This is a genomic window from Pseudomonas sp. MONT-RG-20F-20-E-7-02 (assembly GCF_022662395.1).
Taxonomy (GTDB): Bacteria; Pseudomonadota; Gammaproteobacteria; order Pseudomonadales; family Pseudomonadaceae; genus Aquipseudomonas.
Genome location: NZ_JAKNQN010000009.1, coordinates 56,443 through 171,785, shown reverse-complemented (window position 1 = coordinate 171,785; position 115,343 = coordinate 56,443). Strand labels below are relative to the sequence as shown.

Sequence of the window (115,343 nt, the reverse complement as noted above, 5' to 3'; positions counted from 1 at the left end):
GCCTTTTACAGAGGGTGAAAGCGTTGGCCCGTGAGCCTCACAGGTTCTTTATAGGCGGTGATCGTCGGGTTGTTAAACAATTGCTGGCGATTTATTGGCGCCAGAGGAATGCCAAAAAGCCATGTTTCCCATGGACCGTGGGTTGTAGGGCTTGACCGTTAGTCGGCTTCCTGGGCTTTGGCGCAATGATGGCACCCACGTCACTTCTGCTTTTTTAGAACCGGGGCTAGAGTGAGGCCTCAGTGTTTGTCCGGTTTTTTTATCAGAAGTGACCGGTACAGCCCCTCAAGGAAGAGACGTAGCATGGATTGCGCTCCACACCACGGCGATGGCAGTTCGGTTCTTCTGGTGGTCGACGACTACCCGGAAAACCTCATCAGCATGCGCGCGCTTTTGCAGCGCGAAGACTGGCATGTGATGACCGCAGCGTCCGGGCTGGAGGCCTTGGAATTGCTGTTGGCGCACGACGTCGACCTGGTCTTGCTGGATGTGCGCATGCCCGGCATGGATGGCTTTGAGGTCGCGCGCCTGATGCGTGGCAGCCAACGCACGCGCATGACGCCGATTATTTTCCTGAGTGCCCACGCCCAATCGGCCGCCTCTGTGATGGAAGGCTACGCCAGCGGCGCTATCGATTACCTGTTCAAACCCTTTGACCCGCACATTCTCAAGCCCAAGGTGCAGGCGCTGCTGGAGCACCAGCGCAATCGCCGGGCCTTGCAGCGCCTGAGCCATGACCTGGAGTCCGCCCGCGCCTTTAACGCCTCAATACTCGACAACGCCGCCGAGGGCATCCTGGTGGTGGGCGAGGGCAGTGTGATCCAGTACGCCAACCCGGCCATTTCGCGGTTGCTGAATGCGACGATGGCCGAGTTGCAGGGCGAGAGTTTCCTGAGTTTCCTGCAAAAGCCCCATGTGCCCACCTGGTTGGGCTTCCCCATGTACGAGGCGTATCGCAAGGGCGAGACGTGGCGCCAGCACGATGCGATTTTGCGCACCAGTCGCGGCCAGCAGGTGCCGGTGGCCTTGTCCTGCGCGCCGTTGCCCGCCGAGCAGAAGGCCATGGTGGTGACCGTGCTGGACATGTCCGAGGTGCGCCACCTGCATCAGCAACTCGAGTTCCAGGCGGTGACCGACCCGCTGACCGGGTTGTTGAACCGGCGTGGCTTCCACCAGGCGGTGGAGAGCACTTTATTGCGCAGCGAACGTAACGAGCTGTCGCTGGTGCTGCTGTACCTGGACCTCGACGGCTTCAAGCGTGTCAACGACTCGTTGGGCCACGACGCCGGGGACCGCGTGTTGCGCTGGGTCTCGGAGCAAATGCAGGCGTGTTTGCGCTCCTACGACATTCTTGGGCGCATGGGCGGTGACGAATTCACCGCCTTACTGGAGCTGGAATTCCCGGAACAGGCGGCCAAGATTTCGGAAAAACTGATCGAGCGCGTGTCCGTGTGCCAGCAGGTCGACGGTTTGGATGTGATGCTCGGCGTCAGCATTGGCATTGCGACCTTCCCTGACTGCGGCTCGGACCTGAACGGCCTGCTGCGCGCAGCCGACATCGCCATGTACGAAGCCAAGCGCGCCGGGCGTCAGCAATATCGCTATTACGACCAGGAAATGAACGGCCGCGCCCGCTCGCGGCTGATGCTCGAAGACAGCGTGCGCACCGCGATTCAAAACAAGGATTTCACCCTGGTGTACCAGCCCCAGGTGTCGCTGGAGGACGGGCGGTTACGCGGCGTCGAAGCATTGCTGCGCTGGCAGCACCCGAGTGTCGGCGATGTGCCGCCGGGCTTGTTTTTACCGTTGCTGGAAGAGGCGCGGCTGATCAGCCAGTTGAGTGCCTGGATCTACCAGCAGGTCGCCGCCCAACGCCAGGCCTGGCAAACCACCTTCGATGACGCGCTGGTGTTGAGCGTGAGCTTGAGCAGCAGCCAGTTCAATATGCCCAACCTGGCCGGCCAACTGCAGCAGGTACTTGAGCGACATGGGTTGCAGGGGCGGCAGTTGGAGGTGGAAATCAGCGAAGACAGCCTGATGAGTAACCTTGAGGAAACCAACAAGCAGCTCAAATTGTTGCGTCAGCTTGGGGTGCGTATTGCTTTGGATGACTTCGGTCTCGGCCAGTGTTCCCTGGCCCACTTGCGTGACCTGGAGTTCGACACGCTCAAGCTCGACCCGCAATTGGTGGCGCGCCTGCCGGGTTCGGTGCGGGACGCTGCGATGGCGTGCAGCATCATCCAGCTGTGCGGGCATTTTGATGTGCTGGTGATCGCCGAGGGCGTGGAAACCCTCGAGCAGGCCCAGTGGCTCAAGGCCAATGGGTGCTCGTTTGTCCAGGGCGCATGGGCGGCGCAGCCCTTGGTGGCCGAGGAAGTGGCCGACTGGTCCCACCCGCGGTTGCTTTGAATTCGCTACACTGGCGCCCATTCGAACCCTGTTGCTGAACTCATGACCGCGCTGAAATACCTCCAGGCTTACCCCGCAGCGCTCCAGGAGCAAGTGCGCCAACTGATCGCCAAGGACCAGTTGGGTGCCTACCTGGAGCAGCGTTACCCCGAGCGCCATGCGGTGCAGAGTGACAAGGCGCTGTACAGCTACGCCCTGGCCTTGAAACAGGAACACCTGCGCAACGCGCCGGCCATCGACAAGGTGCTGTTCGACAACCGCCTCGACCTGACCCATCGCGCCTTGGGCCTGCACACCACGATTTCACGGGTGCAGGGCGGTAATCTCAAATCCAAGAAAGAGATTCGCATTGCCGCGCTGTTCAAAGAGGCGGCGCCGGAATTTCTGCGCATGATCGTGGTGCACGAGCTGGCGCACTTCAAGGAATCGGACCACAACAAGGCGTTCTACAAACTCTGCGAATACATGATGCCGGGCTACCATCAGGTGGAATTCGACCTGCGGGTGTACCTCACGTATCGCGATTTGCAGGGCAAGCCCTAACCTCACCAGGCGACTGAGCATGGACGTGAGCAAGACCAAAAGCAGTTTCTACCGCCGCCTGTACGTGGCGTATTTGATCGACAGCGGGCATGCCAGCAGCGTCCCGGCGCTGACCGACGCCACCGGCATGCCCCGGCGCACGGCGCAGGACACGATTGCGGCGCTGGCCGACTTGGATATCGTGTGCGAGTTCGAGCAGGAAGATGGCGCGCGCAACCATGCGGGGCACTATCGGATTCGGAGTTGGGGGGCGATTGATCGCGGGTGGATCGAGGCTAATCTGGCGGGGATCAAGCAGGTGTTGGGTTATCCCTGAAGGTGGCGGTGATTGGTCTGGCCTCATCGCAGGCAAGCCAGCTCCCACATCTATGTGGGAGCTGGCTTGCCTGCGATGGCGGCCTCACTGACGCCGCATACCAATATGCGGAATATCATCCTCCAGGTATTCCTCACCCTCCACCACAAACCCATACCGCCCGTAATAGCCCTGCAAATGCGCCTGGGCTGACAGAAAAATCGGCGTTTCAGGCCAGATATCTTCAATGCGCTTGAGGGCTTCTTCCATCATCAGATGGCCAAGCCCGGTGCCGCGTGCCACGGGCGCGACAATCACGCGGCCGATCACCACATCACCGCCCTGGGACTCGGGGTCCAGCAGGCGCAGGTAAGCCACCAACGCGTCATCGTTCCAGGCCATCAGGTGGTGGGTATCACCCGACAGGTCCTGCCCGTCGAGGTCCGGATAAATGCACTGCTGTTCAACGACAAAGACCTCGCTGCGCAGGCGCAAAATGGCGTACAGCTGCTCCTTGCCCAAGTCATCGTGGTGTTTGCAGACCCAATCAACCGTCATGGTGTGTTCCCTTATTAATGACCGTTGCCGATAGTAAGCGCGACGGACTGCCCTGTCTAAATTGAGCATTTTTGTGAATGGCGTCAATTTGCCATCATTCAGTGCAATCGCCGCCGGGTTCTTTGTGTAATCTGCAATGCAGGCTCATTGATGAGCTACTGTTATCAGGCCACTGCCTGCCCGCCAAGGACTTTAAGCATGCCGCGATTTTCTCGTGCCGTTGCTTTGATAGGAGTGTTGTTGCTGGCCCAGCCTGCGGTCGCACAACGTCTGCGCCTGGTCGCGGATGCCTGGCCACCGTTTACCGATTCCACCTTGATCAACGGCGGGTTGGCGACTGATATTGTCAGCACGGCCTTGGCCCGCGCCGGCTACGCCAGTGATTTCGAACAGGTGCCTTGGGCGCGGGCGTTGATGGGCGTGGGCGATGGCCGGTATGACGTGCTGGTCAATGCCTGGTACGACGATGCGCGCACGCAACTGGGGCAGTTTTCCGCTGAGTACCTGCTGAACCGCGTGCGCTTTATCAAGCGCCGCGACGACCCCATCGATTATCAAAGCCTCGAACAACTGCATGATCAGTCCATCGCTGTGGTGCGCGGCTATGCCTATTCGGCGGCCTTCGACCAGGATGCGCAGTTGCAGAAAGTGCCTGTGCATAACTTCGCCATGGCCGTGCGCATGCTCGCGGCCCAGCGGGTGAGGCTGACATTGGAAGATGAATATGTCGCCCGCTATTACCTGGCGCGTGAGTCGCCGCGGGTGCGCAATGCGGTGGAGTTTTTACCCAAGCCGTTGAGTGAAAACAGCCTGCATATTCTGGTCAGCCTGAAGAACCCTGAGCATGAGCAGATCGTCGCCAGTTTTGATCGGGAGATTGCCAAGATGAAGGTCGATGGCAGTTATGCGCGGTTGATGAAGGCGCATGGGATGTGATCGGGATGAGCGCTTTGCTTGTCGTGGCGAGCGGGCTTGCCCCGCGTTGGGCTGCGCAGCAGCCCCACACCTGAGACCTTAATTTACCTGATACACCGCAGCGGTTTTATCTGGGGCCGCTGCGCGCCCCAACGCGGGACAAGCCCGCTCGCCACAACACAGATTAAGCCGCGCGGGTATCTTTGATCAGATGCGCCGCCAACGTGCGCAACGGCCCCAACTGCCGACAAATCAACGCCAGCTGCGTCTGCACCAGCCGCTGCCCCTCATCGATCTCATCCGGCATTTGCTCCAGGTCCGCGGCCAACGCTTCTTCGGCATCGCTTTGAATCGCGATCGGCTCCTTGTTGGCCAACCCTGTAGCAATTTCGTCGATGCTCGCCGCCAGGCTGTTACCGGCGCCGTCGATCAAGTGCTCACGCACTTCGGCCGGTAACTGGGTTTCCCGGTGCGCGCCCAGCCCTGACAGGTAGCTGAGCAAGGTGTGCGACAGCACCAAAAAGCGGAAGCCCACGTCGGCTTCTTTGCGAAAGTGCCCAGGCTCCATCAGCATGTTCGCCAGCGTGGTGGACAGCGCCGCATCGGCGTTGTGCGCATTGCGCCGGGCCAGGCGGTAAGCCAGGTCGTCGCTCTTGCCCGCAGCGTATTGCTGCATGATCTGGCGCAGGTAGATGCTGTTGCAGGTCAGGGTGTTGGCCAGCACTTTGTTCAAGCGACGGCCTTGCCAGTCCGGCAGGAACAGGAACACCGCCAGGCCCGCGATCAGGCTGCCAATGAGCGTATCGAACAGCCGTGGCAGGAACAGCCCGTAGCCATCGCCCACTTGGTTGAAGCAGAACAGCACCATCAAGGTGATCGCCGCCGTGGCCAGGGTGTAGCGCGTGGTACGGTTGATAAAGAACACCAGGCCGGCGGCGATGGCGAACAGCGATTGCACCAGCGGGCTGGGGAACAGGTCGAACAGCGCCCAGGCCACGGTCAGCCCGATGGCAGTGCCGATAATCCGCTGGCCGAGCTTGCGTCGGGTGGCGCCGTAGTTGGGCTGGCAGACGAACAGCGTGGTGAGGATGATCCAGTAGCCCTGGGAGGCGTGAATCGCATGCAGGGTGCCGTAGCCGATGGTCAGCGCCAGGGCCAGGCGCAAGGCGTGGCGAAACAGCAGCGACGTCGGCGTCAGCTGCGTGCGCAGGCGCGTCCACATTTCCTTGAGGTTGCGCGGGGCGCGGTCGAGCAGGTTGCTGTCGGTGGCATCCGCGAGCGAGTCAGGGTTGCTGGCATCGCCCAGCAGGCGGTCGAGCGTGGACAGGTTGGCTGCCAGGGCGCGCAACGAGCGCAACAGGCCACGCCACGCGGGGTTGCTCTGGATGCGCAGGTGTTCCAGCGAGGCATTCAGGTCGCCGAGGGCTTCGGCGAAGCTGTCGTCATAAATGAACGGCTGGCGCAGTTGGATCGATTCGCCCAGTGCCTGGCAGGCTTTGCCTTGCTGGCGCAGCAGGCGTTGGCAGCGGAACAGCACGTCGCTGTGGAAGAAGGCTTCGGCCAGCGCGTTATACGGGTAGTGCGACGAGCTGGCGCGCTCGTGGATGTCCTGGGCCAGGAAGTACAGCTTCAGGTAGCGGCTGACTTTCGAGCCCGGCCGACCGTTGCCCACGCGGTGCAGGATGATTTCCTTCGCCGCATTCAGCGCCGCCACGACCCGGCCGTTTTGCTGGGCCAATTCCAGGCGGCGCGCTTCTACATCCAGCTGGCGGATCGGTTCGAACAAGGATGATTTAAGCTTGAGGTAGCGCCCCAATTCGCGAAACAACCGCGCCAGGCTCTGCTGCACCGGCTGGTTGGAAAACAGCGCCTGCCACAGCACCGAAAGCACGCCATACCAGGCGGCACCGGCCACCAGCAGCAGCGGTTCGTGCCAGAAGTCAGAGACGGCGCCACCGCGCTGGTCCACGCCGATCATGGTGTAGACCGACAGAATCAGCGTCGCCGAAGCAATCGCGCCATAACGTTCGCCCAAGGCGCCGAGCATGGTCAGGCAGAAACTGGCCAGGGCCAGCGCAATCGCGAAAATCCACGGGTAGGGAAACAGCAACTCCACCGACAGCGCGGCGACGCTGAAACACACCAGCGTCACCGCCAGGGCGTTGAGGCGGCCTTGCCAACTGTCGTCGGTCTCGGCCAGGGCGCTGGCGATAATCCCCAGGAACAGCGGGATCAGCAGCGTCATTTCATCCTGATACCAGCACAACGCCATGCTGCCGGTGAGGGCGATGAATACCCGTACGCTGTAACTGAATTTATCCAGCGCCCACAGGCGCCGCATGGACTGCTTGAACGAGGTCGATGACATGAAGTCTGGAGTCTTCCGGGACGATGCCGCTAAATTGAGCTATCAAGGACGCCACGGCAAGCGTGGCGATCACATCAATTGCGCAAAATGTTCAGGATCACTACAAAACTAATGTGGGAGCTGGCTTGCCTGCGATGACGGCGGTGAATCCACCCTCGCTATCGCAGGCAAGCCAGCTCCCACAGGGGATTGCATTTCAAGGTTTGATCGGTGTCAGGCGTATTGCGCTGCCGCGTAGCCCGAGGCCCAGGCCCACTGGAAGTTGAAACCGCCCAAGTGACCGGTCACATCCAGCACTTCACCGATGAAGTACAAGCCTGGGCTTTTCAGCGACTCCATGGTCTTGGACGACACTTCGCGCGTATCCACCCCCCCCAACGTCACCTCAGCCGTGCGATAGCCTTCAGTGCCTGCGGGCACCAGTTGCCAGCTGCCCAGTTTCTGCGCGATGTCGGCGATTTCAGCGTGGGTGTACTGCTTCATCGGCTTGGACACAAACCAGGTTTCCGCCAGCAGGTTGGCCATCTTCTTGGTGAAGATCTCACCCAGCAGGGTTTTCAGCTCGCTGTTGGGGCGCTCGACCTGTTGCTGTTGCAGCCAGGTGTGGGCGTCGTGGTCGGGCAGCAGGTTGATTTCCACGGTGTCGCCGGTTTCCCAGTACGAGGAAATCTGCAAGATCGCCGGCCCACTGAGGCCACGGTGGGTAAACAGGATGTTCTCGCGAAAGCTCTGGCCGTTGCAGCTGACCAGACAGTCCACGGAGGTGCCCGACAACTCGCCGCACAAGTCCTTGAGCTGGTCGGTGATGGTGAACGGCACCAGCCCCGCGCGGGTCGGCAGCAGTTCATGGCCGAACTGCTTGGCCACTTGGTAACCAAAACCCGTAGCGCCCAGGGTCGGGATCGACAGGCCGCCGGTGGCGATCACCAGGGATTCGCAGCGCAGCTCACCCAAGGTGGTTTGCAGCTGATAACCGGCGTCCAGCTTGGCAATCTCCTGGACGGACGTGTCCAGGTGCATGCTTACGCCGACCTGAATGCACTCATCGAGCAGCATGCCGAGGATGTCGCTGGACTTGTTATCGCAGAACAACTGGCCGAGTTTCTTCTCGTGGTACGGCACGCCGTGCTTGGCCACCAGTCCGATGAAATCCCACTGGGTGTAGCGGGCCAGGGCGGACTTGCAGAAGTGCGCGTTGTGCGAGAGGAAGTTGGCCGGCTCGGTGTACATATTGGTGAAATTGCAGCGGCCACCACCGGACATCAGGATCTTCTTGCCGGCCTTGTTCGCATGGTCGATCAACATCACCTCGCGCCCACGCCCGGCGGCGGTCAGCGCGCACATCAAGCCTGCGGCGCCGGCGCCAATGATCACAACTTCGGTCGAGCGCACAGCAATGTCCTCACAAAAATATTGATCTGAAATGCAATCAAATGTGGGAGCTGGCTTGCCTGCGATGGCTGTAGTGAATTCACCACCGCTATCGCAGGCAAGCCAGCTCCCACATTGATTCGGTTCCCACAGCAAATATACGTGTTGTTACAGGATCCGCACGCGCAACGAACGGCCTTTGATCTTGCCGTCATTCAAGCGCTGCAATGCCTGCTTGGCGATGCCACGTTCCACGGCCACAAATGCCTGGAAATCAAAGATCGCGATCTTGCCAACTTGGGCACCCGGAATGCCGGCTTCACCGGTCAGTGCGCCAAGGATGTCGCCCGGGCGAACCTTGTCTTTACGGCCGGCCGCGATGCACAGCGTGCTCATCTGCGGCAACAGCGGGCCACCGCTTTGCGGCTTGAGGTTGTCCAGTTGGTCCCAGTTCAACGGCGACTTCTGCAGTTGCTCGATGGCCTGGGCGCGGTGCGCTTCGGACGGCGCCACCAGGCTGATCGCGATACCGGTCTCACCGGCGCGGCCGGTACGGCCTACGCGGTGGATGTGGATTTCCGAGTCGCGGGCCAGTTCGACGTTGATCACCATATCCAGCGAGTCAATGTCCAGGCCACGGGCGGCCACGTCGGTGGCAACGAGAACCGAAGTGCTGCGGTTGGCGAACATCGCCAGCACCTGGTCGCGGTCGCGCTGTTCCAGGTCGCCATGCAGGCCAACGGCGGAAATGCCTTTGGAGGTCAGGTGATCCACGGTTTCCTGCACTTGCTGCTTGGTAAAGCAGAACGCCACGCAGGACGCTGGGCGGAAGTGCGCCAGCACCTTGGTCACGGCGTCCATGCGCTCTTCCGGCGAGATCTCGTAGAAGCGCTGCTCGATCTGGTCGTCAGAGTGGAAGGCTTCGGCCTTCACTTGCTGCGGCGCGCGCATGAACTTGGAGGCCAACTGCTTGATGCTCACCGGGTAGGTGGCCGAGAACAGCAGGGTCTGGCGGCGCGGCGGGGTCTTGCTGATGATGTCTTCGATGGCGTCGTAGAAGCCCATGTCGAGCATGCGGTCAGCTTCGTCGAGGATCAGTGTGTTCAAACCGTCCAGCACCAGCGAACCTTTGCGCAGGTGCTGCTGGATGCGGCCCGGCGTGCCGACGATGACGTGGGCGCCGTGTTCCAGCGAGGCGATCTGCGGGCCGAGGGACACGCCGCCACACAGGGTCAGCACCTTGATGTTGTCTTCGGCGCGCGCCAGACGACGGATTTCCTTGGCGACCTGGTCGGCCAGCTCACGAGTCGGGCACATGACCAAAGCCTGGCAGCCGAAGTAACGCGGGTTGATCGGGTTCAACAGGCCGATGCCGAAGGCGGCGGTCTTGCCGCTGCCGGTCTTGGCCTGGGCAATCAGGTCCAGCCCTTTGAGGATCACCGGCAAGCTTTGCGCCTGGATCTGCGTCATCTCGACATAACCCAGCGAGTCGAGGTTAGCCAGCATGGCGGCGGACAGGGGCAAAGTATTAAAAGCGGTGGCGATGGTAGTCACGGGACTGGCTCTGCAAAACAAAATGTTGCGCAGTGTACCAGTCCCGCAGGATTTTCCCTGCAAGTTCTAGACGGGAAGCCTGTTAATGCTCGATGTCATGCTCGCGGCTGACCACGCGTTTGCCGTCGGTGGGCGACAATTGCAGGAAGATCGCCGCCGCCAGCATGGCCATGATGCCCACGGTGAGGAAGGTCAGTTGGAACGCGCCGAGGACGCTCTCCACACCGTCATTGCCGGTTTCAGCGGTAAAGCCGCCGAGCAGCGCACCGGCACAGGCCACGCCCAGGCTCAGGGACAATTGCGCCACCACCGAGAGCAAACTGTTGCCGCTGCTGGCCTGGGCGTCGTCGAGGTCGATCAGGGTGACGGTGTTCATCGCGGTGAACTGCAGGGAGTTGATCGCCCCCAGAATCGCCAGCATGCACAGCAGCAGCGGGTAAGGCGTGTGCTCGCTGACCAGGCCCATGCTGGCCAGCATGATGCCGAGGAACAAGGTATTGCCGGTCAGCACCACGCGGTAGCCGAGGCGTTCGATCAAGGTGCGGGCGATGGACTTGGCAAACATCGCCGCTGCCGCCAGCGGCAACATGCTCATGCCGGCTTCCGAGGGCGAGTAGCCCAGCGCCACCTGCAACAGCAACGGCACGAGGAACGGCAGGGCGCCGCTGCCCAGGCGCGCAAACAGGTTGCCGAGAATGCCCACGGCAAACGTGCGGGTCTTGAACAGCACCGGCGAGAACAACGGGTTATCGATGTGTCCAGCGCGCAGCCAGTATGCCGCCAGGCACGCCAGCCCGCCGAACAGCAGCAACATCACCCGCAGGTGCGGCAGGTGCAGTTCGCCCAGGCCTTCCATGGCGATGGTGATCAGCACCATCGCCGCGCCAAACAGTACAAAGCCCATGCTGTCGAACCGTGTGCGCTCGCTGCCGCGCAGGTCGGGGATGAGTTTCCACACGGCCCAGCAACCGATCATGCCCACCGGCAGGTTGATCAGGAAGATCCAGTGCCAGGTCAGGTATTGCACCATCCAGCCGCCCATGGTCGGGCCGAGCAACGGGCCGAGCAGGCCGGGGATGGTAATGAAGCCCATGATCCGCACCAGCTCGGAGCGCGGGTAAGCGCGCAGCACGACGAGTCGCCCGACCGGCAGCATCAACGCGCCGCCCAAGCCCTGGATCACCCGTGCGCCCACCAGCATGGTCAAGCTGCTCGACAGCGCGCACAACAGTGAGCCAATGCTGAACAGCATGATCGCGCCAAAGAAGATTTTCTTGGTGCCGAAGCGGTCGGCCACCCAGCCCGAGGCCGGGATCAGCAAGGCGACGGTGAGCATGTAGGCGATCACCACCCCTTGCATGCGCAGCGGGTTTTCCGCGAGGTCCCGGGCCATGGCCGGCAGTGCCGTGTTGAGAATCGTCCCATCCAGCGACTGCATGAAGAAGGCAATCGCCACCACCCAGGGGAGCCAGCGGGCGGTCTTGGCATCGAGTGGGGCGCGATTGGGCATGAGCTACCTTTTTGTTAGCAGGCTATGTGTCGCGATTATGCGCCATCCATCGCTCCTTTTCCCACTGGCGGTTCGTCTAAATCTGACAATGTCGCGTGCTCGCCGACGAGGAAATCCAACAGCACACGGTGCACCGCCAACGCGGCCTCGCGGGACTCCAAGTCGAGCAAGTGGCCGGTGTGTTCGGCGACGGCGAAGGTGCTGCGGCCCACGTATTTTTTGAACAGTTGGGCCTCTGCTGCCGGGGTGTACTCGTCCAGCGCGCCGTTGATGAAATGCACCGGGGTTTCGATCTGGGTGAGCGCCGGCAGGTAGTTGCCATCGCCCAGGCCCAGCACTTGGTGGATATGAAAGCGCGCCTGGCGGTACTCGGTGGTGGCCATGCTCGACAAGTGCCGATGGTTATTGCGCTTGAGCCTGGGCGAGAGGTATTTGCCGACCGTCTCGTTGAGCAAGTGGCCGACCGCCGACTTGTCATCGGCCTCGATCAGCACACGCACGCGCTCCACATAATCGAGCATGGCCTGGTTGAGATTGGGCGCCAGGGCCATTACCACCGAGCTTTCGATGGAAGGCGGGTTGTGCGCCAGGGTCAGCAGCGTGGAGATGCCGCCCCAGGAGGCCGAGACCAGATGGTTGACCTGGAAGCGCTCCACCAGCGCCCGCAGGATTTGCACTTCGTCGTCCTTGGTCACCAGGTCCAGGTCGGTGTTGTGCTCGCGCGAATAGCCGGAGAACGGCAGGTCGAACAGCAGCACATTGAAGTGTTCCGCCAGGCATTTGCTGGTGCGGGCAAATGAGCGGGTGGTGGACAGCGCTCCGTTGACCATCAGTACTGTTTTCTTTTCCGAATCGTTACCGAGCTGCTCAACGTGAACGTTGTAGTGTTTGAACAGCCCTTCTATGACAAAACTTCCATGGTCCATGTCAACGCTCCAGCTTGCCCAATCCAGGCAAGGTCATGCATCACGTGCAGGCACGTGGGGTTGGTGGCGGGGTGCCACTAACCGTTATAACGAGGTTTTTTGTGGGCGACAACCGGCCGCACGGGCAGAAGTGTGAGATGGGATTTTTCGGTAGGAAGAAGCTAAAAGAGGGTGTAAGGAACGAGCACAGAACAGTGTGGGAGCTGGCTTGCCTGCGATGCAGACACCTCGGTGTATCAGTGACACCGCAGTGATGCTATCGCAGGCAAGCCAGCTCCCACAGGGGAGTCGCAGTGCTTATAAGGTGAGGGTCAGGCGTTTGACCAAGGCGCCTGGCAACAAGTTGGAGGCGGTATTGCGCTGGCTATACGTACTTGCCGACAACAACAGCTCCCGCTCAGCAGTCAGCGCTTCCAGTTGCGAACCGAGCAAGTTGTAGACGCTGTCATCAAAACGCATGGTGCTGACCGGCGCCTTGATCTCGCCGTCTTCCACCCAGAACGTGGCGAAGCGCGTCATGCCGGTCAGGCGTGCAGCGGGCAAGTCCGAGTAGTTCAAATACCACAAGTTGCTGATGTACAGCCCGGTGCCCAATTGCTTGAGGATATCGGCCTGGGCCAGGCTGCCCGCCGCCATCTGCAAGGCGCTGGGCGACTCATCGCTGCTGGCGCCGTTGGTGCTCAAGCCGTATTCGGCAGCACTGCGCGAGTTGATCAACTGGCCCTCGGCTTTGCCGGCATTGACCAGCGTGACATCCCCGCGCGGGTAGCCTTCGGTGGAAAACGCCTGGCTCAGCGAGCCGCTGATCTGCTCATCGACCTTCACCAGCGGGCTTAGCGACTGTTCACCGGCATACAGCTTCTGCAACGAGCTGCTTTTGCTGGCGATGGCCTGCGCCGAAAACCCGCCCCAGGTGATGATGCTGATGATCTCTTCCAGCGCGGCTGGCGCAAGGTAGGCGCGGTATTGGCCGGGCGCCAGCTTGTGCAGCGGGCGCCCGAGGAATTCCAGCTGCTCGCGGGCCTGCTGGAAGCGCGCGGCGAACTCGGCGCTGTCCCAGGTGTGCCCGGCGTAGCTGGCTTTGACCGCTTCGCCGTTGGCGTGGAACAGGCTGAAATCGAAGTTGAAGCTGTTGGCCTGGTGCCAGCCGAATGCGCCATCCGAACTGGCGAAACCACGGCTGATCGGGCCTGCAGCGTAGAAGCCAACCAAGTCCACGCCTTGCGCTGCCTGGCTGATAGCTTCCAGCACCTGGGCCAGTTCCGGCAGCGGCCGCAGCTGTTCGTTATGGCTTTGCCAGGCGGTGTGATTGAGCAGCAGGTACGGGTCCTGCGGCAGCAGTGGCAAGGTTTCGCGCAACTGCTGCAGGCCATCGGCGAGGCGTTGGCGATCCAGCTCGGGCGAGCCTGCCAGGGTGATGCCAAGGTCGGCATGACGCCCGTCGTTGATCAGCTTGAGGTTCAGGCTGGCCTGTTGCACTTGCCCGGCCTGGCGCACTTGCGCGTGGTTGAAGCGCACGAACTCGGACGATTCGTCCGCATAACCCAGGTGAAACTGTTCCTTGTCGGTGATGGCCTGCTTGAGCCATTCCACCAGTGCCTTGAAGTTGTTCATCAGGCATCTCCCCCAAATACGTCGACATCACTGAACACACACGCAGGCGACGCGTGGCCCACGCGGATCACCTGGTTGGGTTCGCCTTTGCCGCAGTTCGGCGTGCCCAATACCTTGAAGGTGCTGGCGTCGCCGACGGCACTGAGCTTGCGCCAGAACTGCGCGGAAATCGCACGGTAGTTGGGGTTTTTCACCACGCCCTTGAGCTCGCCGTTTTCGATCAGTTGGCCCCACTCGCAGCCGAATTGGAACTTGTTGCGCGCATCGTCGATGGACCAGGAACGGTTGGTGCTCATCAAAATGCCGTGCTCGATGCCGCTGATCAGTTCGGCCTGGGTTTTGTCGCCAGCCTCGATGTTCAGGTTGGCCATGCGGTCGATTGGCGCGCGGTTCCAGCTGCAGGCGCGGCTGTTGGCGACGCCTTGCATGCCGGCGCGAAATTGCGACAGCGCGCCGCCCAGTGGCTTGAGCAGCAGGCCGTCGCGAATCAGGAACTGCTTGGTGGCGCGGGTGCCGTCGTCGTCATGGCTGTAGCTGGCGAGCTGCTCGGGGATGTCCGGGTCGAAGGTCACGTTGAGCAAGGGCGAGCCGTATTGCAGGTGGCCGAAGTCGCTGACCTTCACAAAACTGGTGCCGGCGTAGTTGCGCTCATCGCCGAGGATGCGGTCCAGCTCCAGCGGGTGGCCGATGGATTCGTGGATCTGCAGGATCATCTGGTCGGGCATCAGCAGCAAGTCGCGCGGGCCGTGGGGCGTGTTTGGCGCGAGCAGCAATTGCAGCGCTTGGTCGGCGACGGTGCGGGCGGCGCCTGCCAGGCCGAAGCGGCGAATCACGTTGGCACTGCCTTGCTGGCCGAAGTTGGTGCCGCCCAGGGTGCGGGTCTGGCTGTCGTTGCCGTCGAAGGCGGTGACGCTCAGGCCCGGATAGACAAAGCGCTGGGCCTGGCGCAGTTCGGCGCCGGCACTGTTGAGGTAAATCTGTTCAACCCGAGTGGTGCCCAGGCTGACTTCCCAACTGACCAGGCGCTCGTCCTTGGGCACGCTGGCCGATTCGTCACCGAGCAGTTGGTAGCAGTCGCTCAGGGACGGAAAGGGCTGGTCGAGGTCAGGCGACAGGTAGTCGGCGACATCGCTGGCCACCGGCTGCGTGTGCAAGTCGAGCAGGGCGTGGGGCAAGATGCGCCGGGCTTGCTGTTCAGCACGCTCAAGGGCGGCTTGCAGGCCGGCAAGGGAGATGTCGTTGGTGGCGGCGTAGGCTTCCACGCCCTTGAGACGCACGGTGAGCATGGCGCCCTCGTCGTGGTTCAAGTGCGGCGGCTCGGCGACGTTCTTGCGGACCGACAGGTATTGGCCGGATTCGCGCACGTAACGCAGCGAGAAAAATTCGGCAGTGGTGCGCAGGGCACTGAAATGCTTTTTGAGTGTGGCGTGGTGGTCGAACATGGGGCCTCCTGAGGGCAACGCAGCCTCTGAGGCTAGCACTTCTCAGGTGATCGTTCCCACGCTCTGCGTGGGAATGCCGCCCTGGACGCTTTGCGTCCGCTTTTGAGGTGGTGACGCGGAGCGTCACAGGATGCATTCCCACGCTGAGCGTGGGAACGATCAGTTACGGTTTACTGCGCAGTAGGGCCGACTTCACGCATCGGCTTGCCACGCACCGGCGCATCGCCGGCGACGTAGTAGTCGGCGGTGCTGCGCGGCAGCGGCTGGCGGCCACGGATCTTGTCGGCGATTTTCTCGGCGATCATGATCGTCGGCGCGTTCAGGTTGCCGGTGGTGATGATCGGCATGATCGACGCATCCACAACGCGCAGGCCTTGCATGCCATGCACACGGCCTTCGCCATCCACTACAGCCATCTCGTCGGTACCCATCTTGCACGAGCAGGACGGGTGGAACGCGGTCTCGGCGTGCTCACGGATGAACTTGTCGAGCTGTTCATCGGTTTGCACTTCAATACCCGGGCTGATTTCGCGGCCACGGTATTGATCCAGCGCCGGCTGCTGCATGATTTCACGGGTCAGGCGGATGCCGTCGCGGAACTCCTGCCAGTCCTGCTCGGTGGACATGTAGTTGAAGAGGATGCTCGGGTAGTCCCGTGGGTTCTTCGACTTCAATTGCACGCGGCCACGGCTTGGCGAACGCATGGAACCCATGTGCGCCTGGAAACCGTGCTCTTTCACACCGTTGCTGCCGTTGTAGTTAATCGCGACCGGCAGGAAGTGGTACTGGATGTTCGGCCAATCGAATTCTTCACGGGTACGGATAAAACCGCCCGCTTCGAACTGGTTGCTGGCGCCGATGCCGGTGCCGTTGAACAGCCATTCGGCACCGATGGCCGGCTGGTTGTACCAGAGCAGCGACGGGTACAGCGAGACTGGCTGGGTGCAAGCGTATTGCAGGTACAGCTCAAGGTGGTCCTGCAGGTTTTCGCCGACGCCTGGCAGGTCGTGGACCACCGGGATGTCGAGGCTTTCCAGCAGTTTGGCCGGGCCAACACCGGAGCGTTGCAGCAGTTGCGGCGAAGCGATTGCGCCGCTGCACACCAATACTTCTTTGCGCGCGCGGGCTTCAACGCGCTCTTCGGCGGCGCCGATCAGGTAACGCACGCCAACGGCACGCTTGCCTTCAAACAACACTTTGTCGGTGAGGGCGTGGGTGACGATGGTCAGGGTCGAACGCTTTTTAGCCGTGTCCAGGTAACCGCGAGCGGTACTGGCGCGACGGCCGTTAGGCGTGACGGTACGGTCCATCGGGCCGAAGCCTTCTTGCTGGTAGCCGTTCAAGTCGTCGGTGCGCGGGTAACCGGCCTGTACGCCAGCTTCAACCATGGCGTGGAACAGCGGGTTGTTGCCGGCTTTAGGCGTGGTCACGCTGACCGGGCCGTCGCCACCGTGGTAGTCGTTCGGGCCGATGTCGCGGGTTTCGGCTTTGCGGAAATACGGCAGGCAGTCGAGGTAAGTCCAGTCTTCCAGACCTGGCAGTTTCGACCAGTTGTCATAGTCCATGGCGTTGCCACGGATGTAGCACATGCCGTTGATCAGCGAGGAACCGCCGAGGCCCTTGCCGCGACCGCATTCCATCCGGCGGCCGTCCATGTGTGGCTCCGGGTCGGTCTCGTAGGCCCAGTTGTAGCGGCGGCCTTGCAGCGGGAATGCCAGCGCGGCCGGCATCTGGGTACGGAAATCCAGACGGTAGTCCGGGCCGCCAGCTTCCAGCAGCAGGACGGTGACGCCTTCGTCTTCGGTCAGACGGGTCGCCAGGGTGTTACCGGCGGAGCCGGCACCCACAATGATGTAATCGTATTCTTGGGACATTGGATGCACCCTCTTTTGAGATGGTCAGGTCGGGCCTCATCGCGGGCAAGCCCGGCTCCCACAGGGAAATGCATTCCATATGTGGGAGCTGGCTTGCCTGCGATAGCGGCCTCGCAGGCAACACAACACTCAGGTGTTAGAACACCGAGGCGTAATCGCCCAGCTCTACCTGTACCGATTTGATGCGGGTGAAGTTGTTCAGCGAGCTGATGCCGTTCTCACGGCCAACGCCCGACTGCTTGTAGCCACCCACCGGCATCTTCGCGTCGGACTCGCCCCACGCGTTGATCCAGCAGATACCCGCTTCCAGCTGATGAATCACGCGGTGGGCGCGGTTCAGGTCTTTGGTTACCAAGCCGGCAGCCAGGCCGAAGTCGGTGTCGTTGGCGCGGCGGATCACTTCTTCTTCGGTCTCGTAAGTGAGGATGCTCATCACTGGGCCGAAGATTTCTTCACGGACGATGGTCATTTCGTCGGTGCAGTCGGTGAACACGGTTGGGGCAACAAAGGCGCCTTTGGCGAAGTCGCCGTCGGTCAGACGGTCGCCGCCGCACAGTACGCGGGCGCCTTCTTCTTTACCTTTGGCGATGTAACCCAGCACGCTTTCCATGTGGGCGAAGCTGACCAGCGGGCCGAAGTTGGTGTTTTCGTCCTGTGGGTTGCCGACGCGAATGCGCGCAACACGCTCAACGATCTTGGCTTCGAAGGCAGCCTGCAGGTGCTTGGGCACGAACACGCGAGTGCCGTTGGTGCAGACCTGGCCGGAGCTGTAGAAGTTGGCCATCATCGCGATGTCGGCCGCGCGATCCAGGTCGGCGTCTTCGAACACGATCAGCGGCGACTTGCCGCCCAGTTCCATGGTCACTTCTTTGAGCGAAGAGCTGGAAGCGCTGGCCATTACCTTCTTGCCGGTGTCGGTGCCGCCGGTGAACGAGACTTTCTCGATGCGCGGGTGCTCGGTCAGCCAGGTGCCGACTTCACGGCCGCTGCCAGTCAATACGTTGAACACGCCCGCCGGCACGCCGGCTTCGGTGTAGATCTCGGCCAGTTTCAGGGTGGTCAGCGAGGTGACTTCGCTTGGTTTGAAGATCATCGCGTTACCGGCAGCCAGGGCCGGTGCGGATTTCCACAGGGCGATCTGGATCGGGTAGTTCCACGCGCCGATACCGGCCACCACGCCCAGCGGCTCGCGGCGGGTGTAGACGAACGAGGTGTCGCGCAGTGGGATCTGCTCGCCTTCGATGGCTGGCACCAGGCCTGCGTAGTATTCCAGCACGTCTGCACCGGTGACGATGTCGACGTATTGGGTTTCGGAGAAGGCTTTACCGGTGTCCAGGGTTTCCAGCGCGGCCAGCTCATCGTTGCGCTCACGCAGGATGTCGACGGCACGACGCAGGATGCGCGAACGCTCCATGGCGGTCATGGCGGCCCAGATTTTCTGGCCCTTTTCAGCGCTGACCACGGCACGTTCAACGTCATCTTTGGTAGCACGTTGCACTTGGGCGAGAACTTCACCGTTAGCCGGGTTGATGGCTTCGAAGGTGGCATCGCTGCCAGCGTCGCTGTAGCCGCCGTCAATGTAGAGTTTTTGCAGTTCGAAACGGGCCATAAAGTCCTCGCAAGTGCATAAGTGGTTGGCGTTACCCGCCGAAAGTGGGCCATGGGGTTTCTGGCAACACTGAGCGGCAGACGTTCAGGGGTTGAGCGTTTATGTGTGCTCTAACTCACCTGCTTGGCCAATTGGAAATCCATGTATTCGTAAGCGATCCGTTGCGCCTGCTCCGTGTCGAAAGCGTCTCCCGACAGGGCGCCGCGCAACCACAAACCGTCGATCAGGGCCGCCAGGCCTCTGGCTGCTTTGCGTGCGTGCGGCAGCGGTAGCACTCGGCGGAACTGGCAGCACAGGTTGGAATACAGACGTTGATCGTTGATCCGCTGCAACCTGTGCAATGACGGGTGATGCATGCTGGTGGCCCAGAAGGCCAGCCAGGTTTTCATTGCCGGTCCGTTGACCTGGCTTGCGTCGAAGTTGCCCTCGATGATCACCCGAAGGTGCGCCCGTGGGCTGTCGTCCTTCAGCGCAAGCCTGCGTTCGTGGACGTTCTCGATCAGCACATTCATCAAGTACCGCATCGTTGCGGCGATCAGGCCGTTCTTGTCCTGAAAGTAGTGACTGATGATGCCGTTCGAGACGCCGGCCAAACGGGCGATCAGCGCAATGCTGGCATCTCCCATTCCGACCTGATCGATGGCCGTCAAGGTGGCTTCGATCAACTGCTGGCGGCGTATGGGTTGCATACCGACCTTGGGCATGTAGCACCTCTCCTTAGGCCTGCCGATGGTCGATAAACGTCCGTCGGCTTGATGGCCAGTCTATTTTGTTTTGATTGAACGTTCAATCAACAAAGAATAAGATCTGCGACAAATGGTCGCTACCTACAGATATTTCCTACCTGTGAGCCGCAACCACTGACACCTGCAAAAACCCTTGAAACAGGCCGTATCAGGGCCTGGCCACTGCTTCGGCGCGGCTCAAGAATTTTCGGGGTGTCTTTATAACACCCGTCCGTCGACTGCCGAAAAATCGATGTCCCGGGATAACCGTTGCCTTGTGTTTCTCTCTCGCACTGCCCGGAGCATCTGCGCCATGAGTTCTGCCTCTCTTATAAAGACCCCGCCGGAAAAGGTTCGGGTCAACGGTTGGGTGTTCTACACCTCCACCGCGCTCATTCTGTTGTTGACCGCCATTCTGATCATCGCCCCGCAGGAGGCCGGGCGCATGCTTGGCGTAGCACAAGCCTGGCTGTCGAAAAGCTTCGGCTGGTACTACATGGTGGTCATCGCCGCTTACCTGGTGTTTGTGGTCGGCCTGGCGTTTTCGTCCTACGGTAAATTGAAACTGGGCAGCAAGGACGACACCCCGGACTTCAGCTACGGCGCCTGGGCCGGCATGCTGTTCTCGTCGGGCATCGGCATCTCGCTGCTGTACTTCGGCGCGTCGGAGCCTTTGGACCACTACTTCAACCCGCCCGAAGGCGCGGCCGCCAGCAACATGGCTGCACGCCAGGCGCTGCAACTGACCTTCCTGCACTGGGGCCTGCACGGCTGGGCGATCTACGCCCTGGTCGGCCTGGCCGTGGCGTACTTCGCCTACCGCCATAACCAGCCGCTGGCCTTGCGTTCGGCGCTGTACCCATTGGTGGGTGAGCGTTGGGTCAAAGGTGCGGCCGGCCACGCGGTGGACGGTTTCGGCATGTTCGTGACCTTGCTCGGCCTGGTGACGAACCTGGGGATTGGCGCGATGCAAGTGTCGTCGGGGCTTGAAAACCTGTTCGGCATGCAGCACAGCAACACCAACCTGCTGATCGTGATCATCGTGATGAGCACCGTGGCGACCATCGCCGCCGTGTCGGGTGTGGAAAACGGCATTCGCCGCCTGTCCAACCTCAACATCGTGCTGTTCAGCGGCTTGCTGATTTTCGTGCTGTTGTTCGGCCCGACTCTGCACTTGCTCAACGGCTTCGTGCAGAACATCGGCGACTACATGAATGGCCTGGTGCTGAAAACCTTCGACCTCTATGTGTACGAAGGCGACGCCGACAAGACCGAGCGCTGGATGGGCCTGTGGACCCTGTTCTACTGGGCCTGGTGGATTTCCTGGGCGCCATTCGTGGGCATGTTCATCGCGCGTATTTCCCGTGGTCGCACCGTGCGTGAGCTGGTGGCCGGCGTGCTGCTGATCCCGCTGGGCTTCACCTTGGCGTGGTTGTCGATCTTCGGTAACTCGGCCCTGGACCTGGTGCTGAACCACGGTGCGGTGGAGCTGGGCAAGACGGCGCTGGAACAACCGTCGATGGCCATCTACCAACTGCTGGAGCATTACCCGGCGTCGAAAATCGTGATCGGCGTGTCGATCTTCGTGGGCTTTGTGCTGTTCCTGACCCCGGCGGATTCCGGCGCGGTGATGATGGCCAACCTTTCCTGCAAAGGCGGCAACGTCGATGAAGATGCGCCGCACTGGTTGCGAATCTTCTGGTCGGCGGTGATCACCCTGGTGACCATCGGCCTGCTGTTCGCCGGTAACTTCGAAGCCATGCAAACCATGGTGGTGCTGGCGGGGCTGCCGTTCTCGGTGGTGCTGATCTTCTTCATGTTCGGTTTGCACAAGGCCATGCGCCAGGACGTCGCCATCGAACAGGAGCAGGCGCAATTGGCCGAGCGTGGCCGTCGTGGTTTCAGCGAGCGTCTGACCGCGCTGGACCTGCAACCGAGCCAGGGCACCGTGCAACGCTTTATGGACAAGCACGTCACGCCTGCGCTGGAAGAAGCGGCGACGGCGCTGCGTGACCAGGGGCTGGAGGTGCAGACCCTGCTGGGCAAATCCAAGCGCTGCATCGGCGTGCGTATCGAGATGGAAGAGGGCAACCCGTTTGTCTATGAAGTGAGCCTGGATGCTTACTCGTCGGCACCGAGCGACTTGCCCGAGGAAGAGCGCACCCGTTACTACCGGGCCGAGGTCTACCTTCACAACGGGCCTCAGGAATACGACCTGATGGGCTTTGCCCAGGAACAGATCACCCGGGACGTGCTCGATCAGTTTGAAAGCCATCGGCAGCTCCTTGGCCGTGTCTATAGCTGATAGTCGGGCTTAAATGATCATTCCCACGCTTCGGCGTGGGAATGCATCCTGTGACGCTCCGCGTCACGACTCAAGAGCGGACGCAGAGCGTCCAGTGCGGCATTCCCACGCAGAGCGTGGGAACGATCAATGTGGGAGCAGGCAAGCCAGCTCCCACATTGACCCAGTTTCTTCAGTTGATTTTGCAGTGTCTGTCAGCCCAGGTTCTTGCCCAGCAGCGCGTGGTAAAGCTCACTGTCGCCCAAGATCCCCACCACCTTATGGTTGCTGTCATGCAGCACCAACTTGTTCCCGGTGTGATAACGAATCTGCAATGCATCGCGCATGCCGATATTCGAATCCACCAGCGTCGGCACCCGGCCCAGGCCTTCCACCGCTTGCCCTGGCGCCCAGTTTTGCAGGTTCAGCACCGCGCCATTCTGGCGGGCACCCTGGATGGTGTTGCCTTCGGCCAAGTCCAGCCACGAATCGCCGCCTGGGTCCAGGCACACTGAACCGTTGATGCGTTTGCAGTTGTCCAGGGTACGCATCAGGCTGCGACCGCACAGTACATTCAGCGGGTTGGTGTGGGCGACGAAGGTGCGCACATAGTCGTCCGCCGGGTTCAGCACGATCTCTTCCGGCACGCTGTACTGGATGATCTTGCCGTCTTTCATGATCGCAATGCGGCTACCCAATTTGAGCGCCTCATCCAGGTCGTGGCTCACGAACACAATGGTCTTGCTCAGCTTGCGTTGCAGCTCCAGCAATTCATCTTGCAGACCTTGGCGGATCAGCGGGTCGAGGGCGGAGAAAGGTTCGTCCATCAGCAGGATATCGGCGTCCATCGCCAACGCGCGGGCCAGGCCGACGCGCTGCTGCATGCCACCGGACAACTCGTCCGGCTTCTTGTTACGCCATTGGGCCAGGCCCACCAGTTCAAGTTTCTCGTCCACCAGCTTGCGCCGTTCTTTCTCCGGACGGCCCTGCATTTCCAGGCCGAAGCTGATGTTCTCGCGCACCGTCAGCCAAGGCATCAGGGCGAACTTCTGGAACACCATGGCGATACGCTTGGTGCGCATCATCTTCAGCTCGGCAGGCGTGCACGATGCGATGTCGATCTGGCGCCCTTCGTGTTCCACAAACAGCTGGCCACGGCTGACGGTGTTGAGGCCGTTGATGCAGCGCAGCAAGCTCGACTTGCCCGAGCCCGACAGGCCCATGAGCACGCAGATCTCGCCTTTTTCGATGTCCAGGCTGGCTTTTTCAACGCCGACAATCTGCCCGGTCTTTTTCAGGATCTCGTTGCGGTGCATGCCCTGGTCGAGCAGCTTGAGTGCCTCGCGCGGGTCTTTGGAGAAGATCACATCGACATTGTCGAATCGGATAATGCTCATGCATCACCCCCTACTTTGGCGTCGGGTTGTTTGCAGATGCGGTCGAGCATGATGGCCAGCAACACGATTGCCAGGCCGGCTTCAAAGCCCAAGGCGATGTCAGCCGTGTTCAGCGCGTTGACCACCGGCTTGCCGAGGCCGTCGGCGCCCACCAGGGCCGCGATCACCACCATCGACAACGACAGCATGATGCATTGGGTAATGCCGGCGGCAATGCTCGGCATGGCGTGGGGCAGTTCAATCCGCGAGAGCAACTGACGGCGCGAGCAGCCAAAGGCCTTGCCGGCGTCCATCAACTCTTGCGGCACATCACGGATACCCAGGTAAGTCAGGCGGATGGGCGCGGCAATCGCGAACACCACCGTGGAGATCAGCCCAGGCACCACACCCAGCCCGAAGAGGGTCAGGGTAGGGATGAGGTAGACGAAGGTCGGCACGGTCTGCATCAGATCGAGCACCGGCCGCATCAGGGTGTAGAACATCGGTTTGTGCGCGGCAACAATGCCCAGCGGCACGCCGATGACCACGCAGACCAGAGTGGCGAACAACACCTGCGCGAGGGTTTCCATGGTTTCCTGCCAGTACCCCAGGTTGAGGATCAGCAGGAAGGAGGCGATAACAAAAACAGTCAGGCCCCATTTGCGTTGAATAAAGTGAGCGAGTAGCGCAATCAGACCGATCAATGCCAGCGGATTGAACCAGGTCAGCGCAAACGTCACGCCGTGGATCATCGTTTCCAGGGTCGATGCGATTGCGTCGAAATAGTTGGCACCGTGTTTGGTCAACCATTCGACGAAGGCAGCGATGTACTGGCCTAGTGGGATTTTCTGTTCAGTCAGCATGGTAGTGAATGTCCACATGCGAAGGGGAAAACATCCCAGGCCAGCGCACCGGCCTGGGGTCAGCACTTACTTAGCGAGGTATTCCTTGACGGCCTCCAACCCTGGTTTGCCATCGACGGTGGTCACACCGGCCAGCCAGGTGTCGAGTACTTGCGGGTTCTTCTTCAGCCAGGCTTTCGCCGCGGCGTCGGGCTTCATCTTGTCGTCCAGGACGTTACCCATCAGGGTGCTTTCCATGTTCAAGGTGAACGACAGGTTTTTCAGCAACTGGCCCACGTTGCTGCATTCCTGGGTGTAGCCCTTGCGAACGTTGGTGTAGATGGTGGCCTGGCCGTAGTTGGGGCCGAACGAGTCGTCACCACCGGTCAGGTACTTCATCTTGAAGCGAGTGTTCATCGGGTGCGGTTCCCAGCCGAGGAACACGATGGCCTGGTCGCGTTTGGTGGCGCGTTCCACCTGCGAGAGCATCCCGGCTTCGCTGGACTCGACCACTTTGAAACCTGCGGTTTTCAGGCCGAAGGCGTCTTTGTCGATGAGGGTCTGGATGGTGCGGTTGCCGTCGTTGCCCGGCTCGATGCCGTAGATCTTGCCGCCCAGTTCATCCTTGAATTTGACGATGTCGGCAAAGTCTTTCAGGCCCTTGTTGTACAGCGCTTCCGGGACGGCCAGGGTGTACTTGGCGTTTTCCAGGTTGGCGCGCACGGTTTCCACGGTGCCGGCATCACGGTACTGCTTGATGTCGTTTTCCATGGTCGGCATCCAGTTGCCGAGGAAGATGTCCATGTTCTTGCCGTCGGCCAGCGACTTGTACGTCACCGGCACCGAAATCATCGTGGTGCGTGGCTTGTAGCCGAGGCCTTTGAGAACTTCGCTGGTGGTTGCGGTAGTGACGGTGATGTCGGTCCAGCCGACATCGGAGAAGTTAACGGTCTTGCACTGTTCCGGTTCTGCAGCGTGTGCCAGGGCTGGCAGACTCAGCATGGCGGCCAACAACAACGAGGGTGAACCTTTCATCGGGGTAGACTCCTGTGTCTTTTTTCTGGCGGCATTCGCCGCGCTTTATAAGTGTTGCGGTTGGGGCGTGCGACAAAGCGGCGGCGCGGTGCCTTGCAAACGAGTCGAGACTGATCATGTACCAGTGAAAATCTGACGCCTACAGGGGGCGTCGTATCCAGTACAGGGATGGTCGTATCCAGTGTCGGTGACGTCGCTTACAGATTTTTCCAAAGGCAAAACTGCTGTTTTTATCGATCTGCACCGCTAAAAACGGCCAAAACGCCTGATCGCACGGGAGCGACGCTGGTGAGCATGGATGCGTCGGTGTGAGACGCCGTGAGGGCGGATAAAAGCTTGATGATGCCGCCATCTGGGCGATCTGAGCGTAGCACCTCGTTCAAGCCTGGCCGTGCTTATCGAGGAGTTCTACCGCAATGGCTATCAGCGTTTTCGACCTGTTCAAGATCGGCATCGGGCCTTCTAGTTCTCACACCGTCGGCCCCATGCGCGCCGCGGCGTTGTTCGTCCAGGCATTACGTGAACGTGAACTGTTGGAACAAGTCAGGCGCGTCGAAGTTCAGCTGTACGGCTCTTTGTCGGCCACCGGCATCGGCCACGGCAGCGACACCGCCACCATCATGGGCCTGATGGGCGAGTGGCCCGACGCAATCGACCCTTCGCAAATCGGCCTGCGTATTCACACCCTGCGCGAGACCGACACCCTGCTGCTTGACGGCCGTTTGCCGGTGCCGTTTATCTGGGCGCGCGACATGCGCCTGCTCGACGAAAACCTGCCGTTTCACCCCAACGCCATGACCCTTGTCGTGTTCGGCGATAACGGGGAGCTGCACCGCGACACTTACTATTCGGTGGGTGGCGGTTTTGTGGTGGATCAAGCCCAGGCGCAAAGCGGCGTGGCCGATATGGACCGCACCGAACTGCCGTATGATTTTTCCAGCGCGGTAGAGCTGTTGCAGCTGTGCAAGACCCACAACCTGCGCGTCGCCGAGTTGATGCTGGCGAATGAAAAGACCTGGCGCAGCGAAGAAGAAATCCGCAGCGGCCTGATGAAGCTGTGGCGCGCCATGCAGGATTGCGTGGAGCAGGGCCTCAAGCACGAAGGCATCCTGCCGGGCGGGCTCAATGTGCGTCGCCGCGCCGCCAAGTTGCATCGCAGCTTGCAGGAGTTGGGCAAGCCGAATGTGATCGGTTCGACCTTGAGCGCGATGGAATGGGTCAACCTGTTCGCCCTGGCGGTGAACGAAGAAAACGCCGCCGGCGGGCGCATGGTCACCGCGCCCACCAATGGCGCGGCGGGCATCATCCCGGCGGTGCTGCACTACTTTATGAAGTTCAGCGAAGAGGTCACTGAAGCCAACGTCGTCGACTACCTGCTCGGCGCGGCGGCGGTGGGCATTCTGTGTAAAAAGAACGCCTCGATCTCCGGCGCCGAAGTTGGCTGCCAGGGTGAGGTGGGTTCGGCCTGCGCCATGGCCGCCGCCGGGTTGGCGGAGATTCTCGGCGCCACGCCGGAGCAGGTGTGCAACGCCGCCGAAATCGGCCTGGAACATAACCTCGGCCTGACCTGCGACCCGGTGGGCGGGCTGGTGCAAGTGCCGTGCATCGAGCGCAACGCGATTGCGGCAGTGAAAGCGATCAACGCGGCGCAAATGGCGCTGCGTGGCGACGGTCAGCACTTTATCTCCCTGGACCGCGTGATCCGCACCATGCGCGATACCGGCGCGGACATGCATGACAAGTACAAGGAAACCTCGCGGGGCGGGTTGGCGGTGAGTGCGGTTGAGTGCTGAGACCGAGTCGCCTGCATCGCAGGCAGGCCAGCTCCCACCTTTGAATGTATTCACAGGTCAAAATGTGGGAGCGGGCTTGCCCGCGATAGCGGTAGACCTGGCACCACTGCTCATAAAGTGAACACCCGGATCCAAAAGCGCCACCTTTTAGCGCGTCGCAAACAGACAAGTAGCCCTCAGACGATTCCTTGCCCGACCACCCGTCACCTGTGCGTGCGGTGACAGACTTTCCCCACCCGCTCAAAGCGCCTTCCCACAAGTGCTACCGATCTGCTCACACCCCGTGAGCAGGCTCGCTCCAACGGCCTTTTCGGGGCATATCCCGCACTCGTTGCGCGGGCTTATATAGACGCGTCATCAGGTCGTTTTCAGGAGTTATTGAATGGCCATTCAATTTTAGGCATGGCATTTGCTCTATCAATTCAAAGCCTCTCCTTTCCAGGGCGAGCGCAATAACAAGAGCCTCGCCTGAGGCCATCACCCGCTTTGTGTGAGGAGATACTGCGATGACGTCGTTCAACTCCGGGGCTCAACCCCAGAACCGTGCGCCTCAATCCATCGGCTTTTTGCTGCTGGACAATTTCACGCTGATTTCCCTGGCGTCCGCAGTGGAACCCCTGCGCATGGCCAACCAGCTGTCCGGCCGCGAGCTGTATCGCTGGACAACCCTGAGTGTCGACGGAAACCAGGTGTGGGCCAGCGACGGTCTGCAAATCACCCCCGATGCCTCCATGCACAAAGCCCCGGCCCTGGACACTGTAATTGTGTGCGGCGGCGTGGGTATCCAGCGCACCGTCACCCGTGAGCACGTGTCGTGGCTGCAAAGCCAGGCGCGCCAGTCACGTCGCCTTGGCGCCGTGTGCACCGGCAGTTGGGCCTTGGCCTGCGCCGGCTTGCTCGACGGTTTTGATTGCAGCGTGCACTGGGAATGCCTGGCGTCGATGCAGGAAGCCTTCCCGCGTGTGGCCATGAGCACACGCCTGTTCACCCTCGACCGTAACCGCTTCACCAGCTCGGGCGGCACCGCGCCGCTGGACATGATGCTGCACCTGATCAGCCGCGACCACGGCCGTGAATTGTCCGCCGCGATTTCCGAAATGTTTGTGTACGAACGCATCCGCAACGAACAGGATCACCAGCGCGTGCCGCTCAAGCACATGCTCGGCACCAACCAGCCGAAGCTGCAGGAAATCGTTGCGTTGATGGAAGCCAACCTCGAAGAGCCGATCGACCTGGACGAGCTGGCGGTGTACGTCGCCGTGTCGCGTCGCCAGCTGGAGCGGCTGTTCCAGAAATACCTGCACTGCTCGCCGTCGCGCTACTACCTCAAGCTGCGCCTGATCCGTGCACGGCAGTTGCTCAAGCAAACGCCGATGTCGATCATCGAAGTGGCCTCGGTGTGCGGGTTTGTGTCCACGCCACACTTCTCCAAGTGCTACCGCGAATACTTCGGCATTCCACCACGGGATGAGCGCGTAGGGTCCAATACCACCCAGCAAGTGGCGATGATGCCGATTCCGCAGGCGCTGGTGTTGTCACCGTTGTCGGGGCCGATGTCGGCATTGAGCCAGGCTCGGAACGAGTCGACGTTCGCGAGTGTAAGGCTCTAGACCGAGTTGCCTGCATCGCAGGCAAGCCCGCTCCCACCTTTGACCGAGTTGTTGCTTAAAGCACCGATCAATGTGGGAGCCGGGCTTGCCCGCGATAGCGATATGTCAGGCGCCAGAGTTCTGCCGAAACTGCACCAAAGCCGGCAACAACTGCTTGTCGATCGCCTGCCGTACTGCCGGCAGGATCGTCGCGCTGCCGGTGTACATCTGTTCCACCATGCCCTTGAGCGCCTTGGCCCGGGCCGCGCTCAAGCCGCGCACTGCGCACTCGCAGGCCTGCTCGGCGGTAGCACCGCTGGACACTTCAAAACCCAGCGAGCGCAGTTGGCCCAGCAGGTCATCCTGGTCAATCAAATCCGCGTGCATCATGACGTTCATCCTGGTGTAGGGAGCGGGGATTGACTTGGATTCTGGTAGGCCCTCGACCGGTCGGCAAGGGCAGATTCAACGAATGGCTCATATGGCTATGAGCAGGTCGTTTTCGGGTCATTTACCGACAGAAGTAATAGGCACACTGAATGCCAGGCACGCACCTTGAAGGTTTGGTCACCCTCGGGATGTCACGCTCACACCAAGCGCTCTGCCCCGATCCAGTCACGGCTGGATCGGGGCTTTTTTGTCTGGGATTTGTGGTGGCTGTGCTGGCCTCTTCGCGAGCAAGCCCGCTCCCACTTTTGACTGCATTCCAACTTTGGAACTCGGTCTGAGTCACGCAAGGCCAGCAACCATTGCAGCAGGCTTTTCGGGTCTTCCATCACGGCCGCATAGTCGAATATGGGCAGTGCAAGTACGAAAATCGGCAACAGCGGCGGCGGTTTGCATGGCGATTCCTTAGTGTTTTTTGGGCGGCAATCCAATCACACGACCGAGCAGGGCAGGCCGGGGCAGGTCGGCCTGATCAGCGCTGATGGCGATGAGTTTTTCCAGGGTCGCTTCGGTAAACGGCGCTGAGTGCGGGCCGGCGAGGTCGACGTGCAGCAGCATCTGCTCGTTGCCCGCCAGTTCCTTCGCGTCGCCCACCCGATGCAGGCTGTGATAGAGGTGCAGGCGCTTGGCATCGTGGGCGATCAATTGGGTGTGCACTTCTACCTCGGCACCCAGTTTTACCTCGTGCAGGTAGTTCAGGTGCAGTTCCAAAGTGAACAGTGAATGGCCGCTGGCCTCGCGGTTTTCACTGTCCAAACCCAGAGTGTCCATCAGCGCGTCGGTGGCGTAGCTGAAGATCAGCAGGTAGAACGCATCGCGCAGGTGGCCGTTGTAATCCACCCAGTCGGGCTGGATGTTGGTGGTGTAAGTCGTCAGTGCAGGCATGGCGTGGATTCCGAACAATGTACTCGGTCAAAATGTGGGAGCTGGCTTGCCTGCGATGGCGGCGGTGAGTCGTACACCGCTATCGCAGGCAAGCCAGCTCCCACAGGAAATCAACAGCGGTTATTCAGCGAAGCTCATGCCGTGTTTGGCTTTGGTGGTTTTTACCGCTTCCAGCACCGCCAACAGGCAATCATCACGATAGCGCTCCAGCGCCGAAATGCTGTGTGTGCCTAACTGATCACTGGTGCCTTCGACTACGTCGTCGATCAGTTTGTCGGTCAACTCCGGCGCCGGCAGGTAGGTCCACGGCAACTGCAATGCCGGGCCGAACTGCGCCATGAAATGCCGCATGCCGGCATCGCCTCCGGCCAGGGTGTACGTGAGGAAGGTGCCCATGAACGACCAGCGCAGCCCGGCGCCAAATCGAATTGCATCGTCGATTTCGCCGGTGGTCGCCACACCGTCGTTGACCAGGTGCAGCGCCTCACGCCACAGCGCTTCGAGCAAGCGGTCGGCGATAAACCCTGGCACTTCCTTGCGCACATGCAGTGGGCGCATGCCGAGGGATTCATACACCTTGATCGCCGCCTGAATCGCTTCGGGTGCGGTGTTCTTGCCGCCCACCACTTCCACCAGCGGCAGCAGGTAAACCGGGTTGAACGGGTGGCCGACTACGCAACGTTCCGGGTGAGTGGAACCCTCGTAGAACTCACTCGGCAACAGGCCTGAAGTGCTCGAACCAATCAACGCCGTCGGCTTGGCCGCCGCGCTGATTTTGCTGTGCAATTCCAGTTTCAGCTCCAAGCGTTCCGGGGCGCTTTCCTGGATGAAATCGGCGTCTTTCACGCACTCTTCGATAGTGGCGACAAAGCGCAGGCGGTCTTGGGACGCACCTGGCGCCAGGCCTTGTTTTTCCAAGGCGCCCCAGGCGTTGGCGACGCGTTTGCGCAGGGCTGCTTCGGCGCCGGGCGCCGGGTCCCAGGCGATTACATCCAGGCCGTGGGCGAGGGCGCGGGACACCCAGCCGCTGCCGATAACGCCACTGCCGAGGGCGGCGAAGGTTTTGATTTCGGTGATAAAGCGCATGTCGACGTTCCCTGAATAATTCGGTGATCAATGTGGGAGCTGGCTTGCCTGCGATTGCGGTGTGTCAGTTGGAGTATTCGGTGCTGGTGTACCGCTATCGCGGGCAAGCCCGACTCCCACAGGGTGCAGTAGTGTTTGGAAAAATTAGCCGCGCTTGGTCAGGCCCATCTTGATTCGGCCTTCCGCCGGGGTCATGACCCGCGCGCCCAGGCGGCTGAGGATTTCACTCGCGCGCTCCACCAGCTGGCCGTTGGTGGCCAGCACGCCTTTGTCCAGCCACAGGTTGTCTTCCAGGCCGACCCGCACGTTGCCGCCCAGCAGCACCGCTTGCGCGGCCATCGGCATTTGCATGCGGCCGATGCCGAAACCGGCCCACACCGCGTCGGCGGGCAGGTTGTCGACCATGGCTTTCATGGTGGTGGTGTCGGCCGGTGCGCCCCATGGGATGCCCAGGCACAGTTGGAACAGCGGGTTGTCGAGCAGACCTTCCTTGATCATCTGCTTGGCGAACCACAGGTGGCCGGTGTCGAAAATTTCCAGCTCAGCTTTTACGCCCAGCTCTTGAATACGTTTGGCGCCAGCGCGCAATTGCGCCGGGGTGGACACGTAAATGGTGTCGCCATCGCCGAAGTTCAGCGTGCCGCAATCGAGGGTGCAGATTTCCGGCAGCAGCTCTTCCACGTGGGCCAGGCGGGTCAGCGGGCCGACCAGGTCGGTGTTGGGGCCGAACTCCATGGGGCGCTCGCCGCCACCGATCTCCAGGTCGCCGCCCATACCGGCGGTGAGGTTGACGATGATGTCGATGTCGGCCTCGCGGATGCGCTCCATCACTTCGCGGTACAGCGCGACGTCGCGGCTGAACTTGCCGGTTTCGGGGTCACGCACGTGGCAGTGCACCACGGTCGCGCCAGCCTTGGCGGCTTCTACGGCAGCGGCGGCGATTTGTTTGGGCGTGACGGGCACGTGTGGGCTTCTGCCGGTCGTGTCGCCAGCACCGGTGAGTGCGCAGGTGATGATGACGTCGTGGTTCATGAGGCGGTTCCTTACAGGCGGGCGTAGTGATGCCGTTCGCAGCCAACGGCGGCTGCGACACGGTGATTCGAATCAGGTTATTGGCTGGTCAGTTGCAGGTTGGCCGCGGCGGGCTTGCCGTCGAAGGTGGTCACGCCTTCGAGCCAGCGCTGCTGGTCTTGCGGGTGGTCCTTGAGCCACTGCTTGGCGGACTCGATGGCGTCCTTGTGATCCAGCAATGGCTGCATCATCCGGCTCTCGTCGGCGGCGGTGAAGGTCAGGTTGGTCAGCAACTTGTGCACGTTGGGGCACTGTTCGGCGTAGGTCGGCGAGGTGACGCTCCACACCGTGGCCATGCCTTCGTTCGGGCCCAGGGCGTCGTCACTGCCGGTGAGGTAAGTCATGGCGACGTTGACGTTCATCGGGTGCGGCGCCCAGCCGAAGAACACCACGGCTTCCTTGCGGCGTACCGCGCGGTCGACGGCGGCGAGCATGCCGGCCTCGCTGGACTCCACCAACTGGAATTTGCCCAGGCCGAACTGGTTCTTGGCGATCATCGCCTTGATCTGGGTGTTGGCGCCCGAGCCTGGCTCGATGCCGTAGATCTTGCCGCCCAGTTCTTTTTCGAACCTGGCGATGTCGGCGAAGGTTTTCAGGCCCTTGTCCGCCAGGTACGTCGGCACGGCGAGGGTGGCGCGGGCGTCTTCCAGGCTGGGTTTCTCGAGGACTTTGACTTGCTTGGCATCGACGAACGGCGTGATGGTCTGGGTCATCAGCGGGTTCCAGTAGCCCAGGAACATATCCAGGCGTTGGTCACGGATGCCGGCGAAGATGATTTGCTGGGAGGCGCTGGTCTGTTTGGTCTTGTAGCCGAGGCCGTCGAGCAACACTTGGGTCATGGCGCTGGTGGCGATTACGTCGGTCCAGTTAACCACGCCCATGCGCACGTTCCGGCAAGATTCTGCGTCGGCCGCGAATACGCTGGTGCTCAAAATGGCGCTGGCGCTGAGTGCAAGCACGCAGCGGCTGATCAGTCGGTTCATGGTGGATCCCTCGGCAGGTCGTTATTGTGGGGGCCGGCGTCTTTGTGCGCCGTGGGATCAAGTTACGTACCTTCGGGCCCGACAAAACGCACGACGGCGACCCGCTCTTGCACTGCAGCGACCTGTGCTCTTGAATGGCCCGTTGAACTGGCGTATCACAGTGACCACGCTGCCCGTCCTACGAGAGCGCCACCATGTCCCAGGATTTCTACTTTCTGCTGATGCCGGGTTTCTCGGCCATCGGCTTTATCTCCGCGCTGGAACCGCTGCGGGTGGCCAACCGCTTTCGTGGCGAGCTGTACCGCTGGCATGTGTTGAGCGCCGACGGCGGCGCGGTGCTGGCGAGCAATGGCATGTCGGTCAACGCCGACGCGGCGCTGGAACCGCTGAAAAAAGGCGCGACGCTGATGGTGGTTGCCGGCTTCGAACCCTTGAAGTTCACCACACCCGCGCTGGAACACTGGCTGCGCCGCCTCGACCACGACGGCGTGACCCTCGGCGCCATCGACACCGGCGCCTGTGTGCTCGCTGAAGCCGGTTTGCTCGATGGCCACCGCCTCACCCTGCACTGGGAAGCCATCGACGCCTTCAAGGAGTCTTATCCACAGCTCACGGTGACCCAGGAACTGTTCGAGATCGACCGCCGCCGCATCACCTGCGCCGGCGGCACTGCGTCCATCGACCTGATGCTCGACCTGATCGCCCAGGCCCACGGCCCGGAGCTGGCGATCCAGGTTTCCGAACAATTCGTACTCAGCCGCATCCGCCCACGCAAAGACCACCAGCGCATGCAGATCGCCACGCGCTATGGCATCAACAACAAGAAGTTGGTGCAGGTGATTGGCGAGATGGAACAACACACCGAACCGCCGCTGAGCACCCTGGCATTGGCCGACGCGATCAATGTCACGCGGCGCCAGTTGGAGCGGTTGTTTCGTTTGCATTTGAACGATACGCCGAGCAACTTCTACCTCGGCCTGCGCCTGGAAAAAGCCCGGCAGTTATTGCGTCAGAGCGACCTGAGTGTGCTGGAGGTGAGTATTGCGTGCGGGTTTGAGTCGCCTTCTTACTTCACGCGAAGCTATCGGGCGCGGTTTGCGAAGTGCCCGAGAGAGGATCGGCGACGGGAGGTGGTTTGATCGTTTTTTAGCCAATTATAGTGATGACTATAATTTATAGTCGTTTCCATAATTGAGTATAAATCTCAGTTTCCACGGCTTGGGAATTCATCGCCACCGCGCAAATTACTGAGTGTATACGCATCAAATGTGGGAGCTGGCTTGCCTGCGATAGCGGTGTAGCCGATGGCATTTGTGGTGCTGACCCGCCGCCATCGCAGGCAAGCCAGCTCCCACATTGATCTTTGCTGTGGCTTATTTCTTCAGCAGTGCCGAGCACGCCGCCTTGTAGGCCTCATGCTGATATTTGTTCAGCGAGGCCGGCAGGTCAAAGCCGTGCTTTTTGTTCTGCGCATTGATGGTCTGCGGCGACAACAGCATCACCTCAACGCCGTCCAGCAACTGAAACACACCTTCAATCTTGAACGTGGTCGGGCCACCGGCGAACTCGCCTTTTTTGCTGCGCTTCTTGATCGCAATGCGGGTGATCGCGTTTGACTGTACGAAAGCCTTCACCTGGGCGGCGAAGGCTTTGACGTTGGCCGCTTCATCGTCATCTTCGAGGGCGATTTTCTTGGTGGCCAGGGCGACGTGTGTCAGCGCCTGGCTGTCCAGTGAGGCGACAGCGATGATGGCTTCGCTGCCTTTGATTTCGATGCCGCAGATAGTCATGAATGGCCTTGATTCAGAGAAAAGTGGCAGGGATTGTCGCTTATTCCTGCCCAATCGACTCCAAAAACTCCGACCGCTCATCACTCATCCGCGCCAGGCAGTCATTCTGCTGGATCGCGTAGTCCTTGCTGCCATTCACCGCCGGGAAGGTGTCCACGGCGCAATCGGCGTCACGCAGTTTTTCCCATTTTTGCTGGGCATCCTTCAGACGAGCGGTAATGTCGGCCAGTTGCGACTTGTTGCTGCCATAGGTCGAACCCATGCGTTCCAGCAAGCCTTGATAGTTATCCTTGAGCAATTGCTCGGCGGTGGTCTTGTTGTACGTGGCGCATTCCAGGGTTTGCTTGTCGTTCTCGATGCCATCGCACGGCGTGTTGTCCGTGTCTTCGGCCGCGTGGACGCCGGTTGCGATGAGTGCCAAAGCCAGGAAAATCGATTTCATTGCGCCGTCTCATATCAGGTGATGCGGAATTCTGGCTCAAGCGTAAGACAAAGAACAGTCGTCAGTCAGACGTGTCATGTAGGCCTTTGTCGCGGATTGACGCTTTCGGCAATTCCCCTGTCGTTTTTGCACCCGGTTCGTTCAGCCCCTGGGCATATGCTGGCCCCAAAGCGCCGGCAGACGATTCGGCGCATGAATCGCCAATAAGGGGACGCCTGATGAGCCCAGCCGAATTGCACGCCGACAGCATCGTTATCGACGGGCTGATCATTGCCAAGTGGAACCGCGACCTGTTCGAGGACATGCGCAAAGGTGGCCTGACCGCCGCCAACTGCACGGTGTCGGTGTGGGAAGGCTTCCAGGCCACGATCAATAACATCGTGGCCAGCCAGACCCTGATCCGTGAGAACAGCGACCTGGTGATCCCGGTGAAAACCACCGCCGACATCCGCAAAGCCAAGGAGCAGGGCAAGACCGGCATCATCTTCGGCTTCCAGAACGCCCATGCGTTCGAAGACCAGTTGGGCTACGTCGAGATCTTCAAGCAGCTCGGCGTGGGCGTTGTACAGATGTGCTACAACACCCAGAACCTGGTCGGCACCGGCTGCTATGAGCGCGACGGCGGCCTGTCGGGCTTTGGCCGTGAAGTCGTCGGCGAGATGAACCGCGTCGGCATCATGTGCGACCTGTCCCACGTCGGCTCCAAGACCAGCGAAGAAGTCATCCTCGAATCGAAAAAACCGGTGTGCTACTCCCACTGCCTGCCTTCAGGCCTTAAAGAGCACCCGCGCAACAAGTCCGATGAAGAGCTTAAGTTTATTGCGGACCACGGCGGTTTTGTCGGCGTGACCATGTTTGCGCCGTTTCTGGCCAAGGGCATCGATTCAACCATCGACGACTACGCCGAAGCCATCGAATACACCATGAACATCGTCGGCGAAGACGCCATCGGCATCGGCACCGACTTCACCCAGGGCCATGGCCAGGATTTCTTCGAAATGCTGACCCACGACAAGGGCTACGCCCGCCGCCTGACCAGCTTCGGCAAGATCATCAACCCGCTGGGCATCCGCACCGTGGGCGAGTTCCCCAACCTCACCGAGACCCTGCTCAAGCGCGGTCACAGCGAGCGCGTGGTGCGCAAAATCATGGGCGAAAACTGGGTCAACGTTCTGAAAGACGTCTGGGGCGAATAAGCCACCGCCAACATTTCTTTTCCCCAGGCCATCCGGTGCCTGGGGCATCCAAACGAATTTTCTGGAGTTAAGTTTCCATGGCTAAGATCGCCCCGCAATTGCCTATCGAAGTCGACAGCGAAACCGGTGTCTGGACCTCCGACGCCCTGCCGATGCTGTACGTGCCGCGCCATTTCTTCGTCAACAACCACATGGGCATCGAAGAAGTGCTGGGCGCAGATGCCTATGCCGAAATCCTCTACAAGGCCGGCTACAAATCCGCCTGGCACTGGTGTGAGAAAGAAGCTGAATGCCACGGCCTGGAAGGCGTCGCGGTGTTCGAACACTACATGAAGCGCCTGTCGCAACGCGGCTGGGGCCTGTTCAAGATTCAGGACATCGACCTCGACAAGGGCACTGCCAGCGTCAAACTCGAACACTCGGCCTTCGTCTACGTGTACGGCAAGGTTGGGCGCAAAGTCGACTACATGTTCACCGGCTGGTTTGCCGGCGCCATGGACCAGATTCTGCAGGCGCGTGGCAGCAACATCCGCACCGTAGCCGAACAAGTCTACGGAGGCTCCGAAGAGGGCCACGACGACGGCCTGTTCACCGTCAAGCCGTTGTAAGTCGAGGAACCGTGCCATGGCTTTCGAAGCAATGTTCGCGCCGATCCAGATCGGCAAACTGACCATCCGCAACCGCGTGCTCAGTACCGCCCACGCCGAGGTGTATGCCACCGACGGCGGCATGACCACCGACCGCTATGTGAAGTACTACGAAGAGAAAGCCAAGGGCGGGATCGGCCTGGCAATCTGCGGCGGCTCCTCGGTGGTGGCCATCGACAGCCCGCAGGAATGGTGGAGTTCGGTGAACCTGTCCACCGACCGCATCATCCCGCACTTCCAGAACCTGGCCGACGCCATGCACAAGCATGGCGCCAAGATCATGATCCAGATTACTCACATGGGCCGTCGCTCGCGTTGGGACGGCTTTAACTGGCCAACCCTGATGTCGCCGTCCGGCGTGCGTGAGCCGGTGCACCGTGCTACCTGCAAGACCATCGAGCCGGAAGAAATCTGGCGCGTGATCGGCAACTACGCCAGCGCCGCCAAGCGCGCCAAGGCGGGTGGCCTGGACGGTGTGGAACTGTCCGCCGTGCACCAGCACATGATCGACCAGTTCTGGAGCCCACGGGTCAACAAACGTACCGACGAATGGGGCGGCACCTTCGAGGGCCGCATGAAGTTCGGCCTGGAAGTACTCAAAGCGGTGCGCGCCGAGGTCGGTGACGACTTCTGCGTGGGCATGCGCCTGTGTGGCGACGAGTTCCACCCGGACGGCTTGTCCCATGAGGACATGAAGCAGATCGCCAAGTATTACGACGACACCGGCATGCTCGATTTTATCGGCGTGGTGGGCTCGGGTTGTGACACCCACAACACCCTGGCCAACGTGATCCCCAACATGAGCTACCCGCCGGAGCCGTTCCTGCACCTGGCGGCCGGTATCAAGGAAGTGGTCAAGGTTCCAGTGCTGCACGCACAGAACATCAAGGACCCGAACCAGGCCACGCGCATTCTGGAAGGCGGTTATGTGGACATGGTCGGCATGACCCGTGCGCACATCGCCGACCCGCACCTGATCGCCAAGATCAAGATGGGCCAGATCGACCAGATCAAACAATGCGTCGGCGCCAACTACTGCATCGACCGCCAGTACCAAGGGCTGGACGTGCTGTGCATCCAGAACGCCGCGACCTCCCGTGAATACATGGGCGTGCCGCACATCATCGAGAAATCCACCGGGGCCAAACGCAAAGTCGTGGTGGTCGGTGCCGGTCCGGCCGGGATGGAAGCGGCGCGGGTCGCGGCCGAACGTGGCCACGACGTGACCTTGTTCGAGAAGAAAGAGTTTATCGGCGGGCAAATCACCACCGCCTCCAAAGCCCCGCAGCGTGACCAGATCGCCGGCATCACCCGCTGGTTCCAGCTGGAGTTGGCGCGCTTGAAAGTCGACCTGCGCCTGGGCGTGGCGGCGGATGCCGAGACCATCCTGGACCTGCGGCCTGACATCGTGGTGCTGGCCGTCGGCGGGCATCCGTTTATCGAGCAGAACGAACACTGGGGCGCCGCTGAAGGCCTGGTGGTGAGCAGTTGGGACGTGCTCGACGGCAAAGTCGCGCCGGGCAAGAACGTGCTGGTGTACGACACCATCTGCGAGTTCACCGGCATGTCGGTGGCCGACTTCCTGGCCGACAAAGGCAGCCAGGTGGAAATCGTCACCGACGACATCAAGCCAGGCGTGGCCATCGGCGGTACGTCGTTCCCGACTTACTACCGCAGCATGTACCCCAAAGAAGTGATCATGACCGGCGACATGATGCTGGAAAAGGTTTACCGCGAGGGCGACAAGCTGGTGGCGGTGCTGGAGAACGAATACACCGGCGCCAAGGAAGAACGCGTGGTCGATCAGGTGGTGGTCGAGAACGGCGTGCGCCCGGACGAAGCTATCTACTACGGGCTCAAGGAAGGTTCGCGCAACAAGGGCCAGATTGACGTCGAAGCCTTGTTCGCGATCAAGCCGCAGCCGTGCTTGAGCGAAGCGGGTGACGGCTACTTGCTGTTCCGCATTGGTGACTGTGTGGCGCAGCGCAATACCCACGCCGCTATCTATGACGCCCTGCGCCTGTGCAAGGATTTCTGACCCACTTGATCGTTCCCGCGCTCTGCGTGGGAATGCCGCCCTGGACGCTCCGCGTCCGCTCTTAGGTCGTGACGCAGAGCGTCACAGGATGCATCCCCACGCAGAGCGTGGGGACGATCATTGACCCCGTGGTCTTTGGGAGCTTCACCATGTTGAACATCCTTCTTCCCATCCTGCTCTTTGCCGCCCTGGGCCTTGCCGTCCTCGGCGCGCTGCGCCGGGTGAACATGTGGCGCCGTGGCCGTGCCTCCAAGGTCGATTTGCTCGGCGGCCTGCTGGCCATGCCCAAGCGCTACATGGTCGACCTGCACCACGTGGTCGCCCGCGACAAATACATTGCCAACACCCACGTCGCCACCGCCCTGGGCTTTGTGCTGTCGGCGTTACTGGCGATTCTGGTGCACGGTTTCGGCCTGCATAACCGCATCCTCGGCTACGCCTTGCTGCTGGCCTCGGTGCTGATGTTTGTCGGTGCCACCTTCGTCTACCTGCGCCGTCGCAACCCGCCTGCACGCTTGTCGAAAGGCCCGTGGATGCGCCTGCCGAAAAGCCTGATGGCGTTCTCGGTGAGCTTCTTTGTGGTGACCTTGCCGGTCGCCGGCATCCTGCCCGCTGACTTCGGCGGCTGGCTGCTTGCCGCGTTGTTGAGCGTGGGCGTGCTGTGGGGCGTGAGCGAGATGTTCTTCGGCATGACCTGGGGCGGCCCGATGAAACACGCCTTTGCCGGTGCGCTGCACCTGGCCTGGCACCGCCGCGCCGAGCGCTTTGGCGGCGGCCGTTCCACTGGCTTGAAGCCGCTGGACTTGAGCGACAAAACCGCGCCACTGGGCGTGGAAAAACCCAAGGATTTCACCTGGAACCAACTGCTTGGCTTTGACGCCTGCGTACAGTGCGGCAAGTGCGAGGCCGCGTGCCCGGCGTTCGCCGCCGGCCAGCCACTGAACCCGAAAAAGCTGATCCAGGACATGGTGGTCGGCCTGGCCGGTGGCACCGATGCCAAGTTCGCCGGCAGCCCGTATCCCGGCAAACCTGTCGGCGAACACAGCGGCAACCCACACCAGCCGATCGTCAACGGCCTGGTGGATGCTGAAACCCTGTGGTCGTGCACCACCTGCCGCGCCTGCGTGGAAGAGTGCCCGATGATGATCGAACACGTCGACGCCATCGTCGACATGCGCCGCCACCTCACCCTGGAAAAAGGCGCCACGCCAAACAAGGGCGCCGAAGTCCTCGAAAACCTGATCGCCACCGACAACCCCGGCGGCTTCGCACCGGGCGGTCGGCTGAACTGGGCGGCGGATTTGAACCTGCCGCTGTTGAGCGAAAAAGGCAGCTGCGATGTGCTGTTCTGGGTCGGCGACGGCGCCTTCGACATGCGCAACCAACGTACCCTGCGCGCGTTCGTCAAAGTGCTGAAAGCGGCCAAGGTCGACTTCGCGGTACTTGGCCTGGAAGAGCGTGACAGCGGTGACGTCGCGCGGCGCCTGGGCGATGAAGCCACCTTCCAGCTGCTGGCCACGCGCAATATCCAGACGCTGGAAAAATATGGCTTCAAACGTATCGTCACTTGCGACCCGCACAGCTTCCACGTGCTGAAAAACGAGTACGGCGCGTTCAATGGCAACTACCTGGTGCAGCACCACAGCACCTTCATGGCCGAGTTGATCGGCGACGGCGCGCTGAACCTGGGCCAGCACAAGGGCAACAGCGTGACCTATCACGACCCATGCTATCTGGGCCGCTACAACGGCGAATACGAGGCGCCGCGCCAAGTGCTGCGCGCGCTGGGCATCGAGGTCAAGGAGATGCAACGCTCGGGCTTCCGTTCACGCTGCTGCGGCGGCGGTGGCGGTGCACCGATCACCGACATTCCCGGCAAGCAACGTATCCCCGACATGCGCATGGACGACATCCGCGAAACCGGCGCCGAGCTGGTGGCCGTGGGTTGCCCGCAGTGCACGGCGATGCTGGAAGGCGTCGTGGAACCGCGCCCATTGATCAAGGACATCGCCGAGCTGGTCGCTGACGCTTTGCTCGAAGACGCCGCCCCGGCAAAAGCCCCGATTAAGCGTGAACCTGCGGAGGTGCATTGATGAGCGACATTATCCGCCGCGACCCACGGGCCGAATGGATCGCCCGCAACCGCCTGCACCCGCTGCATGCGGCGATGCAGCCGGCGCTCCACAGCTGGATGGGGCCCAACGGCGTCATCCGCAAAAACCTGCACGGCGTGGGTTTTATCGGCCCCAACGGCCTCAAGCGTATCGACCGCAGCGGTGCCCAGCAGGGCGGCGAGGCCAAGCGTACGGCGGCAGTGGAAGTACAGTTGCCATTGCATCAGGTCACAGCCCCGGCGTTCTACATCAACGTGGTGCCGGACATGGTCGGTGGCCGCCTCAGCAGCCACGACCGCGATCTACTCGGCTTGGCGCGGCAACTCGCCGGCAGCGACGGCGCGGTGCTGGCGGTGGTGTTTGGCGAACACAAGGAAAGTGCGTTTGCCACGGCGGGCGTCGACCGGCTGTTGGTGCTGGACGGCCACGAATTCGACGGTTATTCACCGGAACAACGTGTACACGGCCTGCGGGCTGTGGATAACCAGTACAACCCACGCCACTGGCTGCTGCCGGACAGCCGCAGTGGCGGCGGCGAACTGGGGCGGCGTTTTGCTGCGAGCCTCAAGGAACGCCCGGCCACACGCGTGTGGCAGATCAAGGACGGGGCGTGCATCGGCCGCGCCGGTGCGGGCCAGGAAGATTTGGCCCGGCCTTTGCCACGCCTGATTCTTGCGGCTGCCGAATGTGCCGATCCGGTCAGTGAAACGCGTCACGAAGTGTTGCCCATGGAGTTATCCACACCGCTGGCGCGCAGCTTGCCGCGCATCGAAGACCTCGGCGCGGTGGCGGTGGACCCGGCCGCGATTCCGATGGCCGAAGCCGAATTCATTTTCTCCGGCGGCAACGGCGTGAAGGATTGGGCACTGTTCCACCAGACCACCGCCGCACTGGGCGCCACTGAAGGCGCTTCGCGGGTGGCAGTGGACGATGGCTTTATGGCGCGTGATCGCCAGGTCGGCGCCAGCGGCACGTGGGTTACTGCGCGGGTTTACGTGGCCGTGGGGATTTCCGGGGCGATCCAGCACCTGCAAGGCATCGGTGCCTGCGACAAGGTGGTGGCGATCAACCTTGATCCGGGCTGCGACATGATCAAGCGTGCCGACCTGTCGGTGATCGGCGAGAGCGCCGCGATTCTGCAAGCCTTGATCGCTGCGGTCGAGGCCTACCGCAACGGCGCCAAGCGCGACGCGGCTTAAGGACATGACCATGACCACGAATGTAATCAGCTTGGTGTCCATCGGCGCCCACCCGACCTCAGGCCGCCCACGCCGCGCCGAGCAAGATGCCCGGGCGGTGGAGCTGGGCCTGCAAATGGCTGGGGATAAGTTGCAGGTGCTGCACGCCGGCGATATTCACGAGCCTACATTGCGCAGTTACCTGGGCATGGGCTTGCCACAATTGCAGGTGCTGGAACAGCCGGCAGGTTCGGATGCCTTGCCGGTACTCAGTGAGTATTTGCGCGGTGCCGGCGCCCAAGTGGTGTTGACCGGCAGCCAGGCGGAAACCGGCGAAGGCTCGGGCATGTTGCCGTTCCTGCTGGCCGAGCAACTGGGTTGGCCGCTGATTGTCGGGCTGGCGCAGGTGGAGTCCATCGAAGGCGGCATAGCCCACGTGCTGCAGGCGTTGCCGCGTGGTCAGCGGCGGCGCTTGAAAGTGCGCCTGCCGTTTCTGGCCACGGTGGATAACGCCGCGCCCAAGCCACGCCAGAGCGCCTACGGCCCGGCACAGCGCGGTGAGCTGGCGGCCCATGAAGTCGAGATCGAACAGGACGAGTTATTCACAGGCGCACTGCTGCAACCCGCCAAGCCACGGCCCAAGCGTCTCAAGGTGATCAAGGCCAAGAGCGGTGCCGACCGTATGAAGGCTGCCACGGCCAAGGCCAGTGGTGGCGGTGGGCAGGTGCTCAAGGGGCTCAGCCCTGAGGCGGGCGCCGAAGCCATTCTCAAGCTGCTCATCGAAGAAGGTGTAGTGCGCTAATTCCCTGTGTGGGTCTTTCTGTGGGAGCCGGGCTTGCCCGCGATGCAGGCAACTCGGTCTGTCAGTTAAACCGAGTTGCCTGCATCGCAGGCAAGCCAGCTCCCACACAAGCCGGTTCCCACCGAAAGGCCCGCTCCCACATTGGATATGCGGTGTTTTCTAGGATTACCCACAATCCCTGTTGACCCACCTGTGGATAACCTGTTCGCGGTTGTCCACACCCCCGGTAACTCAAGCCCTGCAGCCCTCTGTACGAAAAACAACCAGGCTAACTGACGGTTTTTCCTGGGTTTTTCCATGAATAACTTAATTCGCGGACCCAGACTTGCCCCCAAAGTCTGTTGGCGCTTCTGTGGATAAGATGTTCGCTATCGTCTACAGGCCTTATAAACAAAGGCTTTCATGGGTTTGATCAAAATTTGATCAAATTGGCTTATTTGTTGATTTAAAGCGCTGGAACCCCCGACTTATGCAGGTTTGACGCGGTTTTCCACAGCGCCGATAAACTTGCCCCCAAAGTCTGTTGGTGCTTCTGTGGATAAGGTGTTCGCGTACTGCTACAGGGCACGTAATCCGTGGCTTTTGAACATTTGATCAATAAATGACCAGGTCGGGCTGAAACCGGACTACTTGAATAAGTCACGGATTTTCTTCATTTATTTTCAGGGGCAAACGCACTTGCCCACAATTGCTGTGGGTGGCTTTGTGGATAAGTTGTTGGGAGACGGCTGGAGGGCAGAGTGGTGAAGGGTTGCGAGGGTGTTGGTCAATTATTGAACACTGATGATAACTAATGTGGGAGCTGGCTTGCCTGCGATGGCATCACCCCGGCGCAACTGAGGCTCCGAGGTGTCCGCATCGCAGGCAAGCCAGCTCCCACAAGTGCCAGTTATTCGTGAACGGCCACACCCTTGAGGTAAGGCGCCGGCGCCGCCCCCAAGTTGCTCAGCAAACGCTCGCTGTACCAATCCACGAAGTTCACCACGCCAAACTCATAGGTCTTGGAGTACGGCCCTGGCTGGTAAGCGGTGGAGTTGATCCCGCGCTGGTTCTCTTCGGCCAGGCGACGGTCCTGGTCGTTGGTTGCGTCCCACACTTTGCGCATGCGCTCCACGTCGTAATCCACGCCTTCGACGGCGTCTTTGTGCACGATCCACTTGGTGGTGACCATGGTTTCCTGGGCGCTGATTGGCCACACGGTGAACACGATGATGTGGTCGCCCATGCAGTGGTTCCACGAGTGCGGCAGGTGCAGGATGCGCATCGAACCCAGGTCCGGGTTTTTGATGCGGCCCATCAACTTGTTGCAGCCTTGTTTGCCGTCCAGGGTCATCGACACGGTGCCCTTGAGCAGCGGCATGCGCACGATACGGTTACGCAGGCCGAAGCTGGCGTGGGCGTAAGGGATTTTTTCAGCGTCCCAGGCGGCAGCGGAGGCGGCCACGTGGTCCTTGAAAGCCTGGTCGGCGCGCGGGTCGGTGACGTCGTCCCACTCCAGCAGGGTTTTCAACAGCTCCGGGTGCGACGCGTTGCAGTGGTAGCACTCGCGGTTGTTTTCCAGCACCAGCTTCCAGTTGGCCTTTTCGAACAAGGTGGTCTGGATCGCCACCTTGGTGTTTTCCATGTCGTAGGGTTCCATGTAGTGGTTCAACGTCGACAGGAAGTCATCGATGGCCGGCGGGTTCTCCGCCAGGCTGATGAAAATGTAGCCGCCGGCAGTCTTCACATTCACGGGTTTCAGGCCGTACTGCTTCATGTCGAAGTCGTCGCCCATCTCGGTACCGGCGAACAGCAGGCGGCCGTCCAGCTCGTAGGTCCACTGGTGGTAATGGCACACCAGTTTGGCAACCTTGCCTTTGTCGCTGGTGCACAAGCGCGACCCACGGTGGCGGCACACGTTATGAAACGCGTGCACCACGCCTTCGGCGCCACGGATCACGATGATCGGGTTCTTGCCCACTTGCAGGGTCAGGTAATTGCCCTTGGTGGGGATCTCGCAGGTCATACCGGCGATCAACCACTCTTTCTGGAAGATCTCCTGCATGTCGATATCAAACAGCCGCTCGTCAGAGTAAAACGGCTGCGGCAGCGAAAAGGTGCGCTCGCGCTCTTGCAGCATTTGCGCGGTGGCCTTGCGTGCGGGTTCCAGCGGATCGCCCAAGCTTAAGGTTGCGGTGACGTCCATCGTGTGTGTCCTCAGGGCCATTCTGTGTGGCCGGCGAATAGTGGCTACGGTTGGTGCTTTGCAAGGCGTAAAGAAAGCGTCTTTGTTGAGAGCGAGTGTGGGGCCGCCGATGCGCCGAACCTTGTCCATTAGCGACATGGCCCACTCTGATCCCGACGCGCAACCCCCGTGGTATGGGGGCTGGTCGCGATAAGTATGTGAATGTCGCAGATAGGTAAATGGGTGGTTCTCGCGTTACGCAGAATCGCCACCATCAGGCCGATATACGGCTGCGGAGAACAGCATGTCCAACAGCTTCCTGAATCCGGTAACCACCCAGACCTGGGCCAATGGTCGGCACATCGTCCGTTGCGTCAAAGTCATCCAGGAAACCTGGGATGTGCGCACCTTCTGCTTTATGGCCGACCAGCCGATCCTGTTCTTTTTCAAGCCGGGGCAGTTTGTCACCCTGGAGCTGGAAATCGACGGCCAGCCGATCATGCGCTCGTACACGATTTCCAGTTCGCCGTCGGTGCCGTACAGCTTCTCGGTGACGATCAAGCGGGTGCCGGGCGGCAAGGTTTCCAACTGGCTGCACGACACGCTGCACGAAGGCCAGGAGCTGGCGGTACACGGGCCGGTCGGGTTGTTCAATGCCATCGACTTCAGCAACCCCAAAGTGCTCTACCTCAGCGGCGGTGTCGGCATTACGCCGGTGATGTCCATGGCGCGTTGGTATTACGACACCAACGCCAATGTCGACATGACCTTCATCCACAGCGCGCGCTCGCCCAAAGACATCATTTACCACCGCGAGCTGGAGCACATGGCGTCGCGGATCGACAACTTCAGCCTGCACCTGATCTGCGAGAAACACGGCCTGGGCGAGCCTTGGGCGGGTTATCGCGGCTACCTGAACCACAAGATGCTCGAACTGATGGTGCCGGATTTCCTCGAGCGCGAAGTATTCTGCTGTGGCCCTACGCCGTACATGAACGCGGTGAAGCGCCTGCTGGAAGCGGCGGGCTTCGACATGGCGCGCTATCACGAGGAATCCTTCGGCGCCACGCCACCGGAGGCGCGTGCCGATGCGGTCGAGCAAGCCGAACAAGCCGCCGAAGCGCCGGAGATCGACCTGGCCGACTTGCATCAAGTGGAATTTATCGCCTCGGGCAAAAGCATCCGTGTGGCGCCAGGCGAAACCGTCCACGCAGCGGCAGCCAAACTTGGGCTAATGATTCCAAAAGCCTGCGGCATGGGGATTTGCGGCACCTGCAAGGTGATGAAGCTGGGCGGGGAGGTCGAGATGGACCACAACGGCGGCATCACCGAAGAAGACGAAGCCGAAGGCTACATCCTGTCGTGCTGCAGCGTGCCGAAGGGCGACGTGCGCATCGAGTTCTAACTTCCCGCATCCGATCGTTCCCACGCTCCGCGTGGGAACGCCTCCTGGGTCGCTCCGCGTCCCGCCTTCACTTGTGACGCAGAGCGTCACGGGCTGCATTCCCACGCAGAGCGTGGGAACGATCATGTTCTGACTCCCCGCATCCGATCGTTCCCACGCTCCGCGTGGTAACGCCTCCTGGGACGCTCCGCGTCCCGCCTTCAGTTGTGACGCAGAGCGTCACGGGCTGCATTCCCACGCAGAGCGTGGGGACGATCATGTTCTGACTTCCCGCATCCGATCGTTCCCACGCTCCGCGTGGTAACGCCTCATGGGACGCTCCGCGTCCCGCCTTCAATACCACCTATGTATGTCTATTAACCCCTCCCGTCCCGCGTAATTACGGGCGCTGGAATATCGCCAGTGCTCAGCTAAGTCCACATACCCGCGCTTTACCGGGTTGTGGTGGATGTAATCAAGTTTTTGGCGCATCACTTTCTCGCTGTAGACCAGTTCGGCATGTGAGCCTTCCTGCCAAAGTTGATAAACCCGATCTGCCTTGTGTGCCCGCTTGCTGAAGCGTAGGCGTTGTAATACCCGCTCGGCACCTTTGCGCTGCAGGTCGTCGATGAGGGTGCGAGCAGTAAAGGATTTGAATTGACTGACGCACTTGCACAGATCAGGTGCTTGCGCGACGAAGTGCAGGTGGTTTTCGAGAATGACGTAGCCAAACAGGCGTAGCGCATGGTGCTTTTGCTGATATCGCCAACAATCCAGGAGATGGCCCACAAGGTAGTCGCGGGTAAATAGCGGTAGCCACTCCATGACAGTACACGTCAGGAAATGCGGTTTTTCGGGTTCGGTGATGACGTAGCGGCTTCTACCCATCCAGTCGTCCTTGAATCGAGTTGTGGCGTGGACGCGGAGCGTCCGGGGAGGCATTCCCACGCAGAGCGTGGGAACGATCAGGCTGGTTAGGTATTAACGGGCGTAGAGTTGGATGGAGAACTGATCGCCGGAGGCTGTCAGTTCAAAGGTTTTTTCATAGATGGTCAGGGTTCTTGAAGGCTCCCTGATGGTGTCACCGACGTTAGCCAGTTTTCGAAACTCGTCCCAGCTTACGAACGTGTTGCTGAGACTGCCGTCTTGTTGCGCTTTGGCGGCGTAGCATTGAACTTCCATGGTCTAACCCTCTGCTGGATTTCCGTTTCCGGCCGATTATTCGGCAGGCAGTTGTACCCGAAAGGTGGCCGCTGCAGCGGCGTTTTCCTTTCGGGTTCCAAGAGGCTAGTCGATGAAAATAGGGTTGGCTGCTGTCGGAAATACCAAATAACAGTCTCGGCAATCCGCCGGTATTCGTCGCGCCTAGGCGCCCATCACTGTCCGAATATCCGCGGCTAATTCTCTTACACGCTCTTCCTCTGTATCCCACGCACACATGAAGCGCGCGCCGCCTTTGCCGATGAAGGTGTAGAAGCGCCAGCCCTTGGCTGTCAGGGCTTCGATGGCCGCCTCCGAGAGCTGCAGGAACACGCCGTTGGCTTGTACCGGGAACATCAACTCCACGCCGGGAATATCCGCCACCAGGCTGCTCAGCAGTTGAGCGCAGTGGTTGGCGTGGCGGGCGTGTTTGAGCCAGGCGTCGTTTTCCAGCAAGCCCACCCATGGCGCGGAGAGGAAGCGCATTTTCGATGCCAGCTGGCCGGCCTGTTTGCAGCGGTAGTCGAAGTCTTCAGCCAATTTATGGTTGAAGAACAGGATGGCTTCACCCACCGCCATGCCGTTTTTCGTGCCGCCGAAGCACAGCACGTCCACGCCGGCTTTCCACGTCAGGTCGGCCGGCGAGCAGCCGAGGAACGCGCAGGCGTTGGAAAAGCGCGCGCCGTCCATGTGCAGGTTCAGGCCCAACTCTTTGCAGGTGACACTGATCGCGCGGATTTCTTCCGGGGTGTACACACTGCCGACTTCAGTGGCTTGGGTCAGGGTGACCACGCGTGGCTTGGGGTAGTGAATGTCCTGGCGCTTGAGGGCGATCTCGCGGATCGATTCCGGGGTCAGCTTGCCGTTTTCGGTGCGGGCAGTGAGCAGCTTGGAGCCGTTGGAGAAAAACTCCGGCGCGCCGCATTCGTCGGTTTCGACGTGGGCGGTTTCCGAGCAAATCACGCTATGGTAGCTCTGGCACAACGAGGACAGTGCCAGGGAGTTGGCGGCGGTGCCGTTGAAGGCGAAGAAGACTTCGCAGTCGGTTTCGAACAGATTACGGAAACCGTCGGCGGCGCGGTGGGTCCATTCATCATCGCCGTAGGCGCGTTGATGGCCCTGGTTGGCGAGTTCCATGGCGGCCCAGGCTTCCGGGCAGATGCCGGAATAGTTGTCGCTGGCGAATTGTTGGCTCTTGTCGGTCATGGCCCATTCCTGTGGTCGATGTTGGTGCGCACTGTAACCAAGATTGTCGCGGGTGCGCACGCACTGTAAATGCAAAGTCACTGGGGAATTATGCACGGTACACAAACGATGCCTGTCGGACGCTTGCGCGATGGCGCCCTGGATTTGCTCAAGTGGTTGGCGCTGCTGAGCATGGTGCTGGACCATCTGCGCTATGTCGGGCTGAGCCTGGATGGCCTGTATGTGCCGGGGCGCCTGGCGTTTCCGTGGTTTTGCCTGGCGATTGTGGCCAATTTGCACCGTGTCCGAAATTCGCCCGTGACCGGCCAATGGCGCTACTTGGGCTGGCTGCTGCTGTTCAGTGTGATCAGCGAAGTGCCGTACCGGATGTTTATCGACGATGCCGATACGTTGAATGTATTGCCGACGTTGGCATTGGGGCTGCTGGTTGCCAGAGGATGGCAGCAGAAGGCGCTTTTTGACCGAGGTTTGGCGCTGCTTGCCCTGATACTGGCGGGTGTGCTTTCGACGCAGCTGATGTTCGGTTTTTTCGGTGTTTTGTTGCCGTTGGCGATGCTGCTGGTGTTCAGCCGCCCATGGTATTTCAGCGTATTACCGGGCTTGGTCTGCGTGGCTGCCAACCAATTGCAGATTCTGCTCAGCAGTGGAACGCCAGTGGCGTTCATGGGATTAGCCGCCTGCCTGATTGCGCCACTGGCGGGATTGGTCCTGTTGCGACAGGCAAAAAACGTTGCGCCACCTGCCATGCGCCGCTGGGCGTATGCACTCTATCCGCTGCATTTCCTGCTGCTTCTTCTCCTGCGCAAGATCATCGCCTAACCCCTGTGGTAGCTGGCTTGCCTGCGATGCAGGCACTTCGGTACAGCCTGTAAACCGCGGTGAAGCCATCGCAGGCAAGCCAGCTCCCACAAGGGGCATTGCACAATATTCAGCCAATGTCGTAAACGCACCTTTGCGTGGCGTCCGTAGGCATTTGACCTGTGTGCACCAGCCCTACCATCGCATCAAAGGGCTCTGCAGGGGCCTCAACAATACGAAAGGCTGGGAGAGACGCGATGTTCAGCAAAAAAGACCAGATCCAGGGATATGACGACGCATTGCTGGCGGCGATGAATGCCGAGGAGCAGCGTCAGGAAGATCATATCGAGCTGATCGCGTCAGAGAACTACACCAGCAAACGTGTGATGGAAGCTCAGGGCAGCGGGCTCACCAACAAATACGCCGAAGGCTACCCTGGCAAGCGCTACTACGGCGGCTGCGAGCACGTCGACAAGGTTGAAGCCCTGGCCATCGAGCGCGCCAAGCAACTGTTCGGCGCCGATTACGCCAACGTGCAGCCGCACTCCGGTTCTTCCGCCAACAGCGCGGTGTACCTGGCACTGTTGAACGCTGGCGACACCATCCTCGGCATGAGCCTGGCCCACGGCGGCCACTTGACCCACGGCGCCAAAGTGTCGTCCTCGGGCAAGCTCTATAACGCTGTGCAGTACGGCATCAACACCGACACCGGGCTGATCGACTACGACGAAGTCGAGCGCCTGGCCGTGGAGCACAAGCCGAAAATGGTCGTGGCGGGGTTCTCCGCCTACTCCAAGACTCTGGATTTCCCCCGTTTTCGCGCCATCGCCGACAAGGTTGGCGCGCTGCTGTTCGTCGACATGGCCCACGTTGCCGGTCTGGTTGCCGCTGGCCTGTACCCGAACCCGCTGCCGTATGCCGATGTGGTCACCACCACCACCCACAAGACCCTGCGCGGTCCCCGTGGCGGCCTGATCCTGGCCAAGGCCAACGAAGAGATCGAGAAGAAACTCAACGCCGCCGTCTTCCCCGGTGCCCAGGGCGGCCCGCTGATGCATGTGATTGCCGGCAAGGCCGTGTGCTTCAAGGAAGCGGCGGAGCCTGGTTTCAAGGCCTACCAGCAACAAGTGATCGACAACGCCCAGGCCATGGCCAGCGTGTTTATCCAGCGCGGTTATGACGTGGTGTCCGGCGGCACCGACAACCACCTGTTCCTGGTCAGCCTGATTCGCCAGGGCCTCACCGGCAAAGAGGCGGATGCCGCCCTCGGTCGCGCCCACATCACCGTCAACAAGAACGCCGTGCCGAATGACCCGCAGTCGCCGTTCGTGACCTCGGGCCTGCGCATCGGCACCCCGGCGGTGACCACGCGCGGTTTCAAAGTGCCGCAATGCATCGAGTTGGCGGGCTGGATCTGCGACATCCTCGACAACCTCGGCGACGCCGACGTCGAGGCCAACGTGGCCAAGCACGTGTCTGCCCTGTGCGCTGATTTCCCGGTTTATCGCTGAGCGCGGTTTTGGAGTAATGACTATGCAACGCTACTCGGGCTTCGGCCTCTTCAAACACTCACTCAGCCATCACGAAAACTGGCAGAAGATGTGGCGCACGCCGACCCCTAAAAAGGTCTACGACGTGGTCATCGTCGGCGGCGGCGGGCATGGTCTGGCAACCGCTTACTACCTGGCCAAAGAACACGGCATCACCAACGTGGCCGTGGTCGAAAAGGGTTGGCTGGGCGGCGGTAACACCGCGCGCAACACCACCATCGTGCGTTCCAACTACCTCTGGGACGAGTCGGCGCACCTGTACGAACACGCGATGAAACTGTGGGAAGGCCTGTCCCAGGACCTGAACTACAACGTGATGTTCTCCCAGCGTGGCGTCTACAACCTGTGCCACACCCTGCAAGACATCCGTGATTCCGAGCGCCGCGTCAGCGCCAACCGCCTCAACGGCGTCGACGGCGAACTGCTCAACGCCAAGCAAGTGGCCGACGAGATCCCGTACCTCGACTGCTCGAAAAACACCCGCTACCCGGTACTCGGCGCCACTGTACAACGGCGTGGCGGCGTGGCCCGTCACGATGCCGTGGCCTGGGGCTTTGCCCGCGCGGCGGATGCACTCGGCGTGGACTTGATCCAACAGACCGAAGTGATCGGCTTCCGCAAGGAAAACGGCGTGTGCATCGGCGTGGAAACCAACAAAGGCTTTATCGGCGCCAAGCGCGTCGGTGTGGTGACCGCGGGTAACTCCGGGCACATGGCCTCACTGGCCGGTTTCCGCTTGCCAATCGAATCCCACCCGCTGCAAGCGTTGGTGTCGGAGCCGATCAAGCCGATTATCGACAGCGTGATCATGTCCAACGCCGTGCACGGTTACATCAGCCAGTCCGACAAGGGCGACCTGGTGATCGGCGCCGGTATCGACGGCTACAACGGCTACGGCCAGCGCGGCTCGTACCCGGTGATCGAACACACCATCCAGGCGATCGTCGAGATGTTCCCGGTGCTGTCCCGCGTGCGCATGAACCGTCAGTGGGGCGGCATCGTCGACACCACGCCGGATGCCTGCCCGATCATCTCCAAAACCCCCGTGCCGAACATGTTCTTCAACTGCGGTTGGGGCACCGGTGGCTTCAAGGCCACGCCGGGCTCGGGCAACGTGTTTGCCGCAAGCCTGGCCAAGGGTGAAATGCACCCATTGGCAGCCCCTTTTTCCATCGACCGTTTCCACAACGGTGCGCTGATCGACGAACACGGCGCTGCGGCCGTCGCCCACTAACAGGAGAAATTCCCTATGTTGCATATCTTCTGTCCTCACTGTGGCGAACTGCGCTCCGAAGAGGAATTCCACGCGTCCGGCCAAGCGCACATCCCGCGCCCGCTGGACCCGAATGCCTGCACCGATGAAGAGTGGGGCGACTACATGTTCTTTCGCGACAACCCGCGTGGCCTGCACCACGAGCTGTGGATTCATGCTGCCGGGTGCCGCCAGTATTTCAACGCCACGCGCGACACGCTGACCTACGAAATACTTGAAACCTACAAGATCGGCGAGAAGCCGCAATTTACCGCCAAGGCTTCTGGAGAGAAGGTATGAGCCAGATCAATCGCCTGTCCAACGGTGGCCGCATCGACCGCAACAAAGCCCTGACGTTTACCTTTAACGCCCAGAGCTACAAAGGCTTTGAAGGTGACACCCTGGCCGCCGCCTTGCTGGCCAATGGCGTCGATATCATCGGCCGCAGCTTCAAGTATTCGCGCCCACGCGGCATCTTTGCTGCCGGCGCCGAAGAGCCCAACGCGGTGCTGCAGATCGGCGCCACCGAAGCCACCCAGATTCCCAACGTGCGCGCCACACAACAGGCGCTGTACCAGGGTTTGGTCGCCACCAGCACCAACGGCTGGCCGAGCGTGAACAACGACATGATGGGCATTCTCGGCAAGGTCGGCGGCAAGCTGATGCCGCCGGGTTTCTACTACAAAACCTTCATGTACCCGCAATCGTTCTGGATGACCTACGAGAAGTACATCCGTAAAGCGGCGGGCCTTGGCCGCTCGCCAACCGAGAACGACCCGGACACCTACGACAACATGAACCGTCACTGCGACGTGCTGATTGTGGGTGCAGGCCCAGCCGGCCTGGCGGCCGCGTTGGCGGCTGCGCGCAGCGGCGCTCGGGTGATCATTGCTGACGAGCAGGAAGAGTTCGGCGGCTCCTTGCTGGACTCGCGCGAAAGCCTCGACGGCAAGCCTGCCGCCGAGTGGGTTGCCAGCGTGATTGCTGAGCTGAAAGCCTTGCCGGACGTGGTGCTGCTGCCCCGCGCTACAGTCAACGGCTACCACGACCACAACTTCCTGACCATTCACGAACGCCTCACCGACCACCTCGGCGACCGTGCGCCGATTGGTGTGGTGCGCCAGCGCATTCACCGGGTGCGCGCCAAGCGTGTGGTGCTGGCGACCGGCGCGTGTGAGCGCCCATTGGTGTACGGCAACAACGACGTGCCGGGCAACATGCTCGCCGGTGCGGTCTCGACTTACGTGCGTCGCTACGGCGTGGCACCGGGCAAAAAACTGGTGTTGTCGACCAACAACGACCACGCCTACCGCGTGGCTCTGGACTGGTTCGACGCCGGCCTCAGTGTCGTCGCCGTCGCCGATGCCCGCCACAACCCACGTGGCGCACTGGTTGAAGAAGCCCGCGCCAAGGGCATTCGCATCCTCACCGGCAGCGCCGTGATCGAGGCGCGTGGCAGCAAGCACGTGACCGGCGCGCGCGTGGCCGCCATCGACGTTAAAGCCCACAAAGTCACCAGCCCCGGCGAGTGGCTGGACTGCGACCTGGTCGCCAGCTCCGGCGGCTACAGCCCGGTGGTTCACCTGGCCTCGCACTTGGGCGGCAAGCCAACCTGGCGTGAAGACATTCTCGGTTTTGTGCCGGGCGAAGCACCGCAAAAACGCGTGTGCGTCGGCGGCATCAATGGCGTCTACGGCCTGGGCGATTCCCTGGCGGATGGTTTTGAAGGCGGCGTGCGCGCAGCCAGCGAAGCCGGTTTCGCGCCGGTGGAAGGCACCTTGCCGAAAGCCTTGAGCCGTCTCGAAGAGCCGACCTTGGCGCTGTTCCAGGTGCCGCATGAAAAAGCTACTGCACGGGCGCCGAAGCAATTTGTCGACCTGCAAAACGACGTGACCGCTGCCGCCATCGAACTCGCCACCCGCGAAGGTTTCGAGTCGGTCGAGCACGTCAAACGCTACACCGCGCTGGGCTTCGGCACCGACCAGGGCAAGCTCGGCAACGTCAACGGCCTGGCCATCGCCGCCCGTTCGCTCAACGTGACCATCCCGCAGATGGGCACCACGATGTTCCGCCCCAACTACACGCCGGTCACCTTCGGCGCTGTCGCGGGCCGTCACTGTGGGCACATCTTCGAGCCTGTGCGCTACACCGCTCTGCACGCCTGGCACGTTAAAAACGGCGCCGAGTTTGAAGACGTCGGCCAGTGGAAACGCCCATGGTATTTCCCGCGCAACGGCGAAGACCTGCACGCCGCGGTGAAACGCGAATGCCTGGCCGTGCGCGACAGCGTCGGCCTGCTGGACGCGTCCACGCTCGGCAAGATCGACATTCAAGGCCCGGATGCCCGCGAATTCCTCAACCGCATCTACAGCAACGCCTGGACCAAGCTCGACGTGGGCAAGGCGCGCTACGGCCTGATGTGCAAGGAAGATGGCATGGTCTTCGACGACGGCGTGACTGCCTGCCTCGCCGACAACCACTTCCTGATGACCACCACCACCGGCGGCGCCGCCCGCGTACTGCAGTGGCTGGAAATTTACCAACAGACCGAATGGCCAGACCTCAAGGTGTACTTCACCTCGGTCACCGACCACTGGGCGACCATGACCTTGTCCGGCCCCAACAGCCGCAAGCTGCTGGCGGAAGTCACCGACATCGACCTGGACAAGGACGGCTTCCCGTTCATGACCTGGAAAGAAGGCCTGGTCGGCGGCGTGCCGGCGCGGGTGTTCCGTATCTCGTTTACCGGTGAGCTGTCGTACGAAGTCAACGTGCAGGCCGACTACGCCATGGGCGTGCTCGAGCAGATCGTCGAGGCCGGCAAGAAATACAACCTGACCCCGTATGGCACCGAAACCATGCACGTGCTGCGTGCCGAGAAGGGTTTCATCATTGTCGGCCAGGACACTGACGGCTCGATGACCCCGGACGACCTGAACATGGGCTGGTGTGTAGGCCGCACCAAACCGTTCTCGTGGATCGGCTGGCGCGGGATGAACCGTGAAGACTGCGTGCGTGAAGAGCGTAAGCAACTGGTGGGCTTGAAGCCGATTGACCCAACCGTGTGGCTGCCGGAAGGCGCGCAGCTGGTGCTGGATCCGAAGCAGTCGATTCCGATGAAAATGGTCGGCCACGTGACTTCAAGCTATGCGCATAACTCCCTGGGTTATTCGTTCGCGATGGCGGTGGTGAAGGGCGGCTTGAAGCGCATGGGCGAGCGAGTGTTTTCGCCGCAAGCGGATGGCAGCGTGATCGAGGCGGAGATTGTGTCTTCGGTGTTCTTTGACCCGAAAGGTGATCGCCAGAATATCTGACACCTGATCGTTCCCACGTCGAGGCGTCGAACCGTCCGCGTGGGAATGCATCCCGGGGCGCTCTGCGCCCAAAGAGCGGACGCAGAGCGTCCATGGCGGCATTCCCACGCAGAGCGTGGGAACGATCAAATTCAACACAGGTGCTTTATGACAGCAGCCAATGTTTACCAACAACGCCCCACCACCGGCGCCAAGGCCGAGTCGTCGCTGCACCATGCCGACCTCGCCAGCCTGGTCGGCAAGGGTCGCAAGAATGCCGGCGTGACCGTGCGTGAAAAGAAACTCCTCGGCCACCTGACCCTCCGTGGCGATGGCCATGACGCGGCCTTCGCTGCCGGCGTGCACAAGGCCCTCGGCATCGAACTGCCCGGCGCCTTGCAAGTCATCGTCAAAGGCGAAACCAGCCTGCAATGGCTCGGCCCGGATGAGTGGCTGCTGGTGGTGCCCAGCGGTGAAGAATTCGCCGCCGAACAAAACCTGCGTGCCGCCCTCGGCGATTTGCACATCCAGATCGTTAACGTCAGCGGCGGCCAGCAGATCCTCGAACTCAGCGGCCCCAACGTGCGCGACGTGTTGATGAAGTCCACCAGCTATGACGTGCACCCCAACAACTTCCCGGTGGGCAAGGCAGTGGGTACGGTGTTCGCCAAGTCGCAACTGGTGATCCGCCACACCGCCGAAGACACTTGGGAGCTGGTGATTCGTCGCAGCTTCTCGGATTACTGGTGGTTATGGCTGCAGGACGCCTCGGCCGAATTCGGCCTGAATGTCGTCGCATAATGATCGTTCCCACGCTCTGCGTGGGAATGCATCCCAGGACGCTCCGCGTCCCAAGAGCGGACGCAGAGCGTCCATTGCGGCATTCCCACGCAGAGCGTGGGAACGATCAAGGAGTCACGCACTATGAGCCGCGCACCCGATACATGGATTTTGACTGCCGACTGCCCCAGCGTGCTCGGCACGGTGGACGCGGTCACCCGCTACCTGTTCGAACAGGGTTGCTACGTCACCGAGCACCACTCGTTCGATGACCGCCTCTCGGGCCGGTTTTTTATTCGCGTCGAATTCCGTCAGCCCGACGGTTTTGACGAGCAGGCTTTCCGTGCTGGCCTGGCCACGCGCGGTGAAGCCTTTGGCATGATCTTCGAGCTGACGGCGCCGAACTACCGGCCAAAAGTGGTGATCATGGTCTCCAAGGCCGATCACTGCCTGAACGACCTGCTGTACCGCCAGCGCATCGGCCAACTGTCGATGGACGTGGTCGCCGTGGTCTCCAACCACCCGAATTTGAAGCCGTTGGCCGATTGGCACCAGATTCCCTACTACCATTTCCCCCTCGACCCCAACGACAAGCCGTCCCAGGAGCGTCAGGTGTGGCAAGTGATAGAAGAGACCGGCGCCGAACTGGTGATTCTTGCGCGCTACATGCAAGTGCTGTCGCCGGAGTTGTGCCGCAAGCTGGATGGCAAGGCGATCAACATTCACCACTCGTTGCTGCCGGGGTTCAAGGGCGCCAAGCCGTATCACCAGGCTTACAACAAGGGTGTGAAGTTGGTCGGTGCCACGGCGCATTACATCAACAACGACCTGGACGAAGGCCCGATCATCGCCCAGGGCGTGGAAGTGGTAGATCACAGCCACTATCCCGAGGATCTGATTGCCAAGGGGCGGGATATCGAAGGGCTGACATTGGCCCGGGCGGTGGGGTATCACATTGAGCGGCGGGTGTTTTTGAATGCCAATCGCACTGTCGTTCTTTAGATCGCCATCGCAGGCAAGCCAGCTCCCACAGTGGACTGTATTCACACTTCAAAAAATGTGGGAGCCGGGCTTGCCCGCGATGAGGCCCCAAGAAACAACGCAAAAACAGCATCTGTACCCGAGCACTTAAACGCGCTGCCTGCCTGGGCAACGCGGTTCCATAAAAACAACAGCGAGGTGAAAGCATGTCTGGTAATCGTGGTGTCGTGTATCTCGGCAACGGCAAGGTCGAAGTACAGAAAATCGACTATCCCAAAATGCAGGACCCCCGTGGCAGGAAGATTGAGCACGGCGTCATCCTGCGCGTGGTCTCCACCAACATCTGCGGCTCCGACCAACACATGGTGCGCGGCCGCACCACCGCCCAGACCGGCCTGGTCCTGGGGCACGAAATCACCGGCGAAGTGATCGAGAAGGGCAGCGACGTCGAAAACCTGAAAATCGGCGACCTGGTCTCGGTGCCGTTCAACGTAGCCTGCGGCCGCTGCCGTTCGTGCAAGGAACAACACACCGGCGTGTGCCTGACCGTCAACCCGGCCCGTGCCGGTGGCGCCTATGGCTATGTCGACATGGGCGACTGGACCGGCGGCCAGGCCGAATACGTGCTGGTGCCTTACGCCGACTTCAACCTGCTGAAACTGCCGGACCGCGACAAGGCCATGGAGAAAATCCGCGACCTGACCTGCCTCTCCGACATCCTGCCGACCGGTTACCACGGCGCCGTCACTGCCGGCGTTGGCCCAGGCAGCACCGTCTACATCGCCGGCGCCGGCCCTGTTGGCCTGGCCGCTGCCGCCTCCGCCCGTCTACTCGGTGCTGCGGTGGTGATCATCGGAGACGTCAACCCGATCCGCCTGGCCCACGCCAAGGCCCAGGGTTTTGAAATTGCCGACCTGTCCAAAGACACGCCATTGCATGAACAAATCGCCGCACTGCTGGGCGAGCCGGAAGTGGACTGCGCCGTCGACGCGGTAGGCTTCGAAGCCCGTGGCCACGGCCACGAAGGCGCCAAGGCCGAAGCCCCGGCCACCGTGCTCAACTCGCTGATGGGCGTGGTGCGCGTGGCGGGCAAGATTGGTATTCCTGGGCTCTACGTGACCGAAGATCCAGGTGCTGTGGATGCCGCCGCAAAAATGGGCAGCCTGAGCATTCGCTTTGGCCTGGGCTGGGCTAAATCCCACAGCTTCCACACCGGGCAAACGCCGGTGATGAAGTACAACCGCCAACTGATGCAGGCGATCATGTGGGACCGCATCAACATTGCTGAGATCGTGGGTGTGCAGGTCATCAGCCTGGATGACGCGCCACGTGGGTATGGCGAGTTTGATGCGGGTGTGCCGAAGAAGTTTGTGATTGATCCGCATAAGTTGTTCAGTGCGGCGTAAGGCTTAGGCCAAATAAAAGGGCGACCTGTAGGTCGCCCTTTTTGCGTCTGGTATTTAGGCCTGCAAGCGTCGGCTGATCACATCCAGCAAGTCACAGCCATCGCGCAGCGGAATGGCGCAAAGCAAGGCAAAGTCCTGGAGGACAAGGTTGTCGGTGTTCAGGCCTTCACGAAACGCGAGGTTTTCCATGACTTGAGTGACCGCGCGGATGCGGTAGACGGCGGCGTCGTGGAGTACGTCGAGCGGGACTTGGGTGTCGATAAGCAGGGAAGGGGTGGTGCTGTCGTGGCCGGTGAGCGGCATGTATCGGTTCATGTTTTAACCTTTATTTCAGAGAGTGGAGCTACCACTCACACGTCGCCAAACGAATGGGTGGCAGCTGTACGCAGGTTGGCGAACCGGTGAAATAAAGCAAAGGCCGGCAGACCCGAAGGTCTCCCGCGCACAGCCGCCATGAAGCAGCTTTACGCGTACAAAAAAACCTGCAAAGGAGCAGGTGCTTTTTGCATGCATTATTTCAATCGAGTCGCCAAACCCGTGTCGCCATGTGGACGACCGCCGAACTATAAGCGCCATCCATCGCCAGGAGCAAGTCGCCCAGCCGATGAAGCTCAAATGTGGGAGCTGGCTTGCCTGCGATTGCGGTCGGCCAGTCAACCTGTCTCTGGCTGACCCACCGCTATCGCAGGCAAGCCAGCTCCCACAGGGATTTATGGGGTGTCAGCGCGAGGCCAGTGCGCCTTGGTAGAGCACCGGTCCGGTGGGTTGGCCTGTCGGCGAGCCGCCTTGTGGCTCCAGGCTGACGGCGAGGGTCACGGGGGCGGTCAACAGCGCCTGCTGTTCTTTGCTCAACTGGATGCGGCCTTTACCCGAGCTGGGCACCAACCCCAGAGAGATCGGTTTACCGCCGGGCGCAATCGCCCACAATTCCAGGGCACGCGTCGGCTCAACAGCCGCCAACGTCAACGGCTCTACTTGCAAGTGATCACCAAATGTTTGGATCTGCAGCGCCGGTTGCTGATTTGCAGCCACCAGTGTGGCGTTGTACTCAGCGCCGATATCACGTTGATAGAGCACACCCACCAGCACGGCGACGACCACCGCGCAGGCGGCCGCCAGCAGGCGAAGGCTCATCCAGAACGGCTTCTTCGCCGGCACATGCAGCACTTGCGGTTCGATGCGCGCCTTGATGCCTGCCCACACATGATCCGGCACTGGCCGCTCGGGCAACGCGCCGGTCAGGCTGGCGAGGGCGTCCTGCCAATGGCCGAGTTCGACGCGCAGCGCGGCGTCTTCCAATAACAGCGCGTCGAAGCGCCGACGGGCGGTCGCGGGCATCAGCCCGATGGCGTAGTCGGCGGCCAGTGCGCGGCGCAGGGCGGTGGTTTGGTAGTTCATGATTCAAGGCACCTGCGCAGGCGCTCCATGCCGCGGCGAATCCAGGATTTGACCGAGCCCAGGGGCGCGGCCAGGTGTTCGGCCAGTTCCGAGCACGACAGGCCCTGGAAGTAAGCCACGGTGATCGACTGGCGCTGCATGCCGTCAAGGGTGTCGAGGCAGCGGTTGAGGGCGCGGGCTTCGCGCAGGCTATCGAGTTGTTCGTGCGCGCTGGGGCTGTCGTCGAGCAGGGCGTCTTGCTGGCCGTCGGCCAAGGGCTGTTCGCGGTGTTTGCGCAATTGGTCGATGGCCAGGTTGCGGGTGATGTTCACCATCCAGGTCATGGGCGCCGCTAGATGGGCTTCGTAGCGCGAAGCGTTGTACCAGATGCGTACAAAGGCCTCCTGCAGCACTTCTTCGGCCAGGTCGGTGCGCCCCATGAAACGCAACGCAACACCGTGCAGCCGTGGCGAAACGCTGCGGTAAAGGGTCTCGAATGCCTGGCGGTTGCCCAAGGCGCACTGGGCCAGCAGAGGCTGCAAGGGGTCAGCATCGTTGATCGAAATAGGGCTTCTCCAGGCTCTCGAACGAGGGCGACGGGACGGCGCACGGTAGGCAGAGGGTAGACCAGCTTGTGCATTCATTCCATCCAACTCCGGGCGGTGCATGGTGGATATACGCGCAGGCGTGGCATTTGGATGCGGCGTTTTCTGAACTAATCTCCAAGTGGGAACAATCCTTCGGGACTGTCAGTCCAACGCCTGCTTTTAGCTCTTACATTCAGAGGTTGTCTTGATGAAGATTTCACGCGGTTTTGCCCTGTCCTGCCTGATGACCGTGGCTGCCAGCCCGGTGTTTGCGGCAGGTTTCAGCCTCGGCGACGTGGCTAACGCCGTCTCCGGTGCCCAGGGCAGCAATGACAAGGCCGCTGCCGCAGCGCCGAGTTCCCAGACCGCAGGCCTGCTGAGCGCCTTGACCTCGCAACTGAACGTCACCCCCGAACAAGCCGTCGGCGGCACCGGCGCGATGCTGGGCCTGGCCAAAAACAAACTGAGCGGCAATGACTATTCGCAACTGGGCAAGAGCGTGCCCGGCCTGGATCAACTCTCGGGGAGCAATTCCCTGGGCAGCCTCGGCGCCTTGAGCGGGCTGCTCGGCCAGAGCGGCGGCAGCAAGACCAGCGGCCTGGACAGCCTGCTGGGTAACGTGAAGAGCACCAGCGACCTGAACACTGCGTTCAGCGCACTGGGTATGGATAGCAGCATGATCGGCAAGTTTGCGCCCGTGATCCTGCAATACCTGGGCGGCCAGGGCGCCAACGCGTCGGTGCTGGGCAAACTGGCCTCGGCCTGGGGCACTGGCAGCTAAATACGCTCTGCGCGCAGTTGTTCGATGCGCGCATCTTTCTCCATCCAGAGCTGGTTAACCCAGTTCTGGACGGTCTGGCGAAACGCCGGATCATTCTCGTAATCGCCCTGCCACAGCGCCGGGTCGAGCTCGCGGGTGCGAATGTCGATGATGACTTTCGGCACCGCGCCGCTGATCAAATCCCAGAACCCCGGAATTTTTTGCTGCGGATAGACTACGGTCACGTCGAGCACTGCATCCAGCTGTTCGCCCAGCGCCGCCAGCACGAACGCCACGCCGCCCGCCTTGGGCTTGAGCAGCCGCGCAAAGGGTGAAGCCTGCTGCTTGCGTTTGGCCTCGCTGAACCGCGTGCCTTCCAGGTAGTTCACCACGGTCACCGGCTGGCGCTTGAACAGCTCACAGGCTTCTTTGGTGATTTTAAGGTCCTGGCCCGCCAGCTCCGGGTGTTTGGCCAGGAACGCCTTGGTGTAGCGCTTCATGAAGGGGTAATCCAGCGCCCACCAGGCCAGGCCCAGGAAGGGCACCCAGATCAGCTCTTTTTTCAGGAAGAATTTGAAGAACGGCGTGCGCCGGTTAAGCGCCTGGATCAGCGCCGGAATGTCGACCCAGGATTGATGGTTGCTGATCACCAGGTAAGAGGTGTCGCCGCGCAGGTCGCCGCCGCCGCGAATCTCCCACTGGGTCGGGATGCACAGCGCGAAGATCAGCTTGTCGATTTCGGCCCAGGTCTCGGCGATCCACATCACGGCCCACGAGGCATAGTCGCGATAGCGCCCCGGCGCTACCAGCTTGAGCAGGGCAAACACCATCAGCGGCCCAAACAGCACCAGGGTGTTGAGCAGTAGCAGCAGGGTGACGAAACAGCCGGTGAGCAGGCGGCGCATAAGTAACTCTTGGAATTCTGTGGGCGGGTCATGATAAGCAAGCCTGGCCTATAGGCCAAATCGCAAATCGCCGTACGAATGTTTCACAATGTGAAGGCTATGCTGATCGTTCCCACGCTATGCGTGGGAACGTCGCCAGTGACGCTCTGCGTCAAGCCTTTAAGAGCAGACGCAGAGCGTCCAAGGCTGCATTCCCACGCAGAGCGTGGGAACGAGCTGCTGATGGCGGGGCTAACTAAGTGCTGCTTTTGCGGTCTAGAATCCGCCTACTTCTTTCGAGGAAATCACTTCGTGAAATTGCTCCTTGCTGTGTTTGCCTTAGTGGCTCTGCCGGTCATGGCTGCCGAACCGACCCTTTACGGACGCTACGAATACATCCAGTTGCCGGAGATCGGCGAAACCTTCAAGGCCAAGATGGACACCGGCGCGCTGACTGCTTCGCTGTCGGCCCGAGACATCGAGACCTTCACCCGCGATGGCGACGATTGGGTGCGCTTCCGCCTCGGCGGCAAGGACGCTTCCAACAAAGTCTACGAACACAAAGTCTCGCGCATCAGCAAGATCAAGAGCCGCGCCGACGAAGACGATGACAAGGACGAAGCCACCGTGGCCAAGCGCCCGGTGATTGATCTGGAAATGTGCCTGGGCAACGTCAAGCGTACCGTCGAGGTCAACCTCACCGACCGCAGCAGCTTCAACTACCCGCTGCTGATCGGCGCCAAGGCCCTGCGTGAATTCGGTGCAGCGGTGAACCCGGCGCGTCGTTACACTGCCGACAAACCGGACTGCTGACGGACCCACATGCCGCATATCCTGATTGTCGAAGACGAGGCGGCGATTGCCGACACGCTGATATTCGCCCTGCAAGGTGAGGGCTTCACCACCACTTGGCTGAGCCTCGGCCAGGAGGCGCTGGCCCACCAGCGCCAGACGCCCGCCGACTTGATCATCCTCGACATCGGCCTGCCGGACATCAGCGGCTTTGAAACCTGCAAACAATTGCGGCGTTTCAGCGAAGTACCGGTGATGTTCCTCAGCGCGCGGGATGCCGAGATTGACCGGGTGGTGGGCCTGGAGATCGGCGCCGACGATTATGTGGTCAAGCCGTTCAGCCCACGGGAAGTGGCGGCGCGGGTGCGGGCGATCCTCAAACGCGTCGTCCCAGGTGTGGCGCCCAGCGTGTTTCAGATCGACCTGGAGCGCATGCAAATCCAGTATCGCGGCCAGCCTTTGAGCCTGACCCGCCATGAGTTCCGCCTGCTGCAAAGCCTGCTCGAGCAACCCGAGCGCGTGTTCAGCCGCGAGCAATTGCTCGATGCCGTGGGCGTGCCCGCCGACGCCGGCTACGAGCGCAATATCGACAGCCATATCAAAAGCCTGCGCAGCAAATTGCGAAGCGTGGCCGCCGATGCCGAGCCGATCCAGACCCATCGCGGTCTCGGCTACAGCTACAGCCCGAGCCACAGCTGATGCGCCTGGGGCTGCGGATTTTCCTGGTGTATGCGCTGTTTATCGGCCTGACCGGCTACTTCGTGCTCAACACGGTGATGAAGGAAATCCGCCCCGGTGTGCGCCAATCCACCGAAGAAACCTTGGTGGACACGGCCAACCTGCTGGCCGAAATACTGCGGCTGGACGTGAAGAACGGCACCCTCGGCCAGAGCCACTGGCCGGAATTGCTCAAGGCCTACGGCAGCCGGCAACCGGGTGCGACCATTTGGGGCCTGCCGAAAAACCAGGTCAACCACCGCATCTACGTCACCGACGCCAAGGGCATTGTGTTGCTCGACTCCACGGGCGAGGCGGTCGGCCAGGACTATTCCAAATGGAATGACGTGTACCTGACGCTGCGCGGCGAATATGGCGCGCGGTCGACCAAAAGCGAACTGGATGACCCCAACTCGTCGGTGATGCACGTGGGCGCGCCGATCCGCGACAACGGCCAGATCATCGGCGTGGTCACTGTGGCCAAGCCCAACAGCTCGTTGCAGCCCTATGTCGACCGCACCGAACATCGCCTGCTGTGGTACGGCGCCGGGCTGGTGGTGTTGGGCCTGCTGCTGGGCGCGCTGTTGTCCTGGTGGCTGAGCCGTGCGTTGCACCGGTTGACCGCGTATGCCCAGGCGGTGAGCGAAGGTCGGCGCGCCGAGCTGCCGCATTATCGCGGTGGTGAACTCAAGCAGCTGTCCACCGCCGTGGAGCACATGCGCACGCAGCTGGAGGGCAAGGCCTACGTCGAGCATTACGTGCACACCCTGACCCATGAACTGAAAAGCCCGCTGGCGGCGATTCGCGGCGCGGCGGAGCTGTTGCAGGGCGACATGACCCGCGAGCAGCAGCAGCGCTTTGTCGGCAATATCGACAGTGAAAGCGCGCGTTTGCAGCAGTTGATCGAACGCTTGCTGAACCTGGCCCAAGTGGAACAGCGCCAAGGCCTGGAAGAGCAAATAAGCATGCCGCTGGCCACCTTGGTCGACGAGGTGCTCAAGGCCCAATGCGCACGTATTGAAGGCGCCGGCTTGCACGTCGAACAGGCGATTGCCGCGGATGTGAAGGTGTTCGGCGAGCCTTTCCTGTTGCGCCAGGCCTTGGGCAACTTGCTGGACAACGCCCTGGACTTCACGCCAGCGGGCGGCACCTTGCGCTTCAGTGCGCACACTCAGCACAACGACGTGCAGGTCAGCCTGTTCAACCAGGCCGCGCCGATTCCCGACTACGCCTTGCCGCGTTTGAGTGAGCGTTTCTACTCCTTGCCGCGCCCGGCCAGCGGGCGTAAAAGCACCGGCCTGGGCCTCAACTTTGTCGAAGAAGTGATGAAGCTGCACGGCGGCGCATTGCAGATCGGCAATGTGCCTGGCGGCGTGCAAGTGGTGCTGCATCTCCACACAGTCTCCACATTGCCCACATAAATCTCCCACAGGCGCGGCTCACTCTCTGCCTATCAAAACAGGGAGAGCCCTATGAACCGCAGCTTGCTTTTCAAACTTGGCGCGATTGCGCTGTTGATCCTGCTGTTGCTGATTCCATTGCTGATGATCAACGGCATCATCAGCGACCGTCAGCAGACGCGCGACGACGTCTTGATGGACATCGCCCGCAGCTCCAGCTACAGCCAGCGCCTCACCGGCCCGGTGATGGTGGTGCCGTATCGCAAGACCGTCCGTGAGTGGAAGCTCAATGAAAAACTCAACGAGCGCTACGAGCAAGTCAGCGAAGTGCGGGGTCGTCTGTATTTCCTGCCGGAGCAGTTTGAGCTCGACGGCAAGGTGCAAACCGAGCTGCGCTCGCGGGGCATTTACCAGGCGCGGCTGTTCCATGCCGACAACCGTATCAGCGGGCGTTTTGAGCTGCCTGCGCAGTTGGGCATTACGGAAAACTTTGCGGACTATCGTTTTGAACCGGCGTTTCTGGCGGTGGGTATCAACGATATTCGCGGCATCGAAAATGCGTTGAAACTGGAGCTGGGCAGCCAGCGTCTGGAGTTTTCGCCGGGCTCCCAAGTGGCATGGCTGGGTGAAGGCGTGCACGTAATGCTGCCTGAACAAGACAGCAAAAAACCGGCCCCGCTGGATTTTGCCTTCGACCTGCGCCTGCAAGGCACCGAGCAGTTGCAAGTGGTGCCGGTGGGCAAGACCAGCCAGGTCAAGCTGGCCTCGAACTGGCCGCACCCCAGCTTTATCGGCAACTTTCTGCCGGCCCAGCGTGAGGTCACCGCGCAAGGCTTTACCGCCAACTGGCAGACCACGTTCTTCTCCACCAACCTGGAAGAAACCCTGCGCGGCTGTGAGTGGGACAAGGTGTGTGACGACTTCAACAGCCGCAGCTTTGGCGTGAGCTTCATCGACCCGGTGGACCAGTACCTCAAGAGCGACCGCGCGATCAAATACGCGCTGCTGTTTATCGCCCTGACCTTTGCCGGCTTCTTCCTGTTCGAAGTGCTCAAGAACCTGGCGGTGCACCCGATTCAATACGCGTTGGTGGGCTTTGCCTTGGCCTTCTTCTATCTGCTGTTGTTGTCGTTGTCCGAGCACATCGGCTTTGGCCTGGCGTACCTGCTGTCGGCGAGTGCCTGCGTGTTGTTGATTGGTTTCTACGTGTGCCATGTGCTGCGCAGTGTTGCCCATGGCCTGGGGTTTTCGGCGGGGCTGGCGGCGCTGTATGGCCTGTTGTACGGGCTGCTGAGCGCCGAGGATTACGCGCTGCTGATGGGCTCGCTGCTGTTGTTCGGCCTGCTGGGCACGGTGATGGTGCTGACGCGCAAACTGGATTGGTATGGCGTGGGCAAGCGCAAGGTGCAGGTTGATCTGGAGGCGGGGCAATGATTGGGTTACGGGAAGATCAGCAGGTGGGTGCGCAGTTGGCCGCAAGCATTGCCACCTTCCTCAACGCCACCACCTTCCACTGTGGGAGCGGGCTTGCCCGCGAAGGCGGTGGGTCAGGAACAGAGGTGCTGGATGACACGCCGCAATCGCGGGCAAGCCCGCTCCCACAGTGTATTGGGGTGAATGTCAGATTGGGGGCTGGGTCTCTAGCATCGAAGGCCGCTGGCTGACCTTGGCGTACCAATCGGCAAGCTGGGGATTCGGGGTGCGCCATTGCAGATCAGGGTGGCGGAAGTCGAGGTAACCCAAGGCGCAGGCCACGCTGATGGCGGCGATATCGAAGTGGCTGGCCAGCTCGGCAATCGCATTGGCCTCAAGTTCGGCGACAGCGCGGCGGATTTTGTTGCGCTGCTCATCCAGCCATGGGGCCCAGTGCTTGTCTGCCGGGCGCATGGCGGTCTCGTAACGCACCAGCACGGCGGCATCCATGATGCCGTCGGCCATCGAAGCCAGGGTCAGGCGGCGCCAGCGGGCGGAGCCGTCACGGGGGATCAGCGGGTTGCCGACATGCTGGTGGTCGAGGTAATCGAGGATCACCCGGCTGTCGTGCAGCACCGAGCCGTCGGCCAGGCGCAGAGCCGGGATCTTGCCCACGGGGTTCTCCTGTACCAGATGCGCGTCCGGGTTGACCGGCGTCGGCATGCAGCCGTGCAAGGCCACGCGGTCCTGCTGGCCGGTCTCGGTCAGCAGCACGCGGACTTTGCGCACAAAGGGTGAGGCGGGGTTGTGGAACAAGGTCATGCTGGGCGTGGACATGGGCATTCCTCGAAATGGGCAGTGGCTAGCCTAGAGGGTTGTTCAGTGGCTGGCGAGTGGATTAGCTCCCACTTTTTGAATTGTGAACGCAGTCAAATGTGGGAGCTGGCTTGCCTGCGATGGCGTCCTCAGCCGCGCCGCTTGAACAACGCCCAAACACCAATCACAGCAGGAACCCCCAACCCGGCCCAACTCAACGAATCCCACAGCCCATCCCCCAGCAACGCTGCAAACAACCCGGCCGCACTGAGCACGCCAATGCCCAGCGGAATGCCAAACACCTTCCAGAAATTCGACTGACGCGGCTTCATGCCTTGGCCGCCTTGCGCCGCACGATCCACAGGTAAACGCCGCTGCCGAGCACGATGATGGTCAGCACATCCAGCACCGCCCACAGGATCTTCATCGGCATGCCGCCGTAGTCACCAAAGTGCAGCGGCTGGGACATGCCCATGGCGTCCATGTACCAGGGCCGCTCGGCGATGGCCGTGACGGCGAGGGTGCTGGCGTCGATCAGCACCGGCGTCAGCAAGTGCGAGGTCAGGTGCGTGCTGCCCTTCATGAACACCGCGTAATGGTGCTCACTGGAAAAGCGCGTGCCGGGGAAGGCGATAAAGTCCGGCTGCATGCCGGGCGCGGCTTTGGCGGCGATGCTCAGCAGCTCGGTGGCCGGTGCGCGTTGGGTCAGCGGTGGCGCGTTTTTGTACGGCTCGATCATCGCGCTGAGGCTGTCCTGACGCCAGGCGGCGATGATCAGGTCGGCGCAGGCACTGATCACACCGGTCACGCCCACCACCAACGCCCAGGTCAGCGTGACCACGCCGATCAGGTTATGCAGGTCGAGCCAGCGCAGGCGCGTGGACTTGTCCTGACGCACGGTGGCGAACTTCAAGCGGCGCATGAAGGGCAGGTACAGCACCGTGCCCGAGACAATCGCCACTACAAACAGAATGCCCATGAACGCCAGCAGCAACTTGCCCGGCAGGCCGGCAAACATGTCCACGTGCAGGCGCAGCAGGAACAGCGTCAGCCCACCGTTGGCGGCCGGCGTTTCCACGGCTTCACCGGTGCGCGCATCGAGCATGAAGGTGTGCGACGAATTGGGCTCGGTGCCGGCAGTGGCGGCCATGATCGCGATCACGCCGTTCTTGTCGTCCTCGTCCCACGCCAGGTATTGCATCGCCTCACCGGGGCGATGCGCCTGGGCTTTCGCCACCAGTTGCTCGAGGTTCAGCTGCGGGGTGTCAGCAGGCATCTGCGCCAGTTCGGGTTCGTTGCCCAGCAGGTGATCGATCTCATGGTGGAAGATCAACGGCAGGCCGGTGAGGGCCAGCAGCAGGAGGAAGACGGTGCAGATCAGGCTGGTCCAGGTGTGGATGAAGGACCAGCGGCGGATGGTTTTGCTTTTCATTTTTCTAGCCTTCAGACACACCAAAGCCGCCCCGGAGGACGGCCTGGTTATTAACTCAGCCGATTACCACTGGTAGGTGGCGCTGGCGACGACGCTGCGTTGGTCGCCGAAGTAGCAGTAGTTGCCGTCACAGGTAGAAAGGTAGTCCTTGTTGAACAAGTTGGTGGCGTTCAACTTCACCGATGCGCCTTTGAGGCTGTTGTCCAGGCGGCCCAGGTCGTAATGCACGGCGCCGTCGAAGAGGGTGTAGGCATTGGCCTTGCCCAGCCAGGTGTTGGCCTGGTCACCGTAGGTGTTGCCGGTGTAGCGGGCGCCGAAGCCGATGCCGAAACCGTCAAGTACGCCGGTGTGCCAGGTGTAGTCAGTCCACAGCGAGGCTTGCTGGTTGGGCATGAGTGTCAGGCGGTTGCCTTTGTAGATGCCTTTTTGCACCTCGGATTTTGCCAGGGTGTAGGCGGCGATGACCTTGAGGTTCTCGGTCACATCAGACACGGCTTCCAGCTCCAGTCCCTTGACCTTCACTTCGCCGGTCTGGCTGTTGATTTGCTGGCCGCCCGCGCCGAGGGTGGTCACCTGCACGTTTTTCTGGGTCAGTTCATAGACCGCCGCGCTCAGCAGTGTATTTGAGCCGGGCGGCTGGTACTTCACCCCCGTTTCCCATTGCTTGCCTTCAGTCGGTTTAAAGGTTTTGGAAGCATTTGTATCTGCGTTGCTCGCTGGTTGGAACGACTCGGCGTAGGACAAGTATGGTACGAAGCCCGAGTCGAACACGTAGCTCAGCGCCGCGTTGCCACTGAAGTGTTTGATGCGGTCGGTGTTGGTCGCATCGTTGTCATTGAAGTAGGTGGTGCCCTGATGCACCCAGTCTTCACGCCCGCCTACCGTCAGGCGCCAGTTGTCCAGGGCCATCTGGTCTTGCGCGTAGAGGCCGGTTTGCACGGTTTTCTGGTTGTAGTCGTAAAAAGGTCGCACACCCGTCGGGCGCAACGTCGGCTGGGTGTTGATCGGGTTGAAGATGTTGATATTTGACGCCGTGCCGTAGATCGCCCGATAGGAGGTATCGGTACGTTGGTGATCCAGGCCCAGCAGCAACGTATGGCTGATGTCGCCGGTGGCGAAGTCAGCCTGGAAGTTGTTGTCCACCGCGAACTGGCCAATGCTTTCGTCGACGTTGGTGGTCGACCGGCTGATATTGCCCTCCGCATCTGCCGGGGAGTAGATGTAGGAGCCCACGGTCAGCTGCCGGAAATCCAACTCCGATTTGGTGTAGCGAAGGTTCTGCTTGAACTGCCAGGTATCGTTGAATCGGTGTTCAAACGCATAGCCCAAGGCGTAGTAGGTACGGTCGTAGAACTCGTAGTCCGGGTCGCCCAGGTTCTTGTGGTGGGAAACCTCGCCCAGTGGCGATTTGATCTTGGTGCCCTGGATCGGCATGAACTGGCTGGTGGTGCCGGTATCGTCCCGAGTGAACTGCGACAGGAAGGTCAGCTTGGTATCGGTGTCGATATTCCACGTCAGGCTCGGCGCAATGTTGTAGCGCTTGTTGTCGATGTGGTCGACCTGGGTGCCGGCGTCGCGCACTACACCGCTGAGGCCATAAAGGAACTGGCCTTCATCATCGATTTTGCCGGTGCTGGCGAAGTTGATCTGGCGGTAGTTGTCACTGCCGTATTGCACTTGGACGGCGTTGCTCGATTCAGCACTGGGGCGGCGGCTGACCATGTCCAGCAGGCCGCCCGGTGGCGTTTGGCCGTAGATCGACGAGGCCGGGCCACGCAGCAAGGCCAGGCGATCGAGGTTCCAGGTTTCGGCTTTCGGGTTGGCGTACACACCGCGCGGCAATGGCAGGCCGTCGAGGAATTGCGTGGGTTCAAAACCGCGCACGCGCATCCAGTCGTAGCGGGTGTCGCTGCCATAGCTGGAAGAGACGATGCCGGGCATGTATTTGACCGCGTCATCGAGGTTCTGGACGTTGCGATCCTGCATCTGCTGCCGTGTGGCGACGGAGATCGAACGCGGTGCTTCGACCAGTGCGGTGTCGGTCTTGGTGCCAGCGGCGGTGCGCGTTGCCAAGTAGCCTGTCACCGGGCCCCAGGCACTTTCGGTGTTGCCCTGAGCAATGATGCTCGTCTCAGGCAACGCCACAACCCCCTCCGGAATCGCCACCAACGTAAACGTCCCGGCGCTGCTCTGCTCCAACTGCAACCCGGTCCCGCGCAACGCCTCGCGCAGCGCGCCCTGTGCATCGAACTGGCCCTTGACCGGTGCCGAGGTCTTGCCCGCTGCCAGCGAAGGATTCAGCGTCAGCGCAAGGCCGGCCTGGCTGGCGATCTGGTTCAGGGTACTGGCCAACGGCGCCGCCGGCAGGTTGTAGGCGCGCACGCTGGAAGCCTGTTCCGCGGCGATCAGCGTGGTGCTGGCCAGCGGGGCGCTGAGGGCAATGGCCACGGCTAACAGGCTGGGGCGCAACAAGGTGTCTAGCGTGCGGGACATAGGGCGGCTCCTGAATGGAAGTAATTCGCAATTGCCTATGTGCCGAGCGAGATTCAAAAAGTGATAGGGCTGGGTGGAAATATTTTTCAGGGTGGTCTTGAGGGCCCCATCGCAGGCAAGCCAGCTCCCACCTTGAAATGCATTCCCATGTGGGAGCTGGCTTGCCTGCGATAGCGATGGCTCAGGCCACACAAAAATCAGGGCTTGGCGGTCACGGTCACCCACCACGGCGTGTGCTGCTCAATCTGCACCGGCAAGGTCGGCAGCAACGCGTTCAGCGCCAGCGTGGTGTCGTGCAGCGGGAAGCTGCCGGTGATGCGCAGGTCGGCGACGGTTTTATTCACGCCCAGATAGCCGGTGCGGTAGCGGCTGAGTTCCGCGATCACATCGCCCAGGCGAGCGTTGTCGACCACCAGCATGCCGCGTGTCCAGGCGTCGGTGGCGGGCGTCACGGCAAGCAGCGGGCCGAGGCCGTCGCTGCGCATCAGCACTTGCTGGCCTTGCTTGAAAATCTGTTCCTTGTGCAGCGCCTCAGGCTGGGCGGCCACGGCGGACTGCAGCACGCTCAGGCGCGTGGCGTCGTCTTCGCGCTTGACGATAAACCGCGTGCCCAATGCGCGCAGGCTGCCGTCGCGAGTTTGGACATAAAACGGGCGGGCATCGTTATGGCCGGTCTCGACGAGAATCTCGCCTTCCTGCAGCACGATCAGCCGGCGTTTTTCATCAAACCGCACGTCGATGGCGCTGTGGGTGTTGAGGTTGATCAGCGTGCCGTCCGCCAGTTTCAGGGTGCGCTGCTCGCCGGTGGCGGTGCGTTGGTCGGCCAGCCAATAGTGGATCGGCACGTAACGCTCGCCGGCAAACAACGCCAGGCCGCAGACCAGCGCGATACTCGCCACGCCGCGCCCCAGCTTGCGCACGCGCTGGCGAATGCCTTCGCGTGACTGCAACAGCGCCGCCCGCGCCGGGCCTGCGGCCACGCTGAACCGCTGGTCGAGCATGCCCAATTGGCGCCAGGCGCGTGCATGTTCTTCATCGCTGGCCAGCCATTTGGCGAATTCTTCCTGTTCCACGGCACTGCCGTCGCCGGAGTCGAGGGACAGTTGCCACGCAATCGCGGCATCCAGCACACGCGCCGACACCGGTTTGCTGCTGATCACCGTCACAACGGCTCGCCGTACAGTGCGACGTAGCACTGGCGAATGCCCTGGGCCAGGTATTGGCGCACGCGCGGCACCGACACGCCGAGGCGCTCGGCGATTTGCGCGTGGCCCAGGCCGTCGAGGCGGTTATAGAGGAAGGCGGCGCGGGCCTTGCTCGACAGCTTGCCGAGCAGGCGGTCGATGGCCTTGAGGTCTTCGAGGATCAGTTGCTGTTCTTCCGGCGACGGGTGTTCGCTTTCCGGGATCAACATCAATTCGGTGAGATAGGCCTGTTCCAGCGCCGCGCGCCGGAAATAGTCGAACAGCAACCCTTTGGCGATGGCCACCAGAAACGCGCGGGGCTCGCGGGGTTCGCGCAGTTCTTCACGGCCCAGCAGGCGCATGAACGTGTCCTGGCTCAGGTCTTCGGCGCGGCTCGGGCAGGCCACGTTGCGGCGCAGCCAGGCCAGCAGCCAGCCGCGATGGTCGCGATACAACGCGCCAACAAGCTCACTGTGCGGGGTCTGGACCGACGACAAGGCATCACCGAATAAACAAGAGGTTTAAACTAACGAGAATTATTCGCGATTGTGTCAGAGGCAAGCAGTGGGCGCAATTGGCGTCTGTCGGGCGATCGTTCCCACGCTCTGCGTGGGAATGCCTCACTGGACGCTCCGCGTCCCGCTAGAAAGAGGGGGCTTGTTTGCGCCGTTTCCATTGGCTCAAGCGCGCCTGAAGCGCCTGCGGAGAGTCGATGTGCTGCTGGCGCGCACGACTCAACAGGATGAGCATCAGCTCCGCCGTGGCCAGGGCGTCGGCGCTGGCGTGATGGCGCTCGCCGACCTGCAGCTTGAAGTGGTTGATCCAGTCATCCAGCCCGGCCTCGCGGATATTCGCTTCGGGGCACAGCAACGGGGCGATGTCGGCGACGTCGAGAAACGGATGCGCCAGGCGATAACCCAGGCTGTCCTTGAGTGCGCGGCACAGCATGTGTTGATCGAACGGCGCATGGAATGCCAGTAACGGGCTGTCGCCAACAAACGCCATGAACTCCAGCAACGCTTCGGCCGGGTCGCTGCCGGCGGCAATCGCACTGGGGCCGAGGCCGTGGATCAACACACTGGGGCTGAGTTTGGTTTCGGCACGGTGCAGGGTGCGCTCGAACATCTGCGAGAAATCCACGGCGCCGTCCTCGATCACCACGGCGCCGATGGACAGCACCTGGTCACGGTTGAGGTTCAGGCCGCTGGTTTCCAGGTCGACCACGACCCAACGCTGGCTGCGTAAGGCGCCGTCGCCCAGCACCGCGGGTTTGGGCAGTTGCGCCAGGCGCCGCTGCTGTTCTGCGTCTAGCCCTGGCTTTTTCGTACGCAGCCAGTCGAACAAGCTCACAGTTGATACCGAAAGGTCAGGCTGCTTTGCAGGCGCTGGGCCTGGCGCAGGGATTCACGCAGGATGCGCCGGTCCAGGTGGTTGAGGCTGTCGGGATCGACGCGGTTGGAATACGGCTGGTTCTCGCGGGTTTGCAACTGGTGCTGCTGCATGCGGGTTTGCTGGATAAAGTGATAGGCCTCTTCGTACGCGGCGCCGTCCAGGGGCTCGATGACCTCTTTGGTCACCAGCTGGCGCAGGCGCTCCAAGGTGTTATTGGCGTGGACGCCATTGGCCAGGGCCAGCAGGCGCGCGCCATCGACAAAGGGCGTGAGGCCTTGCACCTTGAGGTCGAGGGTGGCCTTTTCGCCACCTTTGCGCGTCAGCACAAAATCGCGGAAGCGCCCAACGGGCGGGCGCTGGCGCAGGGCGTTCTCGGCCAGCATGCGTTGAAACAGCCGGTTATCCGCGACTTGATCCAGAACGCTCTGGCGCAATTGCTCGCAGCCCTGTTCGTCGCCCCACACCACGCGCAAATCGAAATAGATGCTGGAGGCCAGCAGGTTCTCAGGCGTCGCCTCGCGGATAAACGCGCCGAAACGCCGCGCCCATTCAGCCCGCGACAGGCACAGCTCGGGGTTGCCGGCCATGATGTTGCCCTTGCACAAGCTGAAGCCGCACAGCGCCAGGCTCTGGTTGATCTGCTGCGCCAGGGGCAACAAGCGGCCGCGAATTTCGGCGGCTTCGGCGGCGTCCTTGGCGTCGAACAGAATGCCGTTGTCCTGGTCGGTAAACAGGGTTTGCTCGCGGCGGCCTTCGCTGCCGAAGCACAACCAGCTGAAGGGCACGCCGGGGTCGCCTTTGTCGGCCAGCGTCAGTTCGATCACCCGGCACACGGTGTGATCGTTGAGCAGCGTAATAATGTGGGTGATCTGCGTGGACGACGCGCCGTGGGCGAGCATGCGTTCCACCAGTTGGCCGATCTCGCCGCGAATCGCCACCAGGTTTTCTACTCGCGGCGCATTGCGGATGGTGCGGGCCAGGTGCACCAGGTCCACCCGTTGCAGGGAAAACAGGTCGCGCTCGGACACCACGCCACACAAGCGCTGGTCTTTCACCAGGCACACATGGGCGATGTGTCGCTCGGTCATGGCGATGGCGGCGTCGAAGGCGCTGTGGTCGGGCGTCAGGAAGAATGGCGCCTGGGTCATATGGCCTTCGATGGCCTGATTGAAATCACTGGTGCCGTCGGCCACCACTTGGCGCAGGTCGCGCAGGGTGAATATCCCAAGAGGCGCCTTATGCTCGTCGACAATCACGATGCTGCCGACTTGCTGCTCATGCATCAGCGTCACCGCCTCGCGCAGCGGCGTGGTCGGGTTGCAGGTGACCGGATGGCGCATGGCCAATTCGCCCAGGCGCGTGTTCAACGAGTACTGGGTGCCGAGGGTTTCCACGGCTTTTTGCTGCACCTGCTGGTTAACCTGGTCCAGCAGTGCGCTGACACCCCGCAGGGCGAAATCGCGAAACGGGCTGGAGAGCGCGAACAGCTTGATAAACGCCGGCTTGTTCAGTTGCAGGCAGAAGGTGTCTTCGGCGGCCTTGTGCTCGGTGCGGGTCGCGCGTTCGCCCAGCAGCGCGGCGAGGGGGAAACACTCGCCGGTGGTGATTTCGAAGGTGGTTTGGGTGGAGTCCGGCCGTTCGCCGACGACTCGGCCTTGCTTGACGATATAGAAATGCTCCACCGGCCCGCCCGACGGCTTGAGGATGCTGTCGCCGGGACCGTAGAAGCGCAATTGGCACTGTTCCACCAGAAACGCCAAGTGGGCGTGTTCCATCTGGTTGAACGGCGGGAAGCGTTGCAGGAATTGCAGGGTGCCGTGGATGTTCTGCAACACGGCGGTTTTTCCCGCCTGGGTGAAAGCATCAGCTTTACTCATAACAGTGACCGCAGTTTCTTGTCGTTATCGTCCTTTATGGTCAGCCCCCGCGCCCTGGGTGCCCATTGGACGTAAGTCTAGGTAGCGGTAAAACGATGGGCGACTAGGGAAAAACCTTACATGACTATCGTCCAAACCCCGTAGAACACCCACTAGGCAAACTTTCCGACGAAGTGCACATTGTTCGCCCTTCTGCAGATGTCTGACGAGTGTGCTGGGAGATTGATGAGAACTGCTGAGAAACGTATGTCCGACCACGATATTTTGAGCGATGCCGAGCGCGAGGCGCTGAGCGCTGTGATGCTGGAGCCTGATTTACCGCCACAACGCGTGTTGATTGTTGATGATGACAAGGACGCGCGTGAACTGCTGGCGGAGATCCTGGGCCTGGACGGCATTCGCTGCATGACGGCTGACAGTGGTGAGGCAGCGTGGGATTTGTTGAAAACCAGTAGCTCGATTGGTCTATTGATTACTGACCTGCGCATGGAACCCAGCAACGGCCTTGAACTGATCGAAAAGGTGCGCGAGTCCGAGCGGGCGGCGTTGCCGATCATCATCATGTCGGGGGACGCCGAGGCGCCGGATGTGATCGATGCGATGCACTTGAGTGTGGTGGACTTTTTGCTCAAGCCGATTGATAGCGTGAAGTTGGCGAAGATGGTCAAGCGTGAATTAGGTATGGCGCAGTAGTTACCGTTGGTCAGGTTTCTCCGATACCTGTTAGTTTTAACAGTAGGAAAGCTTGGGAGGCTCTTGTTTACTGGGTGAAGTAGCGCGCAGAGACCGTTACTTTAAATACCCATTAAGCGGGAGATGGAAATGGCGACTAAAAGTCCGTTCAAAGGCTCGGCAATTCTGAAAGTTACCTACAGAGATAAACCTCACCTTGAGTTTAATTTGGATAAGGTTGAAGGGGCCGCAAACAATTTCGTGGCCTTTGACAATAAAGGCAAACCCATTTTGGCAATTGTTTACCCAGAGAACGTTGAAGACGGTAAAACCTATAATTTTGAATACGCCGCAGATCATCCTTGGGGATTGCGGTTCGCTGGCGACGGGGACGAGCGCTCTTTGGCCGGGAAAGTTACTGTGATAGTGACCGATGGTGGCGATCATCAAGCACTGACGATCGCGGCGGTTTATGAAAAAGAAGTAGGTAAGAAATACGTGTTTGAGGGGAAGGCTGATATTCAATACATCCCATGATAAAACCGCATGGTTTAATTATAGGTGTGGGCTTGAACTCCCTGATCTCAAGATCAGGGAGTTCAAGTTTAACTACTTACCGTTTTTCGCTTTAAACTCCCGACGCCGACGGTGTAACACCGGCTCGGTATAACCATTCGGCTGTTTAGTCCCTTCAATCACCAACTCCACCGCCGCTTGAAACGCGATGTTGCTGTCGAAATCCGGCGCCAACGGGCGATACAGCGCATCCCCGGCATTCTGACGGTCGACCACCGGCGCCATGCGCTTTAGGCTTTCCATCACTTGGGCTTCGTTGACGATGCCGTGGCGCAACCAGTTGGCGATGTGCTGGCTGGAGATGCGCAGGGTGGCGCGGTCTTCCATCAGGCCGACGTCGTTGATGTCCGGCACTTTCGAGCAGCCCACGCCTTGGTCGATCCAACGGACTACATAGCCGAGGATGCCCTGGGCGTTGTTGTCCAGCTCGTTGCGGATTTCTTCGTCGGACCAATCGGTGTTGCTGGCCAGAGGAATGGTCAGGATATCGTCCACCGAGGCGCGCTCACGCTTGGCCAGTTCGGCCTGACGCGCGAACACGTCGACCTTGTGGTAGTGCAGCACGTGCAGTGCGGCTGCGGTGGGCGACGGCACCCAAGCGGTGTTGGCACCGGCCAGTGGGTGAGCGATTTTCTGTTCAAGCATCGCCGCCATCAGGTCGGGCATCGCCCACATGCCTTTACCGATCTGCGCACGGCCTTGCAGGCCAGTGCTCAGGCCGATATCAACGTTCCAGTTCTCGTACGCGCCGATCCACTTCTCGGCTTTCATGGCGGCCTTGCGCACCATCGCGCCGGCCTCCATGGAGGTGTGGATCTCGTCGCCGGTACGGTCGAGGAAGCCGGTGTTGATAAACACCACGCGCTCGCTGGCCGCCTTGATACAGGCCTTGAGGTTGACCGTGGTGCGGCGCTCCTCGTCCATGATCCCGACCTTGAGGGTGTTGCGCGGCAGGTTCAGCACGTCTTCGATGCGGCCGAACAGCTCGTTGGTGAACGCCGCTTCTTCAGGGCCGTGCATTTTCGGTTTAACGATGTAGACCGAACCGGTGCGGCTGTTCTTGCGGCTGCTGTTGCCGTTGAGGCTGTGGATCGCTGCCAGGCTGGTGAGCAGGCCATCGAGGATGCCTTCGGGCACTTCGTTGCCGTGTTTGTCGAGGATCGCGTCGATGGTCATCAAGTGGCCAACGTTGCGCACGAACAGCAGCGAACGGCCGTGCAAGGTCACGTCCTGGCCATCCACGCCGGTGTAGACGCGGTCGGCGTTCATGGTGCGGGTGAAGGTCTTGCCGCCCTTGGCCACTTCTTCAGCCAGGTCGCCCTTCATCAGGCCGAGCCAGTTGCGGTAGATCACCACTTTGTCATCGGCATCTACGGCGGCGACGGAGTCTTCGCAGTCCATGATGGTGGTCAGCGCGGCTTCCATCAGCACGTCTTTGACGCCGGCGGCGTCGGTCTGGCCGACCGGGGTGCTGGCGTCGATCTGGATTTCGAAGTGCAGGCCGTTGTGCTTGAGCAGGATCGCAATCGGCTGGGCCGCAGGGCCCTGGAAACCGATCAGCTGGGCATCGTCACGCAGGCCGCTGTTGCTGCCGCCCTTGAGGCCGACGATCAGCTTGCCATCCACGATCTTGTAGCCGGTGGAGTCCGCGTGGCTGCCGGCGCTGAGCGGCGCGGCTTCGTCGAGGAAGGCACGGGCGAAGGCAATCACCTTGTCGCCACGGACTTTGTTGTAGCCCTGGCCCTTCTCGGCGCCGTCGGCTTCGCTGATGGCGTCGGTGCCATACAGTGCGTCATACAGCGAGCCCCAGCGTGCGTTGGAGGCGTTGAGGGCGAAGCGGGCATTCATCACCGGCACCACCAGCTGCGGGCCGGCCATGCGGGCGATTTCGTCATCGACGTTTTGGGTCGAGGCCTGGAAGTCTGCGGCTTCTGGCAGCAGGTATCCGATATCTTGCAGGAAGGCTTTGTAGGCCACAGGGTCGTGGGCCTGGCCGGCGTGCGTCTGGTGCCAGGTATCGATCCGCGCTTGGAAATCGTCGCGTTTGGCGAGTAGGGCTTTGTTCTTCGGTGCCAGGTCGTGGATGACCTTGTCGGCGCCGGCCCAGAACTGGTCGGCAGTGATGCCGGTGCCGGGAATGGCTTCGTTGTTCACGAAGTCGAACAGGACTTTGGCGACCTGCAGGCCACCGACTTGAACGTGTTCAGTCATTGCTTGCCTCACTCTGCGGAGCTTATGCGCTGTTTCAGATTTTCATTATGTAGTGCACGGTTGGGCATACTACATGATGACTTGCGGTTGTGAAAATTAGACTAAATACGTCGTTTAGCGACCCACTTTGGTCGTACGGTCACAGCGGAGAACGGGATGTTCTCAAAAAACTATTGGATTGTTCCAGATAAATATAAAAATGGTACACGATTTGTTTTCGAGGGCGCCTGCGTCCACCTTGTAGATTGAAATCCCAGAGGGCTTCGCCATGGACCATCTTGTACTTACTATTATCGCCGCCGACAAACCCGGCCTGGTTGAACGCATTGCGCAGAACATTGCGGCCCACGGCGGCAACTGGCTGGAGAGCCGCATGGCGCACATGGCCGGGCAGTTTGCCGGGATCCTGCGGGTCAGTGTGCCTGCAGAAAGCCGTCAGGACCTGGTGAATGCGCTGGAGGACTTATCCACACACGGCATTCGCGTGCTGGTGGGTGAGGGCAGTACCGGGCAGGCCGCGGCATCCAAGGCGATCCTGATGACGCTGGTGGGTAACGACCGCTCGGGCATCGTGCGTGAGATCACGGCGCTGCTGAGCAAGCAGGGCGTGAACCTGCAAAGTCTGAGCACGGATGTGCGCCCGGCGCCCATGAGCGGCGATCCGTTGTTTACCGCCGAGGCTGTGTTGCAGGTGCCGACAGCGTTATCCCTGGATACCTTGCAATTGTCCCTGGAAACCCTGGCGGATGACTTGATGGTGGAGTTGCACCACGAGGAATAACCGCCCACAGGGTTATGCATGGAAATCTTGCATGGGCCTGTGGATAACCTGTAGAGACCCGGCGCCAGGCCACGCCGGCCGGGCTTCTGCTCGGCTTGAGCAAAAAACGAACAGTTTCAACGGCTTGTGCACAAATGGCGGGGATCAGGTTGTGGATAACCTTGGGGTGGATGTCTGCAAGCCAAGCCCGCCGTGGCTTGCAGAGGTTTGTACGTTATTTGATCAGCGTTTGCGCACGGTCAGCCAGGCGTCCAGTCTGTAGACCACCAGGCCCGCCCAGATAAATGCGAAGGCGATCAGCGTGCTGGTCGCCAGGTGTTCGCCGAACAGGAACACCGCTTCCAACAGCACCAGCGTGGGTGCCACGTACTGCAAGAAGCCCAGCGCGGTATAGGGCAAATGGCGCGCGGCCGCGTTGAAGCACACCAGCGGGATCAATGTGACTGGGCCTGCGGCCACCAGCCACCAGGCTTCGGAGGTGCTCCAGAATTCAAGCTGCGCACTGTGCGCCGTGGGGTTGAACAGCAGCCATGCCACGGCAATCGGCACCAGCATCCAGGTTTCCACTACCAGCCCCGGCAGTGCCTTGACGGGGGCTTGCTTGCGGATCAAACCGTAGAAACCAAAGGTCAGCGCCAGCACCAGCGACACCCACGGCAAACTGCCGACTTGCCACACCTGCTGCGCCACACCCACCGCGGCAAGACCGACAGCCATCCATTGCAGGCGCCGCAGGCGTTCGCCGAGGATCAACATGCCCAACAGCACATTCACCAGCGGGTTGATGTAGTAACCCAGGCTGGCTTCGAGCATGCGCCCGCTGTTGACCGACCATACATAGGTCAGCCAGTTGGCGGCGATCAACGAGCCGCTGAGTGCCAATATCGCCAGGCGCTTGGGGTTATCGAGCAGTTCACGCAACCAGCCCGGGTGTTTCCACACCATCAACAGCAGGCCGCCGAACAGCGCCGACCACAACACGCGGTGCACGATGATTTCGGCGGCGGGAACGCTGGCGATGGCTTTGAAATAAATCGGGAACAGGCCCCAGATGACATAGGCGCTCAGGCCCAGGATGTAACCCTTGCGGGGGTTGGCGGGTTGCATTGCGGAATCCTTGCATAGGCAGCTAACAAAGGCGCAATTGTAAGGATTTTTGTCGACCGGTGGTGATCGTTCCCACGCTCTGCGTGGGAATGTGGCTTTTTTGGACGCTCCGCGTCCGCACCTGGAATCGTGACGCGGAGCGTCACAGGCGGCATTCCCACGCAGAGCGTGGGAACGATCAGGGCGATCAGGGGTTAGAAGAGTTTCAGCGGTTCTTCATTAAGGGCCGACAGTTGCTCACGCAACGCCAGCACCTGGTCGCCCCAATAGCGCTCGCTGCCAAACCACGGGAAGCTGTGAGGGAACGCCGGGTCATCCCAGCGCCGTGCCAGCCAGGCGCTGTAGTGCATCAGGCGCAAGGCGCGCAGGGGCTCGATCAAGGCCAGCTCGCGTGGGTCGAAGTCGTGGAATTCCTGATAGCCGTCCATCAATTCCGACAGCTGGCCCAGGCATTCCTGACGGTCGCCGGCGAGCATCATCCACAAATCCTGCACGGCCGGGCCCATGCGGCAGTCGTCCAGGTCGACGATATGGAACATCTCATCGCGGCACATCATGTTGCCGGGGTGGCAGTCGCCGTGCATGCGGATGTTTTTGTGCGGCGTGGCCTTGTACACCTCTTCCACGCGCTTGAGCAGGTCGCGGGCTACAGACTCGTAGGCCGGCAGCAGGCTTTTGGGAATGAAATTGCCTTCGAGCAAGGTGTTGAGGGAGTCGTGACCGAAGTTCTTCACCCCCAGGGCTTCACGGTGTTCGAACGGGCGCGTGGAACCCACCGCGTGCAACCGCCCGAGCAACTGCCCCAGGCGATAGAGCTGATCGAGGTTGCCCGGCTCCGGCGCACGGCCGCCACGGCGAGGGAACAGGGTGAAGCGGAAACCGGCATGTTCAAACAGGCTTTCGCCGTTGTGGATCAGCGGCGCGACCACCGGCACTTCGCATTCGGCCAGTTCGAAGGTGAAACGGTGCTCTTCGAGGATCGCTTCGTTGGTCCAGCGCTGGGGCCGGTAGAACTTGGCGATCAGCGGTTCGGCGTCTTCGATGCCCACCTGGTACACACGGTTTTCGTAGCTGTTGAGCGCCAGAACGCGAGCATCGCTGAGAAAGCCGATGCTTTCGACGGCGTCGAGTACCAAATCTGGCGTGAGTGTTTCAAACGGATGGGCCATGCGAACTCCTGCGCGCAGCAGGGCGCCGCGTCCGGCCCGGTATGGTAACGCACCGGGCCTGAGATAGGTGGTGACTGTGCCATTGCTATCGCGGGCAAGCCCGCTCCCACCGTTGGAATGCAACCCGCTGTGGGAGCGGGCTTGCCCGCGATGGCGGTCGGTCAGGCGCCGACAACCCCGCCGTCATCGCGCCGAATAGCCATCACCGACGAGCGCGGTTTGCCGTTTGGCAGATGCTCCGGCCAGGTCGAACCACCGGTTTCGCCGGGGTGCTGAATGCCCACAAACAGCGTCTTCTGGTCCGGCGAAAAGCTGATCCCCGTGACTTCACACGCCACCGGCCCAACCATGAACCGGCGGATTTCCCCGGTATTCGGGTCGGCGCACAGCATCTGGTTATTGCCCATGCCGGCGAAGTCGCCCGCATTGCTGTAGTCGCCGTCGGTCAGAATCCACAAGCGCCCGGCTTTGTCGAAACCCAGGCCGTCGGGGCTGTTGAACATGTTTTGCGGGTTGATGTTGGATGAGCCGCCCTTCGGCGTACCGGCATGCACGCCGGGGTTGCCGGCCACCACAAACAGGTCCCAGGTGAAGTCCAGCGCGCCGTGGTTATCGGCGTCGGCCTTCCAGCGCAGGATCTGACCGTAGACGTTTTTCTCGCGTGGGTTAGGCCCGCCCACCGGCTGCCCGTCTTCGCCGCGCTTGGCGTTGTTGGTCAGGGTGCAATAGACCTGGCCGTCGGTGGGGCTGACCACGATCCATTCCGGGCGGTCCATACGTGTGGCTTTCACCACGCTGGCGGCCAGGCGCGCGTGGATCAGCACTTCGGCCTGGCTGGCGAAACCGCTGCTGGCGTCGATGCCGTTTTTGCCGTGGGTCAGCTCGAGCCATTGGCCTTTGCCCTTGGGGTGGTCGGCGTCGCCGTCGCCCGCGTCGAAAATCGCCACGTATAAAGTGCCGTGGTCGAGCAGGTCTTTGTTGGCCTTGGGGTTGTGATGATTGATGGGGTCGCGGCTGACGAACTTGTAGATGAACTCGCCGCGTTCGTCGTCGCCCATGTACACCACGGCGCGGCCGTCGCGGGTTTCAGCCAGCGCTGCGTTTTCGTGCTTGAAGCGGCCCAGGGCGGTGCGCTTGACCGGTGTGGATTGCGGGTCGAACGGGTCGATCTCAACCACCCAGCCATGGCGATTGAGTTCGTTGGGGTTCTTGGCCATGTCAAAGCGCGGGTCGTGCAGATGCCAGTTGATTTCTTTGCTGGCTGCCACCACGCCGTAGCGCTTTTGCCCGGCGTCGAAGGCCTGTTGTGGGTTGCTGCTGCCAAAGCAGTCAGTGAAGTTCTCTTCGCACGTCAGGTAAGTGCCCCAAGGCGTCTTGCCATTGGCGCAGTTCTGAAAGGTGCCGAGGGCTTTTTTGCCGGTTTTGTCGGCGCTGGTTTTCAGCCAGGCGTGGCCGGCAGCCGGGCCACTCAGGCGGATCGGCGAGTTGCCGTGGATGCGCCGGTTGTAGCGCGAGTCCTGGACGAACTGCCAGGTGTCGCCCGTGCGCCGCACTTCAATCACCGACACGCCTTCGCTGGCCTGGGCCTTGTGTACGTCTTCGGCCGATTGCGGCGCGCCGCCGTGGGCGTAGAGGTAGCGGTAATTGGTGTATTCGTTGTTGATTGCCAGCAGTGCGCGGTTGTCGTCGCCGGGGAAGGCGAACAGGCTCATGCCGTCGTTGTTGTCGCCGAACTGCTGCTCCTGGGCTTTGGCGGTGCCGTTGCCGGACGGGTCGAACGCCGGCGCCTGCTTGTGCAATGGCTGGCCCCAACTGATCAACACCGAGGCGCTGTAGCCGGGCGGCAGGGTGATGGCGTCGCTGGTGGCGGCGGCGATGCTGGTGAACCCCAGCAGCGGGCTGGCGCTGGCGGCGTTCACGGCCAGGGCGCTGCGGGTCAGCAGGTTGCCACCGAGGAACATCGCAGCGCCGCACAGGGCGCCGGCGCCGATAAAACGCCGGCGGGTGAGGCCGACCATCTGTTCAAGGTCGGTGGCTTGGTTTTCTTCTAGTAGGCTCATTTCAGGCTCCCTGCGGTTTTTGCAGACACCTTAAGGAGCACGCGTGACGAAATTGTTGCAGTTTGAAGTTGCCCTGCGCCCTACGCGGGTGTGCCGAGCAACACGTTGCTGGGTGAGAACTGCACCTGGATCGGCTGGCCCTCGGCGGCCTTCAACGCCTTGAGCGCGGCGGGCTGCGCCAGGGCGCATAAAACCTGGCCGTTGGGCAGGGTGATACGCACCTCGCTGGGGCCGTCTTCGGCGTCGAGAATCGTCTCGATAACGCCGCTCATGCAATTGTGTCCAGGTGTTGCGGCTTGCCCGATAGCCAGCAATTCCAGCCAGCCGGCCTTGATCAAGGCCACCACTTCCACGCCGGTCTCGAGTTCGAGGCGCTGGGTGCTGTCGTGGGTGATCTGCGCACTCAGGCTCAAGTCGCCCGACAACTGCAGGTGGATCAGGTCATTGCGGCCATGGCTTTCAATCGCGATGACCCGGCCGTGCAACTGGTTGCGCGCACTGGTGCGCAGCATCAAGCGGCCCAGCAGGTTGAAGTCACTGGCATCTTCATCCGAACCGAGTATTTCGGCCTGCAACACTTGCAGGCGCTGATAGAGGCGCAACACGCGCTCACCTTCGGCCGTCAGCTTGGCACCGCCGCCACCCTTGCCGCCGACACTGCGCTCGACCAGCGGTTTTTGCGCCAGATTGTTCAGTTCATCGATGGCGTCCCAGGCCGCCTTGTAACTCAAACCGGCGCTTTTGGCCGCGCGGGTGATCGAACCCTGCTCGGCGATGTGCGCGAGCAAGGCAATACGCTGGGGGCGGCGGATGATGTGTTGGCTGAGGGAGGTCGGCAGAGACATGTGGATACGCTTCTATAAGGTCAGCGGACGTTGCAGCCGTGGCGCACGGGAGTCAAGTCATGTGCCGGGTTTTGGCGTGCGAGCCAGGCAGTAGACGTCGACCTGGCGCGCCCCGGCCTCCATCAACAGGCGGGCCAGGCTGTGGGCGGTGGCGCCGGTGGTGAGTACATCGTCCACCAGCGCCAGGTGACGGCCCTGCACCTGGGCATCGGGTGCCAGCGCGAATGCGCTGAGCAGGTTGCGTTTGCGGGTCTTGGCGTCGAGCGCTTGTTGCGCGACGGTTTCATGCGGGCGTAACAACAGGTGTTCATCGTGGGCGATAGCAAGGCGTTCACTGAGCCAGCGAGCCAGCATCAGCGCCTGGTTGAAGCCACGTTCGCGCAAGCGTTTAGCTGCCATGGGCACCGGCAGCAGGCAGTCGGGGCGCGTGAGGTCGGTGTTGTCGAAGCGGTGTTGCAGGTGCTGCCCCAGCAGGCGCGCGAGCAGGTGGCCGAAGGGCCAGCGCGATTGATGCTTGAAGCGGCTGATCAAGGCGTCGACCGGAAAGCTGTAGGACCACGGCGCAATCACCTGTTTAAACGCGGGTGGGTGTTTCTGACATTGGCCGCAGATCAGTCCGTCCATGGGCAACGGCAGGGCGCATACCTCGCATTGCGCCATTAGCCACGGCAGCTCGATTTCGCAGACGTTGCACACACAATCGACCGATTCGGTGGCTTCATCGCACACCAGGCAGGTCTGGTTGTTTTTTAGCCAGATGTAAACTTCGTGTTTGTATCCAGGTTGACAGTGCATGAATCTTCCTTAAATATGCCGAGCATCCGTGTCGTGACTGTGGGTATTGCCCTTCCCACAGCGAAAGCCCAAGCATAATCAAGGAATCGCCCATGAGCGCCAGCACCACTGCCACCCTGCGTCACGATTGGTCTTTGGCCGAAGTCAAAGCGCTGTTTGTACAGCCCTTCAATGACCTGTTGTTCCAGGCGCAGACCGTGCACCGCGCGCATTTCGACGCCAACCGTGTGCAGGTGTCGACCTTGCTGTCGATCAAAACCGGCGCTTGCCCGGAAGATTGCAAATATTGTCCGCAGTCGGGCCACTACAACACGGGCCTGGAAAAAGAAAAGCTGATGGAAGTGCAGAAGGTCCTCGAAGAGGCTGCCCGCGCCAAGGCCATCGGCTCGACGCGTTTCTGCATGGGCGCGGCGTGGAAACACCCGTCGGCCAAAGACATGCCGTATGTGCTTGAAATGGTCAAAGGCGTGAAGGCCATGGGCCTGGAAACCTGCATGACCCTCGGCCGCCTTGACCAGGACCAGACCCAAGCGTTGGCTCAGGCCGGCCTCGACTACTACAACCACAACCTCGACACCTCGCCGGAGTTCTACGGTTCGATCATCACCACCCGCACCTACAGCGAGCGCCTGCAAACCCTGGCCTATGTGCGTGATTCGGGCATGAAGATCTGCTCGGGCGGCATCCTCGGCATGGGCGAGTCCCTGGACGACCGCGCCAACCTGCTGATCCAGCTGGCCAACCTGCCGGAGCATCCGGAGTCGGTGCCTATCAACATGCTGGTAAAGGTGGCCGGTACGCCGCTGGAGAACGCCGATGACATCGACCCGTTCGACTTCATCCGCATGCTCGCCGTGGCGCGCATCCTGATGCCGCAATCCCATGTGCGCCTGTCGGCCGGCCGTGAAGCGATGAACGAGCAGATGCAAGCCCTGGCGTTCTTCGCCGGCGCCAACTCGATTTTCTACGGCGACAAACTGCTGACCACCGCCAACCCGCAGGCTGACAAGGACATGCAACTGTTCGCACGCCTGGGCATCCTGCCGGAAGCCCGCGAAGAGCACGCCGATGAAGTGCATCAAGCGGCGATCGAGCAGGCGTTGGTGGAGCAAAAGAGCAGCGAGCAGTTCTATAACGCCGTTGTTTGACGCCGATCCCTATTTGGAATGCAAGCCAGCTCCCACAGTTGAGTGCATCCAGTCTTAAGTTCTTTGATCTGCCGAGGCCTGCATGTCTTTCGATCTCGCCGCGCGCCTCGCTGCCCGCCGTGCCGAACACCTTTATCGCCAACGCCCGCTGCTGGACAGCCCCCAAGGCCCGCACGTGGTGGTGGACGGCCAGGCGCTGTTGGCATTTTGCAACAACGACTACCTCGGCCTGGCCAATCACCCGCACGTCATCGAAGCCTGGCGCGCCGGTGCGTCCCGCTGGGGCGTGGGCGGCGGCGCTTCGCACTTGGTGGTCGGCCATGCCACGCCGCACCATGAACTGGAAGAAGCCCTGGCCGACCTGACCGGTCGCCCGCGCGCACTGTTGTTCACCACCGGTTACATGGCCAATCTCGGCGCCGTCACCGCATTGGTGGGGCAGGGCGACACCGTGCTGGAAGACCGCCTCAACCACGCTTCGTTGCTGGATGCCGGTTTGCTCTCCGGCGCACGTTTCAGCCGTTACCTGCATAACGACGCCAGCAGCCTGGCCAAGCGCTTGGAGAAGGCCACCGGCAATACGCTGGTGGTCACCGATGGCGTATTCAGCATGGACGGCGATCTGGCCGACCTGCCCGCGCTGGCCCGCGAAGCCAAGGCCAAAGGCGCGTGGCTGATGGTGGATGATGCCCATGGCTTCGGCCCGCTGGGTGCCAATGGCGGCGGAATTGTCGAGCATTTCGGTTTGAGCCAGGAGGACGTGCCGGTACTGGTCGGCACCCTGGGCAAAGCGTTCGGCACTGCCGGAGCATTTGTGGCGGGCAGTGAAGAACTGATCGAAAGCCTGATCCAGTTCGCCCGGCCCTACATCTACACCACCAGCCAACCACCGGCCCTGGCCTGCGCGACGTTGAAGAGCCTGGAACTGCTGCGCACCGAGCATTGGCGGCGCGAGCACCTCAACGGCCTGATCCGCCAGTTCCGCCAGGGCGCCGAGCAGCTTGGCCTGGACTTGATGGACAGCTTTACGCCGATCCAGCCGATCCTGATTGGTGACAGTGCCAAGGCCGTGCGCCTGTCGCAGATGCTGCGCGAGCGCGGCCTGATGGTCACCGCGATTCGCCCGCCCACCGTGCCTGCCGGCAGCGCGCGTTTGCGCGTGACATTGACGGCTGCGCACAGTGAGGCGCAGGTGCAGCTATTGTTAAACGGATTGGAAGCGTGTTTCCGCTTGTTAGGCGCCACGGAGCCCGACCATGCGTGATCGACTGATATTGCTGCCCGGCTGGGGCCTCGGTGTGTCGCCGCTGGAACCGTTGGCGGCCGCTTTGCGTGGCCTCGACGAGCACCTGCAGGTGCACATCGAACCATTGCCGGCGTTGGATTCCAGTGATGTGAATGAATGGCTCGACGAACTCGACGCCACACTGCCGGACAATGCCTGGCTGGGCGGTTGGTCCCTGGGCGGCATGCTCGCCTCGGAGCTGGCGGTGCGGCGCGGCGAGCGGTGTTGTGGGCTGCTGACGCTGGCGAGTAACCCGTGCTTTGTCGCCCATGCCGGCTGGCCCAGCGCGATGCCGGCCGAAACCTTTGATGCGTTTCTGGCCGGTTGCCATGCCGATTCCCAAGTCACCCTCAAGCGCTTTGGCCTGCTGTGTGCCAAAGGTGCGCAAGACCCGCGCGGGCTATCGCGTTTGCTGGTCAGCGGTGCGCCGACTGCGCCGTCCAGCGTGTTGATGCCGGGGCTTGAATTGCTTGCCCAGCTCGATACGCGTGCCGCGCTGCAGGCCTATCGCGGTCCCCAGCTGCACCTGTTCGCCGGTCTGGATGAACTGGTGCCTGCCGAAGCCGCCAGTGATTTGCTGGCGTTGCTGCCCGATGTAGAAATCGGCCTGATTGAACAGGCCGGTCACGCTTTTCTTCTGGAAGACCCTCACGGCGTTGCGGGGGCCATCCAGGCTTTTTTGCATGAGTGCGTTGATGACTGATTTATCCCACCCATCGCTGCCCGGCGCCTTGCCGGACAAGCGCCAGGTCGCGGCATCGTTTTCCCGCGCGGCCGCCAGCTACGACAGCGTGGCCGATTTGCAGCGCGCGGTGGGCACTGAACTGTTGGCGCGGCTGCCCGCCGACACGGCGCCCCAGCGCTGGCTGGACCTGGGCTGTGGCACTGGGTTTTTCAGCCGCGTGCTGGGCGAGCGGTTGCCGGCCAGCCACGGCGTGGCGCTGGATATTGCCGAGGGCATGCTTAACCACGCGCGGCCTTTGGGCGGTGCCGAGCATTTCATCGCCGGTGATGCTGAACGCTTGCCGTTGCAGGGCGACAGTTGCGGGCTGATCTTCTCCAGCCTGGCGGTGCAATGGTGCGCGAATTTCGAGGCGGTGCTCAGCGAGGCTTATCGTGTGCTGCAGCCCGGTGGCGTGCTGGCGTTCGCCAGCCTGTGCGTGGGCACCTTGGCTGAGCTGCGCGAAAGCTGGCGCGCGGCGGATGGCCTGGTGCACGTCAATCGCTTCCGCAGTTTCGAGGCTTATCAACAGCTGTGCGCGGCCAGCGGCTTGCGCGTGGTCAGCCTGGCGCGCCAGCCCCATGTGCTGCATTACCCGGATGTGCGCAGTCTGACCCACGAACTCAAAGCATTGGGCGCGCATAACCTCAACCCGGGTCGCCCGGGAGGGTTGACGGGACGCGCGCGGATTGTTGCACTGGTGGACGCTTACGAGCAGTTCCGTCAGGCCCAGGGCCTGCCCGCCACGTATCAAGTGGTGTATGCCGTACTGGAGAAACCTCTATGAGCGCCGCTTATTTCATCACCGGCACCGACACCGATGTCGGCAAGACCACCATCGCCGCCGGCCTGCTCCACGCGGCACGGCTTGCGGGCAGAAGTACCGCCGCAGGAAAACCGGTGGCCTCGGGTTGCCAGGTCACACCAAAAGGTTTGCGCAACAGCGACGCGCTGGCATTGCTGGCCGAGTGTTCGTTGCCGCTGACGTATGCCGAGGTCAACCCGGTGGCGTTCGAGCCTGCCATCGCGCCGCATCTGGCGGCGCGGGAGGCGGGTGTGGCGTTGACGGTGCAATCGTTGCTCAAACCGATGCAGCAGATTCTGGCGCGACAGGCGGATTTCACCTTGATCGAAGGCGCGGGCGGCTGGCGGGTGCCGTTGGCCGATCAGGACAATCTCTCCGATTTGGCTATGGCGCTCCAGCTGCCGGTGATCCTGGTGGTGGGTGTGCGCCTGGGCTGTATCAGTCACGCCTTGCTCACCGCTGAAGCCATCGCGCGGGACGGTTTGCCGTTGGCGGGTTGGGTGGCGAACATCATCGACCCCAAGACCTCCCGTCTGGAAGAAAACCTCGCCACCCTGGCTGAGCGGCTGCCGGCGCCCTGCCTGGGCCGCGTGCCGAAACTCAAGCAGGCCAGCGCAGAAGCGGTGGCCGAGTACCTGGAATTGGACCTGCTTGACTGATTTTGGCTATCGCTAAGGCATTATGCCATTAGTGTTTTTGACGGGCGTTTTGCCCGGATGTCTGCTTCAATTCAGGTTCACGATTCTCTAAAGGCAGGCTTACGCCATGGAAATCTCTGGAAGCAGCGCGTTTTATTCGGGGCTGAGCACGATTCAGGCCGGGCAAAACCGTGTCGACCAGGCCGCCGGCAAGATTGCCAGCGCCGCGACGACCCAGCCATCGGACGCACAAAGCGATCGTCTGCAAGCCAACGATCGGGCTCAGCCGTCCAACTCGGCAAGCAATATGGTCGAAATGGCCCAAGGCAAGTTTCAAGTGGAGCTGGGCGCCAAAGTCGCCAAGGCTTCGGATGAAATGCTCGGTACGTTGATCGACACTTACGCTTAACCCCTTTCTCTAGATCTGCCGGCTTTCCTTTGGGAGCTGGCTTGTGTGGGAGCTGGCAAGCCAGCTTCCACATTTGTCTCGCTTCGCCTTCTCTAACTTCTAAACTCCTTTTTGCTGTGGCAACCCGCCGCAGGCCTTGCCGTGCGCGCCGTTGATCCGCGTCATGACAAATGGCGTCTGGACGATGCTTGACAACCCCAGGTCGTAAACGTATGTTTCAAACACCTGTTTGACCGCCAGCACACATCCACGCGGTTGTTCATCCCAGATACATCAGCAGAGGTTTATCGCTATGCCTGACTACAAGGCCCCCTTGCGTGATATTCGCTTCGTTCGTGACGAACTGCTCGGTTATGAAGCGCACTATCAGAGCCTGCCGGCTTGCCAGGACGCTACCCCGGACATGGTTGACGCCATCCTTGAGGAAGGCGCCAAGTTCTGTGAGCAAGTGCTGGCACCGTTGAACCGCGTGGGTGACATCGAAGGGTGCACCTGGAGTGAGTCAGGCGTTAAGACCCCTGCTGGTTTCAAAGAAGCCTACAAACAGTTCGTCGAAGGCGGCTGGCCAAGCCTGGCCCACGACGTCGAGCACGGTGGCCAAGGCCTGCCGGAATCCCTGGGCCTGGCGGTGAGCGAAATGGTTGGCGAAGCCAACTGGTCGTGGGGCATGTACCCAGGCCTGTCCCACGGTGCGATGAACACCATCTCCGAGCACGGCACCCCTGAGCAGCAAGACGCCTACCTGACCAAGCTGGTCTCGGGCGAATGGACTGGCACTATGTGCCTGACCGAGCCGCACTGCGGCACTGACCTGGGCATGCTGCGCACCAAGGCCGAGCCTCAGGCTGATGGCTCCTACAAGGTTTCCGGCACCAAGATCTTCATCTCGGCCGGTGAACACGACATGGCCGACAACATCGTCCACATCGTACTGGCCCGCCTGCCGGATGCACCGGCCGGCACCAAAGGTATCTCGCTGTTTATCGTGCCGAAGTTCCTGCCGAACGCCGACGGTTCGATCGGTGCGCGCAACGCGGTGACCTGTGGTTCCCTGGAACACAAGATGGGCATCCACGGTAACGCCACCTGCGTGATGAACTTCGACGCGGCCACCGGTTTCCTGATCGGCCCGGCGAACAAAGGCCTGAACTGCATGTTCACCTTTATGAACACCGCTCGCCTGGGTACCGCGCTGCAAGGCCTGGCCCACGCCGAAATCGGCTTCCAGGGCGGCCTGAAATACGCCCGCGATCGCCTGCAAATGCGCTCGTTGACCGGCCCGAAAGCACCGGACAAAGCCGCTGACCCGATCATCGTGCACCCTGACGTGCGCCGCATGCTGCTGACCATGAAAGCCTTCGCCGAAGGTAACCGTGCGATGGTGTACTTCACCGCCAAGCAAGTGGACATCGTCAAGTACGGAACCGACGACGAAGCGAAGAAGCAGGCCGATGCCCTGCTGGCCTTCATGACCCCAATCGCCAAGGCGTTCATGACCGAAGTCGGTTTTGAGTCCGCCAACCACGGCGTGCAGATCTACGGCGGCCACGGCTTTATCGCCGAGTGGGGCATGGAGCAGAACGTTCGCGACAGCCGCATTTCGATGCTGTACGAAGGCACCACTGGCATTCAGGCACTCGACCTGCTCGGCCGTAAAGTGCTGATGACGCAAGGCGAAGCGCTCAAGGGCTTCACCAAGATCGTGCACAAGTTCTGCCAGGCAAACGAAGGCAACGAAGCGGTCAAAGAGTTCGTTGCACCACTGGCGGCACTGAACAAAGAGTGGGGCGAGTTGACCATGAAGGTCGGCATGGCCGCGATGAAAGACCGCGAAGAAGTCGGTGCCGCGTCGGTGGATTACCTGATGTACTCCGGTTACGCCTGCCTGGCTTACTTCTGGGCCGACATGGCACGCCTGGCTGCCGAGAAACTGGCTGCCGGCACCAGCGAAGAGGCGTTCTACACCGCCAAGCTGCAGACCGCGCGCTTCTACTTCCAGCGCATCCTGCCGCGTACTCGTACGCACGTTGCAACCATGCTGTCGGGTGCCAACAACCTGATGGACATGAAAGAAGAAGACTTCGGCCTGGCTTACTAAGCCTTACCGGGTTCTCTTGAAAACCGCCGCTGCCTTTGGGAGCGGCGGTTTTTTTATTGGCTTATAAAAAACACAGTACAGCACTCAGGGATTGCGCTTGGCTGCCGTTAAAGTGATGGCAATGTGATACAGGTCACATTGAATGTGCTTAACTGTGCGCAGTGAAGGCACTGTGCCATCTTTTTTGAGTGGGTCGGAGCTTTACCCTTGTCGCGCGCGTCCGCTGTACGTTTCAGTCATTTTCTTCCCTCGTTGCTGCTGTTGCTGGCCGGGCTCTCGGCTGCGTATGTCAAAGATCTCAACGTGTTCTTCACCTCGCTGTTCAACGTACTGCCGACCTTGGTGCTGTTGCTCGGCGGTTCGTACTGCGCGGTGTATCGGCGCCAGCGTGAACTGTTTTTGATGGTCACGGTGTATGTCGTTTACTTCCTGCTGGACACCCAGACCGATTACTACCGTGACAACGGGCGCGTGCGCGAAGATGCGGCGGTGGTGTTTCATCTGTGTTGCCTGTTGTTGCCGCTGCTGTTCAGCATTTATGCGCTGTGGCAGGAAAAAACCCACCTGTTCCGCGACTTCGTGGCGCGCTGCGCCGTGCTGTTCGCCGTCGGCAGCGTGGCACTGGCGCTTGAGCAGAGTTTCCCGCAGGCCTTGTTGAGTTGGTTGGCGGAGATTCGCTGGCCGGCCTTGCATGGCCGATGGATGAGCTTGATCCAGCTGTCGTACCCGATGTTCCTGATTGGTTTTGTCACCCTGGCGGCGCAGTACTGGTATCAGCCGCGCCCTTTGCACGCCGCGCAATTGGTGGGGCTGCTGGGGCTGTTCTGGATGTTGCCGCAAACCTTCATCCTGCCGTTTACGCTGAACATCATGTGCAGCCAGGTCATGCTGATGATCGCCGCCGGCGTGGCGCATGAGGCGTATCAAATGGCCTTCCGCGATGAGCTGACCGGTTTGCCCGGCCGCCGTGCCCTCAACGAGCGCATGCAGCGGCTGGGGCGCAACTATGTGCTGGCGATGAGTGACGTCGACCACTTCAAACGCTTTAACGACACCCACGGCCATGATGTCGGCGACCAGGTCTTGCGCCTGGTGGCCAGCAAGCTGTCCAAGGTCAACGGCGGCGGGCGCGCCTACCGTTATGGCGGTGAGGAGTTTGCCGTGGTGTTCGCCGGCAAGACCTTGGACGAATGCATGCCGCACCTGGAAGAGATTCGCGAGATCATCGCCAACTACGACATCAAGCTGCGCAACCCGGATCGCCCACACGACGATCAGCAGGGCCGCCAACGCCGCGCGGGCAGCGGCGCGTCGAGTGTGTCGGTGACCGTCAGCATCGGCGTAGCCGAGCGTCAGGCCGAGCAACGCACGCCGGAAGAAGTGCTCAAATCCGCCGACCAGGCGCTGTACGCCGCCAAAGGCGCAGGGCGTAACTGTGTGGTTGCGGCCGGGCAAACCCGGCGTGGCGCGGTGCGGATGGAGACGGCTGCCGGTTGAGTGATGGCGGTGTATTCAGCGGTTCTACAGTGATTGTTTGCGGCGGTGGCCGGCAGTAGGTTGAAACCATCTGCTGCCGGAGACATCGCCATGCCTGAGTACAAAGCTCCCCTGCGCGACATGCGCTTTCTGATCGACCACGTGTTTGATTTCCACGGCCACTACGCCGCGCTGGGCGCAACGGACGCCAGCCCGGACATGGTCAGCGCGATCCTCGAAGAAGGCGCCAAATTCTGCGAAAACGTGCTGTCGCCGCTTAATCGCAGCGGCGATGAAGAAGGCTGCCATTTCGACAACGGCGTCGTCACCACGCCCAAGGGCTTCAAGGAAGCCTTCGCCCAGTACGTGGAAGGCGGCTGGCACGGCGTGGCGGCGGACCCGGCCTTCGGTGGCCAGGGCTTGCCGCACTCTTTGGGCCTGGTGCTGAGCGAAATGATCGGCTCCAGCAACACATCCTGGGGCATGTACCCTGGGCTGACCCACGGCGCCATGTCGGCGATCCACGCCCACGGCACGGATGAGCAGAAAGCCACTTACCTGACCAAACTCACCGCCGGCGAGTGGACCGGCACCATGTGCCTGACCGAAGCCCATTGCGGCACCGACCTGGGGCTGATCAAAACCCGCGCCGTGCCCCAGGCGGACGGCAGCTATGCGCTCACTGGCAGCAAGATCTTCATCTCCGCCGGCGAGCACGACCTGAGTGCCAATATCATCCACCTGGTGCTGGCCAAGTTGCCGGATGCACCGGCGGGCACCAAAGGTATCTCGTTGTTTATCGTGCCCAAGTTCCATGCCGATTCGGGTGAGCGCAACGCGGTGCACTGCGGCTCCATCGAGCACAAGATGGGCATCAAGGCGTCGGCCACGTGCGTGCTGAATTTCGACGGTGCCAGGGGCTTCCTGATTGGCGAGGCGAACAAGGGCCTCAACTGCATGTTCACCATGATGAACCACGCGCGTCTGGGCACCGGCATGCAGGGCCTGTGCAACGGCGAAGCGAGTTTCCAGGGCGCGATCAAATACGCCAACGACCGCCTGCAGATGCGCTCGCTCACCGGCGCCAAGGCCCCGGAAAAAGCCGCCGACCCGATCATCGTGCACGCCGATGTGCGGCGTATGTTGCTGACCATGAAAGCCTTCAACGAGGGCAACCGCGCGCTGACCTACTTCACCGCGCAATTGCTCGACACCGCGCACCTGGGCAGCGACGCCGGCCAACGCCAGGAAGCCGAAGACCTGTTGGCGTTCCTTACGCCCATCTGCAAAGCCTTCATGACCGATACGGGGCTTGAGGTGACCAACCACGGCATGCAGGTGTTCGGCGGCCACGGCTATATTCGCGAATGGGGCATGGAGCAATTGGCGCGCGATGCCCGTATTGCGCCGATCTATGAAGGCACCAACGGCATCCAGGCGCTCGACCTGCTGGGCCGCAAGGTGCTCGGTAGCCAAGGCAAGCTGTTGCGCGGTTTCACCAAGATTGTGCATAAGTTTTGTGCGGAGAATGCCGAGCATCCGCAACTCAAGGCCCATGTGGCGCAGCTCAATCAACTGAATCAGCAATGGGGCGAGTTGACGATGCAGGTCGGCATGGCCGCCATGAAAAACCCCGATGAAGTCGGTGCAGCGGCGGTGGATTACTTGATGTACAGCGGTTACATCATCCTCGCCTACCTGTGGTTGCGCATGGCGATTGCGGCTCAGGCACACGACGACACCGAGTTTGCCCAGGCTAAGTTGGCGACCTGCGACTTCTACTTCAAACGTTTGCTGCCGCGTACGGCGACGCACCGGGCAGCGGTGGAGGCGGGCAGCGAATGCCTGATGAGCCTGCCGGCTCAGTTGTTTGCACTGTAGGCGGCGTGACTTATAAATACTTAATAGTCACGAAAGGACCCTATGTGTCTGAAAAGTTGTTCGGGTACACTCGGAGCTTGTAAAACCGATCCTATCGAATCACTTTTTACGTTCTCACGAGGTTTGCCATGGCTGATTACAAAGCGCCGCTGCGTGATATGCGCTTCGTCCTCAACGAAGTTTTTGAGGTCGCCAAGACTTGGGCCCAATTGCCGGCATTGGCAGACACCGTGGATGCCGAAACTGTCGAGGCGATCCTTGAGGAAGCCGGCAAAGTCACGGCCAAATCCATCGCTCCGCTTAGCCGTAACGGCGATGAGCAAGGTTGCCGTTGGGCGGACACCGTGGTCAGCACGCCGGATGGTTTTCCACAGGCCTATAAAACCTACGCCGAAGGCGGCTGGGTGGGCGTAGGCGGCGATCCGATCTTCGGCGGCATGGGCATGCCCAAGGCCGTTTCGGCCCAAGTCGAAGAGATGATCAACTCGTCGAGCCTGGCGTTCGGCCTGTACCCGATGCTGACATCCGGCGCCTGCGTGTCGATCAACACCCACGCCAGCGAAGCACTCAAAGCCACCTATTTGCCGAAGATGTACTCCGGCGAGTGGGCCGGCTCCATGTGCCTGACTGAAGCGCATGCCGGGACCGACCTGGGGATTATCCGCACCAAGGCCGAGCCTCAGGCGGACGGTTCCTACACGATCAGCGGCACCAAGATTTTTATCACCGGCGGCGAACACGACCTCACCGAAAACATTATCCACCTGGTGCTGGCCAAGCTGCCTGACGCGCCGGCCGGACCAAAAGGCATCTCGTTGTTCCTGGTGCCGAAGTTCATGGTCAATGCCGACGGCAGCTTGGGCGCGCGTAATCCGGTGAGCTGTGGCTCCATCGAGCATAAGATGGGCATCCAGGCGTCTGCGACCTGCGTGATGAACTTCGATGCAGCCGTGGGTTACCTGGTGGGCGAGCCGAACCGTGGGCTGGCGGCGATGTTCACCATGATGAACTACGAGCGCCTGGGGGTTGGTATCCAGGGCTTGGCGTCGGGTGAGCGCTCGTATCAGAACGCGATTGAATATGCGCGTGATCGTCTGCAAAGCCGTTCGCCGACCGGCGCCCAGGCCAAGGACAAAGTCGCCGACCCGATCATCGTGCACCCTGATGTGCGCCGCATGTTGCTGACCATGAAGGCCTCGAACGAAGGTGGCCGCGCGTTCTCCACCTACGTGGCCACGCAGTTGGATATCGCCAAGTTCAGCGAAGACGCTGCCGCCCGCGAGCGTGCCGACAATCTGGTGGCGTTGCTGACGCCGGTTGCCAAAGCATTCCTCAGCGACCTGGGCCTGGAAACCACCGTACTCGGCCAGCAAGTGTTCGGCGGCCACGGCTACATTCGCGAGTGGGGCCAGGAGCAGCTTGTTCGGGATGTGCGCATCACGCAGATCTACGAAGGCACCAATGGCATTCAGGCGCTGGACTTGATGGGGCGCAAGATCGTCGGCAGCGGCGGTGCGTTCTACACCTTGTTTGCCGACGAGATCCGCCAGTTCATCGCCACGGCGGGTGCCGAACTGGGTGAGTTCACCCGTCCGCTGAGTGCGGCGGTGGATAATCTGGATGAGTTGACCGCCTGGGTGCTGGACCGTGCCAAGACCAACCCGAATGAAATCGGCGCGGCCTCGGTGGAGTACCTGCACGCCTTTGGCTACATGGCCTATGCCTATATGTGGGCGCGCATGGCCAAGGCGGCGTTGGGCAAAGAAGCTGAGGAAGACTTCTATGCCAGCAAACTGGGCACCGCGCGCTTCTACTTTGCTCGCCTGCTGCCGCGTATTCATTCGTTGAGTGCGTCGGTAAAAGCCGGTAGCGAATCGCTGTTTTTGCTGGATGAAGCACAGTTTTAAAGGCTTGGAGGGCGTGTAAGCATTCTCTTACATCACCTGCTGCTATTCGTCCTCTATCGCCAAATTGGATCCACGGATAATCTACTTCACATGGACGTCGCGCAGGAAGCGCAAAGCAACAACACGGACACGTAGGATTCTGCCAGGACGGCGGAGTGAAATGGATGTCAGGGAAACAGTCTGCAAAGCCCCGCTTCGGCGGGGTTTTCTTTTGCCTGCGAAAAAGTCAGACAGGCGCCTACGGGGCATTCATCACGTCTTCCAGCAAGGTGCGCAGCAGCGCCACCGTGGCTTGCTGGCGTTGTACGTCGCGGCACACCAAACCCACTTTCAGCGCCACCCTCGGTTCACTCAAGGGTTTCCACAGTAGCGCCTTGCTGTTGTGCTCGTCCTGGGAGCGCCCCGGCAATACGGTGGCCAGCTTGGTGTGGGGCAGGCTGTCGAGAATACCCACCATCGTGTTGAGCTCCGCCTGCACTTGCGGCCTGCGGCCCAGGTTGGACAACTGCCCTTGCCAGATCTGCCGCACTTGAAACTCCTCGCCCAATAGCAACATCGGCAACTCGGCCGCCTGTTTCAGCGAGACTTTCTTGAATTCGCGCAGGGGATGGTCCTCGGGGATGACCACCTTCAATTCATCTTCATACAACAGCACGCCGTGCAGCCCCGGCTGGCGCGGCGGCAGGTAGCTGATGCCGATGTCCAGCGAGCCGTTCAGCAGCCGGCGTTCAATCTCCATGCCCGTCAATTCGTAGATCTGCACCACCAAATGCGGCTGAGCTTTGCGCACGCGCTCAAGCATTTGCGGGACCAGGCTGGTGTGCACGGTTTGCAGCACGCCGATGGCCAAGGTGCGCATCGCCTGGCCCTTGAAGTTGCGCAAGGCTTCAACCGCCTGCTGCATGCCGTCGATCAGCGGCAACGCGTGGTTGTACAAGGTATGCGCGGCGAGCGTCGGCAACAGGCGCTTGCTGCTGCGCTCGAACAGGCTCACATCCAGGTTCTGCTCCAATTGGCGAATCTGTTGCGAGAGGGCCGGTTGAGAGATCGATAAACGCTCCGCCGCCCGGCCCACGTGGCCTTCCTCATACACCGCGACGAAATAACGCAGTTGCTTGAAATCCATAAGAGTTACTTATCGAAAAAGCTGGAAAATCGAAATGGCCGATGGCCGCTTGGAGGCCTAGTCTAGCGCCTATTCGCAGGGCTTACAGGGCCGGATCGGGCAATGAACAGCGTATTTGTTGATAGCGTTTACATAGGCAAGGCAAAACACCTCAAGGCTCGGTTTGCACGGGGCATCGACCAAGGTCCGGTTGCCATCGGGGGTAAGCTGTGAATCTGTTTCGCCGCCCTGCGCCGAGCCTGGACGATTTGATCCTCGACGCCCCACGTGACCTTTCCAGTGACAGGGTGATGCACACCGCGGCAAGGCCTGCGCAGGTGTTTGTGCGTGGCCAGGGCTCCTGGCTCTGGGACAGCGACGAGCGCGCCTACCTGGATTTCAGTCAGGGCAGCGCCGCCAACAGCCTTGGCCATAGCCCGCAAATATTGATCAAGGCCCTGGCCGATCAGACTCAAGCGCTGATCAACCCAGGCAATGGCCTGCACAACCGCGCCCAGCTGAACCTTGTCGATCGGCTGTGCCAGCACACCGGCAGCGATCAGGGTTACCTGCTCAATAGCGGCGCCGAAGCCTGCGAAGCCGCGATCAAGCTGGCGCGCAAATGGGGCCAACTGCATCGCGGCGGGGCTTATCGCATCATCAGCGCCAGCAACGCTTGCCACGGCCGCAGTTTCGCAGCGATGGCGGCCTCGGCCAATGGCGGCGCAAACCGCTTTGAGCCGCAATTGCCGGGTTTCAGCCATGTGCCCTTCAACGACCTGCCAGCCCTGCACGCGGCGGTGGATGCACAGACCGTCGCCATTATGCTGGAGCCGATTCAGAGCGAAGCTGGCGTAATTCCCGCCACCGAGCACTATTTGAAAGGTGTTGAGCGGCTGTGCCGCGAGTTGGGAATCCTGCTGATCCTCGATGAAGTGCAAACCGGCATGGGCCGCTGCGGCAGCCTGCTCGCCGAACAACAGTATGGCGTGCGGGCCGACATCATCACCCTCGGCAAGGGCCTGGGCGGCGGCGTGCCATTGGCGGCGTTACTGGCGCGCGGCACAGCGTGCTGCCTGGAGGTGGGCGAATTGGACGGCACCCATCATGGCAATGCATTGATGGCCTCGGCTGGCGGGGCGGTGCTCGAAACGCTGCTGGAACACGGCTTTCTCGAACACGTCCGTGAGTCAGGCCTTTACTTGGGCGAAGGCCTCGCCCGTTTGGCTTATCGCTACGACCACGGCCAACTACGTGGACATGGCCTGATGTGGGGCCTGACGTTGTCGGATGATTCCGCAGATGCCGTCGTAAAAGCAGCCCTGCATGAAGGCCTGATCCTTAACGCCCCGCAACCCAACTGCCTGCGCTTCACACCGGCCCTGACGGTGAGCAAAAGTAACATCGACGAAATGCTCCTGCGCCTGGCCCGCGCCTTCTCCCGCGTGCGCACCGCACAACTGCAATGCCGCAAGGGCATCGCCGTTTAAACCCTAGATTCCAGAACCGTCTCGCGGCATACGCGGCGCCTCCAGCCTGATTCTTTTGGCTGGGGGCGTTTTTTTGTCGGTGAAATTTTTGGATTGAAAGCGTTGATTGAGCCTTATTGAGAGCAGTGGTTTTTTACAGGCATCGGCAAGGACTGCCGCTGGGGCATGAAAAATTTCGAGCGTGCCTCATTTCTAATCTGTACCACTGAGTGGTATGTTTGCGGGAAGGGATATCCATGAGGCTTAGGTTGTTCAAGACGCGGCATTTTGCTGATTCGGCCAGCAAGGCCTGGGTCTGTGATTCGGAGTTGAGAGAGGCATTTGGCCAGATGCTGAAGGGCCAAGCTGATAATTTAGACGGCGGTGTTTGGAAGAAACGTCTGAATCAGAACCGGCATCGCTCCATAGTCTTGGCCAGGGGCAGGCATTACTGGGTTTATCAGCTTCTGTTCGCCAAACAGGATCAAAGCAATATCAGTCAGAAGGATTTAATTGCGTTTCGAGCGATGGCGAAGACTTATGAAGCTTTAAGTGAAATACAGGTTCAGCAGCTACTGGATCTCAAGGAGTTTGTGGAGATATATCATGACCAAGAAATATGAGAGTGAAGCGCTGGAGTCCATTCATCAATCAGCCAAGGCGTTGTACTCGATAGGCGCCATCAGCAAAACCACGCTTCGTGAGTTTGACGAAATGTGCCTTGCAACGGTGCCGGCGCAAATCCCGGCCGAACAAATCAAGCAACTCCGCGAAAACAGCCACGTAAGCCAACCTGTATTCGCCCGTTACCTGAACACCAGCGCCTCCACGGTGAAGAAGTGGGAGTCCGGCGAGAAGCAACCCAGCGGCATGGCACTCAAGTTACTGAGCATCGTGCAGAAGCATGGGTTGGAGATTCTGGCCTGAGGATGGCCCCGTGCCAGATCCCAGTGAACCCTCACGAACGGCCAAGGTCGATTAGCTACACGGCTCACACGAGCCGATCTTCTGGAGCTGACCCATGGACATTATTCGTATCATCATCGCCATCCTGCTGCCGCCACTGGGTGTGTTCCTGCAAGTGGGCTTCGCCGGTGCGTTCTGGCTGAACATCCTGCTGACCTTGTGCGGTTACTTCCCCGGCATCATTCACGCCGTGTACATCATCGCCAAACGCTAAAACCCTCAGCCTTTTGCAATGAGCCGTGAGTTGCGCTCGTTGCGAAAGGCCAACTGCTCAATGGTCTGAGTGGCATGTTCGGCCTCTTCCCGCGCTTGCAGGATGATGCCGTGCTGCTCGGACTTGCTGCACACCGGGTCGGCGTTGCTTGCGTCCCCCGTGAGCATGAATGCCTGGCAGCGGCAGCCGCCGAAGTCTTTTTCCTTCTCGTCGCATGAACGGCACGGCTCGGGCATCCAGTCGTAGCCGCGAAAGCGGTTGAAGCCAAACGAGTCGTACCAGATGTGCTGCATGCTGTGGTCGCGCACATTGGGAAATTGCACCGGCATCTGTCGGGCGCCGTGGCAAGGCAGGGCGGTGCCGTCCGGCGTAACCGTGAGGAAGATGCTGCCCCAGCCGTTCATACAGGCTTTCGGGCGTTCCTCGTAGTAATCCGGCGTGACGAATATCAGCTTGCACGGGTGGCCTTCGGCTTCGAGCTTGGCACGGTATTCGTTGGTGATGCGTTCGGCGCGTACCAGCTGTTCTTTGGTCGGCAACAACCCCACACGATTGAGCTGCGCCCAGCCGTAGAACTGGCACGTGGCGAGTTCGACAAAGTCCGCCTCCAAAGCGATACACAGCTCAATGATGCGGTCGATCTTGTCGATATTGTGCCGATGGGTTACGAAATTCAACACCATCGGGTAGCCATGCGCCTTTACTGCACGGGCCATCTCCAACTTTTGCGCGAAGGCCTTTTTTGAGCCGGCCAGCAGGTTGTTCACCTGTTCGTCGCTGGCCTGGAAACTGATCTGGATATGGTCCAGCCCGGCTTTCTTGAAGTCGCTGATCTTCTGCTCGGTGAGGCCGATGCCAGAGGTGATCAGGTTGGTATAGAACCCCAGCTTGCGCGCCTCGGCGATCAGTTCGGCAAGGTCCTGGCGCACCAGCGGTTCACCGCCGGAAAAGCCCAATTGCGCGGCACCCATTTCCCGCGCTTCACGAAACACCTTGATCCACTGTTCGGTGCTCAGCTCCTTGCCCTGTTCGGCAAAATCCAGCGGGTTGGAGCAATACGGGCACTGCAACGGGCAGCGATACGTCAGCTCCGCGAGCAGCCACAGCGGCAGGCCGACCGGTGGCTTCTCAGGCAAGTTCGATCCAGTGCTGAGCACGGGCGACCTCCATGAAATCCTCGATGTCTTTACCCAGTTCAGGTACGCCGGGGAATTGCTTATCCAGCTCGGCGATGATGGCGGCCACATCGCGCTCGCCATCGATCAGGCCGCCGATCAACGCGGCGCTGTCGTTGAGCTTGATCATGCCTTCCGGGTAGAGCAACACGTGGCCTTTTTGCGCCGGCTCGTATTGGTAGCGATAGCCCTGGCGCCAGGTTGGTGTTCTGCTGCGATCAAAGCTCATAGGGTGATCCCTTTATGCCACACCCGCTGCTCGGTCACGCTGTGATAGGGCGGGCGTTTCAGTTCGTAGGCCATGCTCATGGCATCCAGCATGCTCCACAGGATGTCCAGTTTGAACTGGAGAATTTCCAGCATGCGCTCCTGGCCCTCACGGGTAGTGTAATGCTGCAGCGTGATCGCCAAGCCGTGTTCCACATCGCGACGGGCCTGGCCCAGGCGGGTACGGAAATACTCGTAACCGGCCGGGTCGATCCATGGGTAGTGCTGCGGCCAGCTGTCGAGGCGCGACTGGTGGATCTGCGGGGCGAACAGCTCGGTCAGCGAGCTGCTGGCGGCTTCCTGCCAGCTGGCACGGCGCGCAAAGTTGACGTAGGCATCCACCGCAAACCGTACGCCGGGCAGCACCAGTTCCTGGGAACGCAGTTGGTCTGGGTCTAGGCCGACTGCCTGGCCCAAGCGCAACCAGGCTTCGATGCCACCGTCTTCGCCAGGGGCGCCATCGTGGTCGAGCAGGCGCTGTATCCACTCGCGGCGGATCTCGCGGTCCGGGCAGTTGGCCAGGATCGCGGCGTCTTTCAGCGGGATGTTCACCTGATAGTAGAAACGGTTGGCGACCCAGCCCTGAATCTGCTCGCGCGTGGCGCGGCCCTCATACATCGCCACGTGGTACGGGTGATGGATATGGTAGAAGGCGCCCTTGGCCCGCAGGGCTGCTTCGAATTCGGCAGTGGTCAACGGTGTATCAGTCATCTCGATTGCTCCTACAATTCAAGGCTCATGCCGTCGTAAGCCACTTCGACATTGCGCCGCACCAGTTCCGCTCGCTCGGGGGAATCTTCATCGAGGATCGGATTGGTGTTGTTGATGTGGATAAGCACCTTGCGCTGCTCGGGCAACTGCTCCAGCACTTCCAGCATGCCGCCGGGGCCGTTCTGCGCCAAGTGGCCCATCTCGCGCCCGGTGCGGGTGCCGACGCCTCGGCGCTGCATTTCATCGTCGTCCCACATCGTGCCGTCCACCAGCAGGCAATCGCTGCCGGCCATGATCTCCAGCAACGGCGCGTCAACCTTGCCCAGGCCCGGGGCGTAGAACAGTTTGCCGCCAGTGCGCAGGTCTTCGACGATCAGGCCGATGTTGTCGCCGGGGTGCGGGTCGAAGCGGTGCGGCGAGTAGGGCGGTGCGGCGCTGCGCAGTGGCAGCGGAGTGAAACGCAGGTTGGGGCAGGCCGGGATGGTGAAGCTAGCGTCCAGCTCGATGCGGTTCCAGGCCAGGCCGCCGTTCCAGTGCGTGAGCATGGTGAACAGTGGAAAACCGGTGCTCAAGTCTTCATGGACCATGTCGGTGCACCACACCTGGTGCGGGCAGCCTTCGCGCAAGCTCAACAGGCCGGTGGTGTGGTCGATCTGGCTGTCCATCAGGATGATCGCGCTGATCCCGGTATCGCGTAGCGCGCGGCCGGGTTGCATCGGGGCGAAACCCTGCAGTTGCGCGCGGATATCCGGCGACGCATTGCACAGTACCCAATTCACGCCATCGTCGGAGATTGCGATAGACGACTGAGTGCGCGCCTGCGCCCGCAGGCTGCCGTCGCGAAAGCCTGCGCAATTCACGCAGTTGCAGTTCCACTGCGGGAAACCACCGCCGGCGGCGGAACCTAGAATCTGGACAAACATGATCGCTCCATCAGCAAAGCTCAAAACAAAAACGCCCCGGGCGAACCGAGGCGTTGTATTACTCAGCCAATCAACGGCTGGCGAAGTACATGGTGACTTCGAAACCAATACGTAGATCAGTGTAAGCAGGTTTGGACCAGGTCATATTCATACTCCTACGAGGGATGGGACGTTCACTACTCAGCAATACATATAGTCCACCTCCAACCGGAGATGTTCAGAGGTGTGCGTATGAATGTTACGCAATTCTTTTCAAGTTAGCGCTGTCTTGGTGGAAAAAGCCTTTTGCAGGGCCAGCAATGATCAGGCTCCTGTCTGCCAGGAATCACTCACTCGGGTGCCGTTGGCCACACAGCGCCAGCCGCCTGCAGCATCGTTGAGTTGTTGGGTGGCGTGCTGCAAGTCCGCGTGCGTGAGGGTTTGGATCAGCTGTTGAAGCTGTTGCAGATAACCCGACGAATGGCCAGCCAGCTGTGCGTGCCAGAGCAGGTCGGCGGCTTGGGCGATGGGCAATGCCTGGGCGCTGAATTGCTGCGTCAGGGCCTGGTTGCCCAAGTCGGCATAATTGTCGATCAGCGCCGGCAGTTGGGTCAGGAAGGTTTGCAGGTGTTCGACGATCCCCGCCAGGGAGATACTTGGCGATTGCACGCCAAAAAGCAGGCCGGTTTGCCCATTAATCTGTCGGATGCCGCTGAATACTGCGTAGCCGACTTGCAGTTCGACGCGCAGGCGTTGGTAGAACGGGCGCTGGATCAGATGGCCGAGCAGGCGCCATGCGGCTTCATCGGCCAGGGATTGGGTTGGCGTCGGGCAAAACAGCAGCAATGCGGCTTCGCTAGAGTCGGTCTTCACCTCGTGCCAGAGCCGTTGGCCGTCGAGGCTTTGGGGCGTGTGTTCGAGGCTTGCCGGCTGGCCAGGCAGTCGCGCCGCAGCGGTCTTGATCGCCGTTTCACACGCCGCGGGCAAGGCTGTGCCCAGCCCCTGCCAGCGTGCAGTGTTCCATGACGCTGATGTCTTGCTCGTCCCGGAACCCTTACCGACACAGTAAGCCGGTAACGCCTTGAGCAGTTCCCGGATGGCAATCATCGGCGTTTGGGCGGTGGGTGACGGCGCCTCATCGGTCCGGCTCAGGTTGAGCGCCAGCGCTTCGACTACGGCAGGCATCGGTTCGTGAAGCCCGACCATTTTCACCAACCAATCATTGCCGAGGGTTTCGAAAGATAAATCCACTCCCGCCTGACGCGCATTTTCGCGCAGCGGCTGCAACGCACTTTCCAGCCCGGCTGGGGCGGCGGATTCAAATCGCCATTGCAGGTACAGCGCGCCTTCATCAGTGCCATCCGCCAAGGCCTGGCTGAATGTCAGCGCCGACACGTCTCGCCGCCCCCGCGAGCGATCCTGGGCAAAGGTGCGCAAACCACGATGAGCGCTGGTCTGGCCGCGAATCAGGCCCGCACGTTCTTCCTTGGCTGGCGGGCGCAGGAATGGATTGCCGGGCGGCAATTGCCAGGCGTGCTCGGCGGGCGGCAGGTGCAGTGAGTCAAGCATGGCCTTGAGGGCTGCAACACCCTGTTCCGACAAGTCTTCGCTGGTGTTTCGAGCCAGTGCCAGGGCGCCCTGGATCTGTTGCTGGCGAGCGCTCAGCAAGGCGAACTCTTCGCGCACCGGCGTCCAATTGCTCTGTGCGAAAAAACTCAGCCAGTCGTGCAACAACGCTTCGATATGAGTAGCCGCGTCGCCTTGAGTACCGAGCGTGATATCGATATCCAGCAGCGCTTGCCCGGCAAAGTGATACAGCACCGATGCCTGCAGTTCGGTCGCCAGCTTTTGCGCTTTCAGCGCCGCCAGCAAGCCGCCGGGGGCGCAGGCGTTGAGCCAGGTGCAGAGAAAATCCAGTGCTTCGCGCGGCACGTCGCAGGCAATGACATGGTGCAGGTGGTTGTTCGCGGTGTGTTGATAGCCCTGCGCTGCGCCTCGCATCAGCGCGGGCGGTTCGGCCTGTGGGTGGAAAGGCCCAGAGGCCAATGCCTGGCTGAATCGCTGCGCCAATGCTTCCAACTCTTCCAATGCTTGCGGCCCGGCAAGGCTCAAGGTCATCTGCCCGCTTCTGTAAAAAAGCGCGTGGAATTCCCGCAAAGCTTGCTGAAATGCCTCACGCTCCACCGGCAAACTGTCCCGATTACCTGCATGAAAACCGCGCAATGGATGATCGGCTGCCAAGCTCTCCAGCAGCGCGACCTCCTGCTGTGCCTTGGCATCCTGGGACCAGGCGACGAACTCGGCGTGCAGCACTTCGCGCTCCCGCAGTTGGTCTTCAACCGCCAGGCGCGGATGGGTCAGCATGTCCGCCAGCCGTTCCAGTCCATCCGCAAAGGCCTGCACGGGCAGTTCGAAAAAGTAGTCCATGGTGCGCTCGCGGGTACTCGCATTGACCTGTCCGCCATGCCGCTGCACGTGGGCCATCAGCCCTTCGTCGGTGGGAAAACGCTGCGTCCCGAGAAACAACAAATGCTCAAGAAAATGCGCCAGCCCCGGCCATGCCAATGGCACGTCATGGCTACCGGCGGCCACCCGTAAAACGGCAGCGCAACGCTTTAAACGTGGCGCACGGCGTAGGGACACCCGCAGGCCATTCGCGAGGGTCAGGTGGAGGTGATGAGGCTGGGCCGGCGCAGGCATGGGCACTTCCGAAACGTAGGAGGTGGCCATGTTAACAAACCGGCCGGGTCAGGGCTTGTGCAGCGCGGCGTACAGCTCGGGGCGACGGTCTTGCAGGTAGTGATTGGCGACGCGGGCGTCGATGATGGATTGGCGATCCAGCTCCCCGACAATCAGCGCCTCATCCAGCCCGGCCTGGGCGACGCACTGGCCATTCGGCGCTGCAATACTGCTCTGGCCGCAATACTGAATTTCGCCTTCCTGCCCGCAATAGTTGGCGTAAGCCACATAACACTGGTTTTCATAGGCCCGTGCCCGAACGGTGACGTCGGCGACGAAGTCGAACGGCACCATATTGGCGGTGGGCACTAAAATCAGTTCAGCACCGGCCAGGGCCAGACGCCGGGTGTTTTCCGGGAACTCCAGGTCGTAGCAGATCAGGAAACCAAGCTTCCAACCGTTCAGTTCCACCAACGGGAAATCATCTTCCCCGGCACTGAACATCGAGTGGTCCAGGTCGCCAAACAGGTGAGTCTTGCGGTAGTTGCACAGGCGCTGGCCATGGGAGTCTATTAACTGCACGGCGTTGTAGATCTGCCCGTCCTCGGCCCGCTCCGGGTAGCCATACACAATCGCCAGCCCCGCGCTCCTGGCAAGCTCGGCAATCGCCTGAGCCGACGCGCCATCCTGTGCCTCGGCCAGCGCGCCAACCGCTTCGGCGCCGATGTTGTAGCCGCTGAGAAACATCTCCGGCAACACCAGCACATCCGCGCCCGACGCCTCATGGGCGAGCTGGTGCAGGCGCTTGAGGTTGCCGGCCACATCCAGCGGCAGCGGTGGGCATTGGTACAGGGCGACGCGCATATTCAACTCCTTAATCGGCCAGGGCGATTGGGCCGATTTCGTCGAATACATCACCCGGCCCCGGGTTCTGCGGATGGGTGCTGCCACCGAAGTGGGTCATGATGCCCCACACCGCGTTCAGCGAAGTTTGTACCGCGCCTTCTACCCAGGCGGGCGTCCAGGAAACGTCATCACCGGCGATAAAAATCCCACGTTGTTCGGCGGGCATGTCCTTCTGCATAAAGTGCGCATACATCCGCTGGTTGTAGCGATAGTGACCGGGCAAAGCGCCTTTGAAAGCCCCGAGGAAATGCGGGTCGGCTTCCCAGGACACGGTGATCGGGTCGCCGATGATGCGCGCCTTGATGTCGACTTTCGGGTAGATCTTTTTCAGTGCGTCCAGCGCCAGTTTCACGCGCTTGTCGATGGGCTGCGGGAGCATTTTCAGCGCGTCGCTCATCCACGAATATGACAGGCAGATCACGCCCGGCTTGTCGTCGCCGTTGTCGAACAGGTAAGTGCCACGGGTCAGGCGATCGGTGAGGGTCATGCTCATCAGGTCGCGGCCGGTTTCCGGGTCTTTGTCTTTCCAGAATGGGCGATCGACCATTACAAAGGTTTTCGACGACTGCATGTAACGGGTGCGGTCCAGGGCCATCCACATTTTTTGCGAGAACAGGGTTTCGTCGCATTCGATTTGGGTGGTCAGCAGCCAGCTTTGGCAGGTGGTCAGCACGGCGGCGTACTCGCGTGTGTCGCCGTAGTTGTCGGTCACGGCAAAGCGCCCACCGTCGGCGTGCGCGATGCGCTTCACGCCGGCGCGTGGCGCGCCACGATGCAACGAGCTGAGACTGGTGCCCGCCGGCCAATGGGCGCAACGCTCCGGCACATGGCGCCAGATGCCCATGGGCACTTGTGCCACGCCGCCGACAACCAGGTGCTGGTGGTCGTCGCAGTTGGTCATCACCACGCGGAAGATTTCCAGCATCGAGTTGGGGAAGTCCGAGTCCCAGCCGCCGGTGCCGAAACCCACTTGACCGAAGACTTCGCGGTGCGCGAACGACAGTTTGGCGAAGGCCTTGGAGGTGGCGACGAAGTCATAGAAGGTGCGGTCATCCCACAACGGTACCAGCTTGTTCCACAGCGCTTTGAGGCGCGGCACGTCGCGATCGCGGATGGCCTGCTGGATATCACCGAACTGCGAACCAGCTTCCAGCGCATCCGCCCAGGCGTCGGCGACCTCCTGGAACAGCACCGGCAAGTCCGAGAGTTTTTGTGCGTAGTGGGTCTGGCCTTCGAGGTCGACCACCGTGCTGCCGGAGGCTGGCGTCAGCGGGTTGGGGAAGGGCTTGGTCTCCAGGCCCAGCTTGTCCACATAGTGGTAGAACGCGGTGGACGACACCGGAAAACGCATGCCGCCCAGCTCGGCGATAATGCCTTCGGCACCTTCAAACGCCTGGGAACGCAAGCGGCCGCCCATCTTCGACGCTTCGTACACCACCGGCTTGAGGCCCAGCTTCATCAGCTCATAAGCGGCCACCAGACCCGCGATCCCGGCACCCACAATCGCCACTTCGGCGCCATGGTTGGCGGCAGGAATGCTGCCCAGGCCGGCCGGATGCTCGATCCAGTCATCAAAGGCAAACGGAAAATCCGGGCCAAAGATGGTGATGGGTTTTTTACCGTCGGCGGGGTGGCGATTGGTCTTGCTGATGGTGCTGGACGGAATGCTCATGGCTGACCTTACTGACGACTCGGCGGGTTGTGGCCCGTTGAGTATAGGAAAAGATGGCAGCCAGTTTAGGGAGCGTAGCGTTCGTTATTAAGACGCAATGTGTCGTCGGATTGAACTGTTTTTAGTCAAAGTGACGAAGTAGGCGGTCAGATTGGTTGGCCGCGATCTAATTTGTTACTGAGGATGATCGACGTGGTGGTTTTCTCCACGCCGTCGACACTGCCGATCTGGTCCAGCAACTGATCCAGCTGCTCCGGCGAATCGGTGCGCAGCCACGCCACGTAATCAAACTCGCCACTCACCGCACACAACTGCTGCACCTGCGCCATGGCACTCAGCCTGCGCAGCACTTCCTTGCCCGAGCGCGCTTGCACGGTAATCCCCACATAAGCCTGCAAACCCCCATCGACCACACGCTGGCCGAGGCGCACGCCGTAGCCGGTAATCACCTGGGTTTTCTCCAGGCGTGCCAGTCGCGACGTCACCGTGGTGCGCGCAATACCCAGTTGCCGGGCAAGCATGGCCACGCTTTCGCGAGCGTTGATCTGCAAGGCGGCGATCAGTTGGCGATCGATTTCATCGAGGACGGGCAAGGGCAGGGCTCCAGAGCGGGCGGCAATGGGTCGCCATGTTACAGGCTTGTGCCCGCGCTGGATGGGTGTGACTAGGGCAACTTGCACACTTTTGCGGCAGCGGGATCGTTAGGGATAAACGAATCCGGCGCGCCAGCCTTGAGTACCGCGTAGCCACGACGCCATGGCTGGTCATCAATCAGGTTCCAGCGATGCCCTGAGCCGGTGTTGTCTTCAGCGACCAGCACTTCACCGGGGTGCAAGGTGAACGTCTCGCCGCCACGGGTAGCGAATGCCAGCGTGCCGGAGAGTGTCATGACGTACTGCGGCTCGGGGTCGTTATGCCAGCCGTAAGCCGCATGCGCAGGGGTTGTCTTGAAATGAATGGCAGTCACGTCGTTGCGCTGGGTCTGGTCGATGGTGCCTTCCAACACGTGCGAGGCGTTGTCTGCGCCAGTGCAGAGTTTGTACGCCTTGATGGTGGCCGGTGCAGGCGTTGCTGCGTGTGCGCAGTTCAGCGTTGCAAGGGTGATTGCGAGAGCGTCTGCGGTGCGCAGGCTGAGGGCAAAAAAGGCGTGGGGTGATCGGTTGGATTGAGGCATGGAGCCTGGTGTCCTCGTGCTGGTGCGGGTGGCCGAGCATGGTCTGTGCCGTAGCAGTTGAGGACAATTAACAAATCTTTCATTGCTTGTAACGTCGCGACTTTTCGCGCGGAAGCCGCCCTTAAAATCGAGGCACAAAAACTGACAGATGTTCGCTGGCAGAAAAACTCTTTACATCGTCATCATCGCGGCACATGAGCCCGGCCAAAGGCACCTTACACAGTATTTTCAAATCAGCAGGTCTCAAGTGATAAGACTGGCCGACGAGTTGGATGAGCCCCTTAGAGTTCGTTCGGAGGTGGAGCGATGAAATTCCCAGTGGTAGTACATAAAGACGCCGATTCGGACTACAGCGTGACGGTCCCTGATGTACCTGGTTGCTTTTCGGCAGGCTCCTCGTTTTCCGAAGCGTTGGATAATGTCCGGGAGGCGTTGGCGTTGCATCTGGAAGGGCTGGTTGCCGACCAGGAAAAACTTCCCCAAGCACAAGAGGTCGATGCTCATCTGGACAATCCGGACTTTTCCGGTGGTGTCTGGGCGATAGTCGACTTTGATCTCACGCCGTACTTGGGTAAGTCGGTGCGCTTCAATGCCTCTCTGCCGGAGCAGTTGCTGCACCGCATTGATGAGCGTGTGCAGAAGGATCACCGCTATGCATCGCGGTCAGGCTTTTTGGCGACGGCGGCGTTGCGTGAGTTGTCTGTGTAAGTCGAACGCCAGACACGCAAAAGCCGCGCAATGCGCGGCTTTTTTGTTTGGTGGGCCCACACGGACTTGAACCGTGGACCAAAGGATTATGAGTCCTCTGCTCTGACCAACTGAGCTATAGGCCCTTGTAACAGGTCGCGGATTATAACGACGGTTTCCCCGCTGTGCCATCCGAAAAGTCTGAAACCCTCATATGAAGAAATGTCGCGGCAAAAAGCTCGGGCGGCAGGGGCAGGCTGACGATGTAGCCTTGCATCTGTTCGCAGCCTTCGGCGGCGAGGAAGGCCTGTTGCGCGGGGTTTTCCACGCCTTCAGCGATGATGGTGAATTGCATGCTGTGGCCCAGGGCGATGATGGCGCGCACGATGGCGGCGTCGTGAGGGTCGTCGGGCAGGCCGCGTACGAATGACTGATCGATCTTGAGGAAGTCCAGCGGCAGGCGTTTGAGGTAGCTGAGGGATGAATAGCCGGTGCCGAAATCGTCAATTGCCAGTTGCACGCCGAGGCGTTTGAGCTGGTGCAGCACTTCCAGGGCTTCTTCGGCCTGGCTCATGATGAAGTTTTCGGTGATCTCCAGTTGCAGGCAGCCGGGTTCCAGGCGGTAGTCGCGCAGGAGCTGCTCAATGCGCCCGAGCAGGTTGGGGTGACGCAGTTGCGCGCCAGCGAGGTTCACCGACAGCGGGCCGAAATCATCGAAGACGGTTTGCCAGGCGTGCAGTTGCCGGCAGGCCTGTTCCAGCACCCAGTCGCCAATTTGCAGGATCATGCCGTTCTCTTCGGCGAGGGCGATGAAATGCTCGGGCGGCACGTCGCCGAAGGTGGGGTGGTGCCAGCGGATCAGGGCTTCGGCGCCGATCAGTTCCTGGGTCGCCAGGCTCAGCTTGGGTTGGTAATACAGGCTCAATTCTTCACGTTCGATGGCGCGGCGCAGTTCGTGTTCCAGGGCCACGCGTTCGTTGGCTTGGGCGGTGAGGTCGCGGGTGTAGCTTTCGACGCGGTTGCGGCCCTTTGCCTTGGAGCGGTACATCGCGGCGTCGGCATTTTTGACCAGCGTGGCGACGTCAGTGCCGTCCTGCGGGTACAGGCTGGTGCCGATACTCGCGCTGATAAAGAACTCGTGCTCACCGGCCTGGAAGGGCGGGGTAAAACAGGCGAGCAGTTTGTTGGCCAGGTGTTCGGCGTCGCTGGCGTGTTGCAGGCCAGGCAGCAGGATGATGAATTCGTCGCCGCCCAGGCGCGCTACGGTGTCGACGTCACGCAGTTGGTCCTTGAGGCGCACGGCGATGTCCTTGAGCAGCAGGTCGCCGATGGGATGGCCGAGGCTGTCGTTGATGTGTTTGAAGCGGTCCAGGTCGAGGAACAGCACGGCGCCTTGGTTACCGCTTTCCTGCTGGCCATTCAGTGCCGCCTGCAAACGGCTTTCAAACAGGGTGCGGTTGGGCAGGCCGGTCAGTGGGTCATGATGCGCCTGGTAGTCGAGCCGCGCCTGGGCGTGCTTGAGGCTGGAAATGTCGGCAAACACGGCGACAAAGTGGGTGATCAATTGCTCGCGGTTGCGCACGGCACTGATGGTCAGCCAGCTGGGGTACAACTCGCCGTTTTTGCGGCGGTTGGAGATCTCACCCTGCCAGTGGCCCTGGGCGGTCAACTGGTGCCACATGGCCGCATAGAACGCGCTGTCATGCAGGCCGGAGGCGAGCAGGCGCGGCGTGCTGCCCAGCGCTTCGGCTTCGCTGTAGCCGGTGATTTCAGTGAAGGCACGGTTGACGGCGCTGATGTTCTGCCGAGTGTCGGTGATCAATACGCCTTCGGCCGTACTTTCAAATACCGTCGCGGCCTGTTGCAGTTTTTCCTGCATGAACTGGCGTTCGGTGATGTCCCGAGCAATGGTGAGCATGCAATCTTCATCGCCGATGGGCAGTGGGCGGCTGGAGACTTCGCAGAGGCGAATCTGGCCGTCGTTGCGGCGTATATGGCAGACGAAATCGCGCACAAACCCGTCGCGCTGCATCAGCTCAAGCATGTGTTTGCGTTCGTTGAGGTCGACCCAGATGCCCAAGTCCAGGGTGGATTGGTCGAGCGAGGTTGCGCTGGTAAACCCGGTAATCCGGCTGAAACCGTCGTTCACTTCAATCAGCAGACCATCGCGTTGGCGGCTGAGCAGCAAGCCATCGGGTGAGGCATGGAAGGCCTTGGCGAATTTCTCTTCGGAGGTTTGCAGCTGTTGCTGGGTTTCCTTGAGCTGGGTGATATCACGCACCACCACCACCAGGGCCTCGGTGGTGTCGAGTTGGAACGGCTCCGCCGAAATCAGGCCGGTAAAGGCCTGGCCGTTGCTGCGCCGAAACGGCATTTCGAGGTT

General features: G+C 61.1%; 101 protein-coding genes and 1 tRNA gene (1 of these 102 running past the window's edge). 46 read left to right on the top strand and 56 right to left on the bottom strand.

Annotated features, from left to right (window positions below):
- Positions 1-303 precede the first annotated feature (303 nt).
- From L8I05_RS24345 to L8I05_RS24335, 3 genes are read left to right on the top strand one after another with little or no spacing between them, the layout of a single operon-like run.
- Positions 304-2,409 (top strand): EAL domain-containing protein, encoded by a 2,106-nt coding sequence (locus tag L8I05_RS24345; RefSeq protein WP_242171848.1) that lies wholly within the window; start codon positions 304-306, stop codon positions 2,407-2,409.
- 42 nt (positions 2,410-2,451) lie between these two features.
- Positions 2,452-2,952, top strand: a complete 501-nt coding sequence (locus tag L8I05_RS24340; protein WP_064454485.1) for a M48 family metallopeptidase — start codon at positions 2,452-2,454, stop codon at positions 2,950-2,952.
- Positions 2,953-2,971: 19 nt separating this feature from the next.
- Complete coding sequence (locus L8I05_RS24335; protein WP_242171845.1) at positions 2,972-3,268, top strand: winged helix-turn-helix domain-containing protein; 297 nt, start codon at positions 2,972-2,974, stop codon at positions 3,266-3,268.
- 84 nt (positions 3,269-3,352) lie between these two features.
- On the opposite strand, the gene L8I05_RS24330 is transcribed toward L8I05_RS24335, so the two are convergent.
- Positions 3,353-3,805, bottom strand: a complete 453-nt coding sequence (locus tag L8I05_RS24330; RefSeq protein ID WP_159960527.1) for a GNAT family N-acetyltransferase — start codon at positions 3,803-3,805, stop codon at positions 3,353-3,355.
- A gap of 198 nt (positions 3,806-4,003) precedes the next feature.
- Between L8I05_RS24330 and L8I05_RS24325 the strand changes: the two genes are divergently transcribed.
- Entirely contained in the window at positions 4,004-4,741 is a 738-nt protein-coding gene (locus L8I05_RS24325; protein ID WP_177017885.1) for a transporter substrate-binding domain-containing protein, read from the top strand.
- A 163-nt stretch (positions 4,742-4,904) separates the two neighbouring features.
- Here the strand turns inward: L8I05_RS24325 and yccS are convergent, their stop codons facing one another.
- The 10 genes from yccS to betI form a co-directional block, all read right to left on the bottom strand.
- Positions 4,905-7,088 (bottom strand): YccS family putative transporter, encoded by a 2,184-nt coding sequence (gene yccS / locus L8I05_RS24320; RefSeq protein ID WP_177017887.1) that lies wholly within the window; start codon positions 7,086-7,088, stop codon positions 4,905-4,907.
- A gap of 213 nt (positions 7,089-7,301) precedes the next feature.
- Entirely contained in the window at positions 7,302-8,480 is a 1,179-nt protein-coding gene (locus L8I05_RS24315) for an NAD(P)/FAD-dependent oxidoreductase (RefSeq protein ID WP_159960521.1), read from the bottom strand.
- 147 nt (positions 8,481-8,627) lie between these two features.
- Positions 8,628-9,965 (bottom strand): ATP-dependent RNA helicase DbpA, encoded by a 1,338-nt coding sequence (gene dbpA / locus L8I05_RS24310; RefSeq protein ID WP_231501119.1) that lies wholly within the window; start codon positions 9,963-9,965, stop codon positions 8,628-8,630.
- Between the two features lie 130 nt (positions 9,966-10,095).
- Positions 10,096-11,523, bottom strand: a complete 1,428-nt coding sequence (gene mdtD / locus L8I05_RS24305; RefSeq protein ID WP_177017888.1) for a multidrug transporter subunit MdtD — start codon at positions 11,521-11,523, stop codon at positions 10,096-10,098.
- Positions 11,524-11,558: 35 nt separating this feature from the next.
- Positions 11,559-12,449, bottom strand: a complete 891-nt coding sequence (locus tag L8I05_RS24300; RefSeq protein ID WP_242171843.1) for an alpha/beta hydrolase — start codon at positions 12,447-12,449, stop codon at positions 11,559-11,561.
- Positions 12,450-12,746: 297 nt separating this feature from the next.
- A complete protein-coding gene (locus L8I05_RS24295; protein WP_242171841.1) occupies positions 12,747-14,063 on the bottom strand; it encodes a TldD/PmbA family protein in 1,317 nt (438 codons plus the stop codon).
- On the bottom strand, positions 14,063-15,505 hold the full coding sequence (locus tag L8I05_RS24290) for a TldD/PmbA family protein (RefSeq protein WP_242171838.1): 1,443 nt from the start codon (positions 15,503-15,505) through the stop codon (positions 14,063-14,065). Before L8I05_RS24290 ends, L8I05_RS24295 begins: the two co-directional genes overlap by 1 nt.
- Before the next feature lie 170 nt (positions 15,506-15,675).
- Positions 15,676-17,379 (bottom strand): choline dehydrogenase, encoded by a 1,704-nt coding sequence (gene betA, locus L8I05_RS24285; protein WP_242171835.1) that lies wholly within the window; start codon positions 17,377-17,379, stop codon positions 15,676-15,678.
- A 136-nt stretch (positions 17,380-17,515) separates the two neighbouring features.
- Entirely contained in the window at positions 17,516-18,988 is a 1,473-nt protein-coding gene (betB, locus tag L8I05_RS24280; protein ID WP_159960509.1) for a betaine-aldehyde dehydrogenase, read from the bottom strand.
- A 110-nt stretch (positions 18,989-19,098) separates the two neighbouring features.
- Positions 19,099-19,692, bottom strand: a complete 594-nt coding sequence (gene betI, locus L8I05_RS24275; protein WP_010207128.1) for a transcriptional regulator BetI — start codon at positions 19,690-19,692, stop codon at positions 19,099-19,101.
- A 391-nt stretch (positions 19,693-20,083) separates the two neighbouring features.
- Here betI and L8I05_RS24270 point away from each other — a divergent pair, with 391 nt between their 5' ends.
- On the top strand, positions 20,084-22,018 hold the full coding sequence (locus L8I05_RS24270; RefSeq protein WP_237235779.1) for a BCCT family transporter: 1,935 nt from the start codon (positions 20,084-20,086) through the stop codon (positions 22,016-22,018).
- A 194-nt stretch (positions 22,019-22,212) separates the two neighbouring features.
- Here the strand turns inward: L8I05_RS24270 and choV are convergent, their stop codons facing one another.
- The 3 genes from choV to L8I05_RS24255 form a co-directional block, all read right to left on the bottom strand.
- Complete coding sequence (choV, locus tag L8I05_RS24265) at positions 22,213-23,394, bottom strand: choline ABC transporter ATP-binding protein (RefSeq protein ID WP_242171833.1); 1,182 nt, start codon at positions 23,392-23,394, stop codon at positions 22,213-22,215.
- Entirely contained in the window at positions 23,391-24,236 is an 846-nt protein-coding gene (gene choW / locus L8I05_RS24260; protein ID WP_150295675.1) for a choline ABC transporter permease subunit, read from the bottom strand. The genes choV and choW overlap by 4 nt, the downstream gene beginning before the upstream one ends.
- 66 nt (positions 24,237-24,302) lie before the next feature.
- Positions 24,303-25,250: a choline ABC transporter substrate-binding protein gene (locus tag L8I05_RS24255; protein WP_242171830.1), complete on the bottom strand. Its 948-nt coding sequence runs from the start codon at positions 25,248-25,250 to the stop codon at positions 24,303-24,305.
- Between the two features lie 416 nt (positions 25,251-25,666).
- On the opposite strand from L8I05_RS24255, the gene L8I05_RS24250 reads away from it, so the two are divergent.
- Both L8I05_RS24250 and L8I05_RS24245 read left to right on the top strand, forming a co-directional pair.
- Positions 25,667-27,043, top strand: coding sequence for an L-serine ammonia-lyase (locus tag L8I05_RS24250; RefSeq protein ID WP_242171827.1), 1,377 nt, complete (start codon positions 25,667-25,669; stop codon positions 27,041-27,043).
- Between the two features lie 506 nt (positions 27,044-27,549).
- Positions 27,550-28,653, top strand: a complete 1,104-nt coding sequence (locus tag L8I05_RS24245) for a GlxA family transcriptional regulator (RefSeq protein WP_005792167.1) — start codon at positions 27,550-27,552, stop codon at positions 28,651-28,653.
- A gap of 105 nt (positions 28,654-28,758) precedes the next feature.
- On the opposite strand, the gene L8I05_RS24240 is transcribed toward L8I05_RS24245, so the two are convergent.
- The 5 genes from L8I05_RS24240 to L8I05_RS24220 all read right to left on the bottom strand — a co-directional run bounded on the left by L8I05_RS24240 (position 28,759) and on the right by L8I05_RS24220 (position 33,104).
- The gene (locus L8I05_RS24240) at positions 28,759-29,022 is read right to left on the bottom strand and encodes a hypothetical protein (RefSeq protein ID WP_003216918.1); all 264 of its coding nucleotides are present in this window, start codon (positions 29,020-29,022) and stop codon (positions 28,759-28,761) included.
- 462 nt (positions 29,023-29,484) lie between these two features.
- Positions 29,485-29,964 carry a thioesterase family protein gene (locus L8I05_RS24235; RefSeq protein WP_242171821.1) on the bottom strand — a complete coding sequence of 160 codons (480 nt, stop codon included), beginning with the start codon at positions 29,962-29,964 and terminating at the stop codon, positions 29,485-29,487.
- Between the two features lie 120 nt (positions 29,965-30,084).
- Positions 30,085-31,050: an L-carnitine dehydrogenase gene (locus L8I05_RS24230; protein ID WP_242171820.1), complete on the bottom strand. Its 966-nt coding sequence runs from the start codon at positions 31,048-31,050 to the stop codon at positions 30,085-30,087.
- A gap of 144 nt (positions 31,051-31,194) precedes the next feature.
- On the bottom strand, positions 31,195-32,082 hold the full coding sequence (locus tag L8I05_RS24225; protein ID WP_242171817.1) for a 3-keto-5-aminohexanoate cleavage protein: 888 nt from the start codon (positions 32,080-32,082) through the stop codon (positions 31,195-31,197).
- 77 nt (positions 32,083-32,159) lie between these two features.
- Positions 32,160-33,104 (bottom strand): choline ABC transporter substrate-binding protein, encoded by a 945-nt coding sequence (locus tag L8I05_RS24220; RefSeq protein ID WP_242171814.1) that lies wholly within the window; start codon positions 33,102-33,104, stop codon positions 32,160-32,162.
- A gap of 194 nt (positions 33,105-33,298) precedes the next feature.
- On the opposite strand from L8I05_RS24220, the gene L8I05_RS24215 reads away from it, so the two are divergent.
- Positions 33,299-34,243, top strand: coding sequence for a GlxA family transcriptional regulator (locus tag L8I05_RS24215; protein WP_242171811.1), 945 nt, complete (start codon positions 33,299-33,301; stop codon positions 34,241-34,243).
- A 234-nt stretch (positions 34,244-34,477) separates the two neighbouring features.
- Here the strand turns inward: L8I05_RS24215 and L8I05_RS24210 are convergent, their stop codons facing one another.
- Positions 34,478-34,894: a DUF3010 family protein gene (locus L8I05_RS24210; RefSeq protein WP_242171805.1), complete on the bottom strand. Its 417-nt coding sequence runs from the start codon at positions 34,892-34,894 to the stop codon at positions 34,478-34,480.
- Positions 34,895-34,934: 40 nt separating this feature from the next.
- Positions 34,935-35,336, bottom strand: a complete 402-nt coding sequence (locus L8I05_RS24205) for a lysozyme inhibitor LprI family protein (protein WP_056857778.1) — start codon at positions 35,334-35,336, stop codon at positions 34,935-34,937.
- 218 nt (positions 35,337-35,554) lie between these two features.
- Here L8I05_RS24205 and L8I05_RS24200 point away from each other — a divergent pair, with 218 nt between their 5' ends.
- The 6 genes from L8I05_RS24200 to L8I05_RS24175 all read left to right on the top strand — a co-directional run bounded on the left by L8I05_RS24200 (position 35,555) and on the right by L8I05_RS24175 (position 43,311).
- Entirely contained in the window at positions 35,555-36,532 is a 978-nt protein-coding gene (locus L8I05_RS24200) for a dipeptidase (RefSeq protein ID WP_016972866.1), read from the top strand.
- Between the two features lie 77 nt (positions 36,533-36,609).
- On the top strand, positions 36,610-37,140 hold the full coding sequence (locus L8I05_RS24195) for a DUF5943 domain-containing protein (RefSeq protein ID WP_003194877.1): 531 nt from the start codon (positions 36,610-36,612) through the stop codon (positions 37,138-37,140).
- Between the two features lie 16 nt (positions 37,141-37,156).
- Positions 37,157-39,217 carry a dimethylglycine demethylation protein DgcA gene (dgcA, locus tag L8I05_RS24190; protein ID WP_069552019.1) on the top strand — a complete coding sequence of 687 codons (2,061 nt, stop codon included), beginning with the start codon at positions 37,157-37,159 and terminating at the stop codon, positions 39,215-39,217.
- 149 nt (positions 39,218-39,366) lie between these two features.
- Positions 39,367-41,310 carry a dimethylglycine demethylation protein DgcB gene (gene dgcB, locus L8I05_RS24185; protein WP_242171804.1) on the top strand — a complete coding sequence of 648 codons (1,944 nt, stop codon included), beginning with the start codon at positions 39,367-39,369 and terminating at the stop codon, positions 41,308-41,310.
- Positions 41,310-42,530: an electron transfer flavoprotein subunit alpha/FixB family protein gene (locus L8I05_RS24180; protein ID WP_242171803.1), complete on the top strand. Its 1,221-nt coding sequence runs from the start codon at positions 41,310-41,312 to the stop codon at positions 42,528-42,530. The genes dgcB and L8I05_RS24180 overlap by 1 nt, the downstream gene beginning before the upstream one ends.
- Positions 42,531-42,540: 10 nt before the next feature.
- A complete protein-coding gene (locus L8I05_RS24175) occupies positions 42,541-43,311 on the top strand; it encodes an electron transfer flavoprotein subunit beta (protein ID WP_242171802.1) in 771 nt (256 codons plus the stop codon).
- An 889-nt stretch (positions 43,312-44,200) separates the two neighbouring features.
- Here L8I05_RS24175 and gbcA read toward each other — a convergent pair.
- Complete coding sequence (gene gbcA, locus L8I05_RS24170) at positions 44,201-45,496, bottom strand: glycine-betaine demethylase subunit GbcA (protein ID WP_177017908.1); 1,296 nt, start codon at positions 45,494-45,496, stop codon at positions 44,201-44,203.
- A gap of 283 nt (positions 45,497-45,779) precedes the next feature.
- On the opposite strand from gbcA, the gene gbcB reads away from it, so the two are divergent.
- Complete coding sequence (gene gbcB, locus L8I05_RS24165) at positions 45,780-46,880, top strand: glycine-betaine demethylase subunit GbcB (RefSeq protein ID WP_159960473.1); 1,101 nt, start codon at positions 45,780-45,782, stop codon at positions 46,878-46,880.
- A 333-nt stretch (positions 46,881-47,213) separates the two neighbouring features.
- Here gbcB and L8I05_RS24160 read toward each other — a convergent pair whose 3' ends face one another.
- The 3 genes from L8I05_RS24160 to L8I05_RS24150 form a co-directional block, all read right to left on the bottom strand.
- Positions 47,214-47,747 carry a transposase gene (locus L8I05_RS24160; RefSeq protein ID WP_242171801.1) on the bottom strand — a complete coding sequence of 178 codons (534 nt, stop codon included), beginning with the start codon at positions 47,745-47,747 and terminating at the stop codon, positions 47,214-47,216.
- 93 nt (positions 47,748-47,840) lie between these two features.
- Positions 47,841-48,041, bottom strand: coding sequence for a hypothetical protein (locus L8I05_RS24155; RefSeq protein ID WP_197626547.1), 201 nt, complete (start codon positions 48,039-48,041; stop codon positions 47,841-47,843).
- 183 nt (positions 48,042-48,224) lie between these two features.
- Entirely contained in the window at positions 48,225-49,265 is a 1,041-nt protein-coding gene (locus L8I05_RS24150) for a low specificity L-threonine aldolase (protein ID WP_159960469.1), read from the bottom strand.
- Positions 49,266-49,355: 90 nt separating this feature from the next.
- On the opposite strand from L8I05_RS24150, the gene L8I05_RS24145 reads away from it, so the two are divergent.
- The 8 genes from L8I05_RS24145 (at position 49,356) to fdhA (ending at position 59,325) form a co-directional block, all read left to right on the top strand.
- Positions 49,356-50,084: a TraX family protein gene (locus L8I05_RS24145; RefSeq protein ID WP_242171800.1), complete on the top strand. Its 729-nt coding sequence runs from the start codon at positions 49,356-49,358 to the stop codon at positions 50,082-50,084.
- Positions 50,085-50,320: 236 nt separating this feature from the next.
- Positions 50,321-51,574: a serine hydroxymethyltransferase gene (gene glyA / locus L8I05_RS24140; RefSeq protein ID WP_159960461.1), complete on the top strand. Its 1,254-nt coding sequence runs from the start codon at positions 50,321-50,323 to the stop codon at positions 51,572-51,574.
- Between the two features lie 22 nt (positions 51,575-51,596).
- Positions 51,597-52,847: a sarcosine oxidase subunit beta gene (locus L8I05_RS24135; RefSeq protein ID WP_010207084.1), complete on the top strand. Its 1,251-nt coding sequence runs from the start codon at positions 51,597-51,599 to the stop codon at positions 52,845-52,847.
- Between the two features lie 15 nt (positions 52,848-52,862).
- Positions 52,863-53,165 carry a sarcosine oxidase subunit delta gene (locus tag L8I05_RS24130; RefSeq protein ID WP_010207083.1) on the top strand — a complete coding sequence of 101 codons (303 nt, stop codon included), beginning with the start codon at positions 52,863-52,865 and terminating at the stop codon, positions 53,163-53,165.
- Positions 53,162-56,179: a sarcosine oxidase subunit alpha gene (locus tag L8I05_RS24125; protein ID WP_242171799.1), complete on the top strand. Its 3,018-nt coding sequence runs from the start codon at positions 53,162-53,164 to the stop codon at positions 56,177-56,179. Before L8I05_RS24130 ends, L8I05_RS24125 begins: the two co-directional genes overlap by 4 nt.
- Positions 56,180-56,326: 147 nt before the next feature.
- A complete protein-coding gene (gene soxG / locus L8I05_RS24120; protein ID WP_242171798.1) occupies positions 56,327-56,959 on the top strand; it encodes a sarcosine oxidase subunit gamma family protein in 633 nt (210 codons plus the stop codon).
- Positions 56,960-57,082: 123 nt separating this feature from the next.
- Positions 57,083-57,940, top strand: a complete 858-nt coding sequence (gene purU / locus L8I05_RS24115) for a formyltetrahydrofolate deformylase (protein WP_242171797.1) — start codon at positions 57,083-57,085, stop codon at positions 57,938-57,940.
- Positions 57,941-58,125: 185 nt separating this feature from the next.
- Positions 58,126-59,325: a formaldehyde dehydrogenase, glutathione-independent gene (gene fdhA / locus L8I05_RS24110; protein WP_034116135.1), complete on the top strand. Its 1,200-nt coding sequence runs from the start codon at positions 58,126-58,128 to the stop codon at positions 59,323-59,325.
- Positions 59,326-59,379: 54 nt separating this feature from the next.
- Here the strand turns inward: fdhA and L8I05_RS24105 are convergent, their stop codons facing one another.
- The 3 genes from L8I05_RS24105 to L8I05_RS24095 form a co-directional block, all read right to left on the bottom strand.
- On the bottom strand, positions 59,380-59,640 hold the full coding sequence (locus tag L8I05_RS24105) for a hypothetical protein (RefSeq protein ID WP_237235701.1): 261 nt from the start codon (positions 59,638-59,640) through the stop codon (positions 59,380-59,382).
- 405 nt (positions 59,641-60,045) lie between these two features.
- Positions 60,046-60,723 carry an anti-sigma factor gene (locus L8I05_RS24100; RefSeq protein WP_242171796.1) on the bottom strand — a complete coding sequence of 226 codons (678 nt, stop codon included), beginning with the start codon at positions 60,721-60,723 and terminating at the stop codon, positions 60,046-60,048.
- Complete coding sequence (locus tag L8I05_RS24095) at positions 60,720-61,346, bottom strand: sigma-70 family RNA polymerase sigma factor (protein ID WP_159960453.1); 627 nt, start codon at positions 61,344-61,346, stop codon at positions 60,720-60,722. The genes L8I05_RS24100 and L8I05_RS24095 overlap by 4 nt, the downstream gene beginning before the upstream one ends.
- A gap of 151 nt (positions 61,347-61,497) precedes the next feature.
- Between L8I05_RS24095 and L8I05_RS24090 the strand changes: the two genes are divergently transcribed.
- Positions 61,498-62,070, top strand: coding sequence for a DUF2780 domain-containing protein (locus L8I05_RS24090; protein WP_242171795.1), 573 nt, complete (start codon positions 61,498-61,500; stop codon positions 62,068-62,070).
- Here the strand turns inward: L8I05_RS24090 and L8I05_RS24085 are convergent.
- Complete coding sequence (locus L8I05_RS24085) at positions 62,067-62,954, bottom strand: acyltransferase (RefSeq protein WP_197626556.1); 888 nt, start codon at positions 62,952-62,954, stop codon at positions 62,067-62,069. The genes L8I05_RS24090 and L8I05_RS24085 overlap by 4 nt on opposite strands.
- Positions 62,955-63,245: 291 nt before the next feature.
- Here L8I05_RS24085 and L8I05_RS24080 point away from each other — a divergent pair, with 291 nt between their 5' ends.
- Genes L8I05_RS24080 through creD form a run of 4 tightly spaced genes read left to right on the top strand, consistent with a single transcriptional unit; the run spans position 63,246 to position 67,276 of the window.
- Positions 63,246-63,746 carry an ATP-dependent zinc protease gene (locus L8I05_RS24080; protein WP_242171793.1) on the top strand — a complete coding sequence of 167 codons (501 nt, stop codon included), beginning with the start codon at positions 63,246-63,248 and terminating at the stop codon, positions 63,744-63,746.
- A gap of 9 nt (positions 63,747-63,755) precedes the next feature.
- Positions 63,756-64,424, top strand: a complete 669-nt coding sequence (gene creB, locus L8I05_RS24075; RefSeq protein ID WP_242171792.1) for a two-component system response regulator CreB — start codon at positions 63,756-63,758, stop codon at positions 64,422-64,424.
- The gene (gene creC / locus L8I05_RS24070; RefSeq protein WP_242171791.1) at positions 64,424-65,863 is read left to right on the top strand and encodes a two-component system sensor histidine kinase CreC; all 1,440 of its coding nucleotides are present in this window, start codon (positions 64,424-64,426) and stop codon (positions 65,861-65,863) included. Before creB ends, creC begins: the two co-directional genes overlap by 1 nt.
- Positions 65,864-65,914: 51 nt before the next feature.
- On the top strand, positions 65,915-67,276 hold the full coding sequence (gene creD / locus L8I05_RS24065; RefSeq protein ID WP_242171790.1) for a cell envelope integrity protein CreD: 1,362 nt from the start codon (positions 65,915-65,917) through the stop codon (positions 67,274-67,276).
- Between the two features lie 186 nt (positions 67,277-67,462).
- Here the strand turns inward: creD and L8I05_RS24060 are convergent, their stop codons facing one another.
- The 8 genes from L8I05_RS24060 to L8I05_RS24025 form a co-directional block, all read right to left on the bottom strand.
- A complete protein-coding gene (locus L8I05_RS24060) occupies positions 67,463-68,092 on the bottom strand; it encodes a glutathione S-transferase (RefSeq protein ID WP_242171789.1) in 630 nt (209 codons plus the stop codon).
- 128 nt (positions 68,093-68,220) lie between these two features.
- Positions 68,221-68,403, bottom strand: a complete 183-nt coding sequence (locus tag L8I05_RS24055) for a DUF4175 domain-containing protein (protein ID WP_242171788.1) — start codon at positions 68,401-68,403, stop codon at positions 68,221-68,223.
- Positions 68,400-69,503 carry a PepSY-associated TM helix domain-containing protein gene (locus tag L8I05_RS24050; protein WP_177017922.1) on the bottom strand — a complete coding sequence of 368 codons (1,104 nt, stop codon included), beginning with the start codon at positions 69,501-69,503 and terminating at the stop codon, positions 68,400-68,402. Before L8I05_RS24050 ends, L8I05_RS24055 begins: the two co-directional genes overlap by 4 nt.
- Positions 69,504-69,566: 63 nt before the next feature.
- On the bottom strand, positions 69,567-71,996 hold the full coding sequence (locus L8I05_RS24045; protein WP_242171787.1) for a TonB-dependent siderophore receptor: 2,430 nt from the start codon (positions 71,994-71,996) through the stop codon (positions 69,567-69,569).
- A gap of 197 nt (positions 71,997-72,193) precedes the next feature.
- Complete coding sequence (locus L8I05_RS24040) at positions 72,194-73,162, bottom strand: FecR family protein (protein ID WP_242171786.1); 969 nt, start codon at positions 73,160-73,162, stop codon at positions 72,194-72,196.
- Positions 73,159-73,677, bottom strand: coding sequence for an RNA polymerase sigma factor (locus L8I05_RS24035; protein WP_242171785.1), 519 nt, complete (start codon positions 73,675-73,677; stop codon positions 73,159-73,161). The genes L8I05_RS24040 and L8I05_RS24035 overlap by 4 nt, the downstream gene beginning before the upstream one ends.
- A 145-nt stretch (positions 73,678-73,822) precedes the next feature.
- A complete protein-coding gene (locus L8I05_RS24030) occupies positions 73,823-74,530 on the bottom strand; it encodes a 3'-5' exonuclease (RefSeq protein WP_242171784.1) in 708 nt (235 codons plus the stop codon).
- Positions 74,527-76,449, bottom strand: coding sequence for a putative nucleotidyltransferase substrate binding domain-containing protein (locus L8I05_RS24025; RefSeq protein WP_242171783.1), 1,923 nt, complete (start codon positions 76,447-76,449; stop codon positions 74,527-74,529). Before L8I05_RS24025 ends, L8I05_RS24030 begins: the two co-directional genes overlap by 4 nt.
- Positions 76,450-76,695: 246 nt before the next feature.
- Here L8I05_RS24025 and L8I05_RS24020 point away from each other — a divergent pair, with 246 nt between their 5' ends.
- A complete protein-coding gene (locus tag L8I05_RS24020; RefSeq protein ID WP_177017926.1) occupies positions 76,696-77,142 on the top strand; it encodes a response regulator in 447 nt (148 codons plus the stop codon).
- A 129-nt stretch (positions 77,143-77,271) separates the two neighbouring features.
- Complete coding sequence (locus L8I05_RS24015) at positions 77,272-77,658, top strand: hypothetical protein (RefSeq protein WP_242171782.1); 387 nt, start codon at positions 77,272-77,274, stop codon at positions 77,656-77,658.
- A gap of 72 nt (positions 77,659-77,730) precedes the next feature.
- Here L8I05_RS24015 and L8I05_RS24010 read toward each other — a convergent pair whose 3' ends face one another.
- Complete coding sequence (locus L8I05_RS24010; protein ID WP_242171781.1) at positions 77,731-79,908, bottom strand: malate synthase G; 2,178 nt, start codon at positions 79,906-79,908, stop codon at positions 77,731-77,733.
- Positions 79,909-80,176: 268 nt separating this feature from the next.
- Between L8I05_RS24010 and L8I05_RS24005 the strand changes: the two genes are divergently transcribed.
- Positions 80,177-80,689 carry an ACT domain-containing protein gene (locus L8I05_RS24005; RefSeq protein ID WP_197626568.1) on the top strand — a complete coding sequence of 171 codons (513 nt, stop codon included), beginning with the start codon at positions 80,177-80,179 and terminating at the stop codon, positions 80,687-80,689.
- A gap of 222 nt (positions 80,690-80,911) precedes the next feature.
- On the opposite strand, the gene rarD is transcribed toward L8I05_RS24005, so the two are convergent.
- The 5 genes from rarD to L8I05_RS23980 all read right to left on the bottom strand — a co-directional run bounded on the left by rarD (position 80,912) and on the right by L8I05_RS23980 (position 86,665).
- Positions 80,912-81,796 (bottom strand): EamA family transporter RarD, encoded by an 885-nt coding sequence (rarD, locus tag L8I05_RS24000; RefSeq protein ID WP_242171780.1) that lies wholly within the window; start codon positions 81,794-81,796, stop codon positions 80,912-80,914.
- A 194-nt stretch (positions 81,797-81,990) separates the two neighbouring features.
- Positions 81,991-82,965, bottom strand: coding sequence for a serine/threonine protein kinase (locus L8I05_RS23995; RefSeq protein WP_034116112.1), 975 nt, complete (start codon positions 82,963-82,965; stop codon positions 81,991-81,993).
- Positions 82,966-83,126: 161 nt separating this feature from the next.
- Positions 83,127-85,025 (bottom strand): PhoX family phosphatase, encoded by a 1,899-nt coding sequence (locus L8I05_RS23990; RefSeq protein ID WP_242171779.1) that lies wholly within the window; start codon positions 85,023-85,025, stop codon positions 83,127-83,129.
- An 80-nt stretch (positions 85,026-85,105) separates the two neighbouring features.
- A complete protein-coding gene (locus L8I05_RS23985) occupies positions 85,106-85,870 on the bottom strand; it encodes a TOBE domain-containing protein (RefSeq protein WP_242171778.1) in 765 nt (254 codons plus the stop codon).
- A gap of 57 nt (positions 85,871-85,927) precedes the next feature.
- A complete protein-coding gene (locus L8I05_RS23980) occupies positions 85,928-86,665 on the bottom strand; it encodes a ComF family protein (protein WP_242171776.1) in 738 nt (245 codons plus the stop codon).
- Positions 86,666-86,757: 92 nt separating this feature from the next.
- Here L8I05_RS23980 and bioB point away from each other — a divergent pair, with 92 nt between their 5' ends.
- The 10 genes from bioB (at position 86,758) to L8I05_RS23930 (ending at position 99,033) form a co-directional block, all read left to right on the top strand.
- Positions 86,758-87,813, top strand: a complete 1,056-nt coding sequence (bioB, locus tag L8I05_RS23975) for a biotin synthase BioB (protein WP_159960411.1) — start codon at positions 86,758-86,760, stop codon at positions 87,811-87,813.
- An 82-nt stretch (positions 87,814-87,895) separates the two neighbouring features.
- A complete protein-coding gene (gene bioF / locus L8I05_RS23970; RefSeq protein WP_242171774.1) occupies positions 87,896-89,077 on the top strand; it encodes an 8-amino-7-oxononanoate synthase in 1,182 nt (393 codons plus the stop codon).
- On the top strand, positions 89,070-89,801 hold the full coding sequence (locus L8I05_RS23965; RefSeq protein ID WP_242171773.1) for an alpha/beta fold hydrolase: 732 nt from the start codon (positions 89,070-89,072) through the stop codon (positions 89,799-89,801). Before bioF ends, L8I05_RS23965 begins: the two co-directional genes overlap by 8 nt.
- Positions 89,794-90,606 carry a malonyl-ACP O-methyltransferase BioC gene (gene bioC / locus L8I05_RS23960; RefSeq protein ID WP_242171772.1) on the top strand — a complete coding sequence of 271 codons (813 nt, stop codon included), beginning with the start codon at positions 89,794-89,796 and terminating at the stop codon, positions 90,604-90,606. The genes L8I05_RS23965 and bioC overlap by 8 nt, the downstream gene beginning before the upstream one ends.
- Positions 90,603-91,283: a dethiobiotin synthase gene (bioD, locus tag L8I05_RS23955; protein ID WP_159960407.1), complete on the top strand. Its 681-nt coding sequence runs from the start codon at positions 90,603-90,605 to the stop codon at positions 91,281-91,283. Before bioC ends, bioD begins: the two co-directional genes overlap by 4 nt.
- 106 nt (positions 91,284-91,389) lie before the next feature.
- On the top strand, positions 91,390-91,671 hold the full coding sequence (locus L8I05_RS23950; RefSeq protein ID WP_025857014.1) for a hypothetical protein: 282 nt from the start codon (positions 91,390-91,392) through the stop codon (positions 91,669-91,671).
- 292 nt (positions 91,672-91,963) lie between these two features.
- On the top strand, positions 91,964-93,769 hold the full coding sequence (locus tag L8I05_RS23945) for a phenylacyl-CoA dehydrogenase (RefSeq protein WP_242171771.1): 1,806 nt from the start codon (positions 91,964-91,966) through the stop codon (positions 93,767-93,769).
- A gap of 207 nt (positions 93,770-93,976) precedes the next feature.
- The gene (locus tag L8I05_RS23940; RefSeq protein ID WP_177017934.1) at positions 93,977-95,266 is read left to right on the top strand and encodes a GGDEF domain-containing protein; all 1,290 of its coding nucleotides are present in this window, start codon (positions 93,977-93,979) and stop codon (positions 95,264-95,266) included.
- Positions 95,267-95,356: 90 nt separating this feature from the next.
- Entirely contained in the window at positions 95,357-97,126 is a 1,770-nt protein-coding gene (locus L8I05_RS23935; protein ID WP_242171770.1) for an acyl-CoA dehydrogenase C-terminal domain-containing protein, read from the top strand.
- A 128-nt stretch (positions 97,127-97,254) separates the two neighbouring features.
- Positions 97,255-99,033 (top strand): acyl-CoA dehydrogenase C-terminal domain-containing protein, encoded by a 1,779-nt coding sequence (locus tag L8I05_RS23930; protein ID WP_159960402.1) that lies wholly within the window; start codon positions 97,255-97,257, stop codon positions 99,031-99,033.
- Between the two features lie 238 nt (positions 99,034-99,271).
- Here the strand turns inward: L8I05_RS23930 and L8I05_RS23925 are convergent, their stop codons facing one another.
- On the bottom strand, positions 99,272-100,159 hold the full coding sequence (locus tag L8I05_RS23925) for a LysR family transcriptional regulator (RefSeq protein WP_159960400.1): 888 nt from the start codon (positions 100,157-100,159) through the stop codon (positions 99,272-99,274).
- Between the two features lie 209 nt (positions 100,160-100,368).
- On the opposite strand from L8I05_RS23925, the gene L8I05_RS23920 reads away from it, so the two are divergent.
- The 4 genes from L8I05_RS23920 to L8I05_RS23905 all read left to right on the top strand — a co-directional run bounded on the left by L8I05_RS23920 (position 100,369) and on the right by L8I05_RS23905 (position 102,787).
- The gene (locus tag L8I05_RS23920) at positions 100,369-101,628 is read left to right on the top strand and encodes an aminotransferase class III-fold pyridoxal phosphate-dependent enzyme (RefSeq protein ID WP_242171769.1); all 1,260 of its coding nucleotides are present in this window, start codon (positions 100,369-100,371) and stop codon (positions 101,626-101,628) included.
- A 236-nt stretch (positions 101,629-101,864) separates the two neighbouring features.
- Positions 101,865-102,230 carry a type II toxin-antitoxin system RelE/ParE family toxin gene (locus tag L8I05_RS23915; RefSeq protein ID WP_242171768.1) on the top strand — a complete coding sequence of 122 codons (366 nt, stop codon included), beginning with the start codon at positions 101,865-101,867 and terminating at the stop codon, positions 102,228-102,230.
- The gene (locus tag L8I05_RS23910) at positions 102,214-102,534 is read left to right on the top strand and encodes a DNA-binding transcriptional regulator (protein WP_197626580.1); all 321 of its coding nucleotides are present in this window, start codon (positions 102,214-102,216) and stop codon (positions 102,532-102,534) included. The genes L8I05_RS23915 and L8I05_RS23910 overlap by 17 nt, the downstream gene beginning before the upstream one ends.
- 94 nt (positions 102,535-102,628) lie before the next feature.
- Positions 102,629-102,787, top strand: a complete 159-nt coding sequence (locus tag L8I05_RS23905; RefSeq protein WP_010207008.1) for a YqaE/Pmp3 family membrane protein — start codon at positions 102,629-102,631, stop codon at positions 102,785-102,787.
- A 5-nt stretch (positions 102,788-102,792) separates the two neighbouring features.
- Here the strand turns inward: L8I05_RS23905 and pqqE are convergent, their stop codons facing one another.
- The 10 genes from pqqE to L8I05_RS23855 all read right to left on the bottom strand — a co-directional run bounded on the left by pqqE (position 102,793) and on the right by L8I05_RS23855 (position 112,273).
- Positions 102,793-103,944: a pyrroloquinoline quinone biosynthesis protein PqqE gene (gene pqqE, locus L8I05_RS23900; RefSeq protein ID WP_106575539.1), complete on the bottom strand. Its 1,152-nt coding sequence runs from the start codon at positions 103,942-103,944 to the stop codon at positions 102,793-102,795.
- The gene (gene pqqD / locus L8I05_RS23895; protein ID WP_242171766.1) at positions 103,916-104,191 is read right to left on the bottom strand and encodes a pyrroloquinoline quinone biosynthesis peptide chaperone PqqD; all 276 of its coding nucleotides are present in this window, start codon (positions 104,189-104,191) and stop codon (positions 103,916-103,918) included. Before pqqD ends, pqqE begins: the two co-directional genes overlap by 29 nt.
- Positions 104,188-104,940, bottom strand: coding sequence for a pyrroloquinoline-quinone synthase PqqC (gene pqqC / locus L8I05_RS23890; protein WP_017138042.1), 753 nt, complete (start codon positions 104,938-104,940; stop codon positions 104,188-104,190). The genes pqqD and pqqC overlap by 4 nt, the downstream gene beginning before the upstream one ends.
- An 11-nt stretch (positions 104,941-104,951) precedes the next feature.
- Positions 104,952-105,863 (bottom strand): pyrroloquinoline quinone biosynthesis protein PqqB, encoded by a 912-nt coding sequence (pqqB, locus tag L8I05_RS23885; protein ID WP_122309721.1) that lies wholly within the window; start codon positions 105,861-105,863, stop codon positions 104,952-104,954.
- Between the two features lie 70 nt (positions 105,864-105,933).
- On the bottom strand, positions 105,934-106,008 hold the full coding sequence (gene pqqA / locus L8I05_RS23880) for a pyrroloquinoline quinone precursor peptide PqqA (protein WP_003194766.1): 75 nt from the start codon (positions 106,006-106,008) through the stop codon (positions 105,934-105,936).
- Positions 106,009-106,166: 158 nt separating this feature from the next.
- Positions 106,167-108,542, bottom strand: coding sequence for a pyrroloquinoline quinone biosynthesis protein PqqF (gene pqqF / locus L8I05_RS23875; protein WP_242171948.1), 2,376 nt, complete (start codon positions 108,540-108,542; stop codon positions 106,167-106,169).
- A gap of 48 nt (positions 108,543-108,590) precedes the next feature.
- On the bottom strand, positions 108,591-109,385 hold the full coding sequence (locus L8I05_RS23870; RefSeq protein WP_242171765.1) for a carbon-nitrogen hydrolase family protein: 795 nt from the start codon (positions 109,383-109,385) through the stop codon (positions 108,591-108,593).
- A 10-nt stretch (positions 109,386-109,395) separates the two neighbouring features.
- Complete coding sequence (locus tag L8I05_RS23865; protein ID WP_242171942.1) at positions 109,396-111,078, bottom strand: NAD(P)/FAD-dependent oxidoreductase; 1,683 nt, start codon at positions 111,076-111,078, stop codon at positions 109,396-109,398.
- Between the two features lie 167 nt (positions 111,079-111,245).
- The gene (locus tag L8I05_RS23860; RefSeq protein ID WP_078734923.1) at positions 111,246-111,692 is read right to left on the bottom strand and encodes an Lrp/AsnC family transcriptional regulator; all 447 of its coding nucleotides are present in this window, start codon (positions 111,690-111,692) and stop codon (positions 111,246-111,248) included.
- 71 nt (positions 111,693-111,763) lie between these two features.
- The gene (locus L8I05_RS23855) at positions 111,764-112,273 is read right to left on the bottom strand and encodes a hypothetical protein (RefSeq protein WP_242171764.1); all 510 of its coding nucleotides are present in this window, start codon (positions 112,271-112,273) and stop codon (positions 111,764-111,766) included.
- A gap of 306 nt (positions 112,274-112,579) precedes the next feature.
- Here L8I05_RS23855 and L8I05_RS23850 point away from each other — a divergent pair, with 306 nt between their 5' ends.
- Complete coding sequence (locus tag L8I05_RS23850) at positions 112,580-112,981, top strand: type II toxin-antitoxin system HicB family antitoxin (RefSeq protein ID WP_242171763.1); 402 nt, start codon at positions 112,580-112,582, stop codon at positions 112,979-112,981.
- A 48-nt stretch (positions 112,982-113,029) separates the two neighbouring features.
- Here the strand turns inward: L8I05_RS23850 and L8I05_RS23845 are convergent.
- Positions 113,030-113,106 (bottom strand) — tRNA-Ile (locus L8I05_RS23845).
- Positions 113,107-113,123: 17 nt separating this feature from the next.
- Positions 113,124-115,343, bottom strand: the 3' portion of a protein-coding gene (locus L8I05_RS23840) for an EAL domain-containing protein (protein WP_177017944.1). Its footprint extends 1,524 nt past the window's final position; the window shows 2,220 of its 3,744 coding nt (coding positions 1,525-3,744); the start codon falls outside the window, past its right edge; its stop codon occupies positions 113,124-113,126.

Coding starts and splice junctions, on each gene's coding strand:
- L8I05_RS24345 (WP_242171848.1), top strand. CDS start 304: ATGGATTGCGCTCCACACCACGGCGATGGCAGTTCGGTTCTTCTGGTG.
- L8I05_RS24340 (WP_064454485.1), top strand. CDS start 2,452: ATGACCGCGCTGAAATACCTCCAGGCTTACCCCGCAGCGCTCCAGGAG.
- L8I05_RS24335 (WP_242171845.1), top strand. CDS start 2,972: ATGGACGTGAGCAAGACCAAAAGCAGTTTCTACCGCCGCCTGTACGTG.
- L8I05_RS24330 (WP_159960527.1), bottom strand. CDS start 3,805: ATGACGGTTGATTGGGTCTGCAAACACCACGATGACTTGGGCAAGGAG.
- L8I05_RS24325 (WP_177017885.1), top strand. CDS start 4,004: ATGCCGCGATTTTCTCGTGCCGTTGCTTTGATAGGAGTGTTGTTGCTG.
- yccS (WP_177017887.1), bottom strand. CDS start 7,088: ATGTCATCGACCTCGTTCAAGCAGTCCATGCGGCGCCTGTGGGCGCTG.
- dbpA (WP_231501119.1), bottom strand. CDS start 9,965: ATGCTGGCTAACCTCGACTCGCTGGGTTATGTCGAGATGACGCAGATC.
- mdtD (WP_177017888.1), bottom strand. CDS start 11,523: ATGCCCAATCGCGCCCCACTCGATGCCAAGACCGCCCGCTGGCTCCCC.
- L8I05_RS24300 (WP_242171843.1), bottom strand. CDS start 12,449: ATGGACCATGGAAGTTTTGTCATAGAAGGGCTGTTCAAACACTACAAC.
- L8I05_RS24295 (WP_242171841.1), bottom strand. CDS start 14,063: ATGAACAACTTCAAGGCACTGGTGGAATGGCTCAAGCAGGCCATCACC.
- L8I05_RS24290 (WP_242171838.1), bottom strand. CDS start 15,505: ATGTTCGACCACCACGCCACACTCAAAAAGCATTTCAGTGCCCTGCGC.
- betA (WP_242171835.1), bottom strand. CDS start 17,379: ATGTCCCAAGAATACGATTACATCATTGTGGGTGCCGGCTCCGCCGGT.
- betB (WP_159960509.1), bottom strand. CDS start 18,988: ATGGCCCGTTTCGAACTGCAAAAACTCTACATTGACGGCGGCTACAGC.
- betI (WP_010207128.1), bottom strand. CDS start 19,692: ATGCCCAAGGTCGGTATGCAACCCATACGCCGCCAGCAGTTGATCGAA.
- choV (WP_242171833.1), bottom strand. CDS start 23,394: ATGAGCATTATCCGATTCGACAATGTCGATGTGATCTTCTCCAAAGAC.
- choW (WP_150295675.1), bottom strand. CDS start 24,236: ATGCTGACTGAACAGAAAATCCCACTAGGCCAGTACATCGCTGCCTTC.
- L8I05_RS24255 (WP_242171830.1), bottom strand. CDS start 25,250: ATGAAAGGTTCACCCTCGTTGTTGTTGGCCGCCATGCTGAGTCTGCCA.
- L8I05_RS24250 (WP_242171827.1), top strand. CDS start 25,667: ATGGCTATCAGCGTTTTCGACCTGTTCAAGATCGGCATCGGGCCTTCT.
- L8I05_RS24245 (WP_005792167.1), top strand. CDS start 27,550: ATGACGTCGTTCAACTCCGGGGCTCAACCCCAGAACCGTGCGCCTCAA.
- L8I05_RS24240 (WP_003216918.1), bottom strand. CDS start 29,022: ATGATGCACGCGGATTTGATTGACCAGGATGACCTGCTGGGCCAACTG.
- L8I05_RS24235 (WP_242171821.1), bottom strand. CDS start 29,964: ATGCCTGCACTGACGACTTACACCACCAACATCCAGCCCGACTGGGTG.
- L8I05_RS24230 (WP_242171820.1), bottom strand. CDS start 31,050: ATGCGCTTTATCACCGAAATCAAAACCTTCGCCGCCCTCGGCAGTGGC.
- L8I05_RS24225 (WP_242171817.1), bottom strand. CDS start 32,082: ATGAACCACGACGTCATCATCACCTGCGCACTCACCGGTGCTGGCGAC.
- L8I05_RS24220 (WP_242171814.1), bottom strand. CDS start 33,104: ATGAACCGACTGATCAGCCGCTGCGTGCTTGCACTCAGCGCCAGCGCC.
- L8I05_RS24215 (WP_242171811.1), top strand. CDS start 33,299: ATGTCCCAGGATTTCTACTTTCTGCTGATGCCGGGTTTCTCGGCCATC.
- L8I05_RS24210 (WP_242171805.1), bottom strand. CDS start 34,894: ATGACTATCTGCGGCATCGAAATCAAAGGCAGCGAAGCCATCATCGCT.
- L8I05_RS24205 (WP_056857778.1), bottom strand. CDS start 35,336: ATGAAATCGATTTTCCTGGCTTTGGCACTCATCGCAACCGGCGTCCAC.
- L8I05_RS24200 (WP_016972866.1), top strand. CDS start 35,555: ATGAGCCCAGCCGAATTGCACGCCGACAGCATCGTTATCGACGGGCTG.
- L8I05_RS24195 (WP_003194877.1), top strand. CDS start 36,610: ATGGCTAAGATCGCCCCGCAATTGCCTATCGAAGTCGACAGCGAAACC.
- dgcA (WP_069552019.1), top strand. CDS start 37,157: ATGGCTTTCGAAGCAATGTTCGCGCCGATCCAGATCGGCAAACTGACC.
- dgcB (WP_242171804.1), top strand. CDS start 39,367: ATGTTGAACATCCTTCTTCCCATCCTGCTCTTTGCCGCCCTGGGCCTT.
- L8I05_RS24180 (WP_242171803.1), top strand. CDS start 41,310: ATGAGCGACATTATCCGCCGCGACCCACGGGCCGAATGGATCGCCCGC.
- L8I05_RS24175 (WP_242171802.1), top strand. CDS start 42,541: ATGACCACGAATGTAATCAGCTTGGTGTCCATCGGCGCCCACCCGACC.
- gbcA (WP_177017908.1), bottom strand. CDS start 45,496: ATGGACGTCACCGCAACCTTAAGCTTGGGCGATCCGCTGGAACCCGCA.
- gbcB (WP_159960473.1), top strand. CDS start 45,780: ATGTCCAACAGCTTCCTGAATCCGGTAACCACCCAGACCTGGGCCAAT.
- L8I05_RS24160 (WP_242171801.1), bottom strand. CDS start 47,747: ATGGGTAGAAGCCGCTACGTCATCACCGAACCCGAAAAACCGCATTTC.
- L8I05_RS24155 (WP_197626547.1), bottom strand. CDS start 48,041: ATGGAAGTTCAATGCTACGCCGCCAAAGCGCAACAAGACGGCAGTCTC.
- L8I05_RS24150 (WP_159960469.1), bottom strand. CDS start 49,265: ATGACCGACAAGAGCCAACAATTCGCCAGCGACAACTATTCCGGCATC.
- L8I05_RS24145 (WP_242171800.1), top strand. CDS start 49,356: ATGCACGGTACACAAACGATGCCTGTCGGACGCTTGCGCGATGGCGCC.
- glyA (WP_159960461.1), top strand. CDS start 50,321: ATGTTCAGCAAAAAAGACCAGATCCAGGGATATGACGACGCATTGCTG.
- L8I05_RS24135 (WP_010207084.1), top strand. CDS start 51,597: ATGCAACGCTACTCGGGCTTCGGCCTCTTCAAACACTCACTCAGCCAT.
- L8I05_RS24130 (WP_010207083.1), top strand. CDS start 52,863: ATGTTGCATATCTTCTGTCCTCACTGTGGCGAACTGCGCTCCGAAGAG.
- L8I05_RS24125 (WP_242171799.1), top strand. CDS start 53,162: ATGAGCCAGATCAATCGCCTGTCCAACGGTGGCCGCATCGACCGCAAC.
- soxG (WP_242171798.1), top strand. CDS start 56,327: ATGACAGCAGCCAATGTTTACCAACAACGCCCCACCACCGGCGCCAAG.
- purU (WP_242171797.1), top strand. CDS start 57,083: ATGAGCCGCGCACCCGATACATGGATTTTGACTGCCGACTGCCCCAGC.
- fdhA (WP_034116135.1), top strand. CDS start 58,126: ATGTCTGGTAATCGTGGTGTCGTGTATCTCGGCAACGGCAAGGTCGAA.
- L8I05_RS24105 (WP_237235701.1), bottom strand. CDS start 59,640: ATGAACCGATACATGCCGCTCACCGGCCACGACAGCACCACCCCTTCC.
- L8I05_RS24100 (WP_242171796.1), bottom strand. CDS start 60,723: ATGAACTACCAAACCACCGCCCTGCGCCGCGCACTGGCCGCCGACTAC.
- L8I05_RS24095 (WP_159960453.1), bottom strand. CDS start 61,346: ATGAATGCACAAGCTGGTCTACCCTCTGCCTACCGTGCGCCGTCCCGT.
- L8I05_RS24090 (WP_242171795.1), top strand. CDS start 61,498: ATGAAGATTTCACGCGGTTTTGCCCTGTCCTGCCTGATGACCGTGGCT.
- L8I05_RS24085 (WP_197626556.1), bottom strand. CDS start 62,954: ATGCGCCGCCTGCTCACCGGCTGTTTCGTCACCCTGCTGCTACTGCTC.
- creB (WP_242171792.1), top strand. CDS start 63,756: ATGCCGCATATCCTGATTGTCGAAGACGAGGCGGCGATTGCCGACACG.
- creC (WP_242171791.1), top strand. CDS start 64,424: ATGCGCCTGGGGCTGCGGATTTTCCTGGTGTATGCGCTGTTTATCGGC.
- creD (WP_242171790.1), top strand. CDS start 65,915: ATGAACCGCAGCTTGCTTTTCAAACTTGGCGCGATTGCGCTGTTGATC.
- L8I05_RS24060 (WP_242171789.1), bottom strand. CDS start 68,092: ATGTCCACGCCCAGCATGACCTTGTTCCACAACCCCGCCTCACCCTTT.
- L8I05_RS24055 (WP_242171788.1), bottom strand. CDS start 68,403: ATGAAGCCGCGTCAGTCGAATTTCTGGAAGGTGTTTGGCATTCCGCTG.
- L8I05_RS24050 (WP_177017922.1), bottom strand. CDS start 69,503: ATGAAAAGCAAAACCATCCGCCGCTGGTCCTTCATCCACACCTGGACC.
- L8I05_RS24045 (WP_242171787.1), bottom strand. CDS start 71,996: ATGTCCCGCACGCTAGACACCTTGTTGCGCCCCAGCCTGTTAGCCGTG.
- L8I05_RS24025 (WP_242171783.1), bottom strand. CDS start 76,449: ATGAGTAAAGCTGATGCTTTCACCCAGGCGGGAAAAACCGCCGTGTTG.
- L8I05_RS24020 (WP_177017926.1), top strand. CDS start 76,696: ATGTCCGACCACGATATTTTGAGCGATGCCGAGCGCGAGGCGCTGAGC.
- L8I05_RS24015 (WP_242171782.1), top strand. CDS start 77,272: ATGGCGACTAAAAGTCCGTTCAAAGGCTCGGCAATTCTGAAAGTTACC.
- L8I05_RS24010 (WP_242171781.1), bottom strand. CDS start 79,908: ATGACTGAACACGTTCAAGTCGGTGGCCTGCAGGTCGCCAAAGTCCTG.
- L8I05_RS24005 (WP_197626568.1), top strand. CDS start 80,177: ATGGACCATCTTGTACTTACTATTATCGCCGCCGACAAACCCGGCCTG.
- rarD (WP_242171780.1), bottom strand. CDS start 81,796: ATGCAACCCGCCAACCCCCGCAAGGGTTACATCCTGGGCCTGAGCGCC.
- L8I05_RS23995 (WP_034116112.1), bottom strand. CDS start 82,965: ATGGCCCATCCGTTTGAAACACTCACGCCAGATTTGGTACTCGACGCC.
- L8I05_RS23990 (WP_242171779.1), bottom strand. CDS start 85,025: ATGAGCCTACTAGAAGAAAACCAAGCCACCGACCTTGAACAGATGGTC.
- L8I05_RS23985 (WP_242171778.1), bottom strand. CDS start 85,870: ATGTCTCTGCCGACCTCCCTCAGCCAACACATCATCCGCCGCCCCCAG.
- L8I05_RS23980 (WP_242171776.1), bottom strand. CDS start 86,665: ATGCACTGTCAACCTGGATACAAACACGAAGTTTACATCTGGCTAAAA.
- bioB (WP_159960411.1), top strand. CDS start 86,758: ATGAGCGCCAGCACCACTGCCACCCTGCGTCACGATTGGTCTTTGGCC.
- bioF (WP_242171774.1), top strand. CDS start 87,896: ATGTCTTTCGATCTCGCCGCGCGCCTCGCTGCCCGCCGTGCCGAACAC.
- L8I05_RS23965 (WP_242171773.1), top strand. CDS start 89,070: ATGCGTGATCGACTGATATTGCTGCCCGGCTGGGGCCTCGGTGTGTCG.
- bioC (WP_242171772.1), top strand. CDS start 89,794: ATGACTGATTTATCCCACCCATCGCTGCCCGGCGCCTTGCCGGACAAG.
- bioD (WP_159960407.1), top strand. CDS start 90,603: ATGAGCGCCGCTTATTTCATCACCGGCACCGACACCGATGTCGGCAAG.
- L8I05_RS23950 (WP_025857014.1), top strand. CDS start 91,390: ATGGAAATCTCTGGAAGCAGCGCGTTTTATTCGGGGCTGAGCACGATT.
- L8I05_RS23945 (WP_242171771.1), top strand. CDS start 91,964: ATGCCTGACTACAAGGCCCCCTTGCGTGATATTCGCTTCGTTCGTGAC.
- L8I05_RS23935 (WP_242171770.1), top strand. CDS start 95,357: ATGCCTGAGTACAAAGCTCCCCTGCGCGACATGCGCTTTCTGATCGAC.
- L8I05_RS23930 (WP_159960402.1), top strand. CDS start 97,255: ATGGCTGATTACAAAGCGCCGCTGCGTGATATGCGCTTCGTCCTCAAC.
- L8I05_RS23925 (WP_159960400.1), bottom strand. CDS start 100,159: ATGGATTTCAAGCAACTGCGTTATTTCGTCGCGGTGTATGAGGAAGGC.
- L8I05_RS23915 (WP_242171768.1), top strand. CDS start 101,865: ATGAGGCTTAGGTTGTTCAAGACGCGGCATTTTGCTGATTCGGCCAGC.
- L8I05_RS23910 (WP_197626580.1), top strand. CDS start 102,214: ATGACCAAGAAATATGAGAGTGAAGCGCTGGAGTCCATTCATCAATCA.
- L8I05_RS23905 (WP_010207008.1), top strand. CDS start 102,629: ATGGACATTATTCGTATCATCATCGCCATCCTGCTGCCGCCACTGGGT.
- pqqD (WP_242171766.1), bottom strand. CDS start 104,191: ATGAGCTTTGATCGCAGCAGAACACCAACCTGGCGCCAGGGCTATCGC.
- pqqC (WP_017138042.1), bottom strand. CDS start 104,940: ATGACTGATACACCGTTGACCACTGCCGAATTCGAAGCAGCCCTGCGG.
- pqqB (WP_122309721.1), bottom strand. CDS start 105,863: ATGTTTGTCCAGATTCTAGGTTCCGCCGCCGGCGGTGGTTTCCCGCAG.
- pqqF (WP_242171948.1), bottom strand. CDS start 108,542: ATGCCTGCGCCGGCCCAGCCTCATCACCTCCACCTGACCCTCGCGAAT.
- L8I05_RS23870 (WP_242171765.1), bottom strand. CDS start 109,385: ATGCGCGTCGCCCTGTACCAATGCCCACCGCTGCCGCTGGATGTGGCC.
- L8I05_RS23855 (WP_242171764.1), bottom strand. CDS start 112,273: ATGCCTCAATCCAACCGATCACCCCACGCCTTTTTTGCCCTCAGCCTG.
- L8I05_RS23850 (WP_242171763.1), top strand. CDS start 112,580: ATGAAATTCCCAGTGGTAGTACATAAAGACGCCGATTCGGACTACAGC.